This window comes from Bradyrhizobium sp. CCBAU 11357, assembly GCF_028128865.1.
Classification (GTDB): domain Bacteria; phylum Pseudomonadota; class Alphaproteobacteria; order Rhizobiales; family Xanthobacteraceae; genus Bradyrhizobium.
This window is the reverse complement of the sequence record NZ_LBJW01000017.1, coordinates 572,767-684,697: the sequence shown is the minus strand read 5'-3', so window position 1 is coordinate 684,697 and position 111,931 is coordinate 572,767. Positions and strand designations below refer to the sequence as shown.

111 protein-coding genes, 1 tRNA gene and 6 pseudogenes (1 of these 118 cut by a window edge) are annotated in these 111,931 nt (G+C 61.7%); 56 read left to right on the top strand and 62 right to left on the bottom strand.

All coding sequences use genetic code 11. The annotated features are described in order from the left end of the window. Positions 1–272: the 3' portion of a hypothetical protein gene (locus XI05_RS08385; RefSeq protein ID WP_271500342.1), read on the top strand. It extends 247 nt beyond the left edge of the window; the window shows 272 of its 519 coding nt (coding positions 248–519); its start codon lies beyond the left edge, outside the window; it ends in the stop codon at positions 270–272. A gap of 3 nt (positions 273–275) precedes the next feature. On the opposite strand, the gene XI05_RS08380 is transcribed toward XI05_RS08385, so the two are convergent. Then, positions 276–569, bottom strand: coding sequence for a hypothetical protein (locus tag XI05_RS08380; protein ID WP_172787317.1), 294 nt, complete (start codon positions 567–569; stop codon positions 276–278). A gap of 276 nt (positions 570–845) precedes the next feature. On the opposite strand from XI05_RS08380, the gene XI05_RS08375 reads away from it, so the two are divergent. Together XI05_RS08375 and XI05_RS08370 are read left to right on the top strand one after the other, a co-directional pair. Then, on the top strand, positions 846–7,139 hold the full coding sequence (locus XI05_RS08375; protein WP_271500340.1) for a HAMP domain-containing protein: 6,294 nt from the start codon (positions 846–848) through the stop codon (positions 7,137–7,139). A gap of 13 nt (positions 7,140–7,152) precedes the next feature. Next, the gene (locus XI05_RS08370) at positions 7,153–8,640 is read left to right on the top strand and encodes an HWE histidine kinase domain-containing protein (protein WP_271500337.1); all 1,488 of its coding nucleotides are present in this window, start codon (positions 7,153–7,155) and stop codon (positions 8,638–8,640) included. Here XI05_RS08370 and XI05_RS08365 read toward each other — a convergent pair. Then, positions 8,637–8,858 (bottom strand): hypothetical protein, encoded by a 222-nt coding sequence (locus XI05_RS08365; RefSeq protein WP_271500335.1) that lies wholly within the window; start codon positions 8,856–8,858, stop codon positions 8,637–8,639. The genes XI05_RS08370 and XI05_RS08365 overlap by 4 nt on opposite strands. 140 nt (positions 8,859–8,998) lie before the next feature. Between XI05_RS08365 and XI05_RS08360 the strand changes: the two genes are divergently transcribed. After that, on the top strand, positions 8,999–9,259 hold the full coding sequence (locus tag XI05_RS08360) for a hypothetical protein (protein WP_271500332.1): 261 nt from the start codon (positions 8,999–9,001) through the stop codon (positions 9,257–9,259). A gap of 95 nt (positions 9,260–9,354) precedes the next feature. Further along, positions 9,355–9,597: a hypothetical protein gene (locus XI05_RS08355; RefSeq protein WP_271500329.1), complete on the top strand. Its 243-nt coding sequence runs from the start codon at positions 9,355–9,357 to the stop codon at positions 9,595–9,597. A gap of 98 nt (positions 9,598–9,695) precedes the next feature. On the opposite strand, the gene XI05_RS08350 is transcribed toward XI05_RS08355, so the two are convergent. Further along, positions 9,696–9,917, bottom strand: coding sequence for a hypothetical protein (locus tag XI05_RS08350; protein ID WP_172787311.1), 222 nt, complete (start codon positions 9,915–9,917; stop codon positions 9,696–9,698). Between the two features lie 115 nt (positions 9,918–10,032). On the opposite strand from XI05_RS08350, the gene XI05_RS08345 reads away from it, so the two are divergent. Together XI05_RS08345 and XI05_RS08340 are read left to right on the top strand one after the other, a co-directional pair. Then, entirely contained in the window at positions 10,033–10,227 is a 195-nt protein-coding gene (locus XI05_RS08345) for a DUF3072 domain-containing protein (RefSeq protein ID WP_271500327.1), read from the top strand. A 149-nt stretch (positions 10,228–10,376) separates the two neighbouring features. Next, positions 10,377–10,685, top strand: a complete 309-nt coding sequence (locus XI05_RS08340; RefSeq protein WP_246570604.1) for a DUF6496 domain-containing protein — start codon at positions 10,377–10,379, stop codon at positions 10,683–10,685. Between the two features lie 6 nt (positions 10,686–10,691). On the opposite strand, the gene XI05_RS08335 is transcribed toward XI05_RS08340, so the two are convergent. Together XI05_RS08335 and XI05_RS08330 are read right to left on the bottom strand one after the other, a co-directional pair. Further along, on the bottom strand, positions 10,692–11,054 hold the full coding sequence (locus tag XI05_RS08335; RefSeq protein WP_172787308.1) for a hypothetical protein: 363 nt from the start codon (positions 11,052–11,054) through the stop codon (positions 10,692–10,694). Between the two features lie 263 nt (positions 11,055–11,317). Next, entirely contained in the window at positions 11,318–12,865 is a 1,548-nt protein-coding gene (locus tag XI05_RS08330; RefSeq protein ID WP_271500324.1) for a Do family serine endopeptidase, read from the bottom strand. A 205-nt stretch (positions 12,866–13,070) separates the two neighbouring features. Between XI05_RS08330 and XI05_RS08325 the strand changes: the two genes are divergently transcribed. Further along, positions 13,071–13,907, top strand: a complete 837-nt coding sequence (locus XI05_RS08325) for a universal stress protein (protein ID WP_271500322.1) — start codon at positions 13,071–13,073, stop codon at positions 13,905–13,907. 21 nt (positions 13,908–13,928) lie between these two features. Here the strand turns inward: XI05_RS08325 and XI05_RS08320 are convergent, their stop codons facing one another. From XI05_RS08320 to XI05_RS08280, 9 genes and pseudogenes are all read right to left on the bottom strand, one after another. Further along, complete coding sequence (locus XI05_RS08320; protein WP_271500320.1) at positions 13,929–14,141, bottom strand: hypothetical protein; 213 nt, start codon at positions 14,139–14,141, stop codon at positions 13,929–13,931. A 202-nt stretch (positions 14,142–14,343) separates the two neighbouring features. Continuing rightward, a pseudogene (gene rpe / locus XI05_RS08315) lies at positions 14,344–15,082 on the bottom strand (ribulose-phosphate 3-epimerase). Further along, entirely contained in the window at positions 15,079–16,014 is a 936-nt protein-coding gene (gene cbbX, locus XI05_RS08310) for a CbbX protein (protein WP_271500314.1), read from the bottom strand. Before cbbX ends, rpe begins: the two are co-directional and overlap by 4 nt. A gap of 97 nt (positions 16,015–16,111) precedes the next feature. Beyond that, positions 16,112–16,516, bottom strand: coding sequence for a ribulose bisphosphate carboxylase small subunit (locus tag XI05_RS08305; protein ID WP_271500311.1), 405 nt, complete (start codon positions 16,514–16,516; stop codon positions 16,112–16,114). A gap of 10 nt (positions 16,517–16,526) precedes the next feature. Then, positions 16,527–17,987: a form I ribulose bisphosphate carboxylase large subunit gene (locus tag XI05_RS08300; RefSeq protein WP_271500308.1), complete on the bottom strand. Its 1,461-nt coding sequence runs from the start codon at positions 17,985–17,987 to the stop codon at positions 16,527–16,529. 38 nt (positions 17,988–18,025) lie between these two features. Continuing rightward, positions 18,026–19,108 carry a class II fructose-bisphosphate aldolase gene (gene fba, locus XI05_RS08295; RefSeq protein ID WP_271500305.1) on the bottom strand — a complete coding sequence of 361 codons (1,083 nt, stop codon included), beginning with the start codon at positions 19,106–19,108 and terminating at the stop codon, positions 18,026–18,028. A gap of 12 nt (positions 19,109–19,120) precedes the next feature. Beyond that, a complete protein-coding gene (gene tkt / locus XI05_RS08290; RefSeq protein WP_271500303.1) occupies positions 19,121–21,139 on the bottom strand; it encodes a transketolase in 2,019 nt (672 codons plus the stop codon). 16 nt (positions 21,140–21,155) lie between these two features. After that, a complete protein-coding gene (locus XI05_RS08285) occupies positions 21,156–22,031 on the bottom strand; it encodes a phosphoribulokinase (protein ID WP_211401688.1) in 876 nt (291 codons plus the stop codon). Between the two features lie 12 nt (positions 22,032–22,043). Next, entirely contained in the window at positions 22,044–23,081 is a 1,038-nt protein-coding gene (locus XI05_RS08280; protein WP_271500299.1) for a class 1 fructose-bisphosphatase, read from the bottom strand. Positions 23,082–23,200: 119 nt separating this feature from the next. On the opposite strand from XI05_RS08280, the gene XI05_RS08275 reads away from it, so the two are divergent. Continuing rightward, positions 23,201–24,178, top strand: a complete 978-nt coding sequence (locus XI05_RS08275; RefSeq protein WP_271500296.1) for a LysR family transcriptional regulator — start codon at positions 23,201–23,203, stop codon at positions 24,176–24,178. 241 nt (positions 24,179–24,419) lie between these two features. Here XI05_RS08275 and XI05_RS08270 read toward each other — a convergent pair whose 3' ends face one another. The 5 genes from XI05_RS08270 to XI05_RS08250 all read right to left on the bottom strand — a co-directional run bounded on the left by XI05_RS08270 (position 24,420) and on the right by XI05_RS08250 (position 28,753). Beyond that, the gene (locus XI05_RS08270) at positions 24,420–24,617 is read right to left on the bottom strand and encodes a hypothetical protein (protein ID WP_271500293.1); all 198 of its coding nucleotides are present in this window, start codon (positions 24,615–24,617) and stop codon (positions 24,420–24,422) included. Between the two features lie 132 nt (positions 24,618–24,749). Beyond that, positions 24,750–25,166, bottom strand: coding sequence for a DUF4118 domain-containing protein (locus XI05_RS08265; protein ID WP_271500290.1), 417 nt, complete (start codon positions 25,164–25,166; stop codon positions 24,750–24,752). 136 nt (positions 25,167–25,302) lie between these two features. After that, entirely contained in the window at positions 25,303–26,496 is a 1,194-nt protein-coding gene (locus tag XI05_RS08260) for an MFS transporter (protein ID WP_271500285.1), read from the bottom strand. Between the two features lie 56 nt (positions 26,497–26,552). Beyond that, positions 26,553–27,173, bottom strand: a complete 621-nt coding sequence (locus XI05_RS08255; RefSeq protein ID WP_333939828.1) for a TetR/AcrR family transcriptional regulator — start codon at positions 27,171–27,173, stop codon at positions 26,553–26,555. Between the two features lie 638 nt (positions 27,174–27,811). Beyond that, positions 27,812–28,753 carry an N-carbamoyl-D-amino-acid hydrolase gene (locus XI05_RS08250; RefSeq protein ID WP_271500280.1) on the bottom strand — a complete coding sequence of 314 codons (942 nt, stop codon included), beginning with the start codon at positions 28,751–28,753 and terminating at the stop codon, positions 27,812–27,814. Positions 28,754–29,031: 278 nt separating this feature from the next. On the opposite strand from XI05_RS08250, the gene XI05_RS08245 reads away from it, so the two are divergent. The 3 genes from XI05_RS08245 (at position 29,032) to XI05_RS08235 (ending at position 30,262) form a co-directional block, all read left to right on the top strand. Beyond that, entirely contained in the window at positions 29,032–29,256 is a 225-nt protein-coding gene (locus tag XI05_RS08245; RefSeq protein WP_018648745.1) for a hypothetical protein, read from the top strand. A 218-nt stretch (positions 29,257–29,474) separates the two neighbouring features. Then, on the top strand, positions 29,475–29,801 hold the full coding sequence (locus tag XI05_RS08240; RefSeq protein ID WP_271500277.1) for a hypothetical protein: 327 nt from the start codon (positions 29,475–29,477) through the stop codon (positions 29,799–29,801). Positions 29,802–29,959: 158 nt separating this feature from the next. Beyond that, positions 29,960–30,262, top strand: a complete 303-nt coding sequence (locus XI05_RS08235; RefSeq protein ID WP_271500274.1) for a hypothetical protein — start codon at positions 29,960–29,962, stop codon at positions 30,260–30,262. Positions 30,263–30,539: 277 nt separating this feature from the next. Here XI05_RS08235 and XI05_RS08230 read toward each other — a convergent pair. Then, positions 30,540–30,608: transfer RNA gene (locus tag XI05_RS08230), tRNA-OTHER, on the bottom strand. A gap of 166 nt (positions 30,609–30,774) precedes the next feature. On the opposite strand from XI05_RS08230, the gene XI05_RS08225 reads away from it, so the two are divergent. The 4 genes from XI05_RS08225 to XI05_RS08210 all read left to right on the top strand — a co-directional run bounded on the left by XI05_RS08225 (position 30,775) and on the right by XI05_RS08210 (position 33,580). Further along, positions 30,775–31,392 (top strand): hypothetical protein, encoded by a 618-nt coding sequence (locus tag XI05_RS08225; RefSeq protein WP_271500271.1) that lies wholly within the window; start codon positions 30,775–30,777, stop codon positions 31,390–31,392. Further along, positions 31,393–32,262 (top strand): hypothetical protein, encoded by an 870-nt coding sequence (locus tag XI05_RS08220; RefSeq protein WP_271500268.1) that lies wholly within the window; start codon positions 31,393–31,395, stop codon positions 32,260–32,262. Between the two features lie 112 nt (positions 32,263–32,374). Beyond that, positions 32,375–32,521, top strand: coding sequence for a hypothetical protein (locus tag XI05_RS08215; protein ID WP_271500265.1), 147 nt, complete (start codon positions 32,375–32,377; stop codon positions 32,519–32,521). Between the two features lie 6 nt (positions 32,522–32,527). Further along, positions 32,528–33,580 (top strand): hypothetical protein, encoded by a 1,053-nt coding sequence (locus XI05_RS08210; protein ID WP_271500262.1) that lies wholly within the window; start codon positions 32,528–32,530, stop codon positions 33,578–33,580. Between the two features lie 12 nt (positions 33,581–33,592). On the opposite strand, the gene XI05_RS08205 is transcribed toward XI05_RS08210, so the two are convergent. Next, complete coding sequence (locus XI05_RS08205) at positions 33,593–33,847, bottom strand: helix-turn-helix transcriptional regulator (protein ID WP_271500259.1); 255 nt, start codon at positions 33,845–33,847, stop codon at positions 33,593–33,595. A 133-nt stretch (positions 33,848–33,980) separates the two neighbouring features. On the opposite strand from XI05_RS08205, the gene XI05_RS08200 reads away from it, so the two are divergent. The 3 genes and pseudogenes from XI05_RS08200 to XI05_RS08190 form a co-directional block, all read left to right on the top strand. After that, on the top strand, positions 33,981–35,042 hold the full coding sequence (locus XI05_RS08200) for a hypothetical protein (protein WP_271500256.1): 1,062 nt from the start codon (positions 33,981–33,983) through the stop codon (positions 35,040–35,042). Beyond that, positions 35,039–37,186 carry an AAA family ATPase gene (locus XI05_RS08195; RefSeq protein ID WP_271500253.1) on the top strand — a complete coding sequence of 716 codons (2,148 nt, stop codon included), beginning with the start codon at positions 35,039–35,041 and terminating at the stop codon, positions 37,184–37,186. Before XI05_RS08200 ends, XI05_RS08195 begins: the two co-directional genes overlap by 4 nt. Positions 37,187–37,216: 30 nt before the next feature. Continuing rightward, positions 37,217–38,038 (top strand): annotated as a pseudogene (locus XI05_RS08190) (3'-5' exonuclease); the annotation flags it as partial. A gap of 48 nt (positions 38,039–38,086) precedes the next feature. Here XI05_RS08190 and XI05_RS08180 read toward each other — a convergent pair. The 8 genes and pseudogenes from XI05_RS08180 to XI05_RS08145 all read right to left on the bottom strand — a co-directional run. Then, positions 38,087–38,669, bottom strand: a pseudogene (locus XI05_RS08180) (transketolase family protein); the annotation flags it as partial. Positions 38,670–38,974: 305 nt separating this feature from the next. Then, complete coding sequence (locus tag XI05_RS08175) at positions 38,975–39,766, bottom strand: crotonase/enoyl-CoA hydratase family protein (RefSeq protein WP_271500247.1); 792 nt, start codon at positions 39,764–39,766, stop codon at positions 38,975–38,977. 186 nt (positions 39,767–39,952) lie between these two features. Beyond that, positions 39,953–41,053: an NADH:flavin oxidoreductase gene (locus XI05_RS08170; protein WP_271500244.1), complete on the bottom strand. Its 1,101-nt coding sequence runs from the start codon at positions 41,051–41,053 to the stop codon at positions 39,953–39,955. 71 nt (positions 41,054–41,124) lie between these two features. After that, the gene (locus XI05_RS08165; protein ID WP_247347916.1) at positions 41,125–42,318 is read right to left on the bottom strand and encodes an ABC transporter substrate-binding protein; all 1,194 of its coding nucleotides are present in this window, start codon (positions 42,316–42,318) and stop codon (positions 41,125–41,127) included. An 83-nt stretch (positions 42,319–42,401) separates the two neighbouring features. Beyond that, positions 42,402–43,997 carry a class I adenylate-forming enzyme family protein gene (locus tag XI05_RS08160; protein ID WP_271500241.1) on the bottom strand — a complete coding sequence of 532 codons (1,596 nt, stop codon included), beginning with the start codon at positions 43,995–43,997 and terminating at the stop codon, positions 42,402–42,404. A 231-nt stretch (positions 43,998–44,228) separates the two neighbouring features. Beyond that, positions 44,229–45,008 (bottom strand): SDR family oxidoreductase, encoded by a 780-nt coding sequence (locus tag XI05_RS08155; RefSeq protein ID WP_271500237.1) that lies wholly within the window; start codon positions 45,006–45,008, stop codon positions 44,229–44,231. A gap of 68 nt (positions 45,009–45,076) precedes the next feature. Further along, positions 45,077–46,081 (bottom strand): NADP-dependent oxidoreductase, encoded by a 1,005-nt coding sequence (locus tag XI05_RS08150; RefSeq protein ID WP_271500234.1) that lies wholly within the window; start codon positions 46,079–46,081, stop codon positions 45,077–45,079. Between the two features lie 35 nt (positions 46,082–46,116). Next, a complete protein-coding gene (locus XI05_RS08145; protein WP_271500231.1) occupies positions 46,117–46,980 on the bottom strand; it encodes an alpha/beta fold hydrolase in 864 nt (287 codons plus the stop codon). Between the two features lie 269 nt (positions 46,981–47,249). On the opposite strand from XI05_RS08145, the gene XI05_RS08140 reads away from it, so the two are divergent. Then, complete coding sequence (locus XI05_RS08140) at positions 47,250–47,681, top strand: winged helix-turn-helix transcriptional regulator (RefSeq protein ID WP_247341799.1); 432 nt, start codon at positions 47,250–47,252, stop codon at positions 47,679–47,681. A 79-nt stretch (positions 47,682–47,760) separates the two neighbouring features. Here XI05_RS08140 and XI05_RS08135 read toward each other — a convergent pair whose 3' ends face one another. The 4 genes from XI05_RS08135 to XI05_RS08120 all read right to left on the bottom strand — a co-directional run bounded on the left by XI05_RS08135 (position 47,761) and on the right by XI05_RS08120 (position 52,334). After that, positions 47,761–48,582 carry an enoyl-CoA hydratase-related protein gene (locus XI05_RS08135; protein WP_271500228.1) on the bottom strand — a complete coding sequence of 274 codons (822 nt, stop codon included), beginning with the start codon at positions 48,580–48,582 and terminating at the stop codon, positions 47,761–47,763. A gap of 70 nt (positions 48,583–48,652) precedes the next feature. Beyond that, entirely contained in the window at positions 48,653–49,357 is a 705-nt protein-coding gene (locus XI05_RS08130; RefSeq protein ID WP_271500225.1) for an SDR family NAD(P)-dependent oxidoreductase, read from the bottom strand. Positions 49,358–49,374: 17 nt separating this feature from the next. Then, positions 49,375–51,696 carry a molybdopterin-dependent oxidoreductase gene (locus tag XI05_RS08125; protein ID WP_271500222.1) on the bottom strand — a complete coding sequence of 774 codons (2,322 nt, stop codon included), beginning with the start codon at positions 51,694–51,696 and terminating at the stop codon, positions 49,375–49,377. Between the two features lie 14 nt (positions 51,697–51,710). Then, the gene (locus tag XI05_RS08120) at positions 51,711–52,334 is read right to left on the bottom strand and encodes a TetR/AcrR family transcriptional regulator (protein WP_271500220.1); all 624 of its coding nucleotides are present in this window, start codon (positions 52,332–52,334) and stop codon (positions 51,711–51,713) included. 161 nt (positions 52,335–52,495) lie between these two features. Here XI05_RS08120 and XI05_RS08115 point away from each other — a divergent pair, with 161 nt between their 5' ends. Together XI05_RS08115 and XI05_RS08110 are read left to right on the top strand one after the other, a co-directional pair. Further along, positions 52,496–53,692 (top strand): acetyl-CoA C-acyltransferase, encoded by a 1,197-nt coding sequence (locus XI05_RS08115; RefSeq protein WP_271500218.1) that lies wholly within the window; start codon positions 52,496–52,498, stop codon positions 53,690–53,692. A gap of 94 nt (positions 53,693–53,786) precedes the next feature. Next, positions 53,787–54,989: a multidrug effflux MFS transporter gene (locus tag XI05_RS08110; protein WP_271500215.1), complete on the top strand. Its 1,203-nt coding sequence runs from the start codon at positions 53,787–53,789 to the stop codon at positions 54,987–54,989. Between the two features lie 126 nt (positions 54,990–55,115). On the opposite strand, the pseudogene XI05_RS08105 reads toward XI05_RS08110, so the two are convergent. From XI05_RS08105 to XI05_RS08075, 7 genes and pseudogenes are all read right to left on the bottom strand, one after another. Further along, positions 55,116–55,768 (bottom strand): annotated as a pseudogene (locus XI05_RS08105) (flavin reductase family protein). A gap of 127 nt (positions 55,769–55,895) precedes the next feature. Next, a complete protein-coding gene (locus tag XI05_RS08100; RefSeq protein WP_247341777.1) occupies positions 55,896–56,909 on the bottom strand; it encodes an NAD(P)H-dependent flavin oxidoreductase in 1,014 nt (337 codons plus the stop codon). Between the two features lie 22 nt (positions 56,910–56,931). Next, positions 56,932–58,119 carry an acetyl-CoA C-acyltransferase gene (locus tag XI05_RS08095; protein WP_271500212.1) on the bottom strand — a complete coding sequence of 396 codons (1,188 nt, stop codon included), beginning with the start codon at positions 58,117–58,119 and terminating at the stop codon, positions 56,932–56,934. A 14-nt stretch (positions 58,120–58,133) separates the two neighbouring features. After that, a complete protein-coding gene (locus XI05_RS08090) occupies positions 58,134–59,264 on the bottom strand; it encodes an acyl-CoA dehydrogenase family protein (protein ID WP_271500209.1) in 1,131 nt (376 codons plus the stop codon). 23 nt (positions 59,265–59,287) lie between these two features. Beyond that, positions 59,288–60,469, bottom strand: coding sequence for an acyl-CoA dehydrogenase family protein (locus XI05_RS08085; protein ID WP_271500206.1), 1,182 nt, complete (start codon positions 60,467–60,469; stop codon positions 59,288–59,290). Between the two features lie 14 nt (positions 60,470–60,483). Then, complete coding sequence (locus XI05_RS08080) at positions 60,484–61,221, bottom strand: SDR family oxidoreductase (RefSeq protein ID WP_018322608.1); 738 nt, start codon at positions 61,219–61,221, stop codon at positions 60,484–60,486. A 17-nt stretch (positions 61,222–61,238) separates the two neighbouring features. Beyond that, positions 61,239–62,261 carry a class I adenylate-forming enzyme family protein gene (locus XI05_RS08075; RefSeq protein WP_271500203.1) on the bottom strand — a complete coding sequence of 341 codons (1,023 nt, stop codon included), beginning with the start codon at positions 62,259–62,261 and terminating at the stop codon, positions 61,239–61,241. A 230-nt stretch (positions 62,262–62,491) separates the two neighbouring features. Here XI05_RS08075 and XI05_RS08070 point away from each other — a divergent pair, with 230 nt between their 5' ends. Further along, positions 62,492–63,235 (top strand): SDR family NAD(P)-dependent oxidoreductase, encoded by a 744-nt coding sequence (locus XI05_RS08070; protein ID WP_271500200.1) that lies wholly within the window; start codon positions 62,492–62,494, stop codon positions 63,233–63,235. A 1-nt stretch (position 63,236) separates the two neighbouring features. After that, positions 63,237–63,914, top strand: coding sequence for a glutathione S-transferase family protein (locus tag XI05_RS08065; RefSeq protein ID WP_271500197.1), 678 nt, complete (start codon positions 63,237–63,239; stop codon positions 63,912–63,914). A 25-nt stretch (positions 63,915–63,939) separates the two neighbouring features. Here XI05_RS08065 and XI05_RS08060 read toward each other — a convergent pair whose 3' ends face one another. Beyond that, positions 63,940–65,139 (bottom strand): CaiB/BaiF CoA transferase family protein, encoded by a 1,200-nt coding sequence (locus XI05_RS08060; RefSeq protein ID WP_271500194.1) that lies wholly within the window; start codon positions 65,137–65,139, stop codon positions 63,940–63,942. Between the two features lie 100 nt (positions 65,140–65,239). Next, positions 65,240–65,872, bottom strand: a complete 633-nt coding sequence (locus tag XI05_RS08055) for a 2-hydroxychromene-2-carboxylate isomerase (RefSeq protein ID WP_247341747.1) — start codon at positions 65,870–65,872, stop codon at positions 65,240–65,242. A gap of 240 nt (positions 65,873–66,112) precedes the next feature. Here XI05_RS08055 and XI05_RS08050 point away from each other — a divergent pair, with 240 nt between their 5' ends. Beyond that, the gene (locus tag XI05_RS08050; RefSeq protein ID WP_271500191.1) at positions 66,113–66,628 is read left to right on the top strand and encodes a winged helix-turn-helix transcriptional regulator; all 516 of its coding nucleotides are present in this window, start codon (positions 66,113–66,115) and stop codon (positions 66,626–66,628) included. Between the two features lie 780 nt (positions 66,629–67,408). Then, a pseudogene (locus tag XI05_RS08045) lies at positions 67,409–67,823 on the top strand (IS5 family transposase); the annotation flags it as partial. A 203-nt stretch (positions 67,824–68,026) separates the two neighbouring features. Here XI05_RS08045 and XI05_RS08040 read toward each other — a convergent pair. Then, positions 68,027–68,287 carry a DUF1488 domain-containing protein gene (locus XI05_RS08040; protein WP_018642512.1) on the bottom strand — a complete coding sequence of 87 codons (261 nt, stop codon included), beginning with the start codon at positions 68,285–68,287 and terminating at the stop codon, positions 68,027–68,029. A gap of 574 nt (positions 68,288–68,861) precedes the next feature. Here XI05_RS08040 and XI05_RS08035 point away from each other — a divergent pair. The 3 genes from XI05_RS08035 to XI05_RS08025 all read left to right on the top strand — a co-directional run bounded on the left by XI05_RS08035 (position 68,862) and on the right by XI05_RS08025 (position 71,155). After that, entirely contained in the window at positions 68,862–69,254 is a 393-nt protein-coding gene (locus tag XI05_RS08035) for a response regulator (protein WP_018642510.1), read from the top strand. A gap of 76 nt (positions 69,255–69,330) precedes the next feature. Then, a complete protein-coding gene (locus tag XI05_RS08030) occupies positions 69,331–70,215 on the top strand; it encodes a transglutaminase family protein (RefSeq protein WP_018642509.1) in 885 nt (294 codons plus the stop codon). Positions 70,216–70,345: 130 nt separating this feature from the next. Continuing rightward, positions 70,346–71,155, top strand: coding sequence for a transglutaminase-like domain-containing protein (locus XI05_RS08025; protein WP_018642508.1), 810 nt, complete (start codon positions 70,346–70,348; stop codon positions 71,153–71,155). A gap of 222 nt (positions 71,156–71,377) precedes the next feature. Here the strand turns inward: XI05_RS08025 and XI05_RS08020 are convergent, their stop codons facing one another. Beyond that, a complete protein-coding gene (locus XI05_RS08020; protein WP_018642507.1) occupies positions 71,378–72,055 on the bottom strand; it encodes a Crp/Fnr family transcriptional regulator in 678 nt (225 codons plus the stop codon). A 485-nt stretch (positions 72,056–72,540) separates the two neighbouring features. Between XI05_RS08020 and XI05_RS08015 the strand changes: the two genes are divergently transcribed. The 4 genes from XI05_RS08015 to XI05_RS08000 all read left to right on the top strand — a co-directional run bounded on the left by XI05_RS08015 (position 72,541) and on the right by XI05_RS08000 (position 76,214). Then, entirely contained in the window at positions 72,541–72,912 is a 372-nt protein-coding gene (locus XI05_RS08015; protein ID WP_018642506.1) for a hypothetical protein, read from the top strand. 562 nt (positions 72,913–73,474) lie between these two features. Continuing rightward, entirely contained in the window at positions 73,475–73,828 is a 354-nt protein-coding gene (locus XI05_RS08010) for a hypothetical protein (protein WP_018642505.1), read from the top strand. A gap of 473 nt (positions 73,829–74,301) precedes the next feature. Then, positions 74,302–75,096: an alpha/beta fold hydrolase gene (locus XI05_RS08005; protein WP_026311910.1), complete on the top strand. Its 795-nt coding sequence runs from the start codon at positions 74,302–74,304 to the stop codon at positions 75,094–75,096. Continuing rightward, complete coding sequence (locus XI05_RS08000; protein WP_018642503.1) at positions 75,093–76,214, top strand: PAS domain-containing sensor histidine kinase; 1,122 nt, start codon at positions 75,093–75,095, stop codon at positions 76,212–76,214. The genes XI05_RS08005 and XI05_RS08000 overlap by 4 nt, the downstream gene beginning before the upstream one ends. A gap of 67 nt (positions 76,215–76,281) precedes the next feature. Here the strand turns inward: XI05_RS08000 and XI05_RS07995 are convergent, their stop codons facing one another. Continuing rightward, positions 76,282–77,454 carry an AI-2E family transporter gene (locus XI05_RS07995; protein WP_018642502.1) on the bottom strand — a complete coding sequence of 391 codons (1,173 nt, stop codon included), beginning with the start codon at positions 77,452–77,454 and terminating at the stop codon, positions 76,282–76,284. A 175-nt stretch (positions 77,455–77,629) separates the two neighbouring features. Beyond that, complete coding sequence (locus XI05_RS07990; protein ID WP_018642501.1) at positions 77,630–78,667, bottom strand: alpha/beta fold hydrolase; 1,038 nt, start codon at positions 78,665–78,667, stop codon at positions 77,630–77,632. 174 nt (positions 78,668–78,841) lie between these two features. Between XI05_RS07990 and XI05_RS07985 the strand changes: the two genes are divergently transcribed. Both XI05_RS07985 and XI05_RS07980 read left to right on the top strand, forming a co-directional pair. Further along, positions 78,842–79,081 carry a hypothetical protein gene (locus XI05_RS07985; RefSeq protein WP_271500188.1) on the top strand — a complete coding sequence of 80 codons (240 nt, stop codon included), beginning with the start codon at positions 78,842–78,844 and terminating at the stop codon, positions 79,079–79,081. Positions 79,082–79,444: 363 nt separating this feature from the next. Further along, positions 79,445–79,669 carry a hypothetical protein gene (locus XI05_RS07980; RefSeq protein ID WP_081494506.1) on the top strand — a complete coding sequence of 75 codons (225 nt, stop codon included), beginning with the start codon at positions 79,445–79,447 and terminating at the stop codon, positions 79,667–79,669. A 126-nt stretch (positions 79,670–79,795) separates the two neighbouring features. Here the strand turns inward: XI05_RS07980 and XI05_RS07975 are convergent, their stop codons facing one another. Both XI05_RS07975 and XI05_RS07970 read right to left on the bottom strand, forming a co-directional pair. Then, positions 79,796–80,956, bottom strand: a complete 1,161-nt coding sequence (locus XI05_RS07975) for an acyl-CoA desaturase (RefSeq protein WP_271500185.1) — start codon at positions 80,954–80,956, stop codon at positions 79,796–79,798. A gap of 299 nt (positions 80,957–81,255) precedes the next feature. Next, the gene (locus tag XI05_RS07970) at positions 81,256–81,507 is read right to left on the bottom strand and encodes a DUF6894 family protein (protein ID WP_271500181.1); all 252 of its coding nucleotides are present in this window, start codon (positions 81,505–81,507) and stop codon (positions 81,256–81,258) included. A gap of 210 nt (positions 81,508–81,717) precedes the next feature. Here XI05_RS07970 and XI05_RS07965 point away from each other — a divergent pair, with 210 nt between their 5' ends. From XI05_RS07965 to XI05_RS07955, 3 genes are all read left to right on the top strand, one after another. After that, positions 81,718–82,458: a Crp/Fnr family transcriptional regulator gene (locus XI05_RS07965; protein ID WP_271500178.1), complete on the top strand. Its 741-nt coding sequence runs from the start codon at positions 81,718–81,720 to the stop codon at positions 82,456–82,458. 442 nt (positions 82,459–82,900) lie between these two features. Further along, entirely contained in the window at positions 82,901–83,239 is a 339-nt protein-coding gene (locus tag XI05_RS07960) for a hypothetical protein (protein ID WP_036003762.1), read from the top strand. An 85-nt stretch (positions 83,240–83,324) separates the two neighbouring features. Further along, positions 83,325–83,468: a hypothetical protein gene (locus tag XI05_RS07955; protein ID WP_157785226.1), complete on the top strand. Its 144-nt coding sequence runs from the start codon at positions 83,325–83,327 to the stop codon at positions 83,466–83,468. Between the two features lie 55 nt (positions 83,469–83,523). Here the strand turns inward: XI05_RS07955 and XI05_RS07950 are convergent, their stop codons facing one another. The 4 genes from XI05_RS07950 to XI05_RS07930 all read right to left on the bottom strand — a co-directional run bounded on the left by XI05_RS07950 (position 83,524) and on the right by XI05_RS07930 (position 86,634). Continuing rightward, positions 83,524–83,733 carry a hypothetical protein gene (locus XI05_RS07950; protein WP_018642493.1) on the bottom strand — a complete coding sequence of 70 codons (210 nt, stop codon included), beginning with the start codon at positions 83,731–83,733 and terminating at the stop codon, positions 83,524–83,526. 504 nt (positions 83,734–84,237) lie between these two features. Continuing rightward, positions 84,238–84,576 carry a response regulator gene (locus XI05_RS07940; protein WP_018642491.1) on the bottom strand — a complete coding sequence of 113 codons (339 nt, stop codon included), beginning with the start codon at positions 84,574–84,576 and terminating at the stop codon, positions 84,238–84,240. A gap of 318 nt (positions 84,577–84,894) precedes the next feature. Continuing rightward, positions 84,895–85,932 carry a sensor histidine kinase gene (locus tag XI05_RS07935; RefSeq protein ID WP_018642490.1) on the bottom strand — a complete coding sequence of 346 codons (1,038 nt, stop codon included), beginning with the start codon at positions 85,930–85,932 and terminating at the stop codon, positions 84,895–84,897. A gap of 465 nt (positions 85,933–86,397) precedes the next feature. Then, positions 86,398–86,634: a DUF6894 family protein gene (locus XI05_RS07930; protein ID WP_018642489.1), complete on the bottom strand. Its 237-nt coding sequence runs from the start codon at positions 86,632–86,634 to the stop codon at positions 86,398–86,400. A gap of 900 nt (positions 86,635–87,534) precedes the next feature. Between XI05_RS07930 and XI05_RS07925 the strand changes: the two genes are divergently transcribed. From XI05_RS07925 to XI05_RS39675, 5 genes are all read left to right on the top strand, one after another. Further along, positions 87,535–87,777: a hypothetical protein gene (locus XI05_RS07925; protein WP_271500173.1), complete on the top strand. Its 243-nt coding sequence runs from the start codon at positions 87,535–87,537 to the stop codon at positions 87,775–87,777. Positions 87,778–88,026: 249 nt separating this feature from the next. After that, complete coding sequence (locus tag XI05_RS07920) at positions 88,027–88,398, top strand: hypothetical protein (protein WP_231088645.1); 372 nt, start codon at positions 88,027–88,029, stop codon at positions 88,396–88,398. Positions 88,399–88,594: 196 nt separating this feature from the next. Then, positions 88,595–88,768 carry a hypothetical protein gene (locus XI05_RS07915; protein ID WP_157785227.1) on the top strand — a complete coding sequence of 58 codons (174 nt, stop codon included), beginning with the start codon at positions 88,595–88,597 and terminating at the stop codon, positions 88,766–88,768. 166 nt (positions 88,769–88,934) lie between these two features. After that, positions 88,935–89,105, top strand: coding sequence for a hypothetical protein (locus XI05_RS07910; protein ID WP_157785228.1), 171 nt, complete (start codon positions 88,935–88,937; stop codon positions 89,103–89,105). Positions 89,106–89,278: 173 nt separating this feature from the next. After that, positions 89,279–89,524 (top strand): DUF2958 domain-containing protein, encoded by a 246-nt coding sequence (locus XI05_RS39675; RefSeq protein ID WP_141697813.1) that lies wholly within the window; start codon positions 89,279–89,281, stop codon positions 89,522–89,524. On the opposite strand, the gene XI05_RS07900 is transcribed toward XI05_RS39675, so the two are convergent. From XI05_RS07900 to XI05_RS07870, 7 genes are all read right to left on the bottom strand, one after another. Beyond that, the gene (locus tag XI05_RS07900; RefSeq protein ID WP_442869241.1) at positions 89,509–89,898 is read right to left on the bottom strand and encodes a helix-turn-helix domain-containing protein; all 390 of its coding nucleotides are present in this window, start codon (positions 89,896–89,898) and stop codon (positions 89,509–89,511) included. The genes XI05_RS39675 and XI05_RS07900 overlap by 16 nt on opposite strands. Before the next feature lie 712 nt (positions 89,899–90,610). Continuing rightward, on the bottom strand, positions 90,611–91,123 hold the full coding sequence (locus XI05_RS07895) for a Phasin protein (RefSeq protein ID WP_271500169.1): 513 nt from the start codon (positions 91,121–91,123) through the stop codon (positions 90,611–90,613). Between the two features lie 149 nt (positions 91,124–91,272). After that, on the bottom strand, positions 91,273–92,463 hold the full coding sequence (locus XI05_RS07890; protein WP_014493170.1) for an extracellular catalytic domain type 1 short-chain-length polyhydroxyalkanoate depolymerase: 1,191 nt from the start codon (positions 92,461–92,463) through the stop codon (positions 91,273–91,275). A gap of 3 nt (positions 92,464–92,466) precedes the next feature. Beyond that, complete coding sequence (locus XI05_RS07885) at positions 92,467–92,886, bottom strand: CopG family transcriptional regulator (RefSeq protein ID WP_014493169.1); 420 nt, start codon at positions 92,884–92,886, stop codon at positions 92,467–92,469. 2,037 nt (positions 92,887–94,923) lie between these two features. After that, positions 94,924–95,115, bottom strand: a complete 192-nt coding sequence (locus tag XI05_RS07880; protein ID WP_271500166.1) for a CsbD family protein — start codon at positions 95,113–95,115, stop codon at positions 94,924–94,926. Between the two features lie 1,940 nt (positions 95,116–97,055). Continuing rightward, positions 97,056–97,295 (bottom strand): hypothetical protein, encoded by a 240-nt coding sequence (locus XI05_RS07875; RefSeq protein ID WP_036003717.1) that lies wholly within the window; start codon positions 97,293–97,295, stop codon positions 97,056–97,058. A gap of 685 nt (positions 97,296–97,980) precedes the next feature. Continuing rightward, positions 97,981–98,382: a hypothetical protein gene (locus XI05_RS07870; RefSeq protein WP_240538099.1), complete on the bottom strand. Its 402-nt coding sequence runs from the start codon at positions 98,380–98,382 to the stop codon at positions 97,981–97,983. A gap of 849 nt (positions 98,383–99,231) precedes the next feature. Between XI05_RS07870 and XI05_RS07865 the strand changes: the two genes are divergently transcribed. The 4 genes from XI05_RS07865 (at position 99,232) to XI05_RS07850 (ending at position 100,249) form a co-directional block, all read left to right on the top strand. Next, a complete protein-coding gene (locus XI05_RS07865; RefSeq protein ID WP_081494503.1) occupies positions 99,232–99,420 on the top strand; it encodes a hypothetical protein in 189 nt (62 codons plus the stop codon). Positions 99,421–99,437: 17 nt separating this feature from the next. Then, positions 99,438–99,638, top strand: a complete 201-nt coding sequence (locus XI05_RS07860) for a hypothetical protein (RefSeq protein WP_081494502.1) — start codon at positions 99,438–99,440, stop codon at positions 99,636–99,638. A gap of 231 nt (positions 99,639–99,869) precedes the next feature. Beyond that, positions 99,870–100,088 (top strand): hypothetical protein, encoded by a 219-nt coding sequence (locus tag XI05_RS07855; protein ID WP_271500163.1) that lies wholly within the window; start codon positions 99,870–99,872, stop codon positions 100,086–100,088. A gap of 8 nt (positions 100,089–100,096) precedes the next feature. After that, positions 100,097–100,249, top strand: coding sequence for a hypothetical protein (locus XI05_RS07850; RefSeq protein ID WP_018640764.1), 153 nt, complete (start codon positions 100,097–100,099; stop codon positions 100,247–100,249). A 1,088-nt stretch (positions 100,250–101,337) separates the two neighbouring features. On the opposite strand, the gene XI05_RS07845 is transcribed toward XI05_RS07850, so the two are convergent. Together XI05_RS07845 and XI05_RS07840 are read right to left on the bottom strand one after the other, a co-directional pair. After that, positions 101,338–101,541, bottom strand: coding sequence for a hypothetical protein (locus XI05_RS07845; protein WP_018640766.1), 204 nt, complete (start codon positions 101,539–101,541; stop codon positions 101,338–101,340). A 226-nt stretch (positions 101,542–101,767) separates the two neighbouring features. Further along, complete coding sequence (locus XI05_RS07840) at positions 101,768–102,094, bottom strand: GreA/GreB family elongation factor (RefSeq protein WP_271500161.1); 327 nt, start codon at positions 102,092–102,094, stop codon at positions 101,768–101,770. Between the two features lie 1,069 nt (positions 102,095–103,163). Between XI05_RS07840 and XI05_RS39475 the strand changes: the two genes are divergently transcribed. The 7 genes from XI05_RS39475 (at position 103,164) to XI05_RS07810 (ending at position 108,523) form a co-directional block, all read left to right on the top strand. Further along, entirely contained in the window at positions 103,164–103,583 is a 420-nt protein-coding gene (locus XI05_RS39475; protein ID WP_333939827.1) for a phosphotransferase, read from the top strand. Then, positions 103,580–103,966 carry a phosphotransferase family protein gene (locus XI05_RS39470; protein WP_333939831.1) on the top strand — a complete coding sequence of 129 codons (387 nt, stop codon included), beginning with the start codon at positions 103,580–103,582 and terminating at the stop codon, positions 103,964–103,966. Before XI05_RS39475 ends, XI05_RS39470 begins: the two co-directional genes overlap by 4 nt. Positions 103,967–104,218: 252 nt before the next feature. Then, on the top strand, positions 104,219–104,746 hold the full coding sequence (locus XI05_RS07830) for a MarR family winged helix-turn-helix transcriptional regulator (protein WP_271500159.1): 528 nt from the start codon (positions 104,219–104,221) through the stop codon (positions 104,744–104,746). Continuing rightward, positions 104,694–105,749, top strand: a complete 1,056-nt coding sequence (locus XI05_RS07825; protein WP_271500157.1) for a Bug family tripartite tricarboxylate transporter substrate binding protein — start codon at positions 104,694–104,696, stop codon at positions 105,747–105,749. The genes XI05_RS07830 and XI05_RS07825 overlap by 53 nt, the downstream gene beginning before the upstream one ends. Before the next feature lie 15 nt (positions 105,750–105,764). Further along, positions 105,765–106,769 (top strand): methyltransferase, encoded by a 1,005-nt coding sequence (locus XI05_RS07820; RefSeq protein WP_271500154.1) that lies wholly within the window; start codon positions 105,765–105,767, stop codon positions 106,767–106,769. A 269-nt stretch (positions 106,770–107,038) separates the two neighbouring features. Beyond that, positions 107,039–107,548, top strand: a complete 510-nt coding sequence (locus XI05_RS07815) for a HEAT repeat domain-containing protein (RefSeq protein WP_271500151.1) — start codon at positions 107,039–107,041, stop codon at positions 107,546–107,548. Between the two features lie 723 nt (positions 107,549–108,271). After that, positions 108,272–108,523 (top strand): hypothetical protein, encoded by a 252-nt coding sequence (locus XI05_RS07810; protein WP_271500148.1) that lies wholly within the window; start codon positions 108,272–108,274, stop codon positions 108,521–108,523. A gap of 603 nt (positions 108,524–109,126) precedes the next feature. Here the strand turns inward: XI05_RS07810 and XI05_RS07805 are convergent. Next, positions 109,127–109,266, bottom strand: a pseudogene (locus XI05_RS07805) (transposase); the annotation flags it as partial. Between the two features lie 341 nt (positions 109,267–109,607). Here XI05_RS07805 and XI05_RS07800 point away from each other — a divergent pair. Together XI05_RS07800 and XI05_RS07795 are read left to right on the top strand one after the other, a co-directional pair. Beyond that, entirely contained in the window at positions 109,608–111,290 is a 1,683-nt protein-coding gene (locus XI05_RS07800; protein ID WP_271500146.1) for a methyl-accepting chemotaxis protein, read from the top strand. 78 nt (positions 111,291–111,368) lie between these two features. Next, entirely contained in the window at positions 111,369–111,638 is a 270-nt protein-coding gene (locus XI05_RS07795; protein ID WP_271500142.1) for a hypothetical protein, read from the top strand. The last annotated feature ends 293 nt before the right edge of the window (positions 111,639–111,931 follow it).

Below are 111,931 nucleotides of genomic sequence, written 5' to 3'. Positions count from 1 at the left end.
TCCAGGAGGCCATCGGCGCGGAACTGCACATCGGTAAGGCAGCACTCGCCTCTCCAAGCGCGAGCCTCGTCGAGCCCGAAATGTCGGACGGCCCGGCCTACGTCAGAAGCTTCTATGCCGCGCAGATTCCCGAATATGAATCCATCATCGGCCTGCTCGAGCGCTACCTGGTGGCGCCCGACAATGCGGCGCTCGCAGCGTTCGCGCGCGAACAGCTGCCGCTGCTGCGCGCGCAGGTCAGGGACGCCGAGCGCACCATGGCGGACAAATAGCCTCTACTTGTCGCTCGGACGTTGCTGGCTTTGCGGCCGTACGGTGCGGTCACTCTCCGGCATCTTGTCGCGGCCTGCATCGCCGTTGTCGTCCTTGCCGCCGGACGACGACGTGCCGCTTCCGCTTGGATTCGAGCGGGTGGCCGCTCCGGTGGTCGGCGTGTCCGCCCGCGGGTTGGCGGAGCTTGCGGCGGGGTCGCCCGTCACGGACCCACGCCCGCTCGGCGCACCGCCCTGAGCCAGGGCCGATCCCGCGGCAAGCACGATAATGGCGATGGCGGCAAGTCCTGCTTTCATATCCGTTCTCCCTGTCTGCGCTGGCTAACCGTCGGGCTCGGCGCTCCGTTCCGAAGGATGGACGCCGACGGACGCATGGGGCGACCGGACCCGGGGCATTTCTTTCCGAGCGGTGTGGAACCAAATCGGGGGATCGTGGTTAGCTCGGTCGGGCTGAGCAAAGCGGGTTCCATTTCCCGGCGCCATACGTTGGCGCTTGATTTCGAATTTGGCTGACGCTCTATTCGACCAACGCGTCTTGCCTCGGATTCGGCCGACGCCTGCGGGGGAATCAGTATGAGCGACCTCGATCCCGGAACTGCATCACGCTCCGGTCGTCGCGTCCCAAAGCCAAAAATCAACGGTACGTCCGAGCCGGATTCCCGGGCGGAACTGCTACTCGCCTTGCAGGCGATGCGCAGCGGTGACTTTTCGGTCCGCATGAGCGGCGACTATCTCGGCATTGACGGCAAAATTGCCGACACTCTTAACGAAATCATCGCAGCCAACCAGCGCATGGCACAGCAGCTCGAGCTGGTCGGCCAGGTGGTGGGGCGCGAAGGCAAGACCCGCCAGCGCGTGAAGTTCGGCCTCGCCTCGGGCTCCTGGGCCGACATGGAAGGTTCGGTCAACACGCTGATCGACGACCTGTTGTGGCCGACGCGCGAGGTGACGCGCGCCGTCGCCGCCGTGGCACAAGGCGACCTGCTCCAGACCGTCAAGCTCGACGTCGACGGCCGTCCGCTCGGCGGCGAGTTCTTGCAGTCGGCGACCATCGTCAACACCATGATCAAGCAGCTCGGCGTGTTCACCTCCGAGGTGACGCGCGTGGCGCGCGAGGTCGGCACCGAGGGCAAGCTCGGCGGACAGGCCCAGGTGCCCGAGGTGACCGGCGTCTGGAAGGACCTCACCGAGAGCGTCAACTCGATGGCGAACAACCTGACCAACCAGGTTCGCAACATCGCCGAGGTGACGATCGCGGTCGCCAACGGCGACCTCTCCAAGAAGATCACGGTCGACGTCCGCGGCGAGATCCTCCAGCTCAAGGAAGCCATCAACACGATGGTTGACCAGCTGCGCTCGTTCGCCTCGGAAGTGACGCGCGTGGCGCGCGAGGTCGGCACCGACGGCAAGCTCGGCGGCCAGGCCATCGTGCCGGGCGTCGCCGGCACCTGGAAGGACTTGACGGACTCGGTCAACGCGATGTGCGGTAACCTGACCGCACAGGTGCGCAACATCGCCAACGTCACCACCGCCGTGGCGCGCGGCGACCTCTCGCGCAAGATCACGGTGGACGTGCGCGGCGAAATCCTGGAGCTGAAGGACACCATCAATACCATGGTGGACCAGCTCAACTCGTTCGCCTCGGAAGTCACGCGCGTCGCGCGCGAGGTGGGCACGGAAGGCAAGCTCGGCGGCCAGGCCCAGGTGCCCGGCGTGGCCGGCACCTGGAAGGACCTCACCGACAACGTCAACTTCATGGCCTCGAACCTGACCGCGCAGGTCCGCAACATCGCCGACGTCGCGACCGCCATCGCGAGCGGCGATTTGTCGAAGAAGATCACGGTGAACGTCTCGGGCGAAATCCTTCAGCTGAAGGAAACGCTCAACACCATGGTCGACCAGCTCAACGCCTTCGCCGGCGAAGTCACGCGCGTCGCCCGCGAGGTCGGCACCGAGGGCCGGCTCGGCGGCCAGGCCAACGTGCTCGGCGTCGCCGGCACCTGGAAGGACCTGACCGAGAGCGTCAACTCGATGGCCTCGAACCTGACCGCGCAGGTCCGCAACATCGCGGAGGTGACCACCGCAGTCGCCGGCGGCGACCTCTCGAAGAAGATCACCGTGGACGTGCGCGGCGAAATTCTGGAGCTGAAAGACACCATCAACACCATGGTGGACCAGCTCAACGCCTTCGCCGGCGAAGTCACGCGCGTGGCGCGCGAGGTCGGCACCGAAGGCAAGCTCGGCGGTCAGGCGGTGGTGCGCGGCGTCGGCGGCACGTGGAAGGACCTCACCGACAGCGTCAACTCGATGGCCTCGAACCTCACCGGCCAGGTCCGCAACATCGCCGAGGTCGCAACCGCGGTGGCGAAGGGCGACTTGTCCAAGAAGATCACGGTGAACGTGTCGGGCGAAATCCTTCAGCTGAAGGAAACGCTCAACACCATGGTCGACCAGCTCAACGCCTTCGCCGGCGAAGTGACGCGCGTCGCCCGCGAGGTCGGCACCGACGGCAAGCTCGGCGGCCAGGCCGACGTGCCCGGCGTCGCCGGCACGTGGAAAGACCTGACCGACTCCGTGAACTCGATGGCGGGCAACCTCACCGCCCAGGTCCGCAACATCGCCGAGGTCGCGACCGCCATCGCCGGCGGCGACCTGTCGCGCAAGATCACCGTGGACGTGCGCGGCGAGATCCTTCAGCTCAAGGACACGCTGAACACGATGGTCGACCAGCTCAACCGCTTCGCGGGCGAGGTGACGCGCGTGGCGCGCGAGGTCGGCACCGAAGGCCGCCTCGGCGGCCAGGCCAACGTGCCCGGCGTTGCCGGCACCTGGAAGGATCTCACCGACAGCGTCAACTCGATGGCGGGCAACCTCACGGCCCAGGTCCGCAACATCGCCGAGGTGACGACCGCGGTGGCGCGCGGCGACTTGTCGCGCAAGATCACCGTCGACGTGAAGGGCGAAATCCTCGAGCTGAAGAACACCATCAACACCATGGTCGACCAGCTCAACGGCTTTGCCGGCGAAGTCACGCGCGTCGCGCGCGAGGTCGGCACCGAAGGCAAGCTCGGCGGCCAGGCCGAAGTGCCCGGCGTCGCCGGCACCTGGAAGGACCTCACCGACAACGTCAACTTCATGGCCTCCAACCTGACGGCGCAGGTCCGCAACATCGCCGAGGTCGCGACCGCCATTGCCGGCGGCGACCTGTCGAAGAAGATCACGGTGGACGTGCGCGGCGAGATCCTGCTGCTCAAGGACACCCTGAACACCATGGTCGAGCAGCTCCGCTCCTTCGCCGCCGAAGTCACGCGCGTGGCGCGCGAGGTCGGCACCGAAGGCCGGCTCGGCGGTCAGGCCGTCGTGCCCGGCGTCGGCGGCACCTGGAAGGACCTCACCGACAACGTCAACCTCTTGGCTGCGAACCTCACCACCCAGGTCCGCAACATCGCCGAAGTCACCACGGCGGTCGCACGCGGCGACCTCTCGCGCAAGATCACAGTGGACGTGAAGGGCGAAATCCTCGAGCTGAAGAACACCATCAACACCATGGTGGACCAGCTCAACGCCTTCGCCGGCGAAGTGACGCGCGTGGCGCGCGAGGTCGGCACCGAGGGCAAGCTCGGCGGCCAGGCCCAGGTGCCCGGCGTCGCCGGCACGTGGAAGGATCTCACCGACACCGTCAACTTCATGGCGGCGAACCTGACCGAGCAGGTCCGCGGCATCGTCAAGGTGGTGACCGCGGTCGCCAATGGCGATCTGAAGCAGAACCTCACCGTGAAATCGAAGGGCGAGGTCGCGGCTCTCGCCGACACCATCAACAACATGACCGAGACGCTCGCGACCTTCGCCGATCAGGTGACCTCGGTGGCACGCGAGGTCGGCGTCGAAGGCCGGCTCGGCGGCCAGGCCAACGTGCCCGGCGCCGCCGGCACCTGGAAGGACCTCACCGGCAACGTCAACCTGCTCGCGGCCAACCTGACCTCGCAGGTGCGCGCGATCGCGGAAGTCGCAACCGCGGTGACCAAGGGCGACCTGACGCGGTCGATTCAGGTCGACGCCCGCGGCGAAGTGGCGGAACTGAAAGACAACATCAACACGATGATCACCAACCTCCGTCTCACGACGGACGTGAACACGGAACAGGACTGGCTGAAGACCAACCTCGCCAAGTTTACCAACATGCTCCAGGGCCAGCGCGACCTCACCACCGTCGGCCGGCTGCTGCTCACCGAATTGTCGCCGCTGGTGAACGCCCACACCGGCGTGATCTACCAGGTCGAGAACGAGAACGATCCCCAGCTCCTGCTGCTCGCTTCCTACGCCAGCGACGGCGTCTACCCCTATCAGCCGGTGCTGCAGTTCGGCGAAGGCCTGATCGGCCAATGCGCCTTCGACAAGCGGCCGCGCGTCGTCTCCGACATTCCGTCCGACGTGGTGCCGATCAACTCGGCGCTGTTCCGCGTCGCACCGAAGAACCTCGTCGTGCTGCCGGTCCTGTTCGAAGGCCAGGTCAAGGCCGTGATCGAGCTCGCCTCGCTCGTCTCCTTCACGACCTCGCAGATGACGTTCCTGGAGCAGCTCACCGACTCTATCGGCATCGTGCTCAACTCGATCGAGGCGACGATGCAGACGGAAGGTCTGCTCAAGCAGTCGCAGCAGCTCGCCGGCGAGCTGCAGACCCAGCAGCGCGAATTGCAGCAGACCAACGACCAGCTCGAGCAGAAGGCGCAGCAGCTCGCCGAGCGCAACGTCGAAGTCGAGCGCAAGAACCAGGAGATCGAGCAGGCCCGCCGCGCGCTCGAGGAGAAGGCGACCGAGCTCGCGCTGACGTCGAAGTACAAGTCCGAATTCCTCGCCAATATGAGCCACGAGCTGCGCACGCCGCTGAACTCGATCCTGATCCTCGGACAGCAGCTCAGCGACAACCCCGATGGCAACCTCTCGGCCAAGCAGGTCGAATTCGCCCGCACCATCCACGGCGCCGGCACCGACCTCTTGAACCTCATCAGCGACATTCTCGATCTCTCCAAGATCGAGTCCGGCACGGTGACGGTCGACGCCGAGGAAATCCTGACCGCGAACCTGCTCGAGACCGTCGGCCGGCCGTTCCGGCACGAGGCGGACAACCGCAACCTGTCGTTCAAGATCGACGTCGATCCGAACCTGCCGCGCAGCATCGTGACCGACTCCAAGCGGCTGCAACAGGTTCTGAAGAACCTGCTCTCCAACGCCTTCAAGTTCACCGCCGACGGCGAAGTGCGCCTGAAGGTCACCGGCGCCATCGGCGGCTGGGGGACGGATCATCCGGTGCTGAACTCGGCGCCGGCCGTGATCGCCTTCGAAGTGTCCGACACCGGCATCGGCATTCCCCTGGAGAAGCAGAAGCTGATCTTCGAGGCGTTCCAGCAGGCCGATGCCGGCACCAGCCGCAAATATGGCGGCACCGGTCTCGGCCTTGCGATCAGCCGCGAGCTTGCCAGCCTGCTCGGCGGCGAGATCCACTTGCGCAGCGCGCCGGGCAAGGGCTCGAGCTTCACGCTCTATCTGCCCTTGAAATATTCCGGCCCGACCCTCGCGCCGCGGCCGCCGGCGTCACAGCAATACAGTCAGACGCCGGCGCTGCAGCCGGCCGCGCCCGACCAGCAGCGCGTCATCGAGCAACTGCCCGACGACCGCCTCAACCTCGAGCCCGGCGACACCATCCTCCTGATCGTCGAGGACGACCCGCATTACGCCCGCGTGCTGGTCGATCTGGCCCGCGACAAGGGCTTCAAGGTCCTGGTCGCCGCGCGCGGCGCCGAGGCCCTCGAGCTCGCCAAGCAGTACCAGCCGACGGCCGTCTCCCTCGACGTCTTCCTGCCCGACATGCTCGGCTGGACCGTGCTGAGCCAACTCAAGCACAATCCGCTCACCCGCCACATCCCGGTCCAGATCATCACGCTCGACGAGGACCGCCAGCATGCGCTGGCGCGCGGCGCGTTCTCCTTCGTCAACAAGCCGACGACGACCGAGGGCGTCTCGGCCGCGCTGACGCAGATCAAGGAATATGCGCGGCCGCGGCGCAAGCGGCTCTTGATCGTCGAGGACAACGAGGCCGAGCAGCTCTCGATCCGCGAGCTGCTGCACCACGACGACATCGAGATCCTGGTCACGGATACCGGGGCCGGCGCGCTCTCGACGCTGCGCGAGCAGCCCTGCGATTGCGTGGTGCTCGACCTCAGGCTGCCCGACATGAGCGGCTTCGAGGTGCTCGATCAGATCCGCAACGACGAGGCGTTGTCGAACATCCCCGTCGTGGTGTTCACCGGCCGCGAGCTTTCCGCCGAGGAGGATGCCGAGCTCCACACCATGGCACGCAGCATCGTGGTCAAGGGCGTGGAATCGCCCGAGCGCCTGCTCGACGAGACCGCGTTGTTCCTGCATCGCGTGATCACGGAGCTGCCGGTCGAGAAGCAGCGCATGCTGGAGAAGCTGAACAGTTCCGACGAGGACCTGATCGGCAAGATCGCCCTGCTCGTCGACGACGACGCCCGCAACATCTTCGCCCTGTCCAGCGTGCTGGAACGACGCGGCATGAAAGTGCTGACGGCGACGACGGGCAGCGAGGCGGTGACACTGGTCGAATCCAATCCGGAGATCGCGATCGTGCTGATGGACATCATGATGCCGCAGATGGATGGCTACCAGACCATCGGCGTGATCCGCGAGAATCCGGACTTCTCCCGTCTGCCGATCATCGCGTTGACCGCCAAGGCGATGAAGGGCGACCGCGAGAAGTGCCTCGAAGCCGGCGCGTCCGATTACCTCGCCAAGCCGGTCAACACCGATCAATTGCTGCTTGCGATCCGCATGTGGCTGCATCGCTGAGTTGGACCCACGTATGGACCAGGAAAAGGTCAACATCCTGCTCGTCGACGATCAGCCGGCCAAGCTGCTCGCCTATGAGGTGATCCTGAAGGATCTCGGAGAGAACCTCGTGATCGCCTCCTCGGGCCGCGAGGCGCTGGAGGTGCTGCTCAAGACCGAGATCGCGGTGATCCTGGTCGACGTCTGCATGCCCGAGCTCGACGGCTTCGAGCTCGCCGCGATGATCCGCGAACATCCGCGCTTCCAGAAGACCGCGATGATCTTCATCTCGGCCATCCAGGTCAGCGACATCGACCGGCTGCGCGGCTACGAGATGGGCGCGGTCGATTACGTGCCGGTGCCGGTCGTGCCGGAGGTGCTTCGCGCCAAGATCAAGGTGTTTGCCGAGCTCTACCGCAAGACGCGCGAGCTCGAACGGCTGAACCACGAGCTCGAGGACCGCGTCCGCGCCCGCACCGCGGAACTGGAGGCTTCCACCGCGAAGCTGCGCGAGAGCGAGCAACGGCGCAGCATGGCGATCGCGGCCGGCAAGATGGGGTCCTGGGACTGGGACTGGATCAGCGGCGATTGGATGTGGGACGAGGGGCAATACCGCATCTTCGGCGTCAGCCCCGAGGATTTCGAGGTCACTCCGGCCAGCGTTCAGGCCCTGTTGCACCCCGACGACGTCGATCAGTTGCGCAAGGCGATCGCCGAATTCAACAAGGGCACGCGCGCCTACGAGACGGAGTTCCGCATCGTGCGGCCCGACGGCGAGGTGCGCTGGTGCGTCGGCACGGCGGCTGCGACGATGGATGAGAGCGGGCGCGTGGTGCGCGTCAGCGGCGTGACCGTCGACATCACCGAGCGCAAGCGGGCCGAGGAGCGGCAGAACCTGCTGGCGCGGGAAGTCGATCACCGCGCCAAGAACGCGCTGGCGCTGGCGCAGTCGATCGTGCGCCTCACCCGGGCCGACGAGGTCAAGGCCTATGTCAATGCCGTCGAGGGGCGCATCAATGCACTGGCGCGCGTGCACACCATCCTGTCGCTGTCGAGCTGGCAGGGCGCCGAGCTCTCCAGGCTGATCGACGAGGAGCTTGCGCCCTATTCGCTCGGCGGCCAGATCAAATTGGCGGGGCCCGAAGTTCAGCTGCTGCCGGCGACGGCGCAGACGCTGGCGCTCGCGCTGCACGAGCTCTTCACCAACTCGGCCAAGTACGGCGCGCTCTCGACCCGATCGGGGCGGCTCGCGATCGGCTGGCAGGTCGACGCCGAGCGGCTCACGCTGAGCTGGGAGGAATCCGGCGGTCCCCTGGTCAAGACCCCGAAATCGCGCGGCTTCGGCACGCGAAGCCTGCTTGCGAGCATCGAGTCCCAGCTTGGCGGACAGGCGCAGTTCGATTGGCGCGCCGAGGGCCTGTTGTGCCGTCTGGAGGTGCCGTTGACACGCAAGAGCGCGACGACCGCAACCGGCAAGTTCGACACCGCAGGCGCTGCCGAATTGCAGCGCGCATCCGGCTAGCCGGACGCTGCGCTCGTCATGCGCTGAGCCGTGCGCGGTTCGCGCGCGATGCGCCCTTCGAGCCAGGCTTCCGTTCGCGCGAGATCGCGCAGCGCCCTCGCGTAGCGGCGAGCCGCGCTCCGCTCCGCGCCACGCGGGAGCTTGCGCGCCTTGCGCAGCATGTCCGCGGCTGCGTTGCGATAGGCCAGCGAGCGGTAAAGAAAGACGACCTTACCCATATCGATGTTCCCGTTTTACTGGGGCTCATCTTGGCAAGCCCGGCATGAACGCCGGATGAAGCGGGCGATGACAATTCCTTCAGCGGAACGGAACCAGGGAATCACGAGCGCGTTGGCGTGGCAGTTCGGGATGCCGTCCCATGCGCACCAACAAGAAGTCGTCCGAGCTGATCTCTGCCAGCGGCCTTATCAGGCTGATGACGCATGCAATGATGGGCGCAGCGCTCGGCCTCACCTTCAGCCTCACGCTCGTCCTGTCCAATCCAGCCGTGGCCAACCTGCTGAACAACGGCGGGGGCCAGGCCGCGACGGTCTTCGCCCTCACCTTGGTGACGACCTTCGCGATCGGCGCGACGCTCACCGGCGCCGTGTTCATCCTGGCCGAGGACAAGCAAACTTGAAGCGTGCGTGACGCACGGAAGATGCTTTGCCGGGAACTCCTGCCGCGAGGCGCGGTTTGCTGCCTGCGTCAATTTAACACAGGGAGTTCCCCCGCATGAAGACGACCAAGCTCGCTCTCGCCGTCATGGTAGCAATTGGCCTTGCCGCCACGCCGGTCGTCGCCCAGGCCAAGTCGCACAAGGCCAAGCATGGATCCTCGACGTCATCGTCGCAGACCACCGGCGCCAACACCAAGTCTTCCAAGGGCGCTGACCCCACGGGCCAAGGCGGCGCCGGCTCCGGCTCCGATCAGAGCGGCACCATGACGAACAAGGGCAGCATGACCAACACCAAATAGGCGCTCCCTGGAATCATGGAGGGCCCCGCCATTGCGGGGCCCTCTGTCTTCTATCTTATCTTGGGTCCGGCACTTGGCGGTATCCGGCGCCAACGATCTCAGCGGCGCTCGGCTGCGCGCGCGGGATTGCCGCCTGTCTTCACGGGACGCAGGCGCACCCGGTCGCGGACGTCAGGCAGAACGTCGCTGCCGCCGGCCGCCTTCCATTCGGCAATCAGGAGGTTGATTTTCCGGCGCAGGTCCATCTGCGCCAGGGCCCTTTCCGTGCAGTCGCGATCGCGCTCGACGAGGTCGCGCACCGACGCCTCGACGTCGGCCATCTCAAGCCTCAAGGCTCTGATTTTACGTCGAATTTCATTAATTCTGTTGTCCATGGCTTGTTAGAACAAAATAAGAACATATAGTCAAGTCACGATTTCAGGACGGAGACGCCAGATGCAGGTTCAAGGTAAATACGACGCCAGATTTGTACTTGGCGAGCAGATGACGCGGGCGCAGGGCCTGAAGCTGAAGCGGCTGAGCGAAGAGGCCTATCAGCCCGGCCAATATGCGCGGGATCTGTCCTTCGGCGAGGCCGCACGACGCATCCAGGCGCTGGAAGCGGAGATCGAGCTGGCAAATTCCTTCTAGAGCATGGTCCGGAAAAGTGTGCGGCGGTTTTCCGAAGCCTAAAGCGCGATGACGATTCATCCTAATCGCATCGCGGCTTTAGCTGCGCCGCCCGCGCTCCCGGAACCATGGCTGTGCCGAATGGTTCTCCTCGCCGAGGGAGGACATGCATGGCACGCAAGGCAAAGAAACGCCGCTACTCAAGCAGCTCGGGCAGCGATGTCGCCAGCGAGATGCGGCGCTACAAGAAAGGCACCGCGAAGAGCGGCCGTGGCGGGCGCGGCGGCCGCGTCAAGAGCCGCAAGCAGGCGATCGCGATCGGATTGTCGAAGGCGCGCAAGAAGGGCAAGAAGGTCCCGAAGAAGGCTTCGAAGCGCAAGAGTGCCAAGAAGACGTCCAAGAAATCGTCGAGGACGTCGTCCAGGAAATCATCGAGCAAGAAATCATCGAAGCGCAAATCATCCAAACGGTCGCGCTGACCGGTCTCAGATCATGCTCCCAGGCATGAAGCAGCGGATCGAAATCCCGAACGCAGTCTTGACCGGCCACACCATGGTGCGGCCGGCCCGGTTCGGCTCGGTGATGACGGCTTCATCCGGCACGTCGATCCACTGCCCGTCGAGGCGCACACGGTAACGCCCGTTGTGCGACTCCCAGTCGGGATCGGCGACGGCGAAACCGTCCGCATCCGAGCAGCACGGACCGAGATGGCTGCGCAAACTGTCGAACCATGGCTTCAGAGGGGAATCCGCGTAGCGGCCGTCGTCGCGCCCGAGGGCGTTTCCGCCGGAGAGCACCAATGGCGCCACCAGCAGCGCACTCCTCAGCGAGACCTTCAATCGATCCATGTCGGCACCGATCTCATGTGAACCGCCGGCGAGTTCCACAAAGCGCCGCGAGGTTCGAAGTTCCACGCTTGCAACCCCTCTCAGCGGCGACGTTGCCGCAGAGCACCGAGGCACCTGGCGAGTGTGATCAGCGAACACGGCTTTTTCGGACGCACCCGGTCACCCTACCTGCCGTTAACGAGAATGTTATCGGACCTGGCGAGCTCGTGTGCGAAAGGCGGCCCGAGGCCGCCTTTCTGGATTTGTAGCGGTCGAGGTTCGCGTCAGGCGAGTGGCACCGCGACGAAGCGGGTGGCCTCCGCGCTTCTGATCTGCAGCAGCACGCTGCGCTTGCCCGACGATTTGGCCTGCGCCAGCTCGGAGCGCACCTCGCCGACACTGCTGACAGCCTTGCCGCCGACATTGAGGATGACGTCGCCGGTCCGGATGCCGCGTTGCGCGGCCGGGCCTTGCGGATCAACCTCGGTGACGACCACGCCGTTCTGGCCTGCGCCCTGAACGTCACCTGCCGGCGCCAGGCTGAGGCCGAGGCGTGGCGTGCCGGCACCCGGCTGACCCCTCCCCTCGTCGGCATTGCCATGGCCCTTGGCCTGCCGCTCGTTCGGCAACTCGCCGAGCGCCAGGGTCACGGTCTTGCTGCCACCCTTGCGGAAGACATCGAGCTTCACGGACGTGCCCGGCGCCAAGCCGGCGATGGTGCGGGCGAGATCGCGGGAATCCTTGATCGCGCTGCCATTGACGGCGGTGATGACGTCCCCCGCCTCGATGCCGGCCTTCGCCGCCGGGCTGCCATCTTGCGGATTGTCGACGATCGCGCCGCGTGCCTCCTTCAGGCCGAGGCTGTCGGCAATATCCGAGGTCACCGGCTGCACCTGCACGCCGAGCCAGCCGCGGGTCACCGCGCCCTTGTCCTTCAGCTGCGCGACGACGAGCTTGGCGGTCGAAGCCGGGATATCGAAGCCGATGCCGACCGAGCCGCCCGAGGGCGAGAAGATCGCGGTGTTCACGCCGATGACGTTGCCGTTCATGTCGAAGGCCGGGCCGCCGGAATTGCCCTTGTTGATCGGCGCATCGATCTGGATGAAGTCGTCATAGGGACCATTGCCAATATCCCTCCCGCTGGCCGAGACGATGCCCGCGGTCACGGTGCCGCCAAGACCGAAGGGATTGCCGACGGCGACCACCCAGTCGCCGATGCGCGGCTTCTGGTCGGAGAATTTGACGAACGGAAAGTCCTTCTTGCCGTCGACCTTGATCAGCGCGAGATCGGTCTTCGGATCGGTGCCGACGACCTTCGCGGTGTAGGTCGTACCGTCGTCCATCGTCACCTGCACGGACTGGGCGTGATCGACGACGTGATTGTTGGTCACGGCATAGCCGTCCGCGGAAATGAAGAAGCCGGAGCCTTCGCCCGTGATCATCTGGTGGCGCTGGCGCGGCATGCCGTTCGCACCGCCCGGGAAGCGGAAGCCGAACTGCCGCGAGAACTGGTCGAACGGCGAGTCCTCGTCCGAATCCATCCGGTTCTGCTGCAGCATCGCGCTCTTGTCGTTGTCCTGGTCGATTTTGACCCGGACCGAGATCACCGCGGGTTTGACCTTGCTGACGAGATCGCCGAAGCCGGGCGGCGTCGCGGCGGCTTCGGCCGCCTGAGCCGGCGCAACCAAGGAGGTGATGCCGAACGGCGAAGCGCCCGGCGCAATGGCCAGGGCGGCCACGCCCAGCGCGGCCACGGTGCCGAGCAGCGCGAGCCGGCGCGGCCGCAAGATCTTGCGAGACGTGGTGATGTCGGAATTGACGCGATCGTTCATGTCGAAATATCCATGTTGAGCAGGTGTCGCCTTGCCCTCAACATGGTCGCTGCCACCTTACGGCGTCCCGTCCGTCCGATTAAATCTCGGCAAAGAATGGATGAGCGGGCGCAGCAGGCAATCTGGAGGTTTGATGCAGCTCAACGCGCCGCCTTCGCGCAGTGAAAAACTGCGACCATCCGATGATGCTCAGCGGAGGCGCGCCATGTACAAAGACATTCTCGTCCACATTCCCACCGAACGTCCCATGCGTCCCGCGATCGAGGGCTCGATCTCGCTTGCGGCGAAGCTCAACGCGCATCTCGACGCGGTCGCGGTCGGCTATGTCGCCACCAGTGCGGCTTACGTCATGGAAGGCGGCGCGGCGGTGGCGGCCGTGTTCGAGCTGGAGCGCGAGCGCGCCGTGGAGCGGGCCGAGGCTGCGCTCGCGGTATTCAAGAGCGAGGCGGCGAACGCCGGCATCTCCTATACCTGCCACGCACTCGGCGCGATCCCGGTGGATGCAGCCGGCTCGCTCGGCGAGATGGCGCGTTTGCACGACCTCAGCATCGTGCTCCAGCCCGATCCGGCGCAAGGCGCGTTCGACAACGACGTGCCCGGCGAGATCCTGTTCCAGGCGGGCGGCCCGGTGCTGTTCCTGCCCTACACGTTTCGAGGAGCCTTCAAGGCGAACCGGATCGGCATCTGCTGGGACGGCAGTCGCCTTGCCGCCCGCGCCATGCGCGACGCGGCCCCGTTCCTGGCCCGCGCCGAAGAGATCGTGATCATCAGCGTCAACGAGACCGACGCCGTCGCCGGTGAAGCTTCAGCACACGGCCTGGCCAGACATCTCGGCCGGCGCGGACTGACGACCCGCATCGTCGGCCGGACGGCAACCCGCGCCGAGATTCAGCCGATCATTCTGTCGCTGGCGGCCGACGAGAACCTGGATCTCCTGGTGATGGGCGGCTACGGCCATTCGCGGTTGCAGGAGCGCGTTCTCGGGGGCGTCACCCGCGCCATGCTGGAAGCCATGACGGTCCCGACGCTGATGTCCCATTGAGGCGAGCCCGGCTCGGCGCCGTCACGCCGCGACGGGAGCTGTCCATGTCGCGGGCGCGGCGGCGTCTTTGTCGCGGTGCACATTGCACGCGTCGAAATGCGCCTGGAGCTCGATTTCAGCGAGATGTTCGAAATGTTCGGCCTGGCCGAGGAGTTCCCAGGTCTGGAGCGGCCGGTAGGCCGCCTGCTGACGGCAGAGGGACGCCAGCGCCCGGTAGCGACGTACGTTCTCCATGAGACCCTCCCTCGCGTTCACAGGCTTATTCTCCTTATTTGCGTCAGGCCGATGGCGCTTATGCAAAACATTTGCTGCGCGCTCAACGCGCCTGAGCCAAGTTAATTTTCGAGAAGCGCCGGTAAGGATTTTAGTTCCAAACGTCAGGGCAAGTGGCGCGCCTTGGCACATCGCACCTACATCGGTCCGCGGCTTCCACAGTTTACCGGATGAGCGCACTTTCTCCGGTCCGCTTCGGGGGGCGCGGAACCATCTTGCAGCCTGGGAACCCGACCCGTCGCCGCGGCGATGCGAATAGCCGCAATATTGGTGGCATATTCGGCAGCACTCTTGCCGTGAAACACGGCGGAGCCTGCGACCAGCGTGTCGGCGCCCGCTGCAGCCACAGCCGCGGCATTGTCGCGCGTGACACCGCCATCGACCTCGAGGCGGATCGGCCGCTCGCCGATCATGGTTCTGATCCGCCGGATCTTATCGATCTGCGATGCGATAAAGGATTGGCCGCCAAAGCCGGGGTTGACCGTCATCACCAGCACGAGATCGATGCGATCGAGCACATATTCGATCACCGTCTCCGGCGTCGACGGACAAAGGCTGACGCCAGCCTTCCTGCCGAGCGAGCGGATCGCCTGGAGCGAGCGGTCGAGATGCGGACCCGCTTCGGCGTGAACAGTGATGACGTCAGCGCCCGCCTTTGCGAACGCTTCGATATAGGGATCGACCGGTGCGATCATGAGGTGCACGTCGAAGACCTTCTTCGTCAGCGGCCGGATCGCCTTGATGACGTCAGCACCAAAGCTGATGTTGGGGACGAAATGACCGTCCATGACGTCGCAATGGAGCCAGTCGGCGCCGGCCGCGTCGATCGCGGCGATCTCCTCACCGAGACGCGCGAAGTCTGCGGCCAGGATCGAGGGAGCAATAAGGATCTCGCTGGTCATGCCTTCACGCTCCTTTCCGCGCCCGGACCGCCGCTGAAGACGCGGCTTGCAAGGACATCCGCCGGGTCGATGGTTTCGAGGTCGGCGACATCGAGCATGCGATCGAGATCGGACACCAGCCGATCGGCCTGCCGCAGGCGGATGCGGTCGACGGCGTTGCGGATCGAGCGCGCATTGGAGAAGAACGGCTGCGTCCGGCGCAGCGCGATGTATCTCTCCAACGCCTCGCGCGCCGCGGCCGAGAGACGATAGCCGCGCTCCTTCAGCATCAGCTCGGCAATGACGAGCAGCTCGGTCTCTGCATAGTCAGGGAATTCGATGTGGTGGGCGATGCGCGAGCGGAAGCCGGGATTGGAGGCGAAGAAGCTCGTCATCCGCTCGCCATAGCCGGCGAGGATCACGACGAGGTCCTCGCGCTGGTTCTCCATGACCTGGAGCAGGATCTCGATCGATTCCTGGCCGTAGTCGCGCTCGTTGTCGGGGCGATGCAGGTAATAGGCCTCGTCGATGAACAGCACGCCGCCCATCGCCTTTTTCAGGATCTCCTTGGTCTTCGGCGCGGTGTGGCCGATATACTGGCCGACGAGATCGTCGCGCGTCACCGAGATCACTTGCCCGCGCCGCACGAAGCCGAGCCCGTGCAGGATCTTGGCCATGCGCAGCGCCACGGTGGTCTTGCCGGTGCCGGGATTGCCCGTGAACGACATGTGCAGCGTCGGCGGCGCCGATGCCAGCCCCGCACGCTGCCGGATGCGCTCGATCAGCAGCAGCGAGGCGATCTGGCGCACGCGGCTCTTCACCGGCTTGAGCCCGATCAGCTCCTGATCGAGCTGCTGCAGCGTCTCGGTGATTCCGGCCGCTTCAGCCTCCTTGCGGAGATCAAAATGGGTCTCGCTGTGTTCGGTTGTGGTTGCGTGGGGGACATCGAGCATGGCTACCCTCGAAGAAAAGAGCTTCGCCGCGGGAGGCGGCGAAGCAGTGGTCCGCCAGGATACGAAGCAGGGAGAGCTCCGCGCGGAAGCGGATGACCTAAGCTGGTGCGGGCGCCGGCTTTCGAGCCGTGGTGTAGCGGATCGCGCGACCGCCGACCTCCTGGCGCACCAGCTCGAACTCCGTCTCTTGCTTCGGCCGGTTGACGAGGAAGGAGATCCGCACCGATTCCCAGCCGTGGCTGGAATCGAAGCCGCTGATGCGGATGTAGCGGTCGCTATAGACCCTGCGGCACTCGGCGAGCTCCATCATCACGCCGGCGGCGTCCTGGAGATCGAACATCGGCAGGCTCCACATCTCCCAATAGGTGTTGCGGGGATGCGGATCGTCGGTGAACTCGATGTTCACCGCCCAGCCATTGGCGAGACAGTACTGCACCTGGCGGGTGATCTGCTCGTCGGTCAGATCCGGCAGGTACGAAAAGCAGCCCTGGGTGATCTTCATCTCAATCTCCTCAGACGGTTTCCAGCGCCGTCGGCACGAAGTCCGGCGTGTCGGTGGATTGATAGTTGAAAGTGACGTCCTTCCAGACCTCGAGCGCGGCCTTCAGCGGCGTGCAGGTCTGGGCTGCCTTGGCCAGGATCTCCGGGCCTTCGTGGACATAGTTGCGGCCCTCATTGCGGGCGAGGATCATCGCTTCCAGCGCCACGCGATTGGCGGTCGCGCCGGCCGCAATGCCCATGGGATGGCCGATCGTGCCGCCGCCGAACTGCAGCACGACGTCCTCGCCCAACAGGTCGAGCAGCTGGTGCATCTGCCCGGCATGGATGCCGCCGGAAGCGACCGGCATCATCTTGTTGAGGCTCGCCCAGTGCTGGTCGAAGAACAGGCCGTGCTCGAGCTTGGTCGGATTGAAATCCTCGCGGCAGACATCGTAATAGCCGCGCGTGGTGTTGGGATCGCCTTCGAGCTTGCCGACCACCGTGCCGGCGTGAATGTGGTCGACGCCGGCGAGCCGCATCCATTTGGCGATGACGCGGAACGACACGCCGTGGCTCTTCTGTCGGGTATAGGTCGAATGACCGGCGCGATGCAGATGCAGGATCATGTCGTTGCGTCGCGCCCACTTGGCCATGGACTGGATCGCCGTGTAGCCGATCACGAGGTCGATCATCACGATGCACGATCCGAGCTCTTTCGCGAACTCCGCGCGCTCGTACATGTCCTCCATCGTCCCCGCGGTGACGTTGAGGTAGGTGCCTTTCACCTCACCGGAAGCCGCCTGCGCGCGGTTCACCGCCTCCATGCAGTAAAGGAAGCGATCGCGCCAGTGCATGAAGGGTTGTGAGTTGATGTTCTCGTCGTCCTTGGTGAAGTCGAGCCCGCCCTTCAGCGCCTCATAGACCACGCGGCCGTAGTTGCGGCCGGACAGGCCGAGCTTCGGCTTCACGGTTGCGCCCAGCAGCGGCCGGCCGAACTTGTCGAGCCGCTCGCGCTCGACCACGATGCCGGTCGCCGGCCCCTGGAACGTCTTCACATAGGCGACGGGAAAGCGCATGTCCTCGAGGCGCAGCGCCTTCAGCGGCTTGAAGCCGAACACGTTGCCGATGATCGAGGCCGAGAGGTTGGCGATCGATCCCGGCTCGAACAGGTCGAGATCGTAGGCGATGTAGGCGAAATACGAGCCGGGCGAACCCGGAACGGGATCGACGCGGTAGCACTTGGCGCGATATTTCTCGGCCGCGGTCAGGCGATCGGTCCACACCACCGTCCAGGTCGCGGTCGAGGATTCGCCTGCCACGGCAGCTGAGGCCTCGATCGGGTCGACGCCCTCTTGCGGCGTGACGCGGAACAGCGCGATGACGTCGGTGTCCTTTGGCGTGTAGTCGGGCTCCCAATAGCCCATGCGCTTGTACTCCATCACGCCGGAGCGATAGCGCTCTTTGCCGCGGACCGTGCCTGCATGTGCGTTCATGTCTCTCTCCTGCTCTTTTCACTCTTCTTGCTGATTGGTTAAGCGGCAACAGGCTCGCGGGTGATGCGCGGGTCCAATTCGCCCGCCCGATAGCGCCGCGCCATCTCGCTCACCGGGACCACCTTGATCTTGCTGGCGTGGCCTGCGGTGCCGAACTGTTCGAACCGCTCGCGGCACAATTCGCGCATCGCGTCCATCGCCGGCTTCAGGAACTTGCGCGGATCGAACTCGGAGCGCGTTTCCGCCGCCACCTTCCGGAACACCGCGGTCATCGCGAGGCGGCAGTCGGTGTCGATATTGACCTTGCGCACGCCGCTTCGGATGCCGCGAACGATCTCCTCCACCGGCACGCCCCAGGTCTGCGGCATCTCGCCGCCGAACTGGTTGAACATGTCCTGCAGCGGCTGCGGCACCGAGGAGGAGCCATGCATGACCAGATGCGTGTTCGGCAGCCGACGGTGGATCTCCTCGACCACCTGCATCGCCAGGATGTCACCATCGGGCTTGCGGCTGAACTTGTAGGCACCGTGCGAAGTGCCCATCGCGATCGCCAGCGCATCGACCTTCGTCGCACGGACGAAGTCGACGGCCTGGTCCGGATCGGTCAAGAGCTGGTCGTGGCTGACCTTGCCCTCGACGCCGTGGCCATCCTCCTGCTCGCCGCCGCCGTGCTCGAGCGAGCCGAGCACGCCGAGCTCGCCTTCGACGGAAGCGCCAACCCAATGGGCGAGATCGACGACGCGGCGCGTGATCGCGACGTTGTAGTCATAGTCGGCCGCCGTCTTGGCGTCGGCCTTGAGTGAGCCGTCCATCATGACCGAGGTGAAGCCATGCGCGATGGCCGAGGCGCAGGTCGCTTCGTCATTGCCGTGGTCCTGGTGCATGCAGAGCGGAATGTCCGGATAGGTCCGCTCCAGCGCGTCGATCATGTGCGAGAGCATGAGATCGCCGGCATAGCTGCGCGCGCCGCGCGAGGCCTGGATGATGACGGGCGCATCGACCGCGGCCGCCGCCTGCATGATCGCAATGCCCTGCTCCATGTTGTTGATGTTGAACGCCGGCACGGCGTAGCCGTGGCTGGCAGCGTGATCGAGCAATTGGCGAAGGGTGATACGGGCCACGGGTCGTCCTCCTTATTGGCTCTTGCGGGCGATCGCCCGACGGGCCGCTTCCGCAATGCTTTGCGGGGTGATGCCGAATTCGCGGTACAGGACCGGCGCCGGCGCCGAGGCACCGAAGCCGCGCATGCCGACGAACTCGCCGTCAGCGCCAATCCAGCGATGCCAGTCGCCGGCGACAGCGGCCTCGATACCGACACGCGGCGCGGTGCCGAGCACGGCGGCGCGGTAGTCCTCCGGCTGCTCCTCGAACAGCGCGAAGCACGGCGCCGAGACCACAGCCGGACGAATATGTTCGGTCGCGAGCAGGCGCGCGGCTTCCAGCGCGATGGAAACTTCCGAGCCGGTTGCGATCAACGTCAGGTCGCGGCCGCCATCCGGCGAGGCGACGAGATAGGCACCGTTCGCGACGCGGTTTCTGCCGCGGGCGTCGCTGCGGAAGGTCGGCAGCGCCTGCCGCGACAGGCACAGCACGGACGGACGGTTTTCGGAGCTGAGTGCGCAGTCCCAGGCTTCCAGCGTCTCCACCGCGTCGGCAGGACGGAACACCAGGAGGTTCGGGATCACGCGCAGCGCGGCAAGGTGTTCGACCGGCTGATGTGTCGGGCCATCCTCGCCGAGCCCGATGGAGTCGTGCGTCATCACATGGATGACGCGCAGCCGCATCAGGGCGGCAAGTCGGATCGCCGGCCGGCTGTAGTCGGAGAACGCGAGGAACGTGCCGCCGTAGGGGATGAAGCCGCCATGCAGCGCGAGGCCGTTCATCGCGGCGGCCATGCCGTGCTCTCGGATGCCATAGTGGATGTAGTCGCCGGTGAATGCACCGCTCCTGACCGGAGCTTGCGCCTTGGCGTGCGTCAGGTTCGAATGGGTGAGGTCTGCCGAGCCGCCGATCAGGCCGGCTATCGTTCCAGCAATCCCGTCGAGCACCTGCTGCGAGGCCTGCCGCGTTGCGAGCTTCGGCCGCTCGCTGGCAAAGCGCTCGCGCAATTTCGCCGCGGCCAGCGCATACGAGGCCGGTAGCGCGACGGCCTTGCCTTCGACGAACAGATCGCGCTGCTCGGGCGTGGCGTTTTCGTAACGATCAAGCCAGGCGAGACGGTCGACCTGCCCGCGCTGCCCGATCATCCGCCACGCCTTGAGCACCGGGATCGGCACCACGAAGGGCTGATAGTCCCAGCCGAGCGTCCGGCGCGCCGCTGCCGTCTGCTCGGTGCCGAGCGGCGCGCCGTGCGCCTTCTCGGTGCCCTGCCGATCAGGCGCGCCATAGCCGATGATGGTGCGGCAGGCGATCAGCGACGGTTTTGCGGTCCCCCGCTCCTCCGCAATCGCCTGCGCCACCGCTTCGGGATCATGCCCGTCGACGCGGCGCACCGACCAGCCGGAGGCGGCGAAGCGCGCGAGCTGGTCGTCCGACGTCGCCAGCGAGGTCGGACCGTCGATGGAGATGCCGTTGTCGTCGAACAGCACGATCAGCCGACCGAGCCCGAGATGGCCGGCAAGCGAGATCGCCTCCTGGCTGATGCCCTCCATCAGGCAGCCGTCGCCCGCGATGACATAGGTGAAGTGATCGACGAGGCCATCGCCATGCCGCGCATTCGCCATGCGCTCGGCAAGCGCCATGCCGACCGCGGTCGCGATCCCCTGTCCCAATGGGCCCGTCGTGGTCTCGACGCCGGGCGTGTGGCCATATTCGGGATGGCCCGGCGTCTTCGAGCCCCATTGCCTGAAGGCCTTGATGTCGTCGAGGCTGACATCGCCGCCGGTGAGATGCAGCAGTGCATAGAGCAGCATCGAGCCATGGCCGGCCGACAGGACAAAACGGTCGCGGTCCGGCCAGTTGGAGTGCGCGGAGTCGAATTTCAGGAAGCGCGAGAACAGCACGGTTGCGACATCCGCCATGCCCATGGGCAGCCCGGGATGGCCGGACTGCGCTGCCTCGATGGCGTCGACCGCAAGGAAGCGGACGGCATTGGCGAGATCGTTGTGCGTGACCGCATTGAGGTCGGCTTCGGCATGGACGGAGATGTTCATCGGCTTCTCTCCCTGTTCACTTCAGGCTGCGCTTGCGCTCGATCAGCTGCATGATCAGCGGCGTCAGGATCAGCTGCATCGCGAGGTCGAGCTTGGCACCGGGGCAGACGATCGAATTGGCGCGGGACATCCAGCTCTGCGGCAGCATCGAGAGCAGATAGGGGAAGTCGATCCCGCGCGGATTCTTGAAGCGGATCACCACCATCGATTCGTCCGGCGTCGGGATCCAGCGCGCGATGAACGGGTTGGAGGTGTCCACCGTCGGCACGCGCTGGAAGTTGATGTCGGTCTCGGTGAATTGCGGGCAGATGTAGTGGATGTAGTCGGGCATCCGCCGCAGGATGGTGTCGGTGACGGCCTCGGTCGAATAGCCCCGCGCGCTGCGGTCGCGGTGCAGCTTCTGGATCCATTCGAGATTGATGACGGGCACGACGCCGATCTTGAGGTCGGCATAGCGCGCGACGTTGACCTTGTCGGTGACCACGGCGCCGTGCAGGCCTTCGTAGAACAACAGGTCGGAGTTCTCCGGCAACTGCTTCCAGTCGGTGAAGGTGCCCGGGGCCGCGCCATGCAGCGCCGATTCCTCGGCGTCGTGGACGTAATGCCGCGTTACCGCGGTGCCGGTCTCGCCATAGTCGCGGAAGGCGCGCTCAAGCTCCTCGAACAAATTGGTCTCGGGGCTGAAATGGCTGAAATGCTTGTTGCCGCGCTCGGCCTCCTTCGCCATCTGCGTGCGCATCTCGGCGCGGTCGTAGCGATGGAAGGCGTCGCCCTCGATGTAGGCGGCGTTGACCTTCTCGCGAAAGAAGATCTGCTCGAAGGTCTTCTTGACCGATGTGGTGCCGGCGCCGGAGGAGCCGGTGATGGAGATGATCGGATGCTTCCTGGACATGGGGCGCCTCGCTCAGAGCCGGAAGAATCCGCGCCGCGCGAACAGCGGCGCGGAGACGCTGGCAACCAGCAGCGGATCGCAATGCAGCTCCTCGACGCGCCGCACCTCGTTGCTCGAGCCCATGATCAGCGGCACGCGCTGGTGCAGATTTTGCGCGGAGAGGTCGAGGATGCGCTCGCGCCCGGTCGAGGCCGAGCCACCGGCCTGCTCGATGATCATGGCCATCGGATGCGCCTCGTAGGTCAGGCGCAGGCGGCCGTCGCCGTAGCCGGGACGCGCATCGGAGGGATAGAGGAACACGCCGCCACGGGTGAGGATGCGATAGGCCTCCGCGACCAGCGAGCCGATCCAGCGCATGTTGAAGTCGTGGTTGGCGGGCCCGTCGACGCCGGCGAGGCATTCGTCGATGAAGGCGCGCACCGGCGGGTCCCAGTGCCGGCGGTTCGAGGCGTTGATCGCGAACTCCTCGCAGGCCTCGGCGATCTGCACGGCGCTGCGCGCGAGGCGGAAGCAGCCCGCCTTGCGATCGAGCGTGAAGATGTCGACGCCGTCGCCGAGCGTCAGCACCAGCGAGGTCTGCGGGCCGTAGGTGACGAAGCCCGCCGCGAGCTGCGCCGAGCCGCGCTGATGGAAGGCCAGTGAGAGATCGTCGGGGGCCGGCAGGATCGAGAAGATCGTGCCGACGGTCATGTTGATGTCGATGTTGGAGGAGCCATCGAGCGGATCGATCGCGATGCAGATGCGCCCCTGACGATCGACGATCTGGGCCTCGCGCATCTCCTCCGACGCCAGCGCGGCGATCGGCAGCCGGCCGAGGCAACGGCGCAGGATCGCGTCCGCCTGGACGTCGAGGTCGCGTTGGAGATCGCCGTCGCTGTTGCGCCCGGTGGAGAGGCCCGAGGCGTCGGCGAGATCGCCGCTGGCGATGAGATCGGCAATCTCGATCGCTGCCGCCGCGATGGCATCGACGGCGCCGGACACTGCGAGCGCGTGAGGTGCGGTCTCGGAATACCGTTGAAGGTGGTCGTCCAGCCTGAGTTGCCCGGTCATCTGCGTCCATCCCCTGGGCCGGTGCCGCAACCGTTCCCTCCACTCTAGAGGTCGGTGCGGTCAGTGCCGGCATCAGGAGATTGACAGGGGTGACTTAATAAGGAAAATTTCTATTCATAATGAGCGCCAAAGAATTTTCTTATAATGGTCCCGGCCATGCGGCGGCCCAGCTCCGGCATCTGACGATCCGGCAGCTGCGCTCGCTCGCGGCGTTGTCAGCCAAGGGCAGCGTGACGGCGGCGTCCGGCCATCTCGGGCTGACGCAGCCGGCCGTGACCCAGCAGCTGCGTCAGCTGCAGGACCTCGCCGGCCTGCCCCTGGTGCAGCGGACCGGCGACGGCATGCTGCTGACCGAGGCGGGCAAGGAAGTGCTGGCGCTGGCCGAGCGGGTCGAGGCCGCGATCACGGATTGCCAGGGCGCGCTCGACCTGCTCGCGGGGCGGACCGGCGGCACGGTGCATCTCGGTGCGGTCTCGACGGCCAAGTATTTCGTGCCGCATGCGATCGCGGCGTTCTCCAAGCGCTACCCCAAGATCGAGATCAAGCTGACCATCGGCAATCGCGAGGAGATCCGCGAGGCCATGCACGGCTACGACCTCGACTTCGCGGTGATGGGTCGGCCGCCGGCCGACGTCACCGTCGACGTCCGCCAGCTCGGACGCAATCCGCACATCATCGTCGCGCGCAAGGGGCATTGGCTGGAGAAGGATTCCGGCCTCAGCCTGACCGACCTCGTGCACGAGACCTTCCTCACCCGCGAGCCCGGCTCGGGCACGCGGACGCTGATGGAGGGCATGTTCCAGAAGTCCGATCTCGAGCCGATCATCGGCATGGAGATGAGCAGCAACGAGACCATCAAGCAGGCGGTCATCGCCGGGCTCGGCATCGCCTTCATCTCGGCCCACACCGTGGCGCATGAGCTCGCCGAGGGCCGGCTCGTCGTGCTCGACGTCGCGGGCCTGCCGATCGTGCGGCAATGGTACGTGATCCGCCGCAGCGACAAGGTGCTGCTGCCGCCCGCGCAGGCGATGTTCGATTTTCTCGGCTCGGAGGGATCGAACTATCTGCCCGACGTGCCCGAACTCGGCGGGCGGTAGCCGGCCGGCGCTCAGCTCATCAGCTTCATGGCAAGGGTCGCCGCCAGCACCACGATGATCTGGAGCAGGCGCTCCGTCGTGAAGATGCGGTTGAACGTGGTCATCTTTTGCCCCGGCCGTCGTGAAGTAGATTCGATCGGCCCGTTGCTAGCACAGAAGGGTGCGGAGACAACTCCGTAATCGCCCCGTGGATGATCGGGCCTGCGGCGGGCCGGTTCGCGGCCGCGCAGGTCGGTAACGATCAGGCCGCGAGCGGGGCGGCGCGGTCCGTGCGCGAGGCGAAATAGGCTTCCAGCTCCGACAGCGCCCGCGCTTCCCACTCCCTCGCCTGCTCCAGCAGCGACCAGCTCTGGCCCGGGCGGAATGCTGCGGTCTGGCGATAGAGCGATGCTATGCCGCGGTAGCGGCGCACGTTCTCCAAGATGGCGTGACCGTTCATGTCCGAAAACTCCCTCGTCATTCCCGCGGGAGAAACTGCGGCCAAATCTTTTTCGAAAAGTTAGCGGCGCGCGGCAAGTCCGCGGATGGTTGCCGGACTGTTGCGCAGCCGCAACGCGCGCGGCGCGATCCATTACGGATTCGTTGCCGCGCTCTCGCCCGAGGGCTTCAGCCCGCCGCTTCTGACGATCGTCATCGTGGCGCGGCAGAGATCGGCAAGGCCGATCAGGAGGACTGCGAGAAGACAGAACAGGTTGATGGAATCGGCATTCGCGCTGGTCAGCGCGTTGAACTCGAAAAAGGGTGGGATGAACGCCCACCACACCAGCGGCACCGTGAGCAGCGCGGCCAACGCTGCCGCCGGTGCGCCCGTCATGAGCGCAAGCACGAACAGGCCGGGCAGGAACGCTGCGAAATAGAACTTTGCGCCGAGCACGACGCAGATACCCTGAAGCACGGCCGACACCGCGACGACGGCCAATCCGAGCAGAAACGCCTGCCACGACCATGGCCGTACCCGCGGTACGCCAAACAGCCCCGCACGCTTCATCAGCCTCCCCCTGCCGCCCGTTAACTAGGTGCGTTTGCGACGAAAGTACTACAACCGCAACCAATCCGCGAGATGGAAATTGCCTCATCGCGCGGTTGGTGAACGGCTCGCATGGCGCCATCCCGGCAACCGGTCGCTACTCGGTCACCGCGTAGAGCAACCCCGCGACGGGCAAAGCAAGGCCAATGGCCGATGCGAGCACCCAGCCGCCCTGTGCGAACGCCCAGGCTCCGACCGCCGAGCCGGCCGCGCCGGCGGCGAAGAACGTCGCCATGTAGAGACCATTGAGGCGACTGCGGTGCTCATGGCCGAGCGCGAAGATGGCGCGGAAGCCCAGCACCACATTGCCCTGGACACCGATGTCGATCGCAATCGCGGCGACCACCAGACAGGCGAGGTTCAGCATCGAGCCGGGCGCGCCGATGGCGGTCACGAGGAAGCCGGCGGCCGTGAGCAGCATCGCAATCAGCGTCGCGATGCGACTATGGCCGCGGTCCGCGAGGCGCCCGGCGATCGGCGCGGCGAACACACCGGCGACGCCGGCCAGCGCGAACAGCGCGATGCCGCGCTGGGAGAAGCCGAACTCGCCGGCGAGCTGGAGCGGCGCCACCGTCCAGAACAGGGTGAAGGCGCCGAACAGGCTCGCCTGGTAGAGCGCGCGGCGGCGGAGCAACGGCGTGGCCCGCACCAGATGCGGCATCGACAGCAGCAATTGACCGTAATGCATCCGCGTGACCGGCTTGCGCTTCGGCAGCGTCATCCAGAGCACGGCCGCGAGCACGATCATCAGCGCGGCGGAGGCGAAGAACACCGCGTGCCACGACAGCAAGGCCGTGACGAAGCTCGATACCGGACGCGCCAGCATGATGCCGAGCATCAGGCCGGTCGAGACGTTGCCGACGACGCGGCCGCGGATGGCTTCGGGCGCCAGATGCGCCGCATAGGGGATGATGATCTGCACCGCGACCGAGCCGAGGCCGATGAACAGCGCCGCGAGCAGGAACGGCAGCGCATGGGTTGCGAACGCCGCGGCGACGAGCGCTGCGGCGCCGAGCATGATCACCGAACAGATCAGGGCGCGGTTCTCGACGAGATCGCCGAGCGGCACGATCAGCAGCAGCCCGGTGCCGTAGCCGATCTGCGTCATGGTCACGATCAGCCCGCTAGCTGCATGCGACAGGCCGAGCGCGGCGCTGATCGGGGCGATCAGCGGCTGCGCATAATAGATGTTGGCGGCGACCATGCCACAGGCCGCGGCAAGCACGAAGGTCAGGCGCTGCGACACCGCATCCGGCCCGGGCGCGGTCTCGATCGTGGCATTCATGGTCATTCGCATCGACTCCAGATATTAATAGGGAACAATCATTCCCTATTATGACGAAAAATTCAGGCGAGCAGCTTCATCGCGACGCCGACGAGGCGTCCGCCCTCGAGCGGCACACGGGCCTTGCCGACGACGCGCAGGCCTTGCGTGATGCAGATCATCAGCCGCGCGGTGTCATCGGCCGCGACGTGGCGGGGAATAGAGCCGTCGGCCTGGCCCTCGCGAATGAGGCCGGCGATGAAGCTTTCGTTGCGCTCGAGCTGCGCATTGACGCGGGCGCCGACGACCGGATCGACCGCGGCGAGCTCGACCGCGCTGCCGACGACGAGGCAGCCGCGCCGCCCCTCGCTGCCCTGGGAATGCTCGACATAGGACAGCAGCACGTGACGGATTCGCTCGCGGCCGTTCGCGCCGCGCGCCGCCGCGCTACGGGTCTGCTCCTGGCGCAGCGCCGCGTAGCGCTCGAAGGCGGCGAGGAACACCGCATGCTTGTCGCGAAACGCCTTGTAGATGCTTCCCGTGGCGAGCCGCATCGCCGCGCTGAGCTCGCCGATCGAGGTGGCATGATAGCCGCGCTCACGAAACACGCGCACGGCGCGGTCGAGCGCGGTGTCCATGTCGAATTCCCGGGGGCGGCCGGGCGGACGTGCGGCAGGCCGGGAGCGGCGGGCGGTCTTTTGCATTGCAGGATAATAGGGAATGAACGTTTCCGAATAAAGACACGTGGTTGTGAATGGGGTGAGACGGCCATCGTCTCTCGTGCTCCGTCATCCTGAGGTGCGAGTCGTGGGACGCAACGCGTCCCACGGAGAGCCTCGAAGGATGAGCGGCCGAGATGCAGCCGGGCCGCCGCCCTTCGAGGCTCGCTCAGCGGCGCGATGCGCCGCTCAGCGAGCACCTCAGGGTGACGGTGAGAGAGGAGTGCACACTGCCTCCACATAGTCATTGCGAGCGCAGCGAAGCAATCCAGAGTCGTTCCGCGGAGGGATTCTGGATTGCTTCGCTGCGCTCGCAATGACGGAGTATGAGGCAGCATCGCAGTTCTCCGACATGCACTCGCAGGATGGGTAGAGCGAAGCGAAACCCGTCACGCATCCTCCCCGCCGAAGCATGATGGGTTTCGCAACTGCTCTACCCATCCTACGCCTCCATGGCCGCAGACGCGCCTTCGCGTCCTCGCGGGCGTAATCCGCCCGAGCTTTGCTTCGTCTCGCCGCCCCCCGGAAGCCCGGATGGAGCGCGAGCGTAATCCGGGAAAGTGCAAGATGCCGGGCGTGCGGCCCCAGATTACGCTAACGCTCGATCCGGGCTACCGGCAGCATCACCCCTTCACCGGCGTGCCATCCGCCATCGTCGTCACGCCCTTCCGCTCGACGATCATGCCGTAGGCCCGCGGCTGGCGGTGGACGTCGAAATTGAAGGTGGTGCGCTTGTAGGAGTTGCAGAGATCGAGATCGCAGCGCGCCAGCGCGATCTCGTCGCCCTTGGTGGTGCAGGCCGCGATGATCTCGCCCGAGGGCGCGATGATGCAGCTGCCGCCGATGTGATCGACGCCTTCCTCGATGCCGGCCTTGGCGACGCCGACCACGAAGGTGCCGTTCTGATAGGCGCCTGCCTGCATCACCAGATGATTGTGGAACAGCGAGAGATCGTCATGCTCCGGCGCGGGCGGATTGTGCACTGGCGTGTTGTAGCCGATCAGCACCATCTCGACGCCCTGCAGGCCCATCACGCGATAGGTCTCGCTCCAGCGGCGATCGTTGCAGATCGCCATGCCCATCACGCCGCCGAAGGCATCGACCACGCCGAAGCCGCTGCCGGGCTCGAAATAGCGCTTCTCCAGATGCTGGAATTCGCGCCAGGGCTCGTGCTCGGCATGGCCGGGCAGATGCACCTTGCGATATTTCAGGACGATCGCGCCGCTCTTGTCGACGAGGATGGACGTGTTGTAGCGCCTGAGAATCCCCGCCTCGACGGTCAGCTCGGCGTAGCCGAGGCAAAAGCCGATGCCGAGTTCGCGCGCGAGATCGAACAGCGCCTGCGTCTCGGAGCCCGGCATCTCGCGCTCGAAGAAGCTGTCGATCTCGGCCTGGTCCTCTAAGTACCAGCGCGGAAAGAATGTGGTCAGCGCCAGCTCGGGATAGACGATCAGGTCGCAGCCGCAAGCCCGTGCCTCGCGCATCAACGCCATCAGCCGCGCCACCACCGCGGTCCTGGTCTCGCTCTTCGCGATCGGTCCGAGCTGGCCGGCTGCGACGGTCATAATTCTCGCCACGCGTCATTCCTCATCTTTTTCGAGTGCGCCGGGCCTGAGCCTATCGGGCGGCGCACCGCGCGCACAGGCCGCCTGGCCCTCCGTGCCGAGGGCACAATCAAATTCCGTGCCTGCGGGTATCATCTTGCGGCGCTGGGTGAGCACCCTGGACGGGAATTTCGTTGCCGATCTGCAACGGTTCCCCACCGTCTGAAGCTGGACAAAACAAACTCCCATTCCGGCCACGAACCGCTCTCACAAGGCCGTGAGACTATCAGGGGAAGACGATGCGTGCACAACGCGTTTGGAAAGTGAATGGGGCCGCCAGCATCGGGCAGCTCCAATCCAGGCTGGACGATCTGAACAAGCGCCTCAGCCAGCTCGAAAACCAGAATCCGGAGAATTGGAAGCTGGAAGAGCTGAGATCGAGTGCGCTCAGCCTGTCGCGCGAGATCGACGACATCCGCTGCGCCGAGGCGACGGCGGCCTTGAGCGAGCTGCTGCGGAAATAACCAGGCCTACCGATTCGCTTCGCGCCAGGGGAACCAAGCGCGGCGGCGGCCATTTCCATGCAAAGCATGGAGCGAGATCATGAGCGGGCACCCGACGCGCGCCTATCTCGCGCGCGGCGTGGCCGGTGCGGTATCCATGCTGGTCCTGTGCGCGGCGGCGTCTTCACCATCGCGCGCCCCTTCGCGTTATGAAGAATTCGGCTTGTGAGGGATTTCGCATGACGTCCGATCCCGAGGAGCAGGTCAGGCTGCAAGGCTACGGCGAGATGACGCTGCGCACGGCCGTCGAGACCTTGATGCTGCTCGCGCCGCGCGAGCGATCCGAGGCCGCAATCTTTCGCGTCCGCGACGGCGTGCGCCTCGCGCAAAGCGAGATCGCCGAGCTCGCATCCAGCTGGGCGATCGAGCCCGCCCCAAACGTGCGATCGCCGAAACTGGTGCCGGAGCAGCACTGGCATGACGTGGTCCGCGGCATGGTGCGCGACGCCCCGCTGCCGTCGCTGATTGTGGCCTTCCTGGTGGGTGTGCTGATCGCTCGCAGATGATGATGCGCTCGCGACCACGCGCCCGCGTGAATGGAATCACCCGCGTTCCGTGAAACCCGAGGAAACCCATTTTGCTCGCGACATCGCGACCGTTCCGCGCGGAACGTCTCGCGGCAGGAGGGATTGGTCCCCCGTTGAACCCGAACATGGAGACAACCATGACACGTACGAAACTCGTGAGCGTCGCCGCAACTCTTGCCGCGATTTTGCCGCTCGCAACTGCAAGCCCCAGCCTCGCTGCGGGACGCGGTCCCGGCTGGTGCACGACACCCAGTGGAGAAGCTGTCGGCGCCGCCGGCCCGGCGATGAGCGGCGGCCAGTTGATGGCCGGCGTCGGCCAATGCCAGCGCATCGGCGGTTGGCACCCCACCAACACCTACGGCTATCAGGGCCCGGGCTACGGATATAATGAGCCCCGCTGGGGCACATCAGCCTACGCACCCTACGACTACGAGGACTAGGGCCTTCACGTCGCAAGATCACAGCGGCGCGGCCGATCGCGGCCGCGCCGTTTGCGTTTGAGAGGCAGCGATCGGAGTGAGGGAGTGAGACGCGGCGCGATCTGAGAAAGGTCATTGACCGCCGGCGCCAACCTTCTGCCAGCCATGCCGCCGCGACAAGCCGCCCTGCCCCGCCAAATCGGCCGTGGACCCGGTCCCGAAATAGTTGCAAAAGAGCGCTCCGAGGCGCCAGCGGCCGGCCCGCCAAGCCTCTAGGACACGTCGATTTTTGGAAGAATGGTCGGAGTGGCAGGATTCGAACCTGCGACCCCTGCGTCCCGAACGCACCAGCCAGACCACCACTCCCCGCACTTTCAACCACTTAGCACTACTCGGCACGACCCGAGACTCCGGGAAAATCGGGTCTCGAACGCCCCTGCGTGCAGGTTGCGTGCAAAAGTGGATCGGAGGTGCCGGCGCCCCTGTCCCCCAGCGGTGTATGGGCCGGCAGACCGTTTCGGCGAGGTCGGGTCATGACGGCACCGGAGCTTCAGGCGTGCCTCGACGCCCTGCCCCCGGACATCCGGCAGGAGCTCGATGACATTCGAGACATCGGCCGCGGTCCGTTCCGCCACGCTCAGACCCAGCAGATCGTCGACGATCATTTGGTGCTCCTGATTCGACTCCGGCGCCAGTACCACGCCACCCACGCCGACCTGGTCGCGGTGCTCGGCCATTGCGGCATCACCGGGCCGGGCGGCGCGGCACTCACCGCGGCCACGTTGTCGTCAGCGATCAGCCGGGCCCGGGCCAAGTCCAAGGTCAGCGCCTCCAAGGTCGGCGCCCCCAAGGTCGGGGCCCCCAAGATCGGCGCCTCCAAGTCCCGCGCCCGCACCGCGTCCCCTGCGCGAGCCGCTGCCCCTTCCCCCGTTTCGGAGCGCCCTCGCGGGCATGCTGAAGTCGGCGAGCCGGAGCCCGATCTCGTCTTTGCGAGCCAGGCCGCACCGCCGCCGCGGACCGTCGCGCCGACCGACGCCGACCTGGTGGTCGGCGCGCAGGTCTCCTCTTCGGGCCATGAGGCTCCCGAAGTCCGCCGCTCCGACCACAGAGGGCGGCAGATCGACTTTCTCGCTCGCGCCATGGAGGACTAAATGACCGACACCATCAGTCTCGACGCCCCTAAGACTTCGACCGCCGCCGTAACCGAGTTCGTTCCCGCCTATCGCTTCCTCGAGTTCGTCTCGGTCGCCTCCCATGTCGGCAAGTCGACGCTCGCGGACTTCACGGCGCAGTTGCTCGGTCAGTTCGGCATTCCGATCAAGTTCATCCGGATCGAGTCCCGGACGGCCCGGTCGCGACAGTCGGGCGACGTCGTCCAGATCGACACGGAGAATTTCGCGGCGGCTGCGCGGCTCGCCGGTGCGGAGGCAGCCGTGCTTCGGCCGGTCTTCGAGATCATGGAGGAGGCAGCTTTCGACGAGGCACGTCCGGTGATCGTTCTGGACTGGGGCGGCGGCCTCTCCCAGTTGCGTGCCCAGATCTACGCGGCGACGCAGTTCGACGCTCAGCTCTCGGAACTGGGCATGCGCGGTCTCAGCGTGGTGATGACGAACAGCCTGACCGACCGGATGGCTCAGGCGCGCGAGCTGATCGAACTGACCCGAGACATCGTGCCGGGCATGGACGTCGCGCTTCTGCTCAACCGCCGGAACGGCAATTTCGGCTTCGTGGACGGAACCGAAGAGAAGCGCGTCTTCAGGGATCTCTTGAAAGCGGTGAAAGGCCTGCCTGTCATCAAGGTGCCGGCTGTCGCCGGCGAGAGCTGGCAGGCCTGTCAGGCTGCGGGCCTGACCATGCATGAGGTCATCAACATGGAGCCGGCCGCGCTCCGGCGGCGGTTCGGAAGCGAAAACCGCTGCCTCGTACGTGCCTTCCAGTTGCATGTGGCTGCGTTCTGGAAGGTCGCCGAGAGAGAGATGCTGCAGGTTCTGGCGGGCACGGATGCGGACCCGACGAGCTAGATTCCTGAAGCGTCTTGCCGCAATCGAGTCCCAGGCGCCGGCGTTGCGGCGCCGGGCCGAAGCGCGGATCCGCGAACATTACCGCCTCCATCGCAGGCCTCCGCACGCCGCGGTGACCTGCCTACTTCCGCGGCGCCGCGTCTACGCGCTGATCTTCCTCGGCGAGCTCGAGCATCGGCTCGGGCTCGCTCCCCTTCTTCTACGCCTCGTCGCGCTCCGTCGTCATGCCGCCGCCGTGCGCGACCGGCTGCACTGGTAGGTGAATATGTCCAAGTCGAATGGCTCTGTCTCGCCGACGCAATCTCCCGGCACCATGAAGGCTTACGCGCGTCGCTGCCGGCAGCTCGCGGCGGCGGCGCAACGCGAACTCGCCAAAGCGACGGGGCAGCGGGCGGACACCATCGACCTGACGCCGACCATGCTCGTCGACTTCGTCATCGGCAAGAAAGCCAACTATCTCGCGAATTCGTGGCGCGTGGTGCGCAGCGCCGTCATCTGCACGCTGGAGAACAGAGCCACTCTGGTCGACGAGACCGTCGCCACGGAGATCAAGACCGTGGTCGAGCGGCTCAAGCAGGAGAAGCCGGCTCCCGAGAAGGAGAAGAAGCCGGTGACGTCGCGCACCAAGGACAAGTCGCCGACCGAGAAGGACCTTATGCGGATCAGGCACGCAGCGTTGGCCAGGCAGACGGAGGGCGCGATCGACCTGGTCCTCTACTTCAAGGCTGCGGTGCCTACGGGCCTGCGCCCCTGCGAATGGCCCCGCGCGCACTTCGGCAGGTCGAAGCGTGACGGCTATCGCTGGATGCTCGTCGTCGAGAACGCCAAGGCCACGAACGGCCGCGCCCACGGACCAGCCAGGACCTTGTACTGGGAAGAGTTGGAGCCCCAAGTCGTGCAGGACATCCTCGCCTGGATCAAGACCGCCAAGGACGTCGACTACGGTCGCCGTCTCAACACCGTCGGCCACGCGCTTTGGGAGATCACGCGCGAACTGTGGCCTCGCCGCAACGAGTGGCCGACCTTGTACTCGACCCGCCACGTCGCCATCGCCGCCTGGAAGGCGTTCTACGTTCGCAAAGGTCAGAGCCCCACCGAACGGCTTGAGGCCCTGGCGATCATCGCCGCGCTCTCCGGCCACGGAAGCGACGAGACGGCGAGCACGCATTACGCCCGACCAAATGCGGCTTCCGGCAAGGGCCTCGTGCCGGCAGCCGACCCGGCGGAGGTCCGGAACGTGCGACAAGTCATCAGGCTGGATTGGCGGGAAACCATGCGGGAGGCCAAGGCCAAGAAACAAGCACGGCCGCCGGCGTAGTCGGCGGCGGTCTCAATTCTTCATGGCCACGCCTTCGCCGTGCGACTTGGTCGGATAGAGGAATATGATGCCGCGCTTCTTCAGAATGTCGCGCACCCTTTCATAAGTCCAGACCCGCAACGGATTGCTCGAAGGGTCGGTTTCGGCCTCGAGCCGCGCGATCGTGCGCCGGTCGACGCCGGCCTCAGTCGCCAGGTCCCTCTGCTCCATCCCCAATAGCCCCCGGGCGGCCCTGATCATGCGCCCGGAGGGAATCTTGTCGGCCACTGCCCGCTCCGAATCGAATTGCGAGTAACCATACACCGGTTGCCGGCCAGTGAGCGAGCACGGAAACAAATGTCCTTTAAGTGGCACTTGACACTTATGTGGCACATATTCATATGTGTCATGTGTCCCTTAAGTGGCACATTTCCATGACGAACTTCCACTCCAGCAAGACGAGGCCGACCGCGTGAAACCGCCCTTACAGTCCTCTTCCCCGAACGAGACCACTGTCTCCGGGCGAAGCGATCCTGCGCCGTACGCTCTCGAGCGTCCGTTCGCCGCCACGACGATCTATCTCGACGGCCCGCCCGCCGGGCTGCGTCGGATCGAGTCCTGGGGCTCGCGGCTGTCGCTGTTCGCCGGCCCGTATACCGACGCCGGCCGGCTGCGCGCGTTCCTCGACTCGGCCGCCTACGTCGTCTACGCGATCGCGGACCCGGCGCCCGGTTCCGACCAGCCCCCGTATTTCGGCCACAGCGACAAGGAGCGCAGGTGGGGCGACAGGCTTCCCCCGGAGATCAAGGGCACGACGCAGATCTACATCCTGACTGCCGACGCGGGGACGCTCGACAAGGTCATGGCGTCGTACATCGAAGCGCGCTTCATCCAGATCTGCACCGACCTGAACATCAAGCTCCTCAACTCGGCAAGGCCATATGGAGGCGGCCTGCGAGTGCGTGCCGAGGCAGAGCAGCTCGTCGGCCATGCGGAGATGCTGCTGCATGCGGCCGGCTTCACCCTCATCGACGATGCTCGGCGCACCCCCGCAACCGTCCGGCGCAGGCTGTCGGTGACCGCAGACCTCGACGAGATGGTGGTGATGACCGAGACGGAAGCCATCGTGGTCCCGCGCGAAGGCGAACGCTTCCGCCTCTCACATCGCGAACTGAAGGCGGACGCCTACCGCTGGAACGGGAGTTTCTACGTGATGCCGGGCGCCGACTACGCACGGCTGACGCGGAGCGGCCTCTCGGACGATCATCGAAAGCGGCGCGAACTGATGAAGGCCGAGAAATGGGTCGGCGCCGTCCCGTGCGCCAAGGACAAGATGACACTACAGCTCGGATTCCGGTGCAGGAGCGGCGCATTCGCTGCCAAGCTGCTTTCGGGCGAGCACCTCGACGAAGAAGCTTGGCTTGCGGCCGATGCTCCCAGCAACGACGCCGGTCCTTCTCCGAGCTACGAGGACCCCGCATGAGCCTGATCGTCCTCGCCGCTTCCACCCGGCCGCTCGCCGAGGTGTTCCTCGACCGGTTGCGCAACGGTGCCGGCTTCTCCAGGCTCGCCGGCGAACTCCCGGCGGTCGGAGACGACGAAGGGCAGCACCTCGACGAAGATCATGATGACGCCGAGCGTCGCCGCCCGAAGTCTCGCCCCCCATCGCCCGATGCAGCGGCGTCGGCCATTCTGCTCGGGCGTGCTTTCGAAGACTCGCGCGACATCCTCGCCAAGCTGACGGCGCCCGATACGGTCGCCATCATTCAGGTGGCTGATCCGGATCTGGTGAAGCCGATCAGGCGTATGCTGCGCATGCTGCTGGCGAGCGAGGCCACTCTCGTCGACGGCGACGATCTCGACGACCGCTTTCGCTCCTCGCCGACGACCAGTTCTGTAGTCGTGTTCACGGACAGCGGCAAATCGAAGGTCACCTCGAAAGACGACGAGGCGGTCGCGGCCGCGATGAGGCTGCGATGCGCAGTGATCGGGATCGCGCGCCCCGGCGATCGGCTGCCCCGTGCGCTGCTGCGCATCGCCGAACACCGTATCGTCGTTCCGCCTATGGACGCCGACGTGGTGGCCGGCGTCATCGAGGCCGTGACCGGCAATCGTCCTGCTTCGATCGACGAGTCCACGAGCCGGCGCATCGGCGTCAACGACCTCGCGATCGCGGTGCGGGAGGACTTGTCCGCGGAACGTTCCCTGGCTCGCCTTGAGCGCCTCGTCGAGATCCCGATCGACGCCGGTCCGCGCCTGTCCGAGCTTTCCGGGCTCGGACAGGCGAAGGTCTATTGCATGCAGGTGGCGGAGGCGATGCGCGAGTATCTAGCCGGAACGAGGCCTTGGCACCAATGCCCCCGCGGACTGCTGCTCAGCGGACCGCCCGGCACGGGAAAGACTTCGCTGGCCCGCGCGCTGTGCCGCGAGCTTTCCGGGAACGTGAGCTTCATAGCGACGTCCTATGCCGCCTGGCAGGCGCACAAAACAGGGCACCTGGGCGACGTCACCGCCGCGATCCGCGAGACCTTCTTCGACGCCGCGCGGCGTAAGCCATGCATTATCTACCTAGACGAGTGCAATTCCATTCCGGCCCGTGGAGGTCGTGACCACGATGCGTGGTGGACGGCTATCGTGAATACCCTCCTGGAAATGATCGATGGGTTCGAAAAAACGGAAGGCGTCTTCTTGATCGCCTCGTGCAACGATCCGACGCGTCTGGACCCGGCGCTGGTCCGCGCAGGAAGGCTCGACCATCACATCGAGATCGGATTGCCGGATATGCCGGGCCTGGTCGGCATCTTCCGCACGCATCTCGGATCGGACTGCGCCGGCGCAGACCTGCGTGAAGCGGCCCTTGCCGCGCGTGGGCGCACCGGCGCCGACGTGGAAAAGTTTGTACGCGTCGCCCGGGAGACGGCGCGCAAGGAAAAGCGGGCTGTGACCGTGAAGGACCTCGTTGATGCAGTTCGGGACGGAGAGCCCGACTGGCCCGACGATCTGCGCTGGCGCGTTGCCTATCACGAGAGCGGCCATGCCATCGCACATATGGCCCTGGGAATCGGCATGCCGAAATCGCTCTCGATCGACGGCAACGGCGGGTACGCCGAGACGTCGGCGGCGAAGCCGCAGGTGCCGACCCGGGCGCACCTCGAGGATCTGCTCGCGACCATCCTCGCCGGCCGCGCGGCCGAACAGTTGAAGTTCGCCGAAACGACGACCGGCTCCGGCGGACCTTCCGATCGGAGCGATCTTGCCAGGGCGACCAACCTGGCGTTGCGGATGGAAACGTCATATGGCTTCGGATGCCTTGGCCTCGTCACGCTCGCCGAAGACCATCTCAACGACGGCTATCTGCTCATGACGGAGCCTCTCCGATCGGCTACGAACGAGACCCTGAAGCGGGCTTACGCGAAAACGCTCGCCCTCCTCGAACGCAATCGGCGTTCGCTGGACGCGCTGGCTCAAGCGCTTTTTGCCTCAGGCCATCTCGATCGCGGCGAGATCGATGCCATCGTCGCAAGGCACCCGCTCGAGTCCGCTTTCGTGGCAACCGTCCTGCCGCGGACCGTCGCATCGTCGATCCAGAACGGCGGCGCCACGATCTCCGATCCCGCGCTCCGGTGACCAGGCGATGTACAACCGAAAGAAGAGACGATGCCGACCGATGCGAACGAAGAACTGGCGAAGCAGCTCGAAGCGACGGGCGACTACAGGGTATTGCGCCGCCTCGTGCCGTATCCCGCGAACCTGCGGCCAGGCGGTTGCGCGAGGATCGGCGTCGCCATCGACGTCGAAACGACCGGTCTCGACGTCGCGCGAGACGAGGTCATCGAACTCGCCATGGTCAAATTCGCCTATTCGGCCGACGACCGGGTTCTCGGTGTCGTCGATGTCTTCCAGGCCTTCCAGCAACCCTCCCACCCGATCGCTCCTGAGATCGTCGAGCTGACCGGCATCACCGACGCCATGGTGGAAAGCAAAATTATCGACGCAGAGGCGGTCGTTCGATTCGTCGAAAACGCTCAAATAATTACTGCGCACAACGCCTCTTTCGACCGAAGAATTGCCGAACGGTTCTGGCCGACCTTCGTGCACAAGCCCTGGGCCTGTACCGCAACCGGCGTCGCCTGGAAGGAGCACGGCTTCTCGGGAGCGAAGCTCGAGCACCTTCTGGCACGATGCAGCCTATTCTACGACGCCCATCGGGCGACCGACGACTGCGACGCACTGGTGGCGCTCCTCAGCCAGACTTTACCCCGCGCGTCCGCGACGGTGCTTTCGGTTCTGCTCGCGCGCGCGCGTCGCAAGACCGTAAGGATCTGGGCGCTGCAATCTCCCTTCGAGCTGAAGGATTTCCTGAAAAAGCGCAATTACCGTTGGAGCGACGGCGCCGACGGCCGTCCGAAGTCCTGGTATCTGGACATCGACGAGGCGGAACTGGAGGCAGAGTTACGCTTCCTCAGAACCGAGATCTACCAGCGCGACATCGACATCGAGCGGCAGGAATTCACTGCGCTGGATCGATATTCGGACCGTGACCGGCCCCTGATGCGCCGCGATCGCGGGCACCAGTCGCTCGATTTCATGCGCATCGCAGGGGTCGATGACCGTCATGTTCGGCATGGCGCGAAACAGCGCGAGATCCTCCGCGGCTTGATGACTCGGGCCATAGCCTGAGGTCAAACCGGGCAATGCGCAGACGATCTTCACGTTGCGGTCTTTCCTCCGCGATGGTCTGATGGATGAAGTCGTAGGCACGGCGCGAAGCGAACACCGCGTAGGTCGTTGCGAATGGCATAAAGCCTTCAGCGGCAAGACCCGAGGCCGCGCCGAACAGAAGCTGCTCAGCCATGCCCATTTGATAGTAGCGGTCCGGAAATTGCTTCGCAAAAACGTGCAGGTCGGTGTATTTGCCGAGATCGGCTGTCATGCCGACCACATCGGGACGGCTTCGCGCGAGCTCGACGAGCGCGTGTCCAAACGGCGCCGGCCTCGTCTTCTGTCCCTCCCCCGCAATCGAGGCGATCATGGCCGAGGTGGTCAGGCGCGGCTTGCCCGGATTCTTGGCCGGAATGTGAAAATCGCCACCGATTTGATGACGGAACATCTGCGCTTGACCGAGGTGCTGACGCTTCAGTCGCTCAAGTTGCAGGACGCAGCGGTCGCCTAGCAAAAGCGTCTCACGGTCCGATACATTCAATTCGGCCAACCGCACTCAATTGACCATCCGCTCGTATCCTTCCCAGTAGCGCTCTCGCAGCAGCCGCTTCAGGATTTTCCCGGATGGATTGCGGACCGGAGCCTCCCGTAACAAGAGCGCTCCTGCCGGTAAGATCGAATGCCTTCTTGATGCTTCCCATGGTCAAATCCTCCGGCTCGTAAGCGACGTCCAATTGTGCGGTCCGCCGGATTCTATTTCCCGCGGAACACGGCCGAGCGACGTTCCACGAAAGACTGGATGCCTTCTTTCATGTCCTCGCTGCTGAAGACGCGATCCTTGATCTTGGGAATGTAGTCGATCGCGGCTCTCTCGCCGGCCTCGATGTATTTCAACGCGGCCTCTTTCGTCACCTGAATGCCGATCGGCGCGTTCTTGGCGATCAAATTCGCAATCTCCATCGCGCGCGCAATCTGCTGGCCGGGTGCAACGACTTCCTGAACGAAGCCGATCTTGTGAGCCCGGGCTGCGCCGAACTCATCGCACAGGAACAGGTGATACATCGCGTCTCCCCAGCCCGCTCGCGTCAAATAGCGGAAATGGGCACCCCCAAGAGGTGCGATCCCGCGCTTGGATTCCATCTGACAGAATCTGGTGTCGTCGGCCGCCACGACGATGTCGCCAGCCAGCATCATTTCGATTCCGATTGTGAAGCAGATCCCCTGTACGGCCGTCACAATCGGCTTGTGGCACCGGCTCTTCAAGGCGAACGCATCGATGTTGCCGGGCTTTAGCTCGGTATTCTCGGCCTTGGGTCCGAAGAACTTCGGCATATCCAGCCCGGCTGTGAAATCCGGACCCTCGGCGCAGAGTACCCCGACCCAATAATCGTCGGTGCGATCGAGAAGGGTCATCGCATCCGACATCTGCGCCATCATCTGCGGACTGAATGAGTTCTTCTTCGCCACGTTGTCGATGATGATCTTGAACACATGCCCGTGCACCTCGGTGCGGATTCGGCCGACTTGGGTCTTGGTGTCGCTCATTGTTCGTCTCCGAATTGCTTCCAGGCGACTGCACAATGACGCGCACGCCTCTGCCGTCGACCGGCGCGCGCCGATCTTCTTTAGCAACCAGCTTGGACAGATCGCCGGAATACCGGCCACCAAATATTTGGATAACCTTTATTCAGCCGCGACGCAGCCGACTTCGCAACCCGTCATCGCTGAGCCTTAGCTCAGCGCAGCGAACGCAGTCCGTTCGAAGGCCATCAATTCCTCGGTCCTGCCGTCGCGTATCTTCAGGAGCCATCGCGGATCCTGAAGCAGCGCCCGCCCCACCGCGACAAGATCGAACTCCTCGCGATCGAGGCGGCGGATCAGTTCGTCGAGGGACGCCGGACGGGAGCTCTCCCCGCCATATGCGGCGATGAATTCGCCGGTCAGGCCGACCGACCCGACCGAGATTGTCGGCACCCCCGTCACCTTTTTGGCCCATCCGGCGAAGTTCAAATCGGAACCATCGAACTCCGGCTCCCAGAAGCGCCGTTGCGAGCAATGCAGAATATCGACCCCCGCGTCGACCAGGGGTTTGAGCCAGGCTTCCAACGCGCGAGGCGTATCGGCCAGCTTCACTTCGTAGTCCTGCTGTTTCCACTGGCTGATCCGCAGCAATATCGGAAAGTCGGGTCCGACCGACTTGCGCACGGCGTGAACGATATCAGCGGCAAACCGCGCCCGACCCGGCAGGTCCCTGCCTCCATAGGCATCCTCGCGGCGATTGGTGCCTTCCCAGAAGAATTGATCGATCAGATAGCCGTGCGCGCCGTGCAATTCAACGGCGTCGAACCCCAAGCGCTTCGCGGCAAGCGCCGCATCGGCGAAAGCGCGGATGGCGTCTGCGATGTCCTCTTCGCTCATCGGCTCGCCGAATTTCTTCTCCGGTCGCGACAGGCCGGACGGACTGTCGTAGGGACCCGGAGGAGACCAATCCTTGGCGCGGGTGCGAACGGCTCCGACGTGCCATAACTGCGGTGCCATCAGGCTACCGGCGGCATGCACCTCGTCGACCACACGCCGCCACCCCGCCAACTCCTTCTCTCCGTGAAAACGGGGAACATTCGGATCATTCAAGGATGCCGGACGATCCACACCCGTGCCCTCCGAGATAATGAGGCCGACCGCTCCTTCGGCACGCCGGCGGTAATATTGCGCGACGTCCTCGGTCGGGATTCCGCCCGGAGAGAATGAGCGCGTCATCGGCGCCATCACGACCCGGTTCGGCATGTTCAGCCCTTTCAGCTTGAAAGGCCGGAAAAGAACGTCGCTGGACATCCGTGCTCCATGATTCAGTTGATCGCGTTACGGGCTCAAATCACCTGCGCAGCGTATTCAGACGATACAATTCATTTCCCGTCGGCGCTGAGTACACTACCAAATTGCTCCCACGTGGTCCCATTCCAGCGCTGCAGCTGCAGCTGCGTATACGCCATACTGCTTTCGGGGCCCGTGTTGATGATGACACCTGGTATAACAGTGGGAAGCGACAGCCCCCGGATGCTGCGCGATTGCCTGACGATATTCTCCCGCGAGAGATCGTTGCCACATTGCTTGAGTACCTGCTCCAGGATCTGTCCCTGCTGGGTCCCGAACAGATAATTGTTGTCTCCGATATCTGCGCCCGGCAGGTATTTGGCAAAGAACTCGCGGTACCATTTGATGCCGGGATCGTCGGCCCACTTCTTATCATTCGGATCCTTCGTGATTGTCGCGGCGACTATGCCTACGGCCTTTTCCGGTCCTGCGGGGACGATGGTCGAAGACACCGAGCTCGAAACAAAGTTGATCAGGAACAGCGGCTTCCAAGCTATCTCATCGGCCTTCTTGATGGCCTGCGCTGCGAATTTTGGCGTGCCGGCCACCAAAAACGCCGATGCGCCAGACGATTTCAGCGAAACGACATGGGAATCAATGGTCGGCTCCGTCACTTCGTAGGACGACGCGACGACTTTCTTGTCGAAATCGTCCTTCAAATAGCCCTTGAATGCATTGACGAAGTCCTTACCCAGATCGTCGTTCTGATACAGGATGGCAATCTTCGCGTCCGGCCGGGTCTGGGTGATGTATTTCGCGTAGATTCGTCCCTCGGTGTCGTAGCTCGGCAATCCCGTCGTGGTCATGGGGAATTCAGCGAAGTTCGTGAATTTTGTGACTCCGCTCACAACAAACAGATGCGGGACTTTCTTCGCGTTGACGTACTTGATAGTAGCGCTGATGCCGGGCGTCCCCAGCGGGCCGAACAGGAACGCCACCTCGTCACTTTCCACGAGTTTCCTGGTCTGCTCCACCGTCTTGGGGGGACTGTAGGCATCGTCGTAGGTGACGAGGTTTATCTTCCGCCCGTTGATGCCGCCGCGCTCGTTGATAGAATTGACGTAGGCGATCATGCCCTTTCCGGTATTGCTGAGCGGCGAAGCGGGGCCGCTGAAAGGGAACGTCGCTCCTATCTTTATCTCGGATTCAGTGACGCCCGGCGTCTGCGCATGCGCCCCGGCTATGGATGCCGCGAGCGCGGCTACAATCATGACGCTTCTCAACATTGTCATCTCCCTTCGGCGACAAGTCCGTCGCTCACGTTCTTTCTTAAACCGGCATATTGCCGATCAAATCATCCTGACGCCCGTCAGCCAGCGGCTGCCGCACGCGACCCCTTCGGGGCAGCCTGTTCGTTCGCCATCTCTCGCAGCTTGTGTTTCAGTATCTTGCCGGTGGAGGCCGAGGGCAGAGCGTCGAGCACGATCAATTCGGTCGGACGCTTGTAAGACGTGAGCAATTGGGCCGTATACGCCTTTAGGTCTTCCGCGCTGATGCTCGCACCGGGGAGAAGCTGAACGAACGCGACGACCTCCTCGTTGCCCTCGACCTTTCGTCCGACGACGGCCGACTGAACGACCTGGTCGTGCGCGTTCAGGACCGCTTCCACCTCGGCGGGATAAACGTTGAAGCCGGAGCGGATGATGAGCTCCTTGGTGCGGCCGGCAATGTAGAGATGCCCCTTGCCGTTCACCCGCGCGAGATCTCCCGTGTTGAACCATCCCTGCTCATCGATCGCCGCCGCCGTCAGGTCGGGCGCACGATAGTAGCCGAGCATGATGTTCGGACCTCGAACGTGCAATTCGCCCACCTCACCGGTCGCCACCTTTTTTCCTTGTCCGTCCACGATCCGGTGCTCGATGCCGGGAAGAAACGGGCCGACCGACTCGTCCGAGACAGGCTGTTCCGAACGGACCCCCGTGAGGCCTGGTGAGCATTCCGTTATGCCGTAATTGTTCAGCAGCGGGATTCCAAACTCGTCCTCGATCCGCTTCTTGAGATCGAGGTCTAGCGGAGCGCCAGCCACCGCCATGATCCGCAGGCTGCCCCGTTCGAGCCGTTGGATGCCCTTGACCGCCTTGTGCTCAAGCAGCCGCTGATATGTGGCAGGCACGCCGAATAGGCTCGTAATCCCTTGCTCGGCGATGGCATGAGCCAGCGCAGCGGGATCGGCCTTGGCCACGACGTGCAACGTGCCGCCGTGCATCAGCGTCGAAATCAGTAGGATCGCATACCCGACGATGTGCGACATCGGCAGCACGCCGTAAATGCGGTCGCCTGGACTGCTTCGTCGAAGGATTCCCGACGTCCTTGCGGTGAAGAGCAGATTGCGGTGACTCAGCATGACGCCCTTCGGCGCACCGGTCGTGCCCGAGGTGTATAAAAGGCCTGCGACCTGGCGGGCGCCATCCTTCTCGACGGGCTCTGCTTTCGCATCCGCATTGAGAGGACCGACACCGATTCCACCAAATGGTCCGACGGCGCCGATTTTCGCTCCGACGCGGGTGGCATGATCGGCCGCTTCCTTCGACAGAGCCGAGTTGAACAGAACGCGTCTGGCGCCGCTGTGCGTCCCAATCAGGTCGATCTCTCGGGGCGAAAGGCGGGGATTGACCGGAATACCCCAGGCATCGAGCTTGCTCGCTGCGAAGAGCATCACGCCGAGGGCCACGCTGTTCTCACTGGCAATCATCACGCGATCACCGGGCCTGATGCCCAACCCGGCGAGATTCTTTGCAGCAGCGTCGACAGCATCCGAGAACTGCCGGTAGCTCCAGGAACGCCCGCCTTCCACGAAGGCCGGATGATCCGGAATATCCCGCACGAACGGCGCGTAAACCTCGTGCACTCTGGACGGCAGGCCGTCCAGCAGTTCGGCTGCGGTGAGCTCGTCCACGCTCCTCATGCCATCCTCCCTCGCGCCTTGTTTTCGGCAGCGTGCGCGGCCTCCTTCAACCGGGAGGTCCGCACCCCTCATTCATATCGGCCCGCGGAGTAAATCGTTCTAAAATAGAACTGTCAAGACGATCAGACGTCAATGTGCCAGAGAATGGCGGAATTCTTGGTGCAGAACTCGAATTCCAATTTAGAATTGGCGATCTCCGCGCACTTGTTCGGAGGGATCAGCTGAGCGTAATTACCATTTCTCGACCCACGGCCGCAGCACGACTTCAAAAGCCCAGGTCGACCGATGCTGGCGGTGCAGCTGCAGATAGGTTTCCGCAATATGGACAGGGTCGGCCATGTTGTCTTCCACGGTCGTCCCCGCCAGACGGTGCGCGCGGGTCCCGTCTTCCTGAGTCCAACCGATCGCGGCATCGATCGGCACATTCGCCACATGGATTCCCTGCGGCATCAATTCTCTCGCCATGCTTTGCGCGAGTCCGGATTTGGCATGGCACGCCATCGCAAATGCACCACTCAATGGAAAACCCTTGAGCGCCGCGCTGGCGTTCGTAAAGATTATCGTTCCTCTCGTACCATTGACGTCGGGTTCGTTTCCGAGCATGAGCCGAGCTGCCTGTTGACCTACCAGAAACGCGCTGAATGCCGAGTTTCGGATTGTTTCGACCGCCATTATCGGGTCGGCTTCGAGAATGTCCTTGCGGAAAATGCCGGGAACGCGGCCATCGATGTTATGCACGACAAGCCTCGGCGCTCCGATCTCTCGAGCGACATTCGCGAACAGCTGTGCCACGGCCTCCGGTTCGCTTGCATCGCAGGCGTAGCGACGTACGCCGTGCACCTTTTCGAGAGTCTCAAGGACGGCTTTTTCCGGATTCCTGGCTGCGGCGGCGACAGACATCCCGTTTTCCGCGAACAGCCTGGCGCAACTCGAACTGATGCCCGGGCCACCGCCGACAATAAGTGCGACGTCCTGCAGGAAAGGCTGTGTATCGCGGTTGGATTCAGCCATGTCGTTTCCTCATGCACTTGGTGCCGGCCGGCGTATGGCGTCGCAACGCAGGCGGCACCGTTACGGAACTATTGTTTCACCGCGATCACGACCTTGCCCTTTGCGCGCCCGGTCTCGACATAGGCGAGCGCGTCGCCGGTTTTTTCGAACGGGAAAACCTTGTCCACGACCGGACGGATCACGCCGGATTCGATCAGGGACGTTATTTCGCGTAGCTGCTGTCCCTGCGCGCGCATGAACAGGAATGAGAAGCGCACACCAAGTTTTCTGGCTTTCTTCCGCACACCATGGCTCAGCAAACGCAGCACCAGTTTCAGGAAGATGTTCATCCCCTGCTCCCTCGCGAATTCGGGGTCGGGCGGCCCGGAGATTGAGATGAGCAGGCCGCCCGGCTTGAGCACGCGCAGAGATTTTTCAAGCGTCTTGGCGTCCTGGCTGTGCAGGACCAGATCGTAGCCCGACAAGACCTTCTCGAAATCCTGGGTTTTGTAGTCGATGACCAAGTCCGCGCCGAGGCTCTTGACCAGCTCGACATTCTTCGCGCTCGTCGTCGTCGCGACGACCGCACCGAGATGCTTGGCGAGTTGGATCGCGAAACTCCCCACCCCGCCGGAGCCCGCCTGGATGAAGACCTTCCGGCCGGGCCTCAGCTTGCCCACCTCGACTAGCGCCTGCCAGGCGGTCAGCCCCACCAGCGGGATGGAAGCGGCCTCTTCCATGCTGATGTTCGAGGGCTTCGGCGCCACGTCGGCTTCGTTCATGGCAATGAATTCGGCGAATGTTCCGATCCGATGATCGCGCGGCCGCGCATAGACCTCGTCGCCTGCCTTGAATCGCCTGACATTGCGGCCAACCCTGACGACCGTCCCGGCAACATCGTGGCCCAGAATGAAGGGCGGACGATACGGCAGGATGAGCTTGAATTCTCCATCCCTGAGCTTGGAGTCCAGGACGTTCACAGCAGTTGCGTGAACCCGAACCAGGACATCATCGTCCCGCAACTCCGGTTCTGGCATGGTTGCCGAGCGCAGAGCCCCTTTCTTCTTATATTTGTCGACGACGAATGCCTTCATGATGTCATCTCCAATCTGAAAATATGGTCGCGGCGTCAGGCGTCGAGGAACGACAGCGCCTTCGGCACGAAATCGGCGTGGTACTGGAAAATGCCGCCGTGCCCGGCATCTTCGTAGATGACGAGTTGGGCGCCGGGAATACGCCGTGCCATGTCGGTGCTGTTTGCGGTCGGCACCATGATGTCGTTATCGCCATTCGCGATCAGGACCGGGATGCGGAGGCTGCCGAGATCCTGAGGCGCCTGCTGGCCCCAGCTCTTGATCGCCTTGAGCTGCCGCAACAAGGCCACTGGCGTGGCTCCTTTGTCCCGATTTGACTTACGCTCCTTCAGCCTTTCCAGAAAGGCCTTTGCGGCCCGGCGGCCATTGGCTGTGGAGGTGAAGAACAGATAGAATTTCGGGTCTCGCAAAGTCAGCAAGCCCTTGATCATCAGCAGCCAGGACACCGGCCCGACCTTCTCGATACCTTTGCCGCCTGCCGGGCCCGTGCCGGTCAGAATCAGCTTTCGCACGAGACCAGGGGCCTTCAGCGCGATATCCTGGGCTACGAAGCCGCCGAGGGAAAAGCCGAGCAGATCGACTTTTTCAAAGCCCAGCGCGGCGATCAGAGCAATCGTATCTTCTGCCATTTCGCCAACGCTAACAGGCGCTTTCCCGCCTGAAGCGCCGATGCCGCGGTAGTCGATCGCGATCACGCGATGCCTGGTGGCGAGCCCGTCGACGATCGGTGGATCGAAATTGTCGAGAACCGCGCCCCAATGGTTGAGAAGGATCAATGGCACGCCAGTGCGTGGACCGATATCGCGATAGGCAAAAGTTGTTTCTGCAGCACTGATCGAAAGATTCGGCGCATCGACATAGCGCACGACCGATCCTGGGTGGCTGACATAAGTTGACATCACTTACTCCATAGTTCGGCTGACACCGGAATCCCTGAGATCAGAGGGATATCGGATGACGCGGTTCTTCCTGTGCGCACGAAGAGGTGCACGTGTTGATAGGCCGCTGTGTTGGCCTTGGCCCGACGCCAGCCCAATGCTGGCGGAAGCACCCGGCATCAGCGCAATTCCGCGTTCTCGGCTCCGGTCTTCCCAATTTGGCGTGGAACACCGACGAATGATCTGTTACTATCAATTTAGTATCAAGTCACTACTAAAATGAGACTTACATGAAAAAACCTTCGGCCCAGCCTTGCCTAATCGCCCGAAGCCTGGCGCTGGTCGGAGACGCATGGAGCATGCTGATCATGCGCGACGCCCATGCGGGACTGACCCGTTTCGACGATTTTCGCAGGAGTCTCGGTATCGCGCCGACGATGCTGACGGGGCGCCTTTCGGCGCTGGTTGACGAGGGAGTGCTGGAGAAGCGCCGTTATTCAGACCGTCCGCCACGGGACGAATATGTGCTGACGGAAGCCGGGCGCGACTTCTTGCCGGTCCTATTCGCGATTGGTGCGTGGGGACGCAAGCATCGCAGCGGAGGCAAGGTGACCCGGTTTTTTGATGCCGAAAACGGAACGGAGATCGATCCCCTCACCATCGACCGCGCGACCGGCGCTCCGATCGGAACGCGTCCCATTCGTATCGCCGCAGTCGAATGAGCAATTAGCTTGGCACCTCCAGCTTGTGCGGTTGCGGGTGCGGCCCGCTAGGCCTTCGAAGTCATGACCTGAAAGAGTTTTACCTGTAAGTCGGCGGACGCTTCTCAATAAAAGCCCGGACAGCTTCGGCGTGCTGCGCAGTGCCCGCCGCGAGGACCATCCTCTCGGCCTCTTGATCTAGTGACGTCAAGAAGTCGGCCGACAGCGCAAGGTCGAGATTATCCTTCATGGAGGCATAGGCGCTCGCCGGGCCATTCGCCAATGTTCTCGCCATTTCGAATGCTTCGCTTTGCAGTTCGGAATCAGACACCACGCGATTGATAAGGCCCAATGCTTCGCAGCGCCGTGCACTGATCCGTTCAGACAGAAACATCAGTTCGCGAGCACGTGCCGTCCCGACAAGCCGGGTCAACAACCACGAAATGCCGTAATCGCCGGTGAGCGCAATCCTGGCATAGCCTGTCGTCATGATCGTGGATTCGGCCGCGATACGAAGGTCGCAAGCGAGTGCGATCGCAAGCCCGGCGCCAGCCGCTGGTCCCGGCAAAGCTGCGATGGTGGGCTTCCGCACCGAAACAAGTACGCCGGTCAGGGTTCGCTGACGTTCCCGCAATCGCGCAACCTTGTCGCTGAAGGACATCGCCGGCGCGGCAGCGTTGCCGCCCATTCCCTTAACATCGCCGCCCGAACAGAAGGCAGTGCCTGCACCGGTAATCAGGAGGGCTCCGACCTCAGGATCATCTCCATTCTGTTTGATCATCCGGCGCAACGCCGGCGTAAGATGATCGGACAACGAATTTCGGGCTCCGGGCCGGTTCAAGGTAATCACCGCGACGCGATCCCGGATCGCGCACAGCAGTTCGTCCGTCCCCGTATCAACCGAGATGGATCCATCAGTCATGTTCCTGACCTTTCAAGTCCCGCGGAGAGCTCTCCAAAGTGACCCAGCCCGCCGTGCCCGTGTTCGAGCGTTACCAATTTTCGTTGAATGGCCGCAGTTCCGTGAGAAACGACCAGGCCGAGCGATCCTGACCGTAGAGATGCAATAATTCGTCAGCGATCGCCGCCGGCTTGATGAAGAACTCATCCGGTTTGTCGCTCATCCGCGCGCGCATCCGGGGCGTATCGATAACGGCGTCGATGAGAACGTAGGAGACGTGGACGCCGAGAGGTCCTACTTCACGTGCGATCGACTCGGCCAGAATGCGCTGCGCCGCCTTCGTCGGCGCGAAGCCGGCGAAATTGGCTTTGCCTCGGATCGAAGAGGTGTTGCCGGTCACCAGGATTGCGCCCTTGCCCCGAGCGATCATGTCAGGCGCCACTTCTCGCGACAGGTACAACAGACCCATCACGTTGACTTCGAAGTTGCCCTTCAGCATCTTCGGATCGATCTCGCGAAAACTCCCCCAGCCTCCTCCGACCGCGTTGTGGATGAGAACGTCCGCCGCGCCAAAGCGGCGCTTTACGTCAGCGACTGCGGTCCGCACCTGAACCTCCTCGGAGACGTCGCAGGTCACCGCGTGCACGTCCGGAAGCTCTTGCGCAAGTCGATTGATGAGCTCCGCTGAGCGGGCAAGCGCGATGATACGAAACCCGCCAGCAGAGAAGCGCTTGACGATGGCAGCTCCCGTGCCTGGCCCTACTCCGGTCACGATTGCGATTGGTTTCTCGGTCATTCGACGCTCCCTTCGAGCTATTGTCCGGCCGCTCTCTTATGAATTCGCTCGGATTGCGACTGACAGGCGGCAGCTTCGTGCTCGGTCACCAGGGCCAGTCGAACCGCGACGTTCTTGTGGTAGGGCGTGCCCGCAATGGGATCGCGGTTGGCGCTCTCGGTGAGCAGATTGATGCGCGGCCCGTTGATCAGGCGCTCTCCGTCCGACGTCGGGTAGCCCTGACCATAGCCGTGCGGCAGCGCCAATTGGCCGTTCCGCATGGCGTCATCGACCTTGCAGCGGACGACGAGCCGCCCGGCCGCCGACTCCACCGCGATCCAGTCACCATCCTTCGCGCCCAACTCGCTCAGATCGCGCGAATTGATCAACAGGGCGCCGTCCGGGTCGTCGCGCCGCCACGCGGGATCGCGAAATATCTGGTTGGCATTGAACATGCGGCGACCACCAGCCGCCAGCACGAACGGGAACTCCTTTGGCGCGCTAGCGGCTTGCGGATCGAGACGCGCCAGCCATTCCAGCATCTGCGGGACGATCAGCCGAACCTTGCGATCCGAATGGCCGATCAGTGACCAGACCTCGTCATATTCGTGCCGTGTAACCGCCGTGCCTTGCCGGGAGGCCACGATGGTGTCGAACAGGAGATCTCCGAGCTGATGGTCCGCCACCTGCTCGGATGCGCCGATCGCCCGCCGCACCGCTTGCGGCGATCGCTTCGCGCAAGCCTGTGCCGCGCTCCAAATCGGCGCCGCAGCCGCGGTACCGTCCGGAAGCGTCTGCCCCAGCGTATGGTAGAGCACCAGGGCAGGCACTGCCGCAGGGTTCTCCGCGATGAAAGCACGAAAGGCCACGGCGAATTCAGGTCGCGAGCGCCGTGCTATTTCGCGTAGCGGCGCGAGCACATTGTCACCCGGCAGAAGCCCCAGGGCGACGGCAAGCCGCGTGTAGATGTCGGGCTCCGGCAAGGTGCCGGCAAGTGGCGGCAGAACACCGGCGCGGACATGAAAATAGTTGGTCGGAAATTCGAAGTTGAACAGAGTGAATTCGGTCTTTTCGTATTGTGTGGAGGCCGGGAGAACGTAGTCCGCGAGCTGTGCGGTTTCGGTCATCGCAACGTCGACCACAACGCATAGCTCCAGCGATTGCAACGCGCGTTCCACCGCCACGGTATTTGCGGCGGTGTTAGCGGGATTGGAGCTGTCGATCCAGACGCAGCGCAACCGCTCTGGATGATCCTTGAGTACCGCCTCGGGGAAAATGTTGGGCGGCAACAAGCCCCCAATGATCGCGTCGCCGGTCGGCGCGAATGTCTGGTTCGGCGAGTTTCCCCATAGCGGTTGAAGCCAGCTATGCAATTGGTTGGTACCTTCACGGCCGAAATTGCCGGAAAGCATGATCAAGAGCTTTTCAAGATAGGAGTTGAGTGTCGAGTTGACGCCTTGCTGGATGCCGAGTTCAACCCGAACCACCATGGCCTTCGCGGCTGCGATCATCGCGGCGCAGCTCTCCAGCTCCGCGATCGAGATATCGGCGGCGGCCGCCCATTGCTCAACGGGGATGTTCAATAGCGCTTGCCTCACTTCCGCGAAGCCGATCGTGTGCGCCTCGATGAACGCGTGGTCGATCCGGTCAGACCGGACGAGCGTGGCCAGCAGCGCGCCAAGGAGAAACGCATCGGCACCGGGGCGAACCGCAAGATGCAGATCCGCCATCTCTGCGGTTTCGGTTCGACGGGGGTCGATGACGATCAGCTTGCGTGCGGGATCCTTGCGGATCTGATTGAGATGGTCGCGCGCATTGGGGAAGCCGTGCGCGATCCAGGGATTTGCCCCGATGACAAGCAAGAGATCGCAATGATGAACGTCCTCTGACGTGTGGCAGGTTTGGCTGCCGAACATGTGGCCATTGACCCAGAAATCGCCGGTTTTTTCCTGCGAAAGCGCGTTGAAGACGCTGCGCGAGCCCAGCGCACGCAACAAGCCACCGGCGTAGGCACCGCCGGCGTGGTTGCCCTGCCCGCCGCCGCCATAAAGGGCAATACTCTTGCCGCCATACCTGTCGACGACGTCCCGAAGCCGCTCCGCGATTTCTGCGATCGCGACGTCCCACTCGATTTCATCAAAGCCGCCATCGGCGCGACGACGCAGCGGGGTCGTGAGCCGATCCCTGTGATGCGCATAGTAGGGAATGCGCGCCGCCTTGTTGCACAAATAGCCTTGCGACTTCGGGTTTGAACGGTCGCCTCGTACCTTCTCGAGACGCCCCTCATTCACCCAGACCTCGATGCCGCAGTTTACGTAACAGAGGTTGCAGGCTGTCTTGAGCCACTTGCCGGCCGTCATGGGCACCTCCCAGATTATGGTTTGTCGCAGCTCATCGCCTTTGCTGTTCTGCGCTGTCGCTTGTGAGTCCGGCCGCAGACAGTCATCCGTCCGGCGTCGAGAATATCGTCAGAAAGCTTCCCGGCGCCGACAGCACGCGATAGCACGATCGATCCAACCATGGTCGCAATGGTGCTCGTCGCGATTTGGCGTGCCTGTTGAGGACCCTCGGCGGGAAGCATTTCGACCAGGATGTCGATCATCTTCTCCAGCTTGGAAGCAAGCGCCCGTTGCTCCCTCGGGCTCGATCGAGCGACATCAGCGGCCAGGGCCGGAAGCGCGCAGCCTTGTCTGGGATTGTCGCGGTGGCGAGAACTGAGATAATCGGCGATCAACGTCTCGAAACGATCCTCGTTCGCCTTCCGGTTCGCCAGTTTTTTCCACCGCTCGGCCGTTTGATCCATCGCAAACGCAATTGCCTCGCCAACAAGCGCGGCACGCGACTCGAAATGGTTATAGAACCCGCCGTGCGTAAGACCGGCGAGCTTCATCAATTCGACAACACTAAGCCCTTCGGCACCGTTTTGACGCAAGCCGTAGGAGGCACTTTCAACGATCCGGCTGTGGGTCTGGCGCCTATGGTCTCCTACGTAACGCATCTCCCCTCCGTGCAAGCTGCTCGGTGACCAGCTGTTCGACCGATCCCATCCACCAGCGCTTCTGGACCGCGCTTTTGGAGCGACGGCAATATTTCATTGCAATGTCGCCCATGTTATATGACTATCGTCATATAACGAAGTGATCAACAGGAGAATTCGCCATGGCCGCCGCTTCCGATCCCGTCGTAATCCTCTCCGCGGCCCGTACGCCGCTCGGCCGCTTCATGGGCGAGCTCTCGCCACTCAGTGCCCACAAGCTCGGCTCCCATGTGATCGGATCTGCTCTCGAACGAGCCAAACTGGCGCCCGAGCGGATCGACGAGGTGTTCATCGGCAACGTGTTGCCAGCCGGACAGGGCCAGGCGCCGGCACGCCAGGCCGCGCGCGGCGCCAAATTGCCGGATGCCACCGGCGCCACCACCATCAACAAGGTCTGCGGCTCCGGCATGAAGGCCACCATGCTGGCTCACGATATCATCAATGCGGGCTCCGCCGAGATCGTTCTGTCTGGCGGCATGGAGAGCATGAGCAATGCGCCGTATTTGCTGGCCAAGGCGCGTGGCGGCTATCGCGCTGGCCACGACCGCATCATCGACCACATGCTGATGGACGGCTTGGAAGACGCCTACGAGACCGGACGCTCGATGGGGGACTTTGGCGAGGCCACGGCGGAGGCCTATCAATTCACCCGCAAAGACCAGGACAACTATGCGATCGAGACCTTGACCCGCGCCCGCAAGGCGGTTGAAGGCGGCGCGTTCAAGGCTGAGATTGCTCCAATCACGTTGACCGAGAAGGCCGGGCCCCGGATCATCTCCAATGACGAACATCCGCTCAAAGTCGATCCCGCCAAAATCCCCGGGCTGAAAGCCGCGTTCCGCGCCAACGGCACCATCACGCCCGCCGCCTCATCCGCCAATGCTGACGGCGCTGCAGCGCTCATCTTGGCAAAACGCTCGCTCGCCGATCGCGACGGCCTTCCGGTGCTCGCCGAGATCAAGGGCCATGCCACCCACAGTCAGGAGCCACAATGGTTCACGACGGCCCCGATCCCCGCTATTCGCAAGCTATTGGACAAGGTCGGCTGGAGCGTTGGCGACGTGGATCTGTTCGAGATCAATGAGGCATTTGCCGTCGTCGCGATGGCGGCACAGAAGGATCTCGGCATCCCCAGAGAAAAGCTGAACGTCAACGGCGGCGCCTGCGCGCTAGGTCATCCCATTGGCGCCACCGGCGCGCGGCTGATCGTGACGCTGCTGCACGCGCTCGAAGCGCAAAACCTCAAGCGCGGCGTCGCGTCGCTCTGCATTGGCGGCGGCGAAGCTACCGCCATCGCGATCGAGCGCGTCGTCCGCTGATATCACGGCTGGACCGACGAGACGGACTCGGCGAGCGGCGCGAACCGCGTCACTCGCCACTTGATCTGCCCCATCCCCGCGACGAGGAATATCCATGGCTGATATGACGAACACCGCGTCGCGGGACATTCCTAGCTCCAGCGTCCTGCCGATCGCGATCCTCTCCGTGCTGGCCGCGATGGGAACGCTTGCGACCAACATCTTGCTGCCGTCTCTGCCGCAGATTGCGATCTCGTTGAATGTCACGACTGCGGAGGTCACGTCCGCCATTACCGTGTTTCTTGCAGTTTTCGGGTTGGGCCAGCTCGTGGTCGGACCGCTTTCAGATCGCTACGGAAGACGGTGGTCGGTCATGATCGGATTTGCCGTGTTCTTCGCCGGCAGCGTTTGGTGCGGTCTGGCAACCGACCTGCCCAATCTCCTCATCGGCCGCGTCGTGCAGGCAACAGGTGCTTGCGCGACGTCAGTGCTGTCTCGCGCCATCGCCCGCGACATGTTCAGTGGCGCGGCACTGGCACGCGCGATGGCGCTCATCATGATCGTGATGTCCGCAGCTCCCGGGTTCTCGCCGCTGCTTGGCGGCGCCCTCGACCATAGCCTGGGCTGGCGCGCCGAATTCGCGCTGGTCGCGGCCTTTGCCGCCATCGGCGCCGTTGCCTACGCCATCGTTCTTGGCGAAACCCACAATTCGATCCGCACGCCGTTCAATCCAATTGTCGTCGGCAGGACCTATGCCGGTCTGATTGGAGACCGTCGCTTCGCTACCCCCGCGGGCGCCTCGAGCCTCACTATGGGCGGCTTGTTCTCGATGTTTTCCGCTGCGCCGCGCCTATTCATCGAAGCGTTGCACTTCACGCCGATCCAGCTCGGGCTCTTCTTTGCCGGCACCGTCTTCATCGTATTCGCCGCGGGTATGCTTGCCACAAGATTGGCACCACGCTACGGGCTCGATGGTCCGATCTGGGCAGGTTTGTGCGCGACGGCCGCCAGCAGCCTTGCGATCCTGCTCATCTCGCTGATCAACCCGACTTTCTTGCCCTTTCTAGGCGCGATGAGCGTATATCTCCTCGGCATGGGCATTGTCAGTCCGTTGGCCACGGCGCGCGCGTTGTCTCCATTCGGCGAGAAAGCCGGCGCGGCCTCGGCGCTGCTGGGTTTCTTGCAGATGATGATCGCGGCAATCGGCGTATGGCTTGCTGCCACAGTGTCACATGAAGCAATGTTTGCGCTGGGCGTCGTGATGAGCGCGTTCTCCCTGCTGGCTCTTGGCCTGTACGTGCGGGGCCCGGGGTCTTGATGGGCGTATGACTCCGCACGCGCTTCCGTTCAGTCACTCATCGGCTTTGCGAAGTCGGGCTTAGGCCTGTCGGGCAAAACGCGGCAAGGCATGGTCGGCCCACAATTGAGCCTGTTTCCAGCTCAATCAGGTCCCGTGGAATTCCGGCTTGCTGCTGCCCGCTGGGCGCTTCATCTCGAACATGTTCTCGGTCCTGACCTCGAGATAATCTCCACCCCGGCCGGCGCGCAGAATGGGACGCGCAAGTGCCGTGTTGTAGACGCCGTCCTCGATCAACGTCTTGTCGATGTAGACCGCGACGACCTCGCCAAGCACGAACCATCCTTCGACCTTTTCTCCGCGTGCGTTGGCCAGCTGAGAGACCTCGACGACTTTGCATTCCATGGCGGCCCTGCTCTCGCCACCCGCGGCACAGCAACGTGGCGTCCGGGTATCGGCGTCAAACCGGCTGCTTCGAACTCGCTCACGCCGTGATCGAGTGGCGTCGCTGTCACGTTCATGCGCTCGCCGAGATCCATGGTGACCAGATTCCAGACGAATTCACGTGTCTCGCTGACGTTCTTGACGGTGTCTTTCCACGAGATCGAGGAAAATCCGATGATCGGAGGATCGTAGAGGAACGCGTTGAAAAAGCTGTAGGGGGCCAAGTTCAATCGACCGGCTGCATTGCGCGATGAGATCCACCCAATCGGACGCGGCGCGATTATCGCATTGAACGGATTATGCCGGAGCCCGTGGCCTTTCGAAGGCTCGTAGTAGTGGAAGTCGGCCTGGTCCATAAATGCCCCCGAAGCTGCCGAAGGCCGTCGATCTGGCCCGTTGAGCTTCAACAAAGATCGACGCACGCACGACCATGCGTGCGCATAGCCTCCGTCAGAACGTGCGGAAGCGGTATGTCCTCCGGGGCTAAGCCATCGCCCGAGCCGCAGCCGGCCGCTGCCCGGCGCCGTCGAGGAAACCAGTCAGGCGCTGCCGGATGAGTCTTTCCGCATCCGCCATGATGCGGTCGATCAGTTCCTTCACGGACGGAATGTCGTGAATGAGCCCGACGACCATGCCGCAGCTCCATGCGCCCGCATCCATGTCGCCGTCGATCATCACCTTGGGATAGACGCCCGCCACCTGGTCATGGATGTCCTCGATCTTGAGGCTCTTGCCCTTCTCGCGCTCGATCTCGAGCAGTTGCTCGACGCCCTTGTTGTTCAGGACCCGCTCTGTATTCCGGAGCGCACGCATCACGAGCCTGGTGTCGAGTTCCGTCGCCGCGACCAGCGCCTTCTTGACGTTCTCGTGCACCGGCGCTTCCTTGGTGGCGATGAAGCGCGTGCCCATGTTCATGCCCGCAGCGCCCATCGCCAGGGCGGCAACCAGGCTGCGCGCATCCGCCATGCCGCCCGAGGCAACGAACGGGATCTTCAGTTCCTCCGCGGCGCGCGGCAACAGGATCATGTTCGGCATGTCATCCTCGCCGGGATGGCCCCCGCACTCGAAGCCGTCGACGCTGACGGCATCGCAACCGATCTGCTCGGCCTTCAGTGAATGCCGGACGGAGGTGCATTTGTGGATCACCTTAATGCCGCCCGCCTTCAGGGCCGGCATGTACTGTTCGGGGCTGCGCCCGGCGGTTTCGACGATCTTGACGCCGCCCTCTCTGATGGCCGCGATGTACTCCGGATAGGGCGGCGCGCTGAAGGTCGGCAGGAATGTCAGGTTCACACCGAACGGCTTGTCCGTCATGTCGCGGCAGCGAGCGATCTCCTTGGCCAGCAGCTCCGGCGTTCTCTGCGTCAGGCCCGTGATCAAGCCGAGCCCGCCCGCGTTGGAGACGGCCGCCGCCATTTCGGCGAAGCCGACATAGTGCATTCCGCCCTGGATGATCGGGTGCTCGATGCCGAACAGTTCGGTAATTGCTGTCTTCACGAATGATCTCCCGCGTTGCCGCTCAGTGGATGATTTCGAACAAGCCAGCCGCGCCCATGCCGCCACCGATGCACATGGTCACCACGCCGTACTTCGCCTTGCGTCGCCGGCCTTCGATCAGGAGATGGCCGGTGAGCCGCGACCCGGTCATGCCGTAGGGATGACCGATAGCGATCGAGCCGCCGTTGACGTTGAGCTTGTCCGGATCGATTCCGAGCTTGTCGCGGCAATAGATCACCTGCACCGCATAGGCCTCGTTCAGCTCCCACAGGTCGATGTCGTCGATCTTGAGGTTATGGCGCTTGAGCAGGCGCGGGATCGCGGCGACCGGGCCGACACCCATCTCGTCCGGCTCGACGCCGGCGGCGACGAAGCCACGAAAAATGCCAAGCGGCTTGAGACCCTTTCTGGCCGCAATCTTGTCGCTCATGATCACGCAGGCCGAGGCACCGTCCGAGAGCTGGCTGGCATTTCCCGCGCTGATCGTCTTGCCCTCGAACACCGGCTTGATCTTGGCTAGGCCTTCGGCGGTGGTTTCGGGACGCGGGCCTTCGTCCTTTGTGAGCGTCACCTTCTCGTAGGTGACCTCCTTGGTGTCCTTGTTGAACAGCGCCATCCTGGTCGTGAACGGCACGATCTCGTCGTTGAAGCGGCCGGCCTGTAACGCAGCGCCGACGCGGCGTTGGCACTCGAGGCTATATTCGTCCTGCTTGTCGCGGCCGATCTTGTAGCGCTCGGCAACGACCTCGGCGGTATCGAGCATCGACATGTACATTTCGGGCTTCATCGCCATCAGCTCGTCGTCGACGGCGTGAAACTTGTTCATGTGCTCGTTTTGAACGAGGCTGATCGACTCGATGCCTCCGCCGATCGCGACCTCGACCCCGTCTGATATCACCGAGCGCGCGGCGACCGCGATGGCCTGCAGGCCGGACGCACATTGCCGGTCGATCGTTGTGCCGGCCACCGTGATGGGCAGGCCGGCGCGGATCGCGCCCTTGCGCGCCACGTTCATCACCATGGTGCCTTGCTGCATCGCGCAGCCCATGACCACGTCTTCTACTTCTCCGGGCGCGATGCCGGCGCGCTTCACGGCTTCGGCCATCACGTGCCCGGCCATGGTGGGGCCGTCCGTGTTGTTGAGCGCGCCGCGATACGCTTTGCCGACGGCCGTTCGGGCGGTGGAAACGATGACTGCTTCAGTGGTCATGCCTGCCTCGCTGCTTATGCGGCCGCGTCCAGCTGCGCGTAACGCAGCACATGGAACGCGGGATCGCCGAACTGGATGTTGATGGAGGAGATTCGCTTGAAATAGTGCCCGACGTTGAGCTCGTCGGTCATTCCCATGCCGCCGTGAAGCTGCACCGCCTGATCGGCGACGAACTTGCCGGCATAGCCGATCTTCGATTTGGCACCCGAGGCGAGCCGCGACAGGCCGGCATCGCCAGCGCTGAGGCTGAGGCTCAGATGCTGCATCAGGGAAAGCGCCTCCTGATGTGCGATGAACATGTCGACCATTCGGTGCTGCAGCACCTGGAAGGAACCGATGGCGGTGCCGAACTGCTTGCGCGTCTTCGAATACTCCAGCGTCGCCGAGTTCAGCTCGCCGATGGCGCCGACTGCTTCCGCGCAGAGCGCGCCGATGGCACGGTCACGGCAGGCTTCCAGCGCGGCAACACCCTCGCCTTCTGCGCCCAGCAATTGCCCGCGGACCTCGCGCAGGCCGAGCTCGGCAGCCCGGCGGCCGTCGATGGTCTTGAAGCTCTGGAGATCGACGCCGGTCGCGCGCCGATCGACCACGAACAGGCTGACGCCGCCGCGGTCACGATCGTCGCCGGAGGTCCGCGCAGAGACGATCAGATAGTCGGCCCAAGGTGCGGCGATCACCATGGTCTTCGCGCCGGTCAGGATATGGTCGCTCCCCTCGCGCCGCGCCCGCGTCGTGACATTGGCAAGATCGAAGCGCGATGCTTTCTCCGTCCAGGCCAGCGTCCAGATTTTCGAGCCGTCGATGATTTCAGGGATGAAGCTTTGCTGCTGCTCCGGCGTGCCCACGTGCTCGATCAATCCGCCGGCCAGCACCACCGTCTCGACGAACGGCTCGAGCACGAGGTGACGGCCGAACTCATGCATCACGATCATGGTCGATAGCGGACCGCCGCCGAGACCGCCAGCGCCCTCGGAGAACGGCGCAGCGAGAAGGCCGAGTTCGGCGAAAGCGTCCCATTGCTTTCGGCTGAAGCCCTCCTCGCTTGCCACGATCTTGCGCCGCGCCTCGAAGTCGTACTGGTCGCGCAACAGGCGCTGGACGCTGGATCGCAGCAATTCCTGCTCTTCCGTGAACTGAATATCCATCCGATCCTCCCGATCCGCCGCGGCTAGAGGCCGAGCACGGCTTTGGCGATGATGTTGCGCTGGATCTCGTTGGATCCGCCGTAGATGCTGAGCTTGCGCGCGTTCAGATATTTCTCCGACGCGGTATGGCCGTAGTCGGGACCGGGCATGAAGCGGTTGGCGCTGACCGGATGCTCGCGGATGGCAAGGCCGTAATTGCCGATCGCGCGATGGGTGAGTTCGGTGATGGCCTGGAAGATTTCGGTGCCGCGGATCTTGAAAAGCGAGGCGGCCGGGCCTGGATCTATGCCGCGCGCCATCTGGGCGACGACGCGCAGCTCCGTCGCCTCCAGCGCCAGCACGTCGAGCTCGATGCGGGCAATGTCCCGCAGAAATTCGAGATGCGCGGGATCCTCGGCCGGTATTTCGGCCTTCACGATCTGTTTCAGCTTGTTGATGTAGCGGGTGGACCGGCCGATGCCGGCCATGCTGGTGCGCTCGTTGCCGAGCAGGAACTTGGCGTAGGTCCAGCCCTTGTTCTCCTCGCCGATCAAATTCTCGGCGGGCACGCGGACGTTCTCGAGGAAGACGTCGTTGACCTCGTGGCTGCCATCGATGGTGATAATCGGCCGCACGGTGACACCGGGCGACTTCATGTCGATCAGCAGGAAGGAGATGCCGGATTGCGGCTTCGCGCTCGGATCGGTGCGCACGAGGCAGAAGATCCAGTCGGCATGCTGCGCCAGCGTGGTCCAGGTCTTGTGACCGTTGACGATGTAGTGGTCGCCGTCGCGCATGGCCTTGGTTCTGACGGTTGCGAGGTCCGAGCCGGAGCCAGGCTCCGAATAGCCCTGGCACCACCAGTCCTCGCCGGACAGGATCCGCGGCAGAAATTTCTTCTTCTGCACTTCGTTGCCGAACGTGTAGATCACCGGCCCGACCATGGTGACGCTGAAGGCGAGCGGCGGCAGCGTGCCGGCGCGCGAGCTCTCCTGCTCGAAGATGAAGCGCTGCGTGACGGACCAGCCCGGGCCGCCATACTCCTTGGGCCAGAGCGGGGCGATCCAACCCTTCTTGTGGAGGATCCGGTGCCACAGCAGCGATTGCTCCTTGGTCAGGTCGGTCTCCGGATTTGGAACGCGCATTTCCGGCGGATAGTTCTCCGCAATGAAACTGCGCACCTCGTCACGAAACGCGGCGTCCTCCCGGGAAAGCGTGAGCTCCATCGCAACAGGCTCCGCTACCACTTCTCGCCGAAGGGACGGATCTCCAGCTCGAACGTCCATGCGCTTCTCGGCTGCTGGTAGAGCTGCCAATACGAAGTTGCGACGGAGGACGGAGGCATCAAGGCATCCGGATCGTCCAGCGCGGTGGGCCCGAGAGCCTCCAGCCGGCGTTGCCGAACCCACTCGGTGTCCACGCCGGAGTCGATGATGAGATGCGCGACGTGAATATTTTTCGGGCCAAGCTCGCGGGCCATGGCTTGCGCGACCGCACGAAGGCCAAACTTGGCGCTTGCGAAAGCAGCATACCCGCTGCCGCCGCGGAGCGAGGCGGTCGCCCCGGTAAAGAAGATGTTGCCACCCCCGCGCGGAAGCATGAGGCGGGCCGCCTCCCGCCCGGCCAGAAAGCCGGAATAGCAGGCCATTTCCCAGACCTTGCGGAAAACGCGCTCTGTGGTTTCCAGAATCGGGAAATTGACGTTCGCCCCGATGTTGAAGATGCAGACTTCCAGCGGCGCGTGCTTGTCCGCATCGTTGAGGAAGGAGATGATTTCGTCTTCCTTGCGAGCGTCGAGCGAGCGTGCGTGAATCTCTCCGCCGGCAGCCTCGATATCCCTGACGAGCGGAGCCAATTTTTCGCCGTTACGACGGCCGGCGAAGACCGTGAAGCCTTCTGCGGCGAATTTTTTGGCGATCTCGCCGCCGATGAAGTCTCCGGCGCCGATAACGGCCACGGTTGCGTTTCTCTTCTGCAAGATGTCCTCCCGGTAAGTTAGATATGTTGCCTGCGGAATTCGGGCGTCTGCACCGCAGGGACTGCGCCACCTTCGCGCAAGCTCTCCGCGAGCTTGTGTTTGAGTATCTTGCCGGTCGATGTCGCCGGCAAGGCATCAAGGATGACAATTTCGGACGGCCGCTTGTAAGAAGTAAGCTGAGGCCGGACAAAATGCATCAGGGTCTCTGGTGTCGTGCAAGATCCTGGCAGCAACTGCACAAAGGCCACGATCTCCTCATTGCCGTCCGCGGCACGACCGACCACAGCGGATTGCACGACGTCCTTGTGTGAACTGAGGACTGCTTCGACCTCCGCGGGATAGACGTTGAAACCGGAACGAATGATCATTTCCTTGGTGCGGCCGACGATATACAGACAATCGCCGTCGAAACGTGCGAGATCGCCGGTATTGAACCAGCCCTCGCTGTCAATCACCTTCGCGGTGAGCTCGGGGGCACGATAGTACCCCAGCATCACGTTGCGCCCGCGAACATGCAGCTCGCCGACTTCACCGGATACAGTCGGAAATCCTTCGATGGTTCGCACCCGCGCTTCCACGCCAGGCAGCAGCGTTCCAACAGCCTGATCCGAGCGTGGCCTATCGAAACGTACGCCTGATATTCCCGGCGAGCATTCGGTGATCCCGTAACCGTTGAGCAACGGAAGCCCGAACTCTTTTTCCACGCGCAACTTCAGGTTCAAATCCAGCGGCGCGCCGGCCACGGCAATCAAGCGCAACGGGCCTCGGGACAGTTGTTCCATGCCGGATACGCTCTTGTACTCCAGCAGGCGCTTGACAATGATCATCCGATCGCCGGCCCTAATCCCCAGCGATGAGAGCACGGTGGCGATCTCGCCGACGCGCTGCTCCAGTTCTCGATAGCTCCACGAAGCCAGGTCCTCGACCAGCGCAATCCGGTCGGGCGCTCTGGCAACCGGTCCTGCCGTTACTTCATGGATTCGGCTCGGCAAGTCGACAGCGATCTCGTCGACACTGATCGTCTCTGAAAGCTCCAGCACGACTGACCTCCCGACCGACCGTGCCAACTTTGCAATGCGGCACACTTGGGCTTCGGTTTATAGTTCTTTTTTAGAACTCGTCAATCGATAAAATCGTCGGCGGACTTTTTCCGGAGTCAGATGGACAATACATCTCAGAGCATGGATTTGCGCTGCTCTTAGAACCGTCATTTACAACGCATCATCGGACAGCTAATCTACAGTATCAAATAAGAACTGGAGGATCGAGGATGGCGGCGAGCCGCGGTGTAGCGATACTTGTTGGCGCAGGCGATGCCATTGGCGCGGCGGTCGCCCGGCGTTTTGCCCGAGGCGGCTATACGGTTTGCATCTGCAGGCGCGATGCCTCCAAATCGCAGGGACTGATGGCCGAGTTGAGGGCTGCGGGGCATGACGTTCACGCATTCAGCGTGGATGCGCGCCAGGAAGCTGAAGTCCAAGGCATTTTCGCGCGGGTCGAGAAGGAGCACGGGCCCGTCGAGGTTTGCCTCTACAATGCCGGCTCGAACGTCAACAAGCCTCTGCTCGACACGACGGAGAAGTTGTTTTTCAAAGCCTGGGAACTCGCCTGCTATGGTGGTTTCCTAGTTGGACGTGAGGCTGCCCGCGTGATGCTGTCGCGCGGACGCGGCACCATCTTCTTTACGGGCGCGACGGCAAGCGTGCGTGGCGGCTCGGGGTTTGCAGCATTTTCATCAGCGAAGTTCGGACTTCGAGCAGTGGCCCAGGCGATGGCGCGCGAGCTTGGACCGAAGGACATTCACGTCGTACATCTCCTGATCGACGCCGGCGTGGACAGCGAGGCGATTCACCAACGCATGAAGGCAGCGAAGGGGATCGAAGCAAGCGATATTCCGCCGGATAGCCTGACCAAGACGTCTTCCATTGCCGAAGCCTATTGGTTCACCCACCAGCAAAGCAAAGATGGCTGGACCCACGAGCTCGATCTCCGTCCGTCCGTGGAGAAATGGTAATATGGATGCGACATCAAACCTGACCCTGTGGGGCGTTGGAACGAGTCGCACCATTCGTCCGCATTGGGCCATGCACGAACTGGGCCTAGCCTATAAGACAAAGCCCATTGGCCCGCGAACCGGCGAAACAAAGACCGCAGAATACTCGAAGCTCAATCCGCGCCAGAAAATCCCGCTGCTTCAGGATGGCGACTTCTGCATCGGCGAGAGCGCAGCGATCGTTGCCTACCTGTCGCGCATGTATTCCAAGCCGGAACGATCGCTGATTCCGGAAGCCCCGCGCGAGTATGCCGCGTGGCTGGAATGGTGCTTCTTTATCGTCGCGGAGCTGGATTCTACCAGCCTTTACGTGATGCGCCGCCATCGGGCCGACGCGCTCGGACCGATCTACGGCATTGCACCCGAAGTCGTTGCCCAGGCCGGCGAGTATTTCCGCCAGCAGTTGCGCCATGTCGAAGTCGCGCTCGCAGATGGCCGGCAATTCCTGATGGGCGACCGGTTTACGAGCGCAGACATCCTGCTCACGACCTGCCTAGAGTGGGCCATCGCCTATGGGGTCGGCATTTGCGACAACGCTCAGCCCTATCTCGAACGCATCAGGAAACGGGAGGCCTTTCAGCGAGCCGTTGCGGCGAATGCTCCGATGGCACCGATCACCCCGGCGCCGGCGAAGGTCTAAAATACCTCGCCAACGGGCTTCGCGGTTAGACCGCGACGCGCACACTGCGCTCGGCGACCATCTTGTCGATGGCGTCGTCGTCGTAGCCCAGCTCGTGCAACACGTCGCGGGAGTGCTCGCCCACCCGGGGAGCAGGCCCACCGATCGCGGCCTCGTTGATCGCAAAACGCGCTGCCGGCTTAGGTTGCCGCACCCGCCCCACTTTCGGTTGGTCGAACTCGGCAATGATATCGCGCGCGACCACCTGTTCATTGTGGATGATCTCGCCCCGCCGCAGGATCGGCGAACAGGGGACGTCGGCGGCATCCAGACGCTCCAGCCATTCTGCGGTGGTGTGCTGGCTGATATATTCGGCCATTTTGTTGATGCGTGCCGTGGCGTTGACCGAGCGCGCCGATGGCGTCGCAAACCGGGGATCCTTGGCTAGCTCGGGGTCGCCGGTGGCGCGGCAAAAACCCTGCCATTCGGAATCGGAAATAGTACCGGCAGTGATGTAGCCGTCGCTGGTCTTGAACACGAGATCAGGCCGATCGTTAGGATCGGCGGTAGCGGCCTCGGCACCCACCACCGTGTATTGCATCATGCCTTCCGGCCACAAATACGAGATCATCGCATCCAACATGGCGACCTGAATGTGATCACCTTGCCCTGTCTTCTCGCGGGCATAGAGTGCTGCCGCTACCGCCTGGGCGGTGAACACCGCGGTAGTCTTGTCACATACGATGGTTCGGATCATCTGCGGACGGTTCGTGACCGGCTGCGACTGGATATCGGCAAAGCCCGAGAGGCCCTGAATGATCGGATCGTAAACACGCTTCTTCACATAGGGTCCGGTGTCACCAACACCGCTGATCGAAACATAGATCAGGCGCGGATGTCGCTGGCGCAACTCTTCCACGCCGAGACCGAGACGCTCCATAGTGCCCGGCCGGAAATTCTGCACCAGGACATCGGTTTGCGCGACCAGTTTGGCGAGAACCTCACGGCCGGCTGCGCTTTTGACGTCAATCGACAGCGAGCGCTTGCCACGATTTGAAGAAATGAATAGCGCGGAGAACTCGCCATCCTTATCAATGGTGGCACGGCTGCGTCGGGTAATGTCGCCGCCGATCGGCTCGATTTTCAGGACGTCCGCGCCCTGATCCGCCAGGAACATGGTCGCGAAAGGACCCGACACTACGCCTGTCAAATCGAGGACACGCACGCCGTTGAGGGGGCCGGGCATGACATTCTCCCTGAATTGGTTTTGTTATAAGGCCGACTGAGCTTTCGTCATGCAGGCGCGCGGACGTCTGCTCGGCTCTGCAAGTCTCCAGGTTCTGGCCTTAGGCCGTCTTCGAAACGGGCTGGCCGATCTGCTCGACGATCGACTCCTCCACATCGCGGAGTTGGTCCTTGCCGAAGAACATCTCATTTCCAACGAAGAAAGTCGGCGAGCCGAATGCGCCGCGGTTGACGGCGTCGGTGGTCCGATCGATCAGCCCCTTCTTGACGTCATCCTGCTGCGCACGCGCAAGCAACCGATCGATATCGACGCCTGAGGAGATGAACGCTGCTCGGAAGGTCTCGAGATCATCCATCTTCTTCGGCTCCTCCCACATGTGGTGGTACGCCGCGCGGAAGTAGGGTTCGAACACGCCTTCGAGCTGCGCCGCGACGGCGCCGCGCATCAACATCAGCGTATTGACCGGAAAGAACGGATTGGACCGGAACTTCGTTGCGTTATGACGGCGAATGAAGCGCTGTGTCTCCAGCGCCTGATACTCCGGCTTGTTCTTGATGCCACGAAGGGATTCGAACGGGGACATGTTGCCCGTCGCCTTGAAGATGCCGCCGAGCAGGACCGGGACATATTCGAATTTCACGCCGGTGCGCCGTTCGATTCCGGGAAGGGCAAGTTCCGCGAGGTAAGCGTTCGGGCTGCCGAAATCGAACAGGAATTCAACTTTCAGGGACATGTCAGCTCCTCCCGCAGAGCGCGATGTTTGTTAGGCTTGGCGTGATCTTATAGGCCAAACGCAGGCTGCACCCCTTCTATAGTTCTAAAATTGAACTGTCAAATCTACTTTGAATTGGTTCGTTTGAAACAACTGGCAGGGTATTGTATCCACTTTAGTGCCTATCTAGAATGGTGGGGGTGGCGCCTGCCGCTCCCCCTGATTCGAGCGGAACAGGCGCCGGTCGACCGGAGAGCAGGAATGAAATGGGATGAACTTGAGGAAGAGCCATGTTCAATGGCTCGCACCATCGGTGTGATTGGTGACCGCTGGACTCTTCTGATTCTCCGCGAATGCTTCCTGCGCACGCGCCGCTTCGAGGGGTTTCAGTCAGCGCTTGGAATCACCCGCCATCTGCTCGCAGAGCGACTAAAAAAGCTGGTTCGGCTGGGCGTCCTGCGCCGCATTCCTTATCAGGAGTCGCCTAAACGCCACGAGTATATCCTGACGCAAAAGGGCCTCGATCTCTATCCGATCATGATGGCGCTCGTGCATTGGGGCGACACCCACATGGTCGACGAACGCGGACGCCCCCTGCTGCACGAACATCGCAAGTGCGGCAAGACGTTCGACCCCATCATGGTGTGCTCGGAATGCGGCGAGCCGCTTTCAGCCAAGGAAGTTCATGTCCACCCTGGTCCAGGCGCGCGCCCGGCTCCAGAGAGGGTCTTGCTTGACAAAAAAGCAAAGCCGAAGCCCCGCAGGAAAGCGGCGTAACGGCGACGAGCCGCGTTTCCCCCGCAACGGCCGCAGCGCCACCGTGGCTAACTCTGCGCCATCGGCTGGGTGAACTACAGCTTGTCGCCCCCTGGTGCAGAAGCGCATCAGTTCGACTGACTATCCGATCGGCTCGCCATGACCCTCTGTTCTACGGCAGCGCGTAAGACGCCAGCCCGAGCAGCCTCTGCAGGACGTCGCTTGGTTCGATTCTGGACCGAGCATTAGAAGCTCAATTTCCAAACGCGCCAAAAAATTCGGCAGGAATGGAGCTGCTTACGCAACGAACTCAACGGCTTGTAAGCTGGCTGGGGCGGGAGGGACCCCACCTAGATTTGGGCCACATCGCCGTTGCAGCTACGCACCTGAAAAACCTAACTAAATCAGGCAACACCGGTCCGGTGTGTAGCACCTCAGTGCTGCAGCCTGCAAGCACGGCAGCTGGGCACCATCCCATGGATTGCGCCCGGGCGTCACTCAGGGCTGCACAGGACGGCGCGGAAACGAGAAGGACGGCCGCCCCAAACTGGGTGCAGGCTGGACCTGATCAGTTGCTCGTTCTCCGTGCCCTTCATCGGCCTCGACCGAAGGCACGATGGCCGCCACGTCGGCAGAGACCTCGCCTGGAGCGCCAGCCGGCGGCTCCCCAAGGGGATCGCCCGCATCCTCACCCTTCAACGCGCTCACGCGGTCTCCGAACGTCTTACGCAGGCTGGCAAGCTGCGCTTCGGTCACCCGGCCGACCCATCCGCCATCCCGGCCGTGCCAGTGGAGCCCCGCCGAGGAGGCCTCACTAGCAAGATTCACGCGGTGGTGGACACCAATGGCCTGCCGGTCCATCTCGCGCTCACGCCCGGTGAAGCGCATAACAATCGGCTGTGTTCGGTTCTCCTCAGCGCCTTGCTCCCACAAACCATGTTACTCGCGGATCGTGGATACGACGCGGACTGGATCAGGGAGCTTGCCCGCCAGCAAGGAGCATGGGCGAACATTCCGCCGAAACGAAATCGCAAAGACCCGATCTGCTTCAGCCCGTATCTGTATCGCGCGCGCAACTTGATCGAACGGTTCTTCAACAAGATCAAGCAAAGTCGGCGTGTCGCAACCCGATATGACAAACTCGCAGCCAACTATCTGGCGTTCGTCAAGCTCGCATCAATCCGAATGGCTGCGTGCTAATGAGTCCGCGCCCTAATAGGACAGAGCTAAACCCTATTAACTACCAGTAGTCGCCCCGGTTGCTTCACGATATGCCGGTAAAAAGGCACTGCCGCGCCGCCGGATGAAGTCTATCTTTCAGAATTACCGACAAACAGACTGAGACTCCATCTGCCTATAGGCAGAGGCAGAGGGGTTCATTTGGCTCGGGGGCGAAACCCTTAACAGGCGCCGATCGGGTCAAAAATTGCCGGCGACCAGATCGTAAGAGCCCCTGGTACCGCGAACGTACACCTTGGCGGCGGCGGCGCATATCAAGTCCCGATTGGAATCGAAAGCGTGGAGAAGGCTCGACTCATCGTAACCGGTATCGGGTTGAATTCGCTTCAGCGCTTCTTCTTCGATGAAAAACGATGCCTCAATGGCGCTATCGTGTCCCCAGAACCGTACGGCACGCCGCGTGCGGTCGTATGAACGGCTATGGTTTGGAAACTCGATCATGTGGCCGGAGCCGATCCGTTGTGGAAAGGTGACTTCCTTGCCTTGCCAGCTCGACGCGATTTACCTTTTGGACGGCCGATCTGCGACCGCCCTTGCGAGCGACGGTGCCAAACCTGGCGCTGGAAGAGCGTTGAGGCGCCCGCAAACTCTTAGATGGCTACGTGGAAAGCGAACTACAATCCCGTTCGCCCTGTCACAGCAAATAGTTTCTGCCTGACCTCGCTATTCCGCGGACGGGCACTATATCTTGAATATCACCGCGTGCTTCCCGGCTGTTATCGGTGACTGAGAGCATCGTGCTCCCGCCGCGACCAAAAGGCGGTCAATATGTCAAACATCTCAAAATTCGGACTGCGCGAGTGGCTGGTGCCGCCGGTCGTTCTGCCGATCTTCTTCGCGTTTGTGATCGCTGGTGCGGTGCTCATTCAATGGTAGCCGCCCGCGGGCCGCAGCGGCGCAACTCTCTGAGATCATGAAATTGCATCTCAACGGATAAAGGGATGCGGCAGCGAGACAGGAACCATAGAGGGGCGTGCCGATCATCGGTGCGCACCCACAGCAGCCGTGAGTCTCAATGACGTTCGGTCCATCACGCGTTCCAGCCTTCGTTCTCGTCGTAGAAGACGAGATGGTGCTCCGCAGGCGCGCAGTTGGCATGGTGGAAGACGCCGGCTACACGCCGTTGGAAGCGCTGGATACCGACGAAGCCCTCGCAATCCTGAGCTCCAGATCCGACATCGCGCTCGTTTGCGCCGACATCCAGCTGCCGGGCAGCATAGACGGCATAGGCCTTGCGCACACCGTGCGTAGACGGTGGCCGGCAATCGACCTCATCCTGATGTCCGAGAAATTGAACCCGCCGAGCATCGATCTTCCCCCTTGCAGCGAGTTCTATGGTAAGCCGCTCCAGGCTTGGCAGATCAAAGCTGGTATTCGTAGGATGATTGGCCACGCCCGAGGCGCGTGAGAGGACCCACCATCGTCCGGTCTCCGCGTCAAGCGGCCAGCGAGCAAGCTCTCACCTCTCGTCGATCGGCGGTACCATGGCGATCTTCCTCGTCCGGCATATCACGACATATCGGTACCGGCGCGCGGTCAGGCTCGGCCGACATCAATTAATGGCACGGCCGCGCGATAGTTTCGACCAGCGACTGATTGATTTCTCGCTCAATGTGACGCCCGAGCCTTCTGAGGTGAGGTGGCTGCACGATGTCTTCGGGAATTGTGTTGCGCAGGTCGAGTTTGGCTGTGACAGCGACAATTTGCGATTCGAGTGTGTCATCAAGGTCGACCACACGCCGGAGAACGCGCCCGACTTCAGAATTGAGGACCACGCGAAGGACCATCCGTTTGCGTATCAGGCGGAGGAGGCGCCCGACCTGGCACCCTATGTTCAGAGATGGTTCTCAGACCCGGAAGACCATCTCGGCAGGTGGCTGGACACGTTTCTCGTGCGCGGGACCAGACGTTCTACCGGACAGGTCCTGATGACCCTCAATGAAGCAATCTCGGATGGCTTCGCCTACGACCGCCGCACGGCGCCAGGAACGCAAAGTCCTTCTACGACACTCGAACGCAGGAAGGGCACCTGCCGGGATTTTGCCGTCTTGATGATTGAAGCTGCGCGAAGCCTGGGCTTCGCCGCACGCTTTATCACCGGCTATATCTACGTACCGGATCGCGATGGTCCTGTCTGGCTGGGCGGGGGAGCCACCCATGCCTGGTGCCAGATCTACGTCCCCGGCTCCGGCTGGGTCGAGTTCGATCCGACCAATGGAATCGTCGGAAACCGCGATCTGATCCGCGTGGCGGTGGCCAGAGTCCCAAGCCAGGCCATTCCCCTGTTCGGCACTTATTGGGGAGCTCGTGAGGACGAGCTTGGGATGGATGTGGACGTGAACGTCAAAACAGCGTCGGCTCTGTCGTAATGTCGTTCAATGAAGAGGCAGGAACACGCCCCCCGCCAGCGCGTTGGAACTTCCGAACGCCGCGCTGTGTCGACAGGCATAATCGAGATCGAAGCAGCCGCGGCAATTTGTCGACTTTGGAGGACGCCGAGTGAAGATCCGGGTCGGCTATGAGATGATCTACGACTTTCCGCAGCCCACACCCATGATCATGGTCCTGGGCGTTCATTTCTCTCGGGCATCGGACGTCGTCGTGCCCGATTATCTGACTACCACGCCTTCGGTTGCGATCGTCCCCTATCGTGACGGCTTCGGCAACTGGTGCAGCCGCATCGTTGCTCCAGCCGGCCGAATGCGCCTGGCGGCTGACGGGATGGTTCGCGACACCGGCTTGCCGGACGTCGTTATGCCCTCGGCTACCCAACACGCGGTCGAGGACTTGCCGGCAGAGACAATCGTATATCTGCTCGGCAGCCGCTATTGCGAAACCGATCATCTGTCCGATGTCGCGTGGAAACTTTTCGGGAAGGTCTCGCCCGGATGGGCCCGTGTTCAGGCGATCTGTGATTTCGTTCACAATCACATTCAATTCGGCTACGAACACGCGCGCGCAACCAAGACGGCCCGGGACGTCTTCAACGAAGGCAAGGGCGTTTGCCGAGACTTCGCGCATCTGGCCATCACGTTCTGTCGCTGCATGAACATTCCCGCCAGATACTGCACCGGCTATCTCGGCGACATCGGCATGCCTCCCCCCTACGCCCCAGGAGACTTCGCGGGATGGTTCGAAGCCTACATCGGCGGACGTTGGTACACATTCGATCCACGCAACAACGTCCCCCGGATTGGACGTGTGCTGATCGCTCAAGGACGTGACGCGGCCGACGTGCCGATTACCCAGACGTTTGGCCCTAACACCTTGGTCAGCTTCAAGGTGTGGACCGACGAGATCCATTCGTGAGCACAGGATGAAGTGAGGCTGAGCCCTGAATCGCTTCAGGAGAAATGATCCCGGACTTGCGACTCGACTTGACCGTACGAAAGCGAGTTGAGCTTCTGCCGGAACGAATGTCGGTGTCGCAACTTGGTAAGGACGACCGGATGCAAACGCCCCCCACAGCATCCGAGGAAATGACGGCCTCATTGCGCCCCCACGCTCTGGGGCCGTCGCTTGGGAGCCTCTCTAGTCGCGCTCTCTGAGCACGGGCTTCTCGTGCAACACCGCACTCAACAACGAGTTGTGGACCTCGATGTGGCCATTATAGCTGATGAGCCCCAACCTTCGAAATTTGTTCATGAAATAGCTGACCCGCGATCGCGTGGTCCCGATCATCTCAGCCAGTGTCTCCTGATTGATGCTCGCACTGATCGGCTGCGGACTGCCTTCCTTGCCGAAATTCGCGAGCAGCAACAGCAGGCGAGCCAGCCTCCGTTCGCTGGAATTGAATAGCTGGTCGATCAGGTCCTCCTCGATCCGGCTGTTTCGGGTCAACAGATACGAAATGAACAGCTGGGAGAATTTCGGCTCTTCACGGATAGCCGACATCATCGCTTCTTTGGTTATCGACGTGATGACGCAATCTTCCATCGCCGTTGTCGTCGCGATCCGCAGAGGATGACCATTCATGCATCCCTCGCCGAAGAACTGACCGGGCTCGAGAATGGCGACGACTGCCTCCTTGCCCTGCTCCGAAACGACCGTCAGCTTGACCTTGCCGCTTTGAATGTAGAACACCGAGTCAGCAGCGTCGCCCTGCTGAAACACATGCTGGTTCTTGCGAAACGTCAGAATGGCTTTGCCGGCGCCCACCTTGCCGAGAAAATGTTGGGGATCGAACGTGTCCTTGGACGGCTTCGCCACGCGTGGACTCCTTTGAATCGACCAAACTTGTTCGCTTCGATCGGCTGCCAGGGAACGGCTTTCTTGACCAAGCGACGAACGGTTGCTCCTTGCCGGCCAGACCTTGCGGCAGCGGCCCTATTGGGCAGAATTTACTCCCTGATTGTTCGCAATTCTAGGGAAGAGCCACTTTCCAAAGGGCGCGGCTCATTGCGCGCCCATCAGCAGGCATTCTCGGGCGAAGCGACGGTCGCCCTGCGCGTGGCACGACTTTACGATTGAGCATGGAAGTATGCCGACCCGGCGGCACGACGCGCTGGTCAATATAGCTCACCATGGAGTTAGGCAGCGCCCGAACTCCTTGCGGGCCCTGCTTTGCACCCCCTCGCTATTCGACGCTTCCATACCCATATCCTGTGTGTCTGATCGGACCATTGGGCCAATTGAGTGCAACGCCCCGCGACAGGCTGCCGGCCTGAATAGGTCGCCGACAACAGGAGGATTCCATGCCACTTGCGCACTTTCGAATCGATGAAGGACCGCACACGATGGACGGGCTCCGACTCATTGCACGGGATGGGAACAAGCAGGTCGAGGCATTCATGAGCCGGAAGGTGATGGACGTCTGGGCAGAATCCGTCGAGCATCTTGGAGGACGTCAAAGTCTTTTCCGAGATCAATACAATGCGCTTGGCAGACTGAACCTCCCCGCACTTCAACGGATTGTGCGCGCGAAATACGAGCGAGGTGCCGCGTTCAACCGCCAACATCCCTTCGTGGAGGTCCTGTTCTCTGACATTTCCGAAAGTGGCGAGACCTTGGATCTAAGTGAACTGGTTCGAGAAGCATTACCCCCGGCATTTCATAGGCTGGCCTAACATCCTGAAGGCAGGCAGCGACCGAAGCGTACGCTTCCGGCTCGCCGGATTCAGCACATTTACTTGCGAGTGAGCAATATTGACCAGCAAGGCGACAAGCCAGGTTTCAATATGACTTCCGTAGCCCTCGGTGAGGGAAAGTCAGCGCGCCGCCTGGCCATGGTCATGCCGTCACTTCTGTGCAAGCGAACAGACAAACAAATCGGCTACAGCGTCTCGCAACTCGTTCAATTGCGCCATCAGATGCTCCGGTTTGCTCGGACGCTCCCGCCGGGACCTGACCGGAATCAGCGGCGGCAAATCGCATCTTCCTTGCGAAGCCTTGCCAGACGCAAGCGGTGAACCGGCTGTCCCTGATGACGAAGTCAAGCATTGCAAGGCAAGATAAAGTTGGGGGCCGCCGGCTCGTTGCCAGCCGTGCCAGGCGCGGTTCGACAAGCGGGCGATGCGCCTTACATCGGACGAGGAACGTACGGAGCGCAAGCGTCGACGGACAAGAGGCCCGAATCTCGCCCCGGGGGGCTCGACCGCTTCGACCGGCCGAGGAAAAGGAGTGGTTCAGATGATGGTGCCAGTGAAAACCGAGGAGTTACCTGCGGGCGTGTTCGTGCTGGAGATCGATGGCCAGCCGATCTTAGCGCTCATGGCTGCCACGCTTTTCCAGGCCAGAGAACTCGGCCAGGAGCAATGGCTCCTAGAGGACTTGAAGCGAATGACGCTCGGACACAGACCGCTTTGGGATGGGACGTCTCCGATTAGGGTGCGTCGCGCCGATCCAGCAGAAGAAGTGTATTACGTCGACGCGAAGACGGAGAGAGCTGCGGACGACTCGCCTTTGGTCTATCTGGTTCGGCGCGACGATGAAGCGGATGCAAGTGGAGCCGTCACTCGTGGCACATTTCCGCCCAGGAGATGATATCGAGATGGCGTGGGGTCTCGTCGGTCAAGCGACATTGGGCGCGCCATGTCAATGGCTGAGACGTCATCAGTGTGAACAGCAGTCAACTACAGCATCCCAGATGCACCGCCTCGAGATCGAAGATGTGACTTTCGGACGTGGAGTGGATCGACAGTTCGCAGGACGCGCCTCGCGCGTCGCCAGTCGCGGGCTCTGATCTCGCCAGATCATTCTATTGAAGCGCGGCCAGCTTCCCGCTGGAACTGTCCCGGCGTTGGGGCCGTTCGAGATTGCATCAGATGGCTCGAGCGATATCCGGCAGCTGGTCATCTACACGGGTAGGAAATCATGATGTTCCTAATGGTTCTGATCTGGGCGACGCAGAACCGAGACGCTGCCCTGGAGCCAAAGCTCGACGAGTGCTCCTGGCCAGGGCCGCATTGCGCTTAGCAAAGATAGAAAACTGCACGATGATGCGTAAGGGAGGCTTTATGGCAAATGTAACCGAACGGAATAACGTTCACGTTCGTGGCGCGGGCGACCGGGCGATGGTCTTCGCCCACGGCTTCGGGTGCGATCAGAACATGTGGCGGTTCGTGGCTCCGGCGTTTGAAAGGGACTTCAGGACGGTTCTATTCGACCACGTCGGCGCCGGCGGATCCGATCTGTCGGCCTATGACTGGGCCAAGTATTCAACCTTATCCGGTTACGCCGACGACGTGGTCGAAATCGGCGCCGAGCTAGGTTTGAAGGATTGCGTCTTCGTCGGGCATTCCGTCAGCAGCATGATCGGCGTGCTGGCGGCGCGACAAGCGCCAGGCAGGTTCGGCAAGCTCGTGCTCATCGGCCCTTCAGCCCGCTACATCGACGACGAAGGATATGTTGGCGGGTTCAGTGCCGAGCAGATCGGTGAATTGCTCGCGCTTCTCGAATCCAACCACATGGGTTGGTCAACACAGATTGCGCCGATGATCATGGGCAATCCCGACCGCCCGGAACTCGGTCAGGAGCTCACGAACAGCTTCTGCCGCACGGACCCCGATATTGCCAAAGCGTTCGCCCGTGTGACTTTCACCTCCGACAACCGCAAGGATCTCGCGGAAGTTTCCGTTCCAGTCCTCGTCCTCCAATGCAAGGAGGACATCATCGCCTCCCAGGAGGTCGGCGATTTCGTTGCCCGTAGTATCCCCGGCGGTCGAATGATCGTCCTGAACGCGACCGGGCATTGCCCGAACCTCAGTGCGCCCGACGAGGTCATCGCGGCGATTCGAGCCTTCGTCTCGTGAGCGTCTCCGGTCCAGACTTCGAGGACATGGTCAACAACGCCCCGTGCGGGTACGTCACCCTGCACCCGAACGGCCGCATTGAGCATGTCAACCCGACCTTGCTGGCGTGGAGCGGGCACCCGGCAGACCAGATGGTCGGCAAGCGTTTCACCGATTTCCTGACCATGCCAGGCCGCATCTACTACGAAACTCATATCGCGCCGCTGCTGCGGATGCAGGGCTTCTTCAACGAATTCGCTATCGACATGGTGACCGCTGCCGGTGAGCCGCTCCACATGATCGCCAACGCGAACGAGCGCCGCGATGCGGATGGAAAGCTGCTGCTGATCCGTCTTGCGTTGATCAAGGCGACCGACCGACGGCGCTACGAACAGGAGCTCCTCGCCGGCCGAGAATTGGCCATTGCTGCCGAAAGGGCGACCCAAGAAGTGCTGCTGCTCGAGCACGAAACCTCCGAACTGCGGGAACAGTTCATCGCCGTACTTGGTCACGATCTTCGCAATCCTCTCGCCTCCATCAGCGCTGGCGCGAGACTTCTCGGCCGTACCGTGCAGAATGAGAAGGAGCAGCAGATCGTCGCCATGATGCAGACGACGGTCATGCGCATGGCCTCGATGATCGACAACGTCCTCGACTTTGCACGCGGTCGTCTGGGCGGCGGCATTACCCTGGAATACGATGCGAAAGGACCGCTGGAGCCCGTCCTTGCCCAGGTGATCGACGAACTGAGGCTGGCTTCGCCCGGTCGCGTCATCGAATTCGAGTTTGCCGTCGACGGGCCGGTAAACTGCGATCGCATCCGCATCGGCCAGCTCCTTTCCAACCTGCTCGGCAACGCCGTGACGCATGGCACGGCCAACAAGCCCATCACCGTTCACGCCGAGACGCGAAATGGATTGTTCGAGCTCTGGGTCGCCAATGCCGGTGAGGCTATTCCGCAAACGGTGATGGACAAGCTGTTCGAACCGTTCTTCCGCGGCAAGGCCCGTGCGAGCAAGCAAGGGCTTGGACTTGGGCTGTACATCGCCTCGCAGATCGCAAAGGCGCATGGGGGCGCATTGACCGTCGCATCGACACCCGCGGAGACCCGCTTTAGTTTCTCAATGCCGCTGGCGTAACATGCATGCTGCAATGGCCGCCTTTCGACGGCGCGGTCCTCAATCCTCTCCCGAGAGCGACACCGGACTAGCCTTCGAGGACGTGGCCCAAAGCTCTTAGCGGACGCACGCGATCGCTGACGATCTTGAGGATGGCCAGCATCGGAACAGCCAGGATCGCGCCAGGCACGCCCCACATCCAGAACCAGAACACCAGCGACAGGATGACCAGCACCGGGTTCAGCGTGAAGCGTCGGGCAAGCAACATGGGCGTCAGGGTTTCGCCTTCGGCGAGGTGGATGCAGAAGTAGAGGGCCGGCGGCAGCAAGGCCCACCACAAGCTGTCGAAGCTCAACATTCCGGCCAGCAGGAAGATGACGGTGCCTAACAGTGGGCCCAGAATTGGAACGTAGTTGAGCAGGAAGGCCGCGGCTCCCCACAACAGCGGGTCTCCAAGCCCGCAGAAATACATCGCAACCGCCGTTGCAATTCCCACTGCAGCATTCATGGCGGTGATTGTAAGCAGATAGGCAGATATGTCCGCTTCGATCTGCTGGGAGATGTCCACCGCCTGCCTCTTGTCGCGAAAACTTGGGAGGACCTCGACGATACGTCGCAGAAAAACGTCGCCTGCGACCAGGAGAAAGTAGAGCACCAGAACCGTGGTAAAAAGGCCGTCGATGACAGCCCGCGTTCCAGCGAAGAGCGCGCCGGTCAGGCCGAGATCGCTGCGGACCGAAACGATGGCTCCTTTCTTCTCGGGAGCGTCGGCGACGTGCTCGGCCTGCTGGATGACTTTCTGCAGCGCTTCGATCGGGCGCTTTAGAACGACCAAGTGAGTTTCGAGGCGAGGCAGGCCCTCCGGCAATTTCTCCGCCCAGGTCGCGGCAGGTAGCGACAAGGCTGCCACAAACCCCACGAGCGCTCCCACCACCACCAGGATCGCCAAGAGCGCTCCGATGGCACGGGGGAGACCTATACGCTCGAGCAGATGCACGACGGGGTGCAGAATGAGCTGCAGCACGAAGGCGAGCACCACGGGCAATATGATCGAGCTTGCCACATGCATGGCTGCCAGCACGGCCAGTGTTAGCAGACTACCGAGAAAGAACGTCTGCGGGCTGGACGGCAGCGGCATTTCGATATCGTCGGCCGCCTGCGGTGGCGAGGCAGCCGGTTCCGGTACGCCGACATTCTGCCCCGGGGACCAGGGGGGCTCATGCGGCAACTTTGACAGCGAGACCACGACGCTTTTCTCCATCCCGATCAAGGGGCCTGCCCCAACCCGCTGAGTCAGCTTCGCACCGGTCGGAAGGGCGCGATGCGGCTGCAGGAGCCTCTAGCCGGATAAGCAGTCGGTCCGGCTGGACGGTTCGGCCGCGGCGGGCCTCTTCGCCAACTGAAGAATGAGAACACGTGGCCCCGCCGGAGCGTTCCTAGGCGCTCGCGAACCGGTGCGGTGCATTCCCGCCAATGTCGGTCGCAGCAGCGGCTTCATCGATGGCCGCCATCAACCGAGCCGTGGCAGACTGTTGGATCATGTGCCCTGCCCCAGCGACGCGGTGCAGCTTGCTGTGAGTGATTTCGCCGTGAAGTCTGACCGATTGCTTGTTGATATCGATGAGGCGATCCTCATCGCCGGCGATGATGATGGTGGGCATCTTGAGTTGGTCGTAGCTCTTCGACGACTCGAATGCAGCGGGGATCATCAACGTTGCCTCCGCCGCGCTGGCACGCATCTGTGACGGTCGCAACGCCAACTCCTTGGGGAAGCCGACGAACTTGTCAGGGACTGGCCGCGGACCGAACATTTTTCGCAACATGGAAGGCCACAAAAGGCGGCTGACGATCGGCGAGATCGTGTGACTGAGCGCATCGCCCATCCCGCGCATCGAAGACATCGAAGATGCCGCCGCATCAGCACGGACGGTTGGAAAATAGTAGCCTGATGCGAGCACCAAAGCTTCGACAAATGACGGATGTCTTGTTGCCAGCGCAAGAGCGACCGCCGCACCCCATGAATGTCCAAGCACGATCGCCCGCTGAACGCTCAGCCGATCAAGCGCCTTTCTGAACAGATCGGCCTGGGCTTCCGGGGTCCATATCACGTTCCGCGGCCGCGAGCTGTGTCCGAATCCGGGGCGATCGAATACGATCACCCGAAACCGGTTGGCCGCCAGGTCGATCAAGCCGCTGGATTCAAAATCCTGGATCATGCTGCCGTTGCCGTGCAGGAGCACAAGCGGACGGCCGTTGCCGCGTTCCACGTAGTGCAGTCGGACGCCATCGATCTCCAAGAACTGCCCGCGAGGCGGGTTATCGCGCTCCGCTTTCTTGGCGACTCGCCCATTTACGATCGCCATGGCCCCGAGGAGGGAAGCTGCCCCTGCAAAGGCCGCAAGCGCAGGATGTCGCCGCAAGGGAGTGGTGTAGTCAGACTGGAGCGAGGGCGAGCGTGTTCGCGGGAGTTCCATGTGCAGTACCTCTGGTGGTCTGCACGATGCCTCAGGGAGATTGAGAGATGTTGCAGGCTATCGTTAACCGTCGGTGCCAAGTCTTCGTTCCAAACGTACCTTGAAGCGCATCGTTGTCGCTGTCGCCGGTTCAAGTCACTCCAATTGATCGGCCCAGCGCGCTGGGGGCAAGAAATGATCGCGTGGAACATGTCGACGTTGGTCTTGTTCAACCTTGTTACTCTTGCCAAGAAAGCGACTGGATCAATGGCAAACAACAACAGAAGCCCGGATGAGAAGCAGCCCGGCGAAAATCCGGAAGGTAAGTATCACTACAATCCGGGAAATATGGCGGGGAAAAAGCCCGGTGACGCGGAGCAGACTGACGAAAATCGAACGCTCCCGTCTCCGCGCAAAGAGAAGCCCGCCGAATAGGCCCGACAACGCCCGCGACTTAGCCTTCTTCGAAGCGCCGCGGAAAGAACCTGAGGACCAACTGAGATACCCTTCCGAGAATCGACTCATCGCAAGACGCGCGTCCCACGATGAGCCATCCCGGGTGGATGGCGCGAGCTGAGGGGTCAGTTATCGCGCCACAAACCAATACGACAACCTCAGGACGGGAGAGTCGTTCCTGTCAGAGCCTGGCGGCGGCAAAGCTTGTGCCCTCTGTCTGCTGTCTGACTCTGAGACGCAACTCGGCTGCCAGTCCTAATGCCTGCATAAGTGTTCTTTTGCGGCATGCCGTCGGTCTCAGGGAGCCGCTTGCCACGCTTCTGCGATTCAATGGGAGTTCCGATGAAAAAACCAGTTCACTCAGTTGACGAGCCCGAGCCGAAGGCGCCACGTGCCGACAGACCGCCAGCGGACGGATTTGTGGTCATTGTCGACGGGCATTTCAAGTCGAGGTTTGACACAGCGGAAGCTGCGGAATCGTCGGGCCGCACACTTAAATCGACTTACCCGAAGCTCAAGATCGAAATTTACGACGCCGTGACAAAGGTGCGAACCTTCTTGGGCTGAGAAGTCAACGCTCCGCCGGTCCTCATCAGGAGCGAAACAGCCTCTGTGAGGAAAGAGCTCGCGTGCCGGATTTTTGCCAGTTCGCATTGGTCTTACATGCGGTCGCCCGCGCACAATCCTACGTTCTCATTCAAGATCTGGATTTTTGACGGCTACGAGAGGCGGAACGGCCAAGTAGGAAGTGACCGAAGCGAACAGGAGTTCGTGAGCGCGATCGACGATATCATCCAAGAAAGTCGTCTTCGCGAACATCACGCGGGCCTCCGCCAGCAATTGGCCGCGAGTCGGCATGTGGGGCAGATGCATGTCCACGCGAGGGTGCCCCTTCAAGACAACGTCCCTCGGGAACAAGTCGGTCTGATGGACTGATGATCTGATCGCCAGTGCGATGCCCTCGGGATTGAATCGACGCACAAGTTGCTCGGCTGTCCGCCTGATGACACGAGATCCCAAGCGTTGCTCGTTGCGGAGAACCTGCTCCGGCGGCGTCTTCAAGTTCCAGACGATGCCGAGCCAGGATAAGGCCACCAGAATATAATAGGTTACGTCGATCTCCCACCAGTGAAAGCCTTGCTTGGCGCTGCTTTGGTAGGCGTGATGATTGTTGTGCCACCCCTCGCCCATCGTAAACAGAGCCAGAAGCCAATTGTTGCGGGAGTTATCGCCCGTAACATATCTCTTTCGCCCGTGAACATGTGCAAGGGAGTTGATGCAGAACGTTGCATGATACAGGAGCACGGTGCTCCAGAAGAATCCGACCACGAGTCCTGACCATCCCGCAATGAGGAAGCAAAGACCTGCCGTCACGATCGCAGGCAAAAGCTCGAATTTGTGCAGCCACATCAACTCGGGATACGACGCGAAGTCCGAAATCTTCGTCAAATCGGTCGCATCGTGCTGCCGATCGAAAATCCAGCTGACGTGGCTGTAAACGAAGCCATTTTGGCTTGGCGAATGCACGTCTTTCTCCGTATCGGAGTAAAGATGGTGATGTCGATGTTTCGCAGCCCACCAAAGGACGCTTTTCTGGGAGCTGCTTTGGGCGAGGAACGCGAGAGTGAATTGAAACGCCCGGCTCGTCGAGTAGGCCCGATGCGAGAAGTACCGGTGATACCCAGCAGTGATCGCGAACATGCGTAACCAGTATAGGACGACGCAAAGCGCAACCGCTGGCCACGAGACGCCCGACCATGTCGCCATGAGGCAACCGGCGTGGATCAGCAGAAACGGGAGGACCTGCGGGTAGATGATGTCGTGTTCCTGATCCGTATGAGTATGGGTAGACACTCTGACGACCTCGGCGGTTTGGCGTGGGGGCCCGTCCCGTTAGGACGGCTCGCGCGCTGTGGCGGCATTTTCTTTGGGCACGAAAACAACCGCGCGGCAGGAAAACGTGTCGCGGCTTGCGAAGCCATAGGTCCTGCCGGTACGTCCGTGGTCAAAGCAGCATCTGCAAAGTGGCGGTGGCGAGGAAGAGCCCGCACTTCCGCTTGCAATTCCGATCAGTTGGTCGGACCGCTCGCCGCACATGAGACCATGTCAAAGGCACATCGAGCGGACCGGCCAACTGGCAGCCCCCGGCCGGGTCAAGTAGACACATCGTCCGCCGCGGACAGAGCCAACGTAAAATAGGTGCGGCCCGCCTCGGGCGAGGGATAGCCATTGACGAGAAGCTTCCAGGACTTGATTTCCCATATGTCGCCCGGCTTCGACTCTCGGAGGACTTCACCCGCCAGCTTTACGGCCTCTTCCTTTGCGGCATCGAGGTCGGCAAGCTCGGTGCCGTGGTGATCGAGACCAGCCTTGCCGTCCAGAATGTGAAAATGGTAGCGCGGCATGGGCGCTCCTTCATTTTGGCGGGGAGCGCGTGGCATCTCTCAGTCCCCGGATCGCCCGACGGTCCCGGCAGATAGGCGACAATACGCATCATGCCGCTCGGTTCCTAAGAAACGCGGCTCACGGAACCCGGACCTTGGGCGCAAAAAGGCACAGACTCAGTGGCATCACAGTGCTAAAGCTTGGGAACCGCAAATCGAAAGCTCATTCACGTGTCTGCGATCAATGCGAGGAATACTCACCCGCTGATCCGCAAGCTGGAAACTGTCTTTCCGCTTTCTGACGAAGAGCGGAAGGCGATACTGGCGCTCCCGATCGATCAGAGGGTGATCGAGGCCCATCAGGACATCGTACGCGAGGGGGATCGCCCGAGCCGATCTTTCGTCATTGACGATGGCGTGGCTTGCGCCTTCAAAATGACAGGCGAGGGCAAGCGCCAGATCCTCGCATTCCACATCACGGGCGACATGCCGGACCTTCAGAGCCTGCACTTGCAGACGCTGGACATCAGCATCGGAACGATCACGGCTTGCAAGGTCGGCTTCATTCAGCACGAGGATCTGCAGCGCCTGTGCGAACGCCAAGCCCGCGTCGCGGCGGCCCTCTGGCGTGAAACACTTATCTATGCGGCGATGTTCCGCGAATGGATCACCAATATCGGACGACGGCAGGCGCTAGGCCGGGCAGCGCATTTTATGTGCGAGTATATCGTCCGTGCGCGAGCCATGGGTCTTGTGGAAGATTACTCATGTGAACTGCCGATCACGCAGGAAGAGCTTTCCGATGCCATGGGCCTCTCAATTGTTCACGTGAACCGCGTGCTCCACGAGCTGCGCAAGCTGGGTTTAATCAACCTCGAAAGCAGGCACTTGACCGTGCTTGATTGGCCCCGGCTCCAGGAAGTTGGAGACTTCGACGCGGGATATCTCCACCTGCCGAAGACGGCCACGTAGCGTTACGCCCCTTCGTCAAACGGCGGCGCGGACGGATGAACAGAGGGTCGCCCAGGAACTTCTTCGAACCATCTGCCACCCCAGAGACAGCTCTAGGGCAGGTTGGAATTCTGCACTCATTGAAGAATGCGGCAGCCGGAGAGTCATCGTTCGTCTCATCTGCGCCACCGATTATAGCTGACAGCCGGACGCCCGAGGGAACAAAGGGGTGAGGAGGCGGCTTGAGTTGGGTGGCAGAACCAGGAGACTGGGAGCCGCGAAGAAAAGCCGTTCGGTGTAACGCCCGAGTGGCTTTTGTTTGATGGGCGCATCTCTTGTGAAGTCGCTTGGCTGCCGCAATCGAGAAATCCGATCCCAAGGGAACACTTCGCCCCCAGTCGGTTTAGTTCCGAGCAGCATTTTGCGATGCGGTTCTTTAACACTCACGCGAATCGGATTTGGCATGGCCTCCGTCACAGTAGGGCTGAACAGATACTTCACATTGATCGAGCGTTCAGTGCCCACGAAAGTCGGGACCTTCATTCGCTGGCTGCGGGAGCCATCCAAACTCTGGATCCGGATCATCGTTGCGGGGGTACTCATTCTCGGGGGCATCTTCAGCTTCTTGCCCCTCTTCGGCCTCTGGATGCTCCCCCTTGGACTTCTTCTCATCGCGCAGGACATGCCGATCCTGCAAAAACCTCTCCTCGCCATGTTGCGTTGGATCGAGATGAAATGGAAGCGGCTCAGGCGACGTTTCAGAACGAGGCCGCGGCCAATTGTGGCGAAGCAACCGGAATGACGCGACCGCTCGCCCGCGGCGGCGGGGCATTCTCCGTATTTGGAACGTTGTGGTTAAGCCGGGCTTGGTCCGGCAGGAGGTCACCATGACCAAGACATCAGACCACGGCATCATGCGCGTACGCGGAGAAGATCAGCCGGCAGACAAGGAGCGGGCGCAACTGGCTCAAAAGATTGAGCTCGGCCACACACCGCCCGTGATCAAGGAAGAGGCGAACGACCGGGACTGAACGCCATGATCGTGAGCCGGCGCGCGGGGCCTGCCAGCAGGATCCGCGCGCAACATCATGCTGCTTTCTGATGCTGCTCGAACGCAGCGATGGCCCGATTCGAAAGCATCAGGGTGCGGCTCTCTCCCTTGAGAATTTGCGTTTTGATACTTTGAAGTAGGATCTCGGCCGCCTGCTGAGGATCGGCGATCCCACCTGAGCGGTCCAGGAAGTCCCAGGCTATCTGAAGCGAGTTTTCAATGAGAACTGGAAGTGGCTCGGTCATGCGGGAGGAACGCCCCGGACGACCTCCCGTTCCTTCATTCTGGAGCCGGTAATCCCGGTGTGGACAGCCATTCGCTGATTTGGGCCCCGGTCTCCGCCTGCCGAGCTTTGCGGATTGTTTGGTCCCGCTCGATACCTGGCGGAAGCGACTTTGCCTTTTGACGAAGGGCTCGCCCATGCTCGGCAAGGCGTTCTTCAAAGGAGGTGGTTTGCTTCAGACGGCGTCGCTGCATAGCGTGCTCCTTTTCCCAGGGAAGAAGGCGGGAGCGCGACAGCGTTCTCATCACCGACAGATGCCGAGGGCCGCGCGGTGACAGATAAAGCGTATCAGTTCGCCGTCCGACACGCTGGTCAGTATTGATCAGGCCGTGAAGGCGACAGGGACACCGTCACCCTGCAAGAATGCGCGACTCCAGCACCAAACCCGAAAGCCTTTGGTCGTCGGATCATTGAAGACAAAGACCGCCCGTACCCCGTCGCAATGGGCTAGAAATGCTCTTCACGCTCAGGCCGCAAGCTCTCGAAGCGTTGAGATGATGGCCTCTGACGGGTACGGCTTGCTGAAGAATCTCGTCCCCTTGGGCAGATCGGAATCCTTGACGAGATGCCCCGAGACGATCAGCAGCTTGATCGGTGGCCATCTTTCGCGGACCGCTACGGCGAGCCGAACGCCATCCATCGAACCCGGCATCCTGACGTCTGTGAAGACAACGCAGACATCCTTTCGGGCCTCAAGTATCCTGATGGCTTCATCCGCGTTGCCGGCGAGAATCGGATGCAGTCCCGCGTCCTCGACGATGTCGCTTGCCATCAAGAGGAGCATCGGTTCGTCCTCGACGATCAAGACGCAACTGCCGCGAGGAGAGCTTTGCTCTGGCATATCAGCCCTTTCTAATGCAGGAGACGCCACCCGGTCGGGACATCCGCAGTCACGGCTTTAAGCGATGGCAGCAGCCGACGTTCCGAATGGCCGATTGTTTCTGAGCAATCTTTGCATCGACAATGCGGCTGACGGTTTCCGAGGGTTCACCATGAGGCGCCGCCACTTCCGCCGAATGAGCGTGGAAGTCGCCCCGTCGGCAATGTGCGTCTGGCGACCCTGCCTGCCCATCGCCGCAGGGTGAGCGCGTCGACGCCGCCCCTTCCACTCAGAGCATGACCGTCACCTGCGAGGCAGTCGGATCGAAAAGCACGTGCCTGTTTCTTCGTTGGATGCCACAGAGATCTCGCCGCCATGGGCTTCGACGATCAATTTTGCGATGTAGAGGCCGAGGCCGAGGTGGGTACTGTGCTCCGGCGGACTTCCGTCATCGTGGCCTCGCGTCCAGGATTGGAAGATTGATTTTTGCGCTTCAAGCGGGATTGAGGAGCCGAGATTGTGCACGTTGATGGTCACAGCATCGGGATCGTTACCTGCGACGGTCACTGTGATGGGCGTCGCTACGTCGCCATAATGGACCGCGTTGCCCATCAGATTGGACAGCACCTGTCCCAGGCGGGCGCGGTCGCAGGAAACCAACGGATCGCCCTTCGTCGCGACCTGAAGTTTTCGATCTGCGTTGACGGCGCGAAACTCATCTGCGATTTCCTGGCACAGAGCCGCAACGTCGTTCTCGGTCTTTGTAACGGGGATTTGAGTGCCGAAGGACGAGCGTGTGAGATCGAGCAGATCGTTCAGAATTCGCGTCGCCCGCCCTGCGGCCAGCTTGATCTCCGAAACAACCTTGGCCTGCTTCGCGTCGGTTGTCCCCGATCGCTCCATCCACTGAGCGCCCATTGAAACGGCGCCGAGAGGATTGCGCAGGTCGTGGCCGAGGACGCCCAGAAACAGGTTGCGCGAGTCATTTATCGTCTTGGTATAGTGGGCCACCGACTCCGTCACGGCCTGATCGATCGCTTCATTGAACCGCGTCAAGTCCTCAATATCGGTGTCCGCAAGGCTTCGATGATGAGCAACCCACTGCTTGACGACGCTTGCGCGAAGCGCCCGATATTCCGAGATCATCTGGTCGATGTTAAAGCCGTCGGCCAGACGCAGAGCGGCATGGAGCTCAGCCGCGCTTTGAGAAAAGGGGCTGTCTTTCGGGCCGTCGCCTCGCGATTTATCAAATCGCTCCCGCGGGGTTTGTGCGGTTTCGAGGTCGTCCGCCACAAACCTAAGAAGATCGAAGATATGATCTTCCAGAGCCAACTTCGTCATTCGATCGCTGGCCGGTGACAGAGTTCGAGCGAACTCCGTCCATTCTTTCACGATCGGAGCCTGGTTCCGTCGAATGAAGTCAGCCAGGCGTTCGTACTTTGGCCGCTCAGTGGAATTGCTCAAAGCCGCCCCCAAGTACTCAAAGCCGCCCCCAAGTAGATGACGCGAGCCCTAGATCGAGCAGGCACAAGCCCGCTGCTCGCGAATGCCGTGCCCTTCCGAAGCGCCGAGCCTAGAGTATAGCCACTGGCTCCCGAGCTGTCACAACTGGCTCCGCCAGCGGGGAGAACCGCGCGACTTTGCGGCCGGAACCTGCGGTACAACGGTCGTTTTGCACTTGCCCTGCAGGACGCGGGGATATCGGAAAGCGATCGTTCCACTCACGTCGCGGGCAGGACCCGGCGCACCTCTGCGTCTGTAGCCGATGCAAGCTAGCACCACCATATTGGCCTATGGGAACCGGCTTCAATGCTTGGTGCTCGAATTCCGATAGACTATCGAAACGCAGAACAGCTGTTCGGTGCTGGAGCGCACTTCCACCGCCAAATCCGGCCGCTTGCTTGGGAAGACGGATTCCTTGGCGATTCCAGTCAAGGTTTGCATTGCTTTGACTTCGGCGGCTTTCAGATTGGGAAGGGGTAGACCTTCCTGGTCTGCAAAGAAATCGCGACCACTTTGGATGTCAAAGAAATACCGATTCATCGAGCGCTCCGGAAAATGATCACATATTAGCCCCAGTCGGATTGCTGAAAGACTCGGACATTGATGCGGCCTGTCGTTCTGTCACACGATCAGCCTCAACTGTTCGATCTGTCCCGCCGGACGTTGCGAAATTCTTCGGGGCCTTTCATTAACCTGCCCTTCCGGCTTGCCCTGTCTTCAGATGTCGCATTCGCATCACCCAGCCTGTCAATTGCGTCAGAGGCCAGCTCCTTTGCGCGGATCCGAGGGCTCTCACGATTCGAATCCGGAGCTTCGCGCATAGGCCGATCACGCAGCCCTTTGAGCGCCGTCTTCACCAGCAGTTGTATCGCTTCTGACCGGTTGGGCCTCTGCTTCTGGCTGAGCGCCCATGCATCAACCTGGTCGAGAAGCTCGCGCGTCAGCCGAACCGTTCGGCCTTGCTCAGCTGTCGCCGCTGGTGACTTCTGGAGAACTGCTTTTGACCTGGACATCTCTGACATCATTTGATTGGAGGGTGATAACGGCGATGCCGCTGCATGTGAGCCGGAGCCAGTCATCTCCTGCGAGGGCGGGGCATCTGGCCAATTTTTCTGTCCGTGTCGAGCTAATGAACCCGGCCGCTTAGGGTTCCGGTGGATCCCTGCCACGACCACCTGCTCATCGCACAGCTCCTTGCGTCGTTCTCAAACACGGCGAGAGAGCGACGGAGTGCGGTCGCCTTCCGGACCATTGCGACGGCACACCGCACCGATCGATATCATCTCTGCCCGAAAGAGCGTGCGCCTCCCGAGCTGCAATAGCTACAACTTTCTCGGCCTCGCAAGGAGCGGACAGACCTCGATTTTTTGCTCGGGAACCCCGATTTCACTGGCTGTTCCCTGCTACGAAGCGCAGCGTCGTCCGAACGAGGAGCTGGCCTTGAACGGAAGCGCGTTCAGCAGCGAAAGCGGATTTGCAGAAGGGCGCCGTATGACGGACGTCACCAAGGAAGGCCTGGATGGTGCCGCCGCGCGGCATCTCTCGGCTGGCTTCAACTTCCGAGCCTTTACGCCGCACAAGGTCGCGTACGATCTTATCCGTTGGGATGAGGAGTTCAGACACGCCAATTACTCTCACCGCGTCGTAGCCGTGACGCTCTGGCAAAGCAGTTCGTCTGACTAGCGCAAAGCCAAGAAGGCTCGTCGCGCGGAACGTCATTTACACGGTCAATCTGAAGATATAACGTTTGGCTAGAGGTTGGCAGATGCTCACCTTGAAGCTGCCCAGGAAGCAGCGACTTCCGAAGTCGCCGCGCGTCGTCGTAGTAGCAGCTCACGTGCCATCGGAAGGCGCAATCATAAAACTGGATTTTACCAACGTGCGTCAGCAGCGCCGGTGCACGTCCTCATGCGCTCACGAAAGGCAACCATCATGAAGCTTCCTGCAATATTACAAGGCGAGGCGCGGACCCGCTTCCTTCAAGGAATTGCTTTCGGCGCGGTGGCGACCATGGCGATTGGATTTGCCTGGGGCGGTTGGGTCACCGGGGAGTCCGCCAGGGTCATGCGGGTCTCGGCGGAGACCAGTGGCCGGATGTCCGTTCTGGTACCGCTGTGTGTCGCTCAGTTTACAGCCGCGGACGGCGCTCTCGCGAAGTTCAAGGCGACCGGCCCTTATTCCAGAGAAAACGTCGTCAGCGAATTCGTGAAGAGTGTGGCGTCCACGAGCATGGACTACTCATTCGCCAAGGCTTGCGCCACCGGCATCGAGACGGAGATTGCCAAGACGGCGGCCAAGACCTGATTCCCATTCGGGAGGACAACAGATAGGGCCAGCCGCCCTCGATCGGGCGATCATCTTTGACCACACCATGCGGGATGGATTCGGCATTCTGGCGGGAAGCTGTTGGACGATTGGCACCTTGTTCAAATTGCGGCCGGCGCCATAAGCCGCAGTAAAGTCACTAGTGAGGCCCAAGATGTGGGGTAAAGATAGATCAATGTCGCTTTGGACGCCCGAGAAGCTGGAGGAAAAAGCCAAGGCAGACGCTGAGAACGACAACTACAATCCACCACATTCATGGTGGCCTGGCCGATACAGCGTTGGTACCGAAGCCCGCGACAAGTACGACAGAGCTTTTAATCTTCATCACAGCGCCAAGGACGAGCGCTAGGCTGTCCCAATTCGCTTCGTGCGAGATGGTCAAATTTGCTCAGATTCGGTACCGCCATAGGTGTTAACAAAAACCTGTCACCGCGAGGCCCTAGGCATTTATCGGTGATGAGAACGTCATCAGTCGGTCTCGCCTGCCTGCTCGTCCAATAAACCGGGAGACGGTGATGCAAAATGGGGCCGGACCTCTTTCAGAGGCTGAACTGACGATCGTGGAGCGTTATAAGCTCGACGCGCTTGAGGACATGGACGTTCCCGAGATCCTCGATTTTCTTGAAGAAATCGAGGACGAGATCAGACGACGGGGTGCCCCCGAGGGAGCGACCGATCGAGAGTAGCAAAAACAATGACTTACCGGACCGACCAATTTGCCCTTTGTACCAATGAATTGTGCGACATATCCAATCGTCGATTTACCCAAACGCTCTGACTGGGAGCGGCTTGATGTTCAACGTCGATCTCCGCACGGTGGCAGACCGCGTCCAACTCTTGGTGAACGCAATCAACGGCGGTGACCCACGTACCAGTGGCGAAATTTTTCGCACGGGACGCACAAGCCACGTGGCTCATCACTGAAGTCGATCCAGACGAGCCCGATCGCCTCTTCGGATTGTGCGACCTCGGTCAGGGGTGCCCGGAACTCGGCTACGTCTTATCTTATTCGATCTGTCGCCTGAGGCAGTTCGTGGGGATCTCAGGGAGTGCGTTTCCTGGTCCGGCGCCGCGTCTGTCCCGCGGCCTTCAAGCTGGCGGGTAACGTCGGCGGCACGTCATCCCGGCGTCCGTACTCGAACACAATCCCCGGCGGAGACTCGAACCTTCCTTGATGCCGTCGACGTTCACCCCAAGACGCTTGATCTTGTCGTACAAGGTCTGCTTGGGGAGGCCGAGCAGCGCAGCTGTTGTCTGGACGTCGCCCTGCTTGCGGCGCAATGCATCCTCGATGATCAATCGTTCGATGTTCTCGAGCTGGCGAGGCAACGAGACGTCCGCGCCGCCAAGGCCGGATTTGTTGATCGTCTTGCCGTCGAGCACACCCAACACGAAACGGTCGGCGGCATTGCGAAGCTCGCGCACATTTCCCGGCCATGCATAAGCCAGCAGAACAGACGTCGTCTGCTCGTCAAGGATGGGCGCGTCGCGCTCGAACCGCCTGGCAGCTTCGGAGAACCATGGCGGCGATCTGATCCTGGTTCAGGGCCACAGTTCGCCCGGCATCTATGCGCGCGCCTTTCTCGAGGGGCGGCTCAGCGAGAAAACACACCGGCGGAGTTATCCGGAATATCGGACGGCCGCCGCGATGCGTCGCCGACGCCATTGACACGTTCGTCGCCATGTCGGGAAGGTTTTTCAGAGGCTGCGAGAGCGCCGACGCGATCAGATGTAGGCGTGCACCGCCTGCTAAGTATTGGCAAAAACCCGCAGGCGCCGTCTTGCACCAGCTTCCGCCGATCTTCCGAACAAACCTGATTCCGAACCCGCGTCCCGGAGATGGCAGGGTCCTCAACTCGCGCCAGCAGCCTCGGTCCGCTAACTCTTGGGGTACAGCGCAGAAATCGCGGGTTGCCAGGGAAGCAAATCGAGCCCGACATCCTTGGCGTGTTCCAATTTGATGGGCCCATCTGAAGCGCGGCGTCGCAAGGCAAGGCACTTGCCCCTGACTGCGGTTTGATGGCCCCTCACGCAGAAACTGCGGTCAAGACAAAGATCGGCACCAAAATGGCCGGCGCTGATTCCGCTCCCTCGTTGTGAGTCGCGCTCCCTAGCCGAAAGCAGCAACCGTGACCTGCGTGCTTGATCCGCGTTTGCGTCCATCCTTTGCCGCAGCGGGTAAGGCTTGCAGTTATCGTCCCGGCAGAACCGTGACTTCTCGGGGCGGCTTGATCCGCAAGAACGGATATGCCGCCAGTTCTTTCGAATGCCGCGCGAACATATCGACCCGTCTGCTCGTAAACTCCGTAATGACGCCGAAAAATTCAGTTGGTGACCTGATCGTCGCAAGTCTCAGGCTGAATTCAAAAGCGAATTGCGCATTGGCCCCGGCTATCTCAAGAAGCTTCGCTTGATACGCCTGCATGTTTGCTGTCGGTAGAGCAAAGCCTTTCGTTGGATCGCTATCCGTCATTCTCTGGCTGCGGTCACCTACTAAGGCATCCGCCTCAGGCTCAATGATGGGAACCTGGTGTTTAGGATCATCATGAAGCTCAGGAGGCGGTTCGACCGAGTCTGCCGCAGCAGAGTGAAGTGAATTGTCTTTCGGGCTTCTAACAATGGCCTGCTTGTTCCGTTGGGCCCGCGCGGCCATTTTCGGGTTGCGGGCGCGCTTTGCCGCTGTCGCCGCTTTGCGTTTGCTCATCTGACGCTCCAAGAAAATGGGGGTGCGACCACAACGGTCATTTCCGAAAGGACAACAGGCTCTGTGACGTGGCGTTCCAAGCCCGTGCACTGTTGGTCGCATGAACTAAGATAAATCGCACGTTCTCTGAGCCGCCCCGAGAAGCCAGACTACCCACCGAGCGAATGCTCGAGGAAGAAGCGCAGCATTTCCCTCGTGGCATCCGGCCCTTGCGGATCAGTGTAAGACCCGGCGGGGCTGCCGCCTGACCATGCGTGTCCGGCGCCATCGATGTTCCAGTGTTCGGAAGTCGCCCGACCGGCCCCGTCGATCAGGACGGTGCGAGTATAGGCATGGCCGTGGGGTACGCGTCCGCGCAGCACCCTCATCGTCGGCCTCGTTGCCCTGGCGGCCTGCTCGATAATCTGATCGCCATTCTTTGGATGCACCGTTGTGTCGCGATCGCCATGGAAAACGATGGTCGGCACAGAAGTTTTGCCGTCCGCAATTGCCTTGGAGCCGCCTCCCTGCCGCATGGCGACGAACGCGGAGGGAAGGTCGCTGGCGGCCCCACACGCCAGGCCTGAATGAATGCCGACGGCCGCGTATAGGTCGCTATACGTGGCGCCCATGATGGCAGCGGCGGCCCCACCGGCAGAGAGACCCGCGACGTATACGCGCTTCGGATCGATCGGATGGTCGCGCATGATCTGGCGGGTAATGCCGGCGATCATCGAAGGCTCGCCCTCACCGCGGCGCTGGTCACCGGTGCGAAACCAGTTCCAGCACTTCGACTGGTTGGCTCCGCTCGGCTGCTCAGGATAGGCCACGAAGCAATTCTGCTCTTCCGCCAGGAAGTTCATCCGGGTGCCGGCCGCGAAATCGTCGGGCGACTGGGTGCAGCCATGAAGCATGACGATCAGGGGAAGCCGTTGTCCCTGGCAGCGGCTCGGGATGAACAGCTTGTAGGTCCGGCTTCCCGCGGCGTTACTGAAGGTACCGGCGATAAACCGTGTGCCCTCGGGCACGATGTCCGATGGCGACAGAGGAGCGCGCGTAATCGGACTTCGCAGGCCAAGCCCGGAAAAATCCCGCATTCCGTCGAGCGGTAAGGAGCGTCTGCGTCCCTGACCAGAGCGGGCCGACGAGGCCTGCGGAGCTTCTCGCTCCTCGACGACGTCGGCCATGGCGTCGATGGTAAGCGGATCGAGCCGCGAGAGCGGAGCCTGAGAGGCGCTGCGCGACTCCGGTCTTGGAGCGCGATCGCCCTGGAGCATGCGCTGCAGCAGCGCGGTGGCTTCGACCAGTTGGCCGGCACGCGTGAGGCGGGTTGCTTCGCGGACTATGTCTTGATTCAGCATCGTTCACCTCGTTCTGTCGGCGAGAGCGGCCTTGACCGCGGGAGTGGCGTGTAGGGCCCCCAGCACCGAAACCGACGCGATCGTGGCGCGCGCCAACTCGGGAGTGACGTCCTGGGCGATGGTGGCTAAGCCCAAAACATTGATCTGCAGCATTTCGCCGGCGCGCCGCGCCGCTTCGAGATCCTCGCGTGTGTAGTTGCGCAGCCCGAGGTCCAAGTTCTTCCGGGCCGTGGATTGTCTGACGACCTCTACGTGTCGCTCGAGCTGGTTCCGGATTGCTGTCCGGATGAAATCGGTCCTGTTCGAATAGAACCCTTCCTGCACCATGAGATCGACATGACCGAGGTCGACATAGCCAAGGTTGATCGTGATCTTCTCGGTGTCGGGGGCCTTGGGTCGCAGCTCGTGTGCATTTCCGGCCATAGTGAAACATCCCTGCACCATCCGTCTGGATGGTGTGTGGGTGTATCTAGATGCTCCCGGGCGCCTTTCAAGGGGTGGAGCCATCCAATAAACCAGGAGCTCGCGCAGGCGGACCGTCTCGTGGAGCGTCAGACAAATTCTGGCGAAACTCGCCTCCCCTGTCTTCGCAAGCCCGATGGCCCAGTTCGTTTAAAAAAACAGAAACAGGTTCGTCGTGCTCCCACGTCGCGGGCAAACCAAAATAGAAAGCACCCTTAACCTTCTGAGTGACATGCTCAATGTCGCTCACCTTCCGCTTCCCGTGTCGCCGGATGGCCGGCTGCCCACGTTCGCTGAAGTGACCGGCTTTGATGCTGCATCAGCGTGGGCCCCGCCTTACGCCAGGGCAACAAGCGTTTCTCGGCGAGCTCGCTGTCCGCTTCGCAGTGGTCAGTGGCCGGCTCAGCTACCAGCACAACTTCACAACAACGAGCCCCGCGAGATTGAAGTTCTCGAGAGCGCCGCTTTCACCGATTTCCTCGACAAGTCCGAACCGCTCTGGGCCGACCTGTACGGTTGGAGAACCAACTAGGCGTCATTCCGGAGCCAAGGGCGGCAAACTCAGGATCACGGCCTCGCCATCGATCACGAACCTCTTTTGCCGGTTCCTCAGCGCGGCCTCAGCAGGCCATCCAGAGTGCGGATGGTGACCATCTCACCGCAAAAGCAGCGGGCGTTCCCGTCCGGCCGTTGAGTCGGCAACGGCAGAGCCAGCCTGTGCATGCAGTTCTTCCAGGCGGTCCAGTCGCGCTAGCTGCGCCAAGCCTCGTAATCGATCTCGGACCGCGTTGCCAGCCACCTCTGCCATGCCGCCTCGAAGCCGGCGCGGACCTTGTCGAACGTCTCGTTAATGCCGCCGCGGTGCTTCCTGGGCTCGATCCCTGGAAGCCGCCACCGTGGCTCACGTAGGCAGAGCCGCCCTAGGACGTGCGGCGCGAGTAGGGGGATAGCAACCAAGTATGGCTTTGGCTGTTCACATGCATGGAAGCGCATCTTCTGCAGGTCACTACTGACGATGGCGAGTGCCGGTTTTGGTTAGCAGCCGGTACGGAAGAAGAGGCCGTTCAGCTCGTCTTGGATGCCATCCCGGAGGGATGGACCGCCAAACTAATCGATCGCGGGGGCACCGCCCTGGAGCAAGCTGCAGCGCTCGGCCTGACTGTTGGACTCGCGCCAGGAGAAGCCCGCGAGGTAAGCAGAGGAGTCGGGCTTAGCTGATACGCAGGCGTTTCTCCGCCGCCGCGATCTGCGAGCGGGGAAACCGGCCAGATGAACTTTGAAGCTTTAGCCCACAAGGAGCGTCAGATGAGCGAACGACGTGAGCTATATCGTAGTACCAACGGCGACGCTTGGTTTCTGGGACGCGAGCCGGCCAATGGACATGCTTTCATCATTCATCAGCCAAATGCGCCTTCTGGCGGCCGACTGACACACATTGAACTCGGCGATTTCTTGCGAAGTGAGCCGAAAGGACCCGAGCACCAGGCCCTTCTGCGCCTGATAGGTACGCTAGTGAACGTGCCACCGTACGCTTAGGGCGTACCAGCAGCGTTAGAGCGGCCTAGCACTCACATATACGGGCTGTTCTCCGAGACCATAAGCAGAGACGGATCGGATATCGGCACACCTTGCAGGTCAATCGAGGCGTTTGAAAGGATCTGCGTGCAGATGCGTGCCATCAAAGTAATTGACGCCAAAGCGCCGATCACCAATCCAACGCTCTCTCCGCATTCGAATCTTCCTGAGCAGAGTTCGTGGCGGCCAACGCAAGCATTGACTAGCTGTTCCTATAGGATGCAAACGCTCCCTCACGCTTGGTGGCTGAAAACCTCAGTAAGGAAGAGCAGCGAACGGCCGGCGCACACGAAAATTGAGAGTCGGGGCGAGGACGGGCCTTTCCAAGCCTCGCGCCATTTCGGAACAAAGATCCAAGAAGCCGTCTGCCCACCAGAAAAGAGAAGGCCGCCCGGAGGCGGCTAGTTTTGTCTTCTCTTCTGCTTATTTCTTGAGGGCGTCAGCGGCGTCCCGCTCTGCATCCTTCACATCTCCCGCCGTGTTGTGGGCAGATCCCGTCGCCTTGTCGATCTTGCCTTCGGCTTCCACGTCCTTGTCGCCGATAAGTTTACCGGCACCTTCTTTGATGGCGCCTTTTGCCTTGTCGGCAAGGCCCTTCACATGTTCGCGGTCCATGATCGTGTCGTTTGCTGTTGGAAGTGTACACAACGAAAGCGTTGCGCAGTGGTTCCGCCTGCGGAGGCCCGCTTAAGGCCGCCGGCGTCGGACGCCTCGGCATATTGAAGGCAAGACAAGCCACCACGAAACTCTCGTCACCTGCGGGCCGTTCTAACCGACTCGTGCTCTTATGGGACGCGCCGGCCGGTCGCCGAGTGCGCCCAAGCGGATGGTCAAAATTGCTCAGACCTGGTCTGCCACAAGTGTTAACAACGCCTATCACCGTCCGGCTCATGGCTTCTATCGGTGCTGAGAACGCCAATTGCGCTCCCGCCTAACCGAACAGCGAGCACCCATGTTCAAGCAATCATCGATATTTCAATACCGCTTAGAGGACGAGGCAATTGACTTGCGCAAGCAGGCTGAGGGTATGCCTCATGGCGTTCGACGCGACGAGCTTCTACGGATGGCCAACCGGATCGATAACTCGGTTATCGTCAATAAGTGGCTGGATTCACCAGGTCTGCGCGCTCCGACATAGACTACTAGCGCAGAGAGGCCGCCTCAGTTGGCGGCGTCTGGCCTTAAGAGCCTGACATAGGTCGCGAACACCAGCCCGCGCGCGGAAGCGATCACCGCATGACGGCAGTCGGCCGCGGCAGAAACTCGAATAGTTCCTAGCGGGAGCCGAAACAAGTGCTCGCTATCCAGCACCGAAAGGCGCACTGTCCGCCATCGCGCGGCCCTTAGCAATTACGGTGATGTGATCGCAAGTTGCGCTCCCGCTTGACCCGCAGCGGAGCATCAAACATGGCGGCTCGACGGCCCTCACACCAATCATCGACACTCGAATATCGCCTCGCACAGGAGGCGATCAATCTCCGCCTAGTCTACAGGTCAAGGAGTTGCCCGTTGGCGTTCGCCGCGCAGAGCTCTTGCGAAAGGCCAGGCAGATCGATGTTGCAGGAGAGATCAACAGGTGGTTGACCTCGCCGGGACTACAGGCGCCACCTTAAACTTGGCTCTCGTTCGCGTGATGAACTTCTGCACCCCACAAAGAGACCAACCTATATCGGGATTTTACAGTCTCCCTCCCGGGCTTGGTAAGCCGCCGCCTGCGCTTTATTTAAGGGGGCGGCGTTTTTGTTCTCAGGGCCAAACGACCTCATCTCCTGCGGTTGCCCCACCACCGGCCAAGGCTCAGTCATAGGCGCCGGTGGTTGACAGACGGGGTCCCAGCCCACGGTCGGTAGCCATGTGCGACGACGATCTGTTACTCCCATCTAGGTGCCGATGCGACGTCCCTGGCGGGACATCACCCGGGACGCGCTGCGCCGCTCTCATGCGCTTTGGAAATCGAGCCCGAAATGAAATCGGGCCGCTGATGCAGGTCCGTTCTCATGCGCTTAGTCTTCTACCACCTTAGTCTTTCTTTCTTCGGCTTCTTGGCTTCGCGATTGCCGCGTTGCTATCCCTTCGCCATGCCGTCAATCTCCTGTTGCGGTTCGAGTTCATCCAGTTCATCCGACTGCAGAACGCGCCCGCGCGGCGTACAGACGCAGACATCCATATAGCCATCGCGCAGACGGCGTATCGTTGCCCGTGGAGATGCCAACTTGGCCCTCCGAAAAGCCATCCGCATGCTGACCGACGACGATTCGACCTTCGACCGCTTCCTTTCCGATATGCGCTTCATATTTCCAGGAATCGTCGCATAGCGCGGCCATGCACGCAAGTTTGTATGGGCGAAAAGTCCGTGGCCTCGTCAACGACAACCTGGGTACGGAGCAAGCTTTCAATTACGCATTCGGGACAACCCCAATGGAGCAATCGCATGACGGACGGCGCTGACCGCGAGCCTTCCGATGCCGAACTGAGCGCAGAGCACGAAGCTCTAACCTCGTGGCAGACTCCCCAGGAATTCGTATCCAAAGTGGCCGCTCGCACCTCTCGTTAAGTCATCCACTCTCTTTAACAAAAGCAACGCGGGCTTTCTGCTCGACGCGATTCCCATTGCTGAGTTTACTAAGCGGCGCACTGCGCAGCTCGTTCGGATGGTCAAGCAGATGGAAAGACGGAATGACGAACAAATTCAAAACGCGGGCGAAATAATTGATATCGAAGTGACGGAAATTTTGGACCCTGGCAGAAAGCGCGGCGACGAACATCGGTGTGAAGCAGAACAAGGCGTTCGGCATTTTGATCCCCACCTCGGAGAAACAATCGCAAACCAACTGGCGAAGGGAGTTAAAAAGAAAGCCGATAAAGGATACACAACAACGCCGCTGTTCTGGTTTATCTCAACATTTTGGGCGGCGGACGCCTCGGAGCGGAGTCGAGATTGCAATAGAAGGGCTCAGGGCGGAATACGCTACCACATTCCGCGAAATATGCGTGCTTTGGGGCACAAAGTGGTGCTGACGGTCGCGGTCGAGTCTTCTCCAGCTGTAACGACAGCGCAAACTCCTCGAACCGCTTGCGCATCGCGTCCCAGAAGCGCCGCGCGTCGTCCTACCTCGTGCGCGAAACCAGCATACCGCACAATCATCACCCCACCCGTGGCCTCGTGCCGTCGCCAGCGCTCGGCCCACAGATCGAACACGTAGTATAGGTAGACGTTGGCAAGAAGTAGTGAAATCACCGACCCCTGGCCCGCCTCCTTTTTACTGACTGTGACGACCCCGTCCTCCAGCACGCCAACTCTGGTTTTGATGTGGCGGCACGTAACTCTCGACAGGCTGACTCGATAACCTTTCACCATACTTATCTGCTGGGTTGGCAGAAGCGCGCCCTCGATCAACGTCGGCAGAAAACGATAAGCTTTTCATACTTTCTTTAGCAAACCTCGACCGACTCCGCTTTGGTGAACTCTCTTCAGGGGGCTTACCTTTGCGGCTGGGGAGCGTAAGCAATCTTCTTCAGTGCCTTGTTCGCATCACCGCGACCTTGATAAGTGCCGAGCAACTCGCCCTCGTCGTCAATTTCTTCAACCCGACACAGGGTCCAACGCTTGTCTTTGCCCTGCGCGATGCGGAACGCACGACCGTTGCGGCGACAATAGAATGCTTCTGATTTCTCGATTCTGGTCCACGCACAATCCGCGCCCAACAGAAACCGCTGTTCCAGCCTTATTCGCTCTTCCTCTCTCCAGCGCCGATAGCTTTGCTCCTGCTCCGTTTCTAAGCCTGTCTTCCTCGCGCTCGATGCGCTCCTGCAACGCTCCAATGATCGCGCGCATCTCGGTGCCGTTTCCCTTGTCTGACTGACACAATGCGACACAGCCATTTCTGAGTTCGTCCTTGGGATAACTTGTATGTGGCTCTTCCCAAATAGCGCGCAGACGCTGCTCCACATCCGTTTTCGTCAACGGCAGGCCGGGTAACGTATTCAGAAACGCCTGGAGGTCCTCGACGGGTATCCAGATGGAGCCGCTGCCTGTGCGACCTCTTCTCGCCGACTCTCCCACTTCTTCCACACGGAGCTTGCTCCATCCAGCGCTTTCACAATCTCGCGCGATACCTTGTGAACGCTATGCGGCTCACGCAGGTGCTTCAAGGATGGGCTTTCTACGTAATCAAACAAGATAGAGGCGACGGCGTAGTGACGATCAGCGTTCATGCGGAGCTCTCGTCATTTTAATGCAACAGCAAGCCAAGTTACGCGGTGCGGCTTAGGCAACTCTCAACAGGATAACTCGATAACACCATTACGTTCACGGTTCTGGGGATGCTCCGGATCGATGCCATTGAGAACCAGCCGCTTAACGGCGCGCCAGATGGTCGGCATAGCTCCGCCGCAGCTTTCGATGCCTGAGCGCAGATTGGCTCTTCGGTGACCAGCCCACGCACCGACATGGATCTGTGCCCACATTGAACACATACTCATTAAACGTAGCACCGATGAAGTGCCGGGCTAGTGTGGATGGCGGACTACTTCGCCCTCCCATTGTGGTGGACTGCTCGGCGCTATGGTGCTTCGCATTCGCGCCACCCTTCCCGACAAGGGGGGCGAGAACCACGCTGGCAAGAATGAAGGCGATAGGGTTATGCGCTGCATGCCCCCTAAGCGCATTTTGGGAGCTTTTTGTTGTTATGCACCGTAGGAACGGATCGCCAGCCGCTTCCGTTACCCATCATGGAAAATATACGCCCACAAGACGAAGACCCGCGCGAGACGCCGCTGGATGATCCGCGGCAGCAGACTGACGCCCCCCATCACAAGCAGACAAATGAACCGTGGAAGGGCAATCCTGAGAAGGATCAACTCCCTCCTGACCGGCCGGACATCGATCTGGAGAAATGGCAGGAGAGCAACACCCATTAGTCGAGAGTAGCAGTATCATGTATCGTACCCGCGAATACCTTGAGTGCGCCGAGAACTGCGCGCAGCTCGCGGAGCAGGCTCAGACGGCCCCCGCCGCGCGCCGCTATCAACGCATGGAGGCGGCTTGGCGCGCGCTCGCTGAGGAACAGCAGTGGCTCGACGGGGAGATTCCGCCGGTAGGCAGACCAAATTCATCCGCGCTACACTCGCACTCATGACGCGCACAATCCGCGCTTGCTGCCAATAAGGAATTGCTTCGTCGGCGGTAGCCCAACCTGACTTTCATCGTGCGCTGGCAGCGCACAACACAGTGACATGAGACGTAATTGTACCCAACTTTGTGCGTAACCTCCCGTGTGCACAAAGACGCCTGCGCTTGCTTGGCGCTCAGCCAGGGTAGGAACCATAGTCGTTGGGACAGCTTGGTATCCAAAACGAAAGGATATCTTATGTCCACCAAGATACCCAACACAGAAGCCGATGCGGGCCAGCAAGTCCCGTCACGTCGTCACGACGCTGGTAGCGGCGCGAACGAAACTACCGATGGATTGGATGCAAGCACCGAAGCGTTGCGCCATGCTGCGGAAGACACGCCATCGGGTGCCTTGCCGGAGGATGTTGAGATTGTCCCGGTATTTGACCGCGCCGACTTAGCAACCAAAATTTAGGTGCAATCATGGTGAAGAAAAAGCACGGCATCATTATCGAAACACCCATGGAAGCGCGTCAAGCCGAACCCGGGCCCTCGATCCTCTTGCTGCTTCTCATCAGCGTAAGTGTCGCGGTGCTCGCTATGGCCGTTGTCTGGTTCGTTTTCTTCCGTACCTAGCGTCGCGTTGCTTTTAGCTGGGCCGATTTACGGCCCGTTAGGTGGAGAATTGTCAGGCCGGACTGCATTGATCGGGAGCCGGGCCAATCCCATGTCCATCCTAACGGAGGACAGCATGAAGCAATCGCAGCATTCCAAAATGCAGAGAATTGCCGAGCGCGCTGCCGAGGATCCAACTTTCCACGGGTACAAGCGCATAGAATCCGCATGAAGGACTTTGGCCGATGAGCAAGAATGGCTGAATGGTGAGATTATTCGGAACGCCGAGTCCCGGGACTAGCTGCGTTCAAACTTAGCGAACTGAGTAACGGCGGGTCTGTTGCTAGCCTTGGGGAGCACTTCCGGACCTGGGCAAACAGCGGTACCTCGACCAGTGTTCCGATCAGTCGCGGCAACGCTTGCTGTTCGGCTCCATTTCCGTCACGCAAGAGCTCGCCCAATTCAATGTGAGAAAGGCGGCCACCAGAAGGGGCATTGGGCTGATGAATAATAAAAGCATGACCGCTAGTCGGCTCGCGCCCCGATGAACCAAGCGTCGCCATTTGGACTGCGATATAGTTCTCGCCGGTCTGATATTTCCTCGTAATCGCCCCAAGCTAGGGCGTAACTCCCTTGTATGAGGTCCGCTATGATCCTGACAGTGGCGCACTAGCACTAGCCGCTCTCGCCAGGTTCGAGCTGGGACAACATCGGGCTAGCAAATAGAGCCGCCAACTGGATCGGCTTTTAGCTCATCTTCGCCGAAGCTCGTCATGTAGCCCGGGATCGTCGGCACACTCTTGCGCGGCCTGTCGAGCTTCCTCCATGCCGCTCGCCGGCGAAGGCTTTGGACGGGCTGCTTTTCGGTCACGCTATTTCGTCATCCCAAACACGGCTGTTGGCATCTGCGACATTCAAAAGACCGAACGGCTTTTTCTTGACCGCGTCGAATGCCGAAAACGAAGGGAACAAGGCTCACGGATGGGGCCGGGATCCTGCGGCTCGGGAGGGCTGCTTTGCAGGAGTCTGTCATCGGTCGGTCGGCAAGGGTCGTTCAAATACCGAACCATCATCTCAATCTCAGGCAAGCGTTGCTGCTATACAAACTCCTATTCTTCCAGCTCCGTGAGGATGCGGTTGCGGTGCTGGATATGCTGCATCTGAATGGCGAAGAAGGTGTTTAGAAGCTTCTGAGCCTCGGTTGTGTTCGCTCCTCGGCGAGCCAAGTCCGCAATACGCTCTTCTTGCTTAGCAATATTCCGCTCGCCTTGGGCGACGTGCCGTTCGGCCTGTTCCAAATGGCGAAGCTGCATTGGGCGGTCCACGAGGCAACCTAGAACAGAGTTGGACAGTTCCCAAGTTAATTTAGGGGGCTAAGGATTGAATAGGAAACACCAACGCAGGCCCGGTGTCATCCCGGCAATAGAAAATTGTCTAGCATAAAAGGACGCCAAATGAAGCTGTCTCACTCGGGAGTGTGCTTGTAAACGTCACCGGGTTGGAGGGCGATTAGTCTTGCTCATTACCTTCTCTCCTTTCCTAAGCGGCTGATGGTCCCGGATCACCGTCATCAAAGAGCTTCTTGCCCTTGACCTCCGGATTGCTAAACAGAACCCTGACAACATCGTTCGGATCACCTCGGCTGACACGTTCGACCTTGACGACGTTGGTCCGCCCAGCGGTGAAGAAGGGGATTTCGCTTCCGACCTTCAGCCCGACCAACGCTGCGCCCAACGGCGACATGACGGGGATTTGGGTTCGCTCGGACGTGTAGTCTTCGGGGTACACCAGTTGTCTTGTCTCGCGGGGGAAGCCACAGGTGATCCAGAACGTCACCCACGAACCCATGGTGACGATGCTGTCCAATCTGGCTGCGCGATCAGGGAGGACTTCCGCACGGTTTCACTCAACAGAAAACGTGCGTCCACGTCGCCTTGATCTACACCCGCCTGCGCGATCTGTTCCAAGCGGCGATGGTCAGACGCCGGAAGAGTGACGTTCGGGAAAAAGGGGTTGTTCACGACATGCCTCCTTGTTTGGGCTTCTCCTCGCGGGAGAGCCACACACCAAATCCGTTTGATGAACGAAGGGGGTAATCCGGACGGCACCAACTACCGTCCGGCTAAGCTCCTGCTTGGAGCCGTCCGGCGTGCAAGCAACGCCGCGCAATGCGCGGATCGATGTCGAGGACGTGGATCATGTCGCGGTCACCACAGGACCTTCTGCTGTCTCTGTAACGCGACTAAAGAGCACACACGTGCGGAGAGAGTTGTTAGGATTGGTCAATGTCCGTTTGGGGTCTTGGCTGTGTGAAAACGCCAACGTGCGCAATCGTGATAGAAGAAGTTATTCGTCCAAGGCCGCTTTAGTCGCTCAATTCGGAAGCGGATGAAACTTCGGGGTGGGACTGGAAAATACCATTCTTCGCGGCGTTTCGATTTTTTAGTTTTCACACAGCCAGGGTCAAAGGCTGCCGTTGGCGGGCTGCTTCACCTTCGTCGGCTCATGTCCTGCAAGCAGACGTTCGGCGCTTCGAGCGCAGGTCGGTAACGGGCCGATTTTGTTGAAAAAGTCGAAAATAGCGCCACCGCAAAATTCTCGCGAAAGCTTGCTCTGTTCTGATTTCTGCCGAGAACACGTTCCTCAAGCGAAGAAGAGCGTCGCTGAGAGATTTTGTTTACGTTGATGTGGTCCGCCGTGTCTGACGGCGCGAAACGCACCAGCGGGGCTTAAAGAATCGCGGTCGACGGCGGCGAGGCCTTTTTCAACGGAATCGGCCACAAGCGGACTTGCGGACATTTAGCGGAGTGGGCGAAGGTCTCTGCAGGTTGGAAGACAATCATAATGTCCGGCGGCCCCCGCGAACGGAAGGGGTTCCTTTTTGCTCGCCGCTGGTGTTTCCTCTGCACGGCGGAGAACGGGCATGCAGAGATCGTTGGGGGAAAAGATCGGTGAAGGCGCCTTCTCCGAGGCCTACGCTTGGGCGCCCGGTCAGGTCGTGAAGCTGTTCAAGGCCGGCGTCTCTCATCTGCTCGGTCGGCACGAGCTGCGCATGATCCGCGCCGTGCGCGACGCCGGCCTCCCGGTGCCGGAGGTGTTCGGCGAGGTGACGCTGGAGGGGCGCTTCGGCATCGTGCTGGAGCGCCTCGACGGACCGACCCTGTGGCATCTCTCGCGGACCGGCGCGGTGACGTTCGAACAGACGGGGGCGATCATCGCGGCTCTTGCCATGTCCGTTCACAAAACGCCACCGTCGGCGGAGGTCCTCTCCATGCGCTCCTATATGGAAAACGAGTTGCGACGCGGCGATGGGAAGATTCCGAAGCACATCGCTACCGATGTGTCCTCGCGCTGATCGATCGCCTGCCGCCCGGCGACGGGCTTTGCCACTGCGACCTCAGCCCCGGCAACGTGATCATGACGGCGGAAGGCCCAAAGCTCGTCGACTGGTCCTTCGCGATGCGCGGGCCAGCCGCCCTCGACCTCGGATTCTTGCACGTCATCCTGTCCGAGCTCGCGCCGGAAATCGCCGACAATCCGGCGCGTCCGCGCGCGACCAATTCGGCGGCGCAATCCGAATATGCACGGCTGGCCGGCATGTCTCTCGCGGAGCTGACGGCGGCAATGGAGCCGTATCTGCCCATCGTCCGCACCTTCGTCGTCCTTGGCAACGTGGTGCCTTCCTTGCGGGAGCGGCTGATCCAGCGCATCGAAGCGGGGCTGCGCTCGGAAGACTGAACCGTCTTGGTCGCGCGCGAGCTGAAGTGGGCTGTTGAAGCGAGGCATCAGTCTCTCCTTCGGGTCAAAATGGAAGACCTCAGAGTGAGCAAATCCAGTCCGCTCCGCCCTAGTAAAGCGGACCTTAACGCCTTGTGCCGCGACTTCGCTGAGCCCAAAGGCGAAGATCGGCCGGTCGCACAGCGCCTTTGAACCCGCTTGTCCCCAAAAGACGCGTCTTGACTTCTAATCACTATCCGGATAATAACAATTATGACAATCACAAGAGCGATCATTCCGGATCAACGCTCCCGGATTACCGAGGAACCGACACCTCCACCCTATCGTCGCGTGCCGGCCTACCTGATCCGCCGGCTGCAGATGATTTCCACCGCCATTGTTGCGGAAGAATTCGAAGGTGAAGACATGTCGGTGTCGGAGTGGGCGGTTCTGATCATGATCGAAAACCATCCCGGGATCGATCAGAGTCGCCTTGCCGAAGTCGTCGCCATCGACAGAACGAATACGGGTCGTTTGGTGGATCAGCTCGAAGCGAAGGGGCTCGTTGAACGGCGACCTCATGATTCAGATCGGCGGGTATGGATGCTTCGCTGCACCCCGCTTGGGCTCAAGATCCGCAAACGGTTACGTCCGCGAGCACTCGCTAGTCAGGAACGGCTGCTGTCGTGCCTCGGACCGGCCCAGCGTGAGCTCTTTATCAATTTGATGTCGCAGGTGGTCACGGCGAATGAAGAATATGTTCGCCCCGGAGCCGGCCGTCGAAAACCAAAAACACGCTAAACCCCGTTTGCTGAGGGAGAGTGCCATGCGCATTGCCAGTCGCTTCGTCGCTGTCGTCGGTCTCCTGCTGGTCACCATCCTATGTTCAAGCGCTGCTGGCGTTGCCGGCGACTGGCCGCAGCGGTCTGTCCGTTTAATTTTACCCACGCCGGCGGGAGCCGCAGCGGATTTCACGGCCCGGCTCTTTGCGGAGCGGCTTTCCCAACGCTGGGGACACCACGTCATCGTGGAAAACCGGCCGGGCGCCGATGGGGTGATTGGAGTCTCTGCCTTTCTCGGTACCGACGACGATCATACGCTGCTGTATGCAATCTCCGCCGTAGTTACCGTCCATCCGATCACGCAAGCGAAGCTGCCTTATGATCCGGCTCGTGACCTCGTTCCGATCGCCCCGACTTCGGACGTTGTCCTTGCAATCGCGGCCTCCGAAAAAACTTCAATCCGCTCGCTCGACGACTTGGTTCGAACGGCTCGCGCTCAACCGGGCAAGTTGAACTGGGCCGCTTCGCCTGGTCTTCCACCCTTCGTTGCAGGCGGGTTCTTCAAGAGTGCGAAACTTGATCTCGCTTTTGTCTCCTATCGAGATGTTGGCCCCGCTCTCCAGGATCTTGGCGAGGGCCGCGTAGATGTATTCGTTCACGCGCTGGGTGTGATCATGCCGCAGGTGCATTCAGGCAGAGCGCGGCTGCTTGCAGTTGCCAGCGACGTTCGCGTGCCGCTTGCTCCTGATGTGCCGACCGTAACCGAAGCCGGATTCCCCGAGCTCCGAATGGACGGCGTGGTCGGATTTTACGGCAAACGAGGAATGCCCGACACGTTGCGCGACCGGATTGCATCCGATGTCCGCGTCGTCGCAAGCGATCCGGGCATTCGTGAAAGACTGGCCGCCGTTGGACAGACCGCTCGTCCAGGAACCACGGCCGAGTTCGCAGCTTTGCTGGATCAATACCGCCAGCGCCTTGCTGATCTCGCGAAAACGATCGATTTCAAAGCGACCCCGTGACGGAGGCCCCGCCAAGTGACATCCGATCCTCGACACGATCTGCTGCGCCTGATCAATGGTTTTCAGGTCACGCAGGCAATCCGTGTCGCGTCAGTCCTGCGACTGGCCGACTATCTAAGTGGCGGGACTCGTTCGGCCGACGAACTCGCGTCGCTGACTAAAAGCCATCCTGATGCGCTGTACCGGCTGTTGCGCGCGCTCGCTACAGTAGGCGTTTTCCGGGAAGAGGAAAGCCGAAGGTTTGCGCTCACTCCCATGGGCGATTGTTTGCGGACCGACTCCGCGACGCCGCTCGGGGCGTGGGCGGAAGTCGTCGGAAGCCCCTATTTTTGGCAAGCTTGGGGCCATCTGTTGCACAGCGTCCAAACCGGCGAGAATGCTTTTCAAAACCTAAATGGCAAGGACGTGTGGCAATTCCGCGCCGAGCACCCTGAATACGGTGTAACGTTCGATCTAGCGATGACCCAACTTTCACGCGGCGGCGCCGAAGCGGTGATCCGCGCATATGATTTCTCCTCGTTTCGCCATATCGTGGATGTAGGCGGCGGGCAGGGTTTGATGTTAGCCGCGATCCTGCTCGCTCACCCTCACTTACGCGGCACGCTTTTGGATCAGCCGGACGTAGTAGCGGGAGCAAAAGCAATATTGATGGAACGCGGCGTAATCGAGCGGTGCGGTATCGTAGGCGGAAGTTTCTTTGAAATGGTGCCTGAAGGCGCCGATGCTTATCTAATGCGGGCTGTAATTCACGATTGGGATGATGACGAAGCCGTCGCCATCCTGAAAGTGTGCCGGCGCGCGATGGGGGAAGCTGCAAAATTGCTTCTCATCGAGCGGCTCATCGCGCCCCCGAATGAAATGCCAGCAACCAAGTTCAGCGACCTGAATATGCTGGTCTCGCCGGGCGGACGAGAGCGAACGCGCCAGGAATTTTCAGAGCTCTTTGGCAAGTCCGGCTTTGAGTTGACGCGCGTCTTTCCGGCGGGCATCCACAATGTGATCGAGGCTCGCCCACGCTAAGCCTCGCGGATTGTCCTCCGATCCTGTATTGGAAAGAACACCTGAAACTGGAGTTTCGTACCCCGCTTTTGAAAAATTCGGACATCCGCTTCGGGTCAAAATCGCCGGTCCAGACCGTTGCGATCAATTCCCGCTTCACGCTTGAGAGCGGACGCCCCAAGGAGCATTTGGTTGGGAAGCTACGGGCCATAAGCGGAAGTGCCAATCTGGAGTGAAGTGCGGCGGCATGCTATTAGTGCCGACGTTCAACAACCTGACGGGTCGCTGATATGTCGGCGGAACATCATAAGATCATCGAAGAACTTGCATTCCCGTACAAGGCGCCTGCCGCCTATCGGGCGCTGCTCGATCTCGGGAGACGAGCGCTTCCTGCAGTGCGCCTGGGGCTGCGGCATGACAATCCTGATATCCGCTTGCATTGTTGCAGGTTTCTCGACCGTTATCTGTCGCCCGACACTCTTTCCGATCTAATGGGTATGCTGAGCGATGGCGATGAGCGGGTCAGATGCTCCGCCTTACACACGCTGGCCTGCGACCGGTGTAAGGAAGGGACCTGCAGGCCAGAGGAAGCTGAAGTGCTTCCAAAGGCGATGAAACTGCTCGCGCGCGACCCCGATGCGCATGTGCGCGCAATGGCGTTAGAAGTGGTCGGACAATTCGTCCACACCAATGCACTTGCCGCTGCGGCGATCTCGGCTGCCAAGGAAGGTGATGAAAATCCAACCGTGCGCAAAAAGCTGGATGGTATGCGCCGGGAGGCCCGATCCACAGGCGGATGAAGTGGAGGCTTAGTTCAGGTGCGTCGAGCTAGGTCGGCAATGGGTCTTGGCTGTGTGAAAACGCGAAGACGCTCAATCGCGATTGAAGAAGTTATTCGTCCAAGACCGTTTTAGTCGCTCAACGCGCAAGCGGGTTCAACTTGGAGATCGAACTGAAAAATATCATTCTTCGTCGCGTTTCGATTTCCGCGTTTTTACACAGCCACGGTCACAAGAGGCGGTCGAGGCGAGCATGGACCGGTCGTCCCGGTCGCCGACTGTCAGCCGACATGAGAAAGGCTTGGTCGGTGTTCGGCTTGGGGCCGGCCACAACCGGACTTGGCACCATTTAGAGTCCTGTTATCAGGTGCCAACAAATTGGGAATTTGGGCCAGCCGAGCCGACACACTCTTTCCGTTTCGGCCGGTCAGAGGGCGACACGGCCGACTAAGACGGATAAAAGGGGGTCCTGCTTCCTCGCATCGATCGGAAGGACAGTGCAGAAAATGAACAGCGGCCAACGTCCGTAAGATTACGGCGCTCGGGCCAATCTCGCCTTCCGGATGGTTCGGATCGAGCGTGCGTGATGGCTAAGAACGCTATCGTTGAGCGCTAGATCGGCCTTCGACGAACAAGTTGTCCTATCGCATTCAACCGTCTCGGCGTTTTCACACAGCCAAGACCCGACGCCGACAATCCAGCCTTAAGTTAGGAACCATATACTGCATCGCCTCTTGGAGGCGGATGGATGACGATCCCCTCTTGCGGCGAGCCGAACGAGCAATTCGCGAATGCGAAATCACTCGCAAGCACGCCCGTGAACGCCTTCAAACCGCTCGGTTGGCGTCTTGGCGTGTCAGCGCCACATTACGGATGATCCGCGCCAATCCTAGCTTTCGTTTTCAGTTGGAAATGGCCGATGGGGCAGCCTCTGCTCAGGAAAATCCAGAGGCGAATACAGCCGGAGAGAACGGGGCAGAAAGGAAGCCCGAGTGAGCATCTGCCTCAGATTGAATTGAATTTCGGCTTGCCACGCCCTGTTTTTGGCGGCGAGTTGCTTTGCCTGCTCGATTGCCGCGGCTGCACGGGCGAGCAGCTCTTCACTGTCATTCCGAGCACTGGCCATGTGGTAGAACTAACATAAGCTATCAGTGCTTGCGCTGCACGCGGTCCAGAGGCGACGAGCACATCGGGACTTAAGCCGGCCAGCTCGGCGGCTAAAGCAGGCAAACGATCGGGGCGTAACGATACTCGACAAGCAGGTTCTTGCCCTCGATCCAACCCTTCGTCCGTAACCCGCTCAGCCATGCCGCGTGAATGGGGTCGCGAGTCGGATCATCCGCCCAGACGCCAAGGAAGCCGATCCGCCGAGGCTTCCCTTGTGCGTCAAATGCCCCCGGCTGAACGAGCAGCGCCGCAGTGCCCGCGAGGAACTCCCGCCGCTCCTCATTGCAGATTGAGGACGACGGAACGCAGAGTATCACGTTTCCATGGTTGTTGCACTTGCAGCTCGATCGATAAGGCGTTCGCAGGACCGCTATGGGTCAAAGTGCGGTTTGGAAGATCGGCCAGTTGCTTCTGGTCTACCCCGATGAGCCGATCTCGCCAAAGTGCTCCAGATTGCAAGACCCAAAAGATGCCGTTGAGGACACCGACGGTCGTTAACCCGAGGAACGCGGCTTGTTCGGCAGCATGGGCTTGATGGCAATCCATTCATAATCGGCGAGTTCGTAGCGCATGATTCGTACCCCCAGTGCGCGAGTTTGAATCACAGGGGCCGGCCAAACGCAGCGTGCCTGGCCTGACCGCGGTCATCGCTCACGGTGGAAATACCGCCCATGAATCCGCCCGATTCGATCGATGCGCGATGTCCGCTGCTACGCAGGCTCCAGGGATTCCCAACAGCCCAAATCCTAGCCCGCCTTGCGCAAAAGATGTGCAATCAATGATTGCTGTACCAAAAATTTCAACTAGTTCGTAAAAAATTTACGGATGGCCTGCAGCATGACGATGTTTAGGAAACATCGTCTTCCAATATTTTCCATTCGTGCTGTCGCTCATTTCGCAGGAGTCCCTTGCCATGCTTTCGCGGTATTCGATCAGGAGCAAACTCGTCGTCGTTATTTCTTTGCTCCTTCTCGTGTTCGGCGGCACTGGCCTGCTCGCCATCAGCAACATGCGGGTCATCCAGGGGGGCGTCGCTGAGTTCCAATCCCGTTGGCTGCCGGCGGTCCGCCTGCTCGCAAACCTCAGAGCCTACACCATCCGATATGGCAGCGTCGTGCGGGATCACATCCTGGAATCCGACATCGCGAAGAAAGCCTCAGCCGAGAAGCTTCTTGCCGACCTGACTCGCGACATCGAAAAGGAGGGCGCCGCCTACGAGCTGCTGCTCTCCTCTCCGGAAGAGCGCAAGCTTTATGCGGACTTCCAACAACTCTGGAGCGCGTATGTCGCGCAAGTTCCAGACGTGCTCTCTGCGTCCCGCAGGAATGATATTGCCACTGCCAGCGATCTGATCGTTCATCAAATGCAGCCGCTGCGTCAGAACAGCGGACAGGCCCTGCTCAAGGCAATGGACATCAACAACAAGCATGCAGCGGCCGCTGGTCAACGTGCCGAGCAGACCTATGCCTTCGCTTTTGCTCTCATTGTTGGGACTCTTGTCCTCACCTTGGTACTCAGTTCTATCGTCGGCCTATTGCTGTTGCGCGACATCTCAACGGGGATTAGATCCATCGTTGCGCCGATGCGGGCATTGGCCAACGGCGATTTTACCGTGGCGGTCCATAGCGGGGCCAAGCCTACCGAGATCGGCCAAATGGCCGCTGCCCTGCAGGTCTTCAAAGAGTCCCTGATCGCAAAGCAAGCCGCGGACAAGCTTGCCGCGGCAGAGGCCGAGGCCAAGATCTTACGCGGTCAGCGGATCGACAAGATCACCGGCGGCTTCCGATCAATGATCGGCGAACTCGTCGCCGCGCTATCCACCTCCTCCGGCGAACTGGAAGCGGCTGCAGAGACTCTATCTAAGACGGCTGATACCGCCCTGCATATTTCGGCAACAGTGGCCGCGGCCTCCGAAGAAGCTTCTCTCAATGTTCAGACTGTCGCGTCCGCTACCGACGAGATGACATCGTCCGTTAGCGAGATCGGCCGACAGGTCGAGGCATCGACCAAAATCGCGAGCGAAGCAGTTCGTCAGGCTGCAGAAACCAATGCTCGGATCAACAAATTGTCCACGGCAGCAACGCGCATAGGCGATGTTGTCAGCCTTATCACGACCATCGCAGGGCAAACCAACCTACTGGCTTTGAACGCGACGATAGAAGCGGCGCGGGCTGGAGAATCCGGCAGGGGCTTTGCGGTCGTTGCTTCCGAAGTTAAAGCCCTCGCCGGCCAAACCGCGCGGGCGACCAGCGAGATAAGCGAGCAGATCAGCGAAATACAAATCGCAACGCAGGAATCCGCCGACGCGATCAAACATATCAGCACAACAATAGATCGCATCTCGGCGATTACGGCCGCAATTGCCGCTGCCGTGGAAGAGCAGGCCAATACGACCGGAGAAATTTCGCGCAGCTTGCAGCATGCCGCCCGGGGAACGGCACAAGTCGCTTCGAACATAACTGAAGTAAAACAGGGCGCAGTCGAGGCAGGATCAGCGTCCTCGCAGGTGCTATCGTCCGCGCAGTCTCTCACGAGAGAACGCAGTCGCTTGGAACACGAAGTCCAGAGATTTCTCTCTGCCATCCAGGCCGCTTAAGCGCGCATTTCAAGTCATTTCCAATTGCCGCATATCAACAGTTAAGCCAGCAATCCAAAATAGATCTGGAGATAGGCCATGGGGACGGTCGTTCATTTCAAGCAAGCTGGTCGGCCGCTATTACCGTCCGAGGTCCAAAACGGTGAGCGCGCTCTTGCGGAGTCGCTGGACAGGCTCACGAAAGCGAGGCTATGGAGCGCGGTGGGCCATCTCCAGACAGCCCTGATAGGCGCCGAAAAAATTCGCGACCGACTGCCGGTCGGACCGGTCAGGGATGATTTCGAGCAGAAGCTGACGGCCCTTATACGGCACCTCTCCCATTTGCACGAACAGGTCGAGCAATTGTAGCCTCATGATGGAGACACAGTTCGGAACCCAGTGAGGTCACTAAGTGGCCCATCGCGTCATTTGCTGCGATTGCAGAAAGGTGGCGGGTACTAGAGCGAAGCCGGCATCGACGAAGATTTATGAGACGCGGCCTAGCCACATAAGAACCGCTCAGTCGTTCTTTCCGACCGGCGCCCCCACAGTATCGTCGCCCGCTACCAACGTCTTCGACACCCGCTCAGGTGGCCGACGATCTACGATCAGTCTGGAAAATGTCCGGCCGCGAGTAGTGGCCGCCGATATCAGCCGTGCCT

Bases quoted from the DNA above. Each gene is read 5' to 3' on its own strand.
- XI05_RS08380 (WP_172787317.1), bottom strand. From the start codon at position 569: ATGAAAGCAGGACTTGCCGCCATCGCCATTATCGTGCTTGCCGCGGGA.
- XI05_RS08375 (WP_271500340.1), top strand. From the start codon at position 846: ATGAGCGACCTCGATCCCGGAACTGCATCACGCTCCGGTCGTCGCGTC.
- XI05_RS08370 (WP_271500337.1), top strand. From the start codon at position 7,153: ATGGACCAGGAAAAGGTCAACATCCTGCTCGTCGACGATCAGCCGGCC.
- XI05_RS08365 (WP_271500335.1), bottom strand. From the start codon at position 8,858: ATGGGTAAGGTCGTCTTTCTTTACCGCTCGCTGGCCTATCGCAACGCA.
- XI05_RS08360 (WP_271500332.1), top strand. From the start codon at position 8,999: ATGCGCACCAACAAGAAGTCGTCCGAGCTGATCTCTGCCAGCGGCCTT.
- XI05_RS08355 (WP_271500329.1), top strand. From the start codon at position 9,355: ATGAAGACGACCAAGCTCGCTCTCGCCGTCATGGTAGCAATTGGCCTT.
- XI05_RS08350 (WP_172787311.1), bottom strand. From the start codon at position 9,917: ATGGCCGACGTCGAGGCGTCGGTGCGCGACCTCGTCGAGCGCGATCGC.
- XI05_RS08345 (WP_271500327.1), top strand. From the start codon at position 10,033: ATGCAGGTTCAAGGTAAATACGACGCCAGATTTGTACTTGGCGAGCAG.
- XI05_RS08340 (WP_246570604.1), top strand. From the start codon at position 10,377: ATGGCACGCAAGGCAAAGAAACGCCGCTACTCAAGCAGCTCGGGCAGC.
- XI05_RS08335 (WP_172787308.1), bottom strand. From the start codon at position 11,054: ATGGATCGATTGAAGGTCTCGCTGAGGAGTGCGCTGCTGGTGGCGCCA.
- XI05_RS08330 (WP_271500324.1), bottom strand. From the start codon at position 12,865: ATGAACGATCGCGTCAATTCCGACATCACCACGTCTCGCAAGATCTTG.
- XI05_RS08325 (WP_271500322.1), top strand. From the start codon at position 13,071: ATGTACAAAGACATTCTCGTCCACATTCCCACCGAACGTCCCATGCGT.
- XI05_RS08320 (WP_271500320.1), bottom strand. From the start codon at position 14,141: ATGGAGAACGTACGTCGCTACCGGGCGCTGGCGTCCCTCTGCCGTCAG.
- cbbX (WP_271500314.1), bottom strand. From the start codon at position 16,014: ATGCTCGATGTCCCCCACGCAACCACAACCGAACACAGCGAGACCCAT.
- XI05_RS08305 (WP_271500311.1), bottom strand. From the start codon at position 16,516: ATGAAGATCACCCAGGGCTGCTTTTCGTACCTGCCGGATCTGACCGAC.
- XI05_RS08300 (WP_271500308.1), bottom strand. From the start codon at position 17,987: ATGAACGCACATGCAGGCACGGTCCGCGGCAAAGAGCGCTATCGCTCC.
- tkt (WP_271500303.1), bottom strand. From the start codon at position 21,139: ATGAACATCTCCGTCCATGCCGAAGCCGACCTCAATGCGGTCACGCAC.
- XI05_RS08285 (WP_211401688.1), bottom strand. From the start codon at position 22,031: ATGTCCAGGAAGCATCCGATCATCTCCATCACCGGCTCCTCCGGCGCC.
- XI05_RS08280 (WP_271500299.1), bottom strand. From the start codon at position 23,081: ATGACCGGGCAACTCAGGCTGGACGACCACCTTCAACGGTATTCCGAG.
- XI05_RS08275 (WP_271500296.1), top strand. From the start codon at position 23,201: ATGAGCGCCAAAGAATTTTCTTATAATGGTCCCGGCCATGCGGCGGCC.
- XI05_RS08270 (WP_271500293.1), bottom strand. From the start codon at position 24,617: ATGAACGGTCACGCCATCTTGGAGAACGTGCGCCGCTACCGCGGCATA.
- XI05_RS08265 (WP_271500290.1), bottom strand. From the start codon at position 25,166: ATGAAGCGTGCGGGGCTGTTTGGCGTACCGCGGGTACGGCCATGGTCG.
- XI05_RS08260 (WP_271500285.1), bottom strand. From the start codon at position 26,496: ATGACCATGAATGCCACGATCGAGACCGCGCCCGGGCCGGATGCGGTG.
- XI05_RS08255 (WP_333939828.1), bottom strand. From the start codon at position 27,173: ATGCAAAAGACCGCCCGCCGCTCCCGGCCTGCCGCACGTCCGCCCGGC.
- XI05_RS08250 (WP_271500280.1), bottom strand. From the start codon at position 28,753: ATGACCGTCGCAGCCGGCCAGCTCGGACCGATCGCGAAGAGCGAGACC.
- XI05_RS08245 (WP_018648745.1), top strand. From the start codon at position 29,032: ATGCGTGCACAACGCGTTTGGAAAGTGAATGGGGCCGCCAGCATCGGG.
- XI05_RS08240 (WP_271500277.1), top strand. From the start codon at position 29,475: ATGACGTCCGATCCCGAGGAGCAGGTCAGGCTGCAAGGCTACGGCGAG.
- XI05_RS08235 (WP_271500274.1), top strand. From the start codon at position 29,960: ATGACACGTACGAAACTCGTGAGCGTCGCCGCAACTCTTGCCGCGATT.
- XI05_RS08225 (WP_271500271.1), top strand. From the start codon at position 30,775: ATGACGGCACCGGAGCTTCAGGCGTGCCTCGACGCCCTGCCCCCGGAC.
- XI05_RS08220 (WP_271500268.1), top strand. From the start codon at position 31,393: ATGACCGACACCATCAGTCTCGACGCCCCTAAGACTTCGACCGCCGCC.
- XI05_RS08210 (WP_271500262.1), top strand. From the start codon at position 32,528: ATGTCCAAGTCGAATGGCTCTGTCTCGCCGACGCAATCTCCCGGCACC.
- XI05_RS08195 (WP_271500253.1), top strand. From the start codon at position 35,039: ATGAGCCTGATCGTCCTCGCCGCTTCCACCCGGCCGCTCGCCGAGGTG.
- XI05_RS08175 (WP_271500247.1), bottom strand. From the start codon at position 39,766: ATGAGCGACACCAAGACCCAAGTCGGCCGAATCCGCACCGAGGTGCAC.
- XI05_RS08170 (WP_271500244.1), bottom strand. From the start codon at position 41,053: ATGTCCAGCGACGTTCTTTTCCGGCCTTTCAAGCTGAAAGGGCTGAAC.
- XI05_RS08165 (WP_247347916.1), bottom strand. From the start codon at position 42,318: ATGTTGAGAAGCGTCATGATTGTAGCCGCGCTCGCGGCATCCATAGCC.
- XI05_RS08160 (WP_271500241.1), bottom strand. From the start codon at position 43,997: ATGAGGAGCGTGGACGAGCTCACCGCAGCCGAACTGCTGGACGGCCTG.
- XI05_RS08155 (WP_271500237.1), bottom strand. From the start codon at position 45,008: ATGGCTGAATCCAACCGCGATACACAGCCTTTCCTGCAGGACGTCGCA.
- XI05_RS08150 (WP_271500234.1), bottom strand. From the start codon at position 46,081: ATGAAGGCATTCGTCGTCGACAAATATAAGAAGAAAGGGGCTCTGCGC.
- XI05_RS08145 (WP_271500231.1), bottom strand. From the start codon at position 46,980: ATGTCAACTTATGTCAGCCACCCAGGATCGGTCGTGCGCTATGTCGAT.
- XI05_RS08140 (WP_247341799.1), top strand. From the start codon at position 47,250: ATGAAAAAACCTTCGGCCCAGCCTTGCCTAATCGCCCGAAGCCTGGCG.
- XI05_RS08135 (WP_271500228.1), bottom strand. From the start codon at position 48,582: ATGACTGATGGATCCATCTCGGTTGATACGGGGACGGACGAACTGCTG.
- XI05_RS08130 (WP_271500225.1), bottom strand. From the start codon at position 49,357: ATGACCGAGAAACCAATCGCAATCGTGACCGGAGTAGGGCCAGGCACG.
- XI05_RS08125 (WP_271500222.1), bottom strand. From the start codon at position 51,696: ATGACGGCCGGCAAGTGGCTCAAGACAGCCTGCAACCTCTGTTACGTA.
- XI05_RS08120 (WP_271500220.1), bottom strand. From the start codon at position 52,334: ATGCGTTACGTAGGAGACCATAGGCGCCAGACCCACAGCCGGATCGTT.
- XI05_RS08115 (WP_271500218.1), top strand. From the start codon at position 52,496: ATGGCCGCCGCTTCCGATCCCGTCGTAATCCTCTCCGCGGCCCGTACG.
- XI05_RS08110 (WP_271500215.1), top strand. From the start codon at position 53,787: ATGGCTGATATGACGAACACCGCGTCGCGGGACATTCCTAGCTCCAGC.
- XI05_RS08095 (WP_271500212.1), bottom strand. From the start codon at position 58,119: ATGACCACTGAAGCAGTCATCGTTTCCACCGCCCGAACGGCCGTCGGC.
- XI05_RS08090 (WP_271500209.1), bottom strand. From the start codon at position 59,264: ATGGATATTCAGTTCACGGAAGAGCAGGAATTGCTGCGATCCAGCGTC.
- XI05_RS08085 (WP_271500206.1), bottom strand. From the start codon at position 60,469: ATGGAGCTCACGCTTTCCCGGGAGGACGCCGCGTTTCGTGACGAGGTG.
- XI05_RS08070 (WP_271500200.1), top strand. From the start codon at position 62,492: ATGGCGGCGAGCCGCGGTGTAGCGATACTTGTTGGCGCAGGCGATGCC.
- XI05_RS08065 (WP_271500197.1), top strand. From the start codon at position 63,237: ATGGATGCGACATCAAACCTGACCCTGTGGGGCGTTGGAACGAGTCGC.
- XI05_RS08060 (WP_271500194.1), bottom strand. From the start codon at position 65,139: ATGCCCGGCCCCCTCAACGGCGTGCGTGTCCTCGATTTGACAGGCGTA.
- XI05_RS08055 (WP_247341747.1), bottom strand. From the start codon at position 65,872: ATGTCCCTGAAAGTTGAATTCCTGTTCGATTTCGGCAGCCCGAACGCT.
- XI05_RS08050 (WP_271500191.1), top strand. From the start codon at position 66,113: ATGAAATGGGATGAACTTGAGGAAGAGCCATGTTCAATGGCTCGCACC.
- XI05_RS08040 (WP_018642512.1), bottom strand. From the start codon at position 68,287: ATGATCGAGTTTCCAAACCATAGCCGTTCATACGACCGCACGCGGCGT.
- XI05_RS08035 (WP_018642510.1), top strand. From the start codon at position 68,862: ATGACGTTCGGTCCATCACGCGTTCCAGCCTTCGTTCTCGTCGTAGAA.
- XI05_RS08030 (WP_018642509.1), top strand. From the start codon at position 69,331: ATGGCGATCTTCCTCGTCCGGCATATCACGACATATCGGTACCGGCGC.
- XI05_RS08015 (WP_018642506.1), top strand. From the start codon at position 72,541: ATGCCACTTGCGCACTTTCGAATCGATGAAGGACCGCACACGATGGAC.
- XI05_RS08010 (WP_018642505.1), top strand. From the start codon at position 73,475: ATGATGGTGCCAGTGAAAACCGAGGAGTTACCTGCGGGCGTGTTCGTG.
- XI05_RS08005 (WP_026311910.1), top strand. From the start codon at position 74,302: ATGGCAAATGTAACCGAACGGAATAACGTTCACGTTCGTGGCGCGGGC.
- XI05_RS07995 (WP_018642502.1), bottom strand. From the start codon at position 77,454: ATGGAGAAAAGCGTCGTGGTCTCGCTGTCAAAGTTGCCGCATGAGCCC.
- XI05_RS07990 (WP_018642501.1), bottom strand. From the start codon at position 78,667: ATGGAACTCCCGCGAACACGCTCGCCCTCGCTCCAGTCTGACTACACC.
- XI05_RS07985 (WP_271500188.1), top strand. From the start codon at position 78,842: ATGATCGCGTGGAACATGTCGACGTTGGTCTTGTTCAACCTTGTTACT.
- XI05_RS07980 (WP_081494506.1), top strand. From the start codon at position 79,445: ATGAAAAAACCAGTTCACTCAGTTGACGAGCCCGAGCCGAAGGCGCCA.
- XI05_RS07970 (WP_271500181.1), bottom strand. From the start codon at position 81,507: ATGCCGCGCTACCATTTTCACATTCTGGACGGCAAGGCTGGTCTCGAT.
- XI05_RS07960 (WP_036003762.1), top strand. From the start codon at position 82,901: ATGGCCTCCGTCACAGTAGGGCTGAACAGATACTTCACATTGATCGAG.
- XI05_RS07955 (WP_157785226.1), top strand. From the start codon at position 83,325: ATGACCAAGACATCAGACCACGGCATCATGCGCGTACGCGGAGAAGAT.
- XI05_RS07950 (WP_018642493.1), bottom strand. From the start codon at position 83,733: ATGACCGAGCCACTTCCAGTTCTCATTGAAAACTCGCTTCAGATAGCC.
- XI05_RS07935 (WP_018642490.1), bottom strand. From the start codon at position 85,932: ATGACGAAGTTGGCTCTGGAAGATCATATCTTCGATCTTCTTAGGTTT.
- XI05_RS07930 (WP_018642489.1), bottom strand. From the start codon at position 86,634: ATGAATCGGTATTTCTTTGACATCCAAAGTGGTCGCGATTTCTTTGCA.
- XI05_RS07920 (WP_231088645.1), top strand. From the start codon at position 88,027: ATGAAGCTTCCTGCAATATTACAAGGCGAGGCGCGGACCCGCTTCCTT.
- XI05_RS07915 (WP_157785227.1), top strand. From the start codon at position 88,595: ATGTCGCTTTGGACGCCCGAGAAGCTGGAGGAAAAAGCCAAGGCAGAC.
- XI05_RS07910 (WP_157785228.1), top strand. From the start codon at position 88,935: ATGCAAAATGGGGCCGGACCTCTTTCAGAGGCTGAACTGACGATCGTG.
- XI05_RS07895 (WP_271500169.1), bottom strand. From the start codon at position 91,123: ATGAGCAAACGCAAAGCGGCGACAGCGGCAAAGCGCGCCCGCAACCCG.
- XI05_RS07890 (WP_014493170.1), bottom strand. From the start codon at position 92,463: ATGCTGAATCAAGACATAGTCCGCGAAGCAACCCGCCTCACGCGTGCC.
- XI05_RS07885 (WP_014493169.1), bottom strand. From the start codon at position 92,886: ATGGCCGGAAATGCACACGAGCTGCGACCCAAGGCCCCCGACACCGAG.
- XI05_RS07880 (WP_271500166.1), bottom strand. From the start codon at position 95,115: ATGGACCGCGAACATGTGAAGGGCCTTGCCGACAAGGCAAAAGGCGCC.
- XI05_RS07875 (WP_036003717.1), bottom strand. From the start codon at position 97,295: ATGCCGAACGCCTTGTTCTGCTTCACACCGATGTTCGTCGCCGCGCTT.
- XI05_RS07870 (WP_240538099.1), bottom strand. From the start codon at position 98,382: ATGGCTGTGTCGCATTGTGTCAGTCAGACAAGGGAAACGGCACCGAGA.
- XI05_RS07865 (WP_081494503.1), top strand. From the start codon at position 99,232: ATGGAAAATATACGCCCACAAGACGAAGACCCGCGCGAGACGCCGCTG.
- XI05_RS07860 (WP_081494502.1), top strand. From the start codon at position 99,438: ATGTATCGTACCCGCGAATACCTTGAGTGCGCCGAGAACTGCGCGCAG.
- XI05_RS07855 (WP_271500163.1), top strand. From the start codon at position 99,870: ATGTCCACCAAGATACCCAACACAGAAGCCGATGCGGGCCAGCAAGTC.
- XI05_RS07850 (WP_018640764.1), top strand. From the start codon at position 100,097: ATGGTGAAGAAAAAGCACGGCATCATTATCGAAACACCCATGGAAGCG.
- XI05_RS07845 (WP_018640766.1), bottom strand. From the start codon at position 101,541: ATGCAGCTTCGCCATTTGGAACAGGCCGAACGGCACGTCGCCCAAGGC.
- XI05_RS07830 (WP_271500159.1), top strand. From the start codon at position 104,219: ATGACAATCACAAGAGCGATCATTCCGGATCAACGCTCCCGGATTACC.
- XI05_RS07825 (WP_271500157.1), top strand. From the start codon at position 104,694: ATGAAGAATATGTTCGCCCCGGAGCCGGCCGTCGAAAACCAAAAACAC.
- XI05_RS07815 (WP_271500151.1), top strand. From the start codon at position 107,039: ATGTCGGCGGAACATCATAAGATCATCGAAGAACTTGCATTCCCGTAC.
- XI05_RS07810 (WP_271500148.1), top strand. From the start codon at position 108,272: ATGGATGACGATCCCCTCTTGCGGCGAGCCGAACGAGCAATTCGCGAA.
- XI05_RS07800 (WP_271500146.1), top strand. From the start codon at position 109,608: ATGCTTTCGCGGTATTCGATCAGGAGCAAACTCGTCGTCGTTATTTCT.
- XI05_RS07795 (WP_271500142.1), top strand. From the start codon at position 111,369: ATGGGGACGGTCGTTCATTTCAAGCAAGCTGGTCGGCCGCTATTACCG.